General features: G+C 66.8%; 105 protein-coding genes and 1 riboswitch (1 of these 106 cut by a window edge). Of the genes, 57 read left to right on the forward strand and 48 right to left on the reverse strand.

What is annotated here, in order from left to right; all coding sequences use genetic code 11:
- Positions 1–514: 514 nt before the first annotated feature.
- On the reverse strand, positions 515–1,549 hold the full coding sequence (locus HNP46_RS23215) for a Glu/Leu/Phe/Val dehydrogenase family protein (protein ID WP_184593690.1): 1,035 nt from the start codon (positions 1,547–1,549) through the stop codon (positions 515–517).
- A 154-nt stretch (positions 1,550–1,703) separates the two neighbouring features.
- Between HNP46_RS23215 and HNP46_RS23220 the strand changes: the two genes are divergently transcribed.
- Positions 1,704–2,513 (forward strand): SirB1 family protein, encoded by an 810-nt coding sequence (locus tag HNP46_RS23220; RefSeq protein ID WP_184593692.1) that lies wholly within the window; start codon positions 1,704–1,706, stop codon positions 2,511–2,513.
- A 10-nt stretch (positions 2,514–2,523) separates the two neighbouring features.
- Here HNP46_RS23220 and HNP46_RS23225 read toward each other — a convergent pair whose 3' ends face one another.
- From HNP46_RS23225 to HNP46_RS23235, 3 genes are all read right to left on the reverse strand, one after another.
- A complete protein-coding gene (locus HNP46_RS23225) occupies positions 2,524–5,055 on the reverse strand; it encodes a LuxR C-terminal-related transcriptional regulator (RefSeq protein WP_184593694.1) in 2,532 nt (843 codons plus the stop codon).
- Positions 5,056–5,236: 181 nt separating this feature from the next.
- Positions 5,237–6,607: a DUF1329 domain-containing protein gene (locus tag HNP46_RS23230; protein ID WP_184593696.1), complete on the reverse strand. Its 1,371-nt coding sequence runs from the start codon at positions 6,605–6,607 to the stop codon at positions 5,237–5,239.
- A 22-nt stretch (positions 6,608–6,629) separates the two neighbouring features.
- Positions 6,630–8,423: a DUF1302 domain-containing protein gene (locus HNP46_RS23235; RefSeq protein WP_184593698.1), complete on the reverse strand. Its 1,794-nt coding sequence runs from the start codon at positions 8,421–8,423 to the stop codon at positions 6,630–6,632.
- Between the two features lie 240 nt (positions 8,424–8,663).
- On the opposite strand from HNP46_RS23235, the gene HNP46_RS23240 reads away from it, so the two are divergent.
- The 3 genes from HNP46_RS23240 (at position 8,664) to HNP46_RS23250 (ending at position 11,429) form a co-directional block, all read left to right on the forward strand.
- The gene (locus HNP46_RS23240; protein WP_184593700.1) at positions 8,664–9,479 is read left to right on the forward strand and encodes an AraC family transcriptional regulator; all 816 of its coding nucleotides are present in this window, start codon (positions 8,664–8,666) and stop codon (positions 9,477–9,479) included.
- 125 nt (positions 9,480–9,604) lie between these two features.
- Entirely contained in the window at positions 9,605–11,026 is a 1,422-nt protein-coding gene (locus HNP46_RS23245) for an NAD(P)/FAD-dependent oxidoreductase (protein ID WP_184593702.1), read from the forward strand.
- Positions 11,027–11,081: 55 nt separating this feature from the next.
- Complete coding sequence (locus tag HNP46_RS23250) at positions 11,082–11,429, forward strand: cupin domain-containing protein (RefSeq protein ID WP_184593704.1); 348 nt, start codon at positions 11,082–11,084, stop codon at positions 11,427–11,429.
- A gap of 150 nt (positions 11,430–11,579) precedes the next feature.
- Here HNP46_RS23250 and HNP46_RS23255 read toward each other — a convergent pair whose 3' ends face one another.
- The 5 genes from HNP46_RS23255 to HNP46_RS23275 all read right to left on the reverse strand — a co-directional run bounded on the left by HNP46_RS23255 (position 11,580) and on the right by HNP46_RS23275 (position 15,550).
- Positions 11,580–12,347 (reverse strand): crotonase/enoyl-CoA hydratase family protein, encoded by a 768-nt coding sequence (locus HNP46_RS23255; RefSeq protein WP_184593705.1) that lies wholly within the window; start codon positions 12,345–12,347, stop codon positions 11,580–11,582.
- A gap of 124 nt (positions 12,348–12,471) precedes the next feature.
- The gene (locus HNP46_RS23260; RefSeq protein WP_081516240.1) at positions 12,472–13,383 is read right to left on the reverse strand and encodes an SDR family oxidoreductase; all 912 of its coding nucleotides are present in this window, start codon (positions 13,381–13,383) and stop codon (positions 12,472–12,474) included.
- 112 nt (positions 13,384–13,495) lie between these two features.
- Positions 13,496–13,789, reverse strand: a complete 294-nt coding sequence (locus HNP46_RS23265) for a hypothetical protein (protein ID WP_184593708.1) — start codon at positions 13,787–13,789, stop codon at positions 13,496–13,498.
- 100 nt (positions 13,790–13,889) lie between these two features.
- On the reverse strand, positions 13,890–14,768 hold the full coding sequence (locus HNP46_RS23270; protein WP_184593710.1) for an alpha/beta fold hydrolase: 879 nt from the start codon (positions 14,766–14,768) through the stop codon (positions 13,890–13,892).
- On the reverse strand, positions 14,768–15,550 hold the full coding sequence (locus tag HNP46_RS23275; protein ID WP_184593712.1) for a class II aldolase/adducin family protein: 783 nt from the start codon (positions 15,548–15,550) through the stop codon (positions 14,768–14,770). Before HNP46_RS23275 ends, HNP46_RS23270 begins: the two co-directional genes overlap by 1 nt.
- A gap of 422 nt (positions 15,551–15,972) precedes the next feature.
- On the opposite strand from HNP46_RS23275, the gene HNP46_RS23280 reads away from it, so the two are divergent.
- On the forward strand, positions 15,973–16,686 hold the full coding sequence (locus HNP46_RS23280; RefSeq protein WP_311771836.1) for a WbqC family protein: 714 nt from the start codon (positions 15,973–15,975) through the stop codon (positions 16,684–16,686).
- A gap of 8 nt (positions 16,687–16,694) precedes the next feature.
- Here the strand turns inward: HNP46_RS23280 and HNP46_RS23285 are convergent, their stop codons facing one another.
- Positions 16,695–17,381: an LrgB family protein gene (locus tag HNP46_RS23285; RefSeq protein ID WP_184593714.1), complete on the reverse strand. Its 687-nt coding sequence runs from the start codon at positions 17,379–17,381 to the stop codon at positions 16,695–16,697.
- On the reverse strand, positions 17,368–17,745 hold the full coding sequence (locus HNP46_RS23290; RefSeq protein ID WP_184593935.1) for a CidA/LrgA family protein: 378 nt from the start codon (positions 17,743–17,745) through the stop codon (positions 17,368–17,370). Before HNP46_RS23290 ends, HNP46_RS23285 begins: the two co-directional genes overlap by 14 nt.
- A gap of 113 nt (positions 17,746–17,858) precedes the next feature.
- On the opposite strand from HNP46_RS23290, the gene HNP46_RS23295 reads away from it, so the two are divergent.
- Positions 17,859–18,746 carry a LysR family transcriptional regulator gene (locus HNP46_RS23295; RefSeq protein ID WP_184593716.1) on the forward strand — a complete coding sequence of 296 codons (888 nt, stop codon included), beginning with the start codon at positions 17,859–17,861 and terminating at the stop codon, positions 18,744–18,746.
- 934 nt (positions 18,747–19,680) lie between these two features.
- Here the strand turns inward: HNP46_RS23295 and HNP46_RS23300 are convergent.
- Together HNP46_RS23300 and HNP46_RS23305 are read right to left on the reverse strand one after the other, a co-directional pair.
- Complete coding sequence (locus tag HNP46_RS23300) at positions 19,681–20,151, reverse strand: cupin domain-containing protein (protein WP_184593718.1); 471 nt, start codon at positions 20,149–20,151, stop codon at positions 19,681–19,683.
- Positions 20,151–20,606, reverse strand: coding sequence for a flavodoxin (locus HNP46_RS23305; protein WP_184593721.1), 456 nt, complete (start codon positions 20,604–20,606; stop codon positions 20,151–20,153). Before HNP46_RS23305 ends, HNP46_RS23300 begins: the two co-directional genes overlap by 1 nt.
- A 144-nt stretch (positions 20,607–20,750) precedes the next feature.
- Here HNP46_RS23305 and folM point away from each other — a divergent pair, with 144 nt between their 5' ends.
- From folM to HNP46_RS23330, 5 genes are all read left to right on the forward strand, one after another.
- Positions 20,751–21,488: a dihydromonapterin reductase gene (gene folM, locus HNP46_RS23310; RefSeq protein WP_184593722.1), complete on the forward strand. Its 738-nt coding sequence runs from the start codon at positions 20,751–20,753 to the stop codon at positions 21,486–21,488.
- 32 nt (positions 21,489–21,520) lie between these two features.
- Positions 21,521–22,081 (forward strand): GTP cyclohydrolase I FolE, encoded by a 561-nt coding sequence (gene folE, locus HNP46_RS23315; protein ID WP_184593724.1) that lies wholly within the window; start codon positions 21,521–21,523, stop codon positions 22,079–22,081.
- Between the two features lies 1 nt (position 22,082).
- Positions 22,083–22,454 (forward strand): dihydroneopterin triphosphate 2'-epimerase, encoded by a 372-nt coding sequence (gene folX, locus HNP46_RS23320; RefSeq protein ID WP_184593726.1) that lies wholly within the window; start codon positions 22,083–22,085, stop codon positions 22,452–22,454.
- Between the two features lie 126 nt (positions 22,455–22,580).
- On the forward strand, positions 22,581–22,892 hold the full coding sequence (locus HNP46_RS23325) for a DUF1244 domain-containing protein (RefSeq protein WP_260403250.1): 312 nt from the start codon (positions 22,581–22,583) through the stop codon (positions 22,890–22,892).
- A gap of 12 nt (positions 22,893–22,904) precedes the next feature.
- Entirely contained in the window at positions 22,905–23,243 is a 339-nt protein-coding gene (locus tag HNP46_RS23330) for a HopJ type III effector protein (protein ID WP_184593729.1), read from the forward strand.
- Positions 23,244–23,340: 97 nt separating this feature from the next.
- On the opposite strand, the gene HNP46_RS23335 is transcribed toward HNP46_RS23330, so the two are convergent.
- Positions 23,341–24,261 (reverse strand): LysR substrate-binding domain-containing protein, encoded by a 921-nt coding sequence (locus HNP46_RS23335; RefSeq protein ID WP_184593732.1) that lies wholly within the window; start codon positions 24,259–24,261, stop codon positions 23,341–23,343.
- A gap of 144 nt (positions 24,262–24,405) precedes the next feature.
- Between HNP46_RS23335 and HNP46_RS23340 the strand changes: the two genes are divergently transcribed.
- From HNP46_RS23340 to HNP46_RS23375, 8 genes are all read left to right on the forward strand, one after another.
- Positions 24,406–26,043 carry a GMC family oxidoreductase gene (locus HNP46_RS23340; protein ID WP_221455082.1) on the forward strand — a complete coding sequence of 546 codons (1,638 nt, stop codon included), beginning with the start codon at positions 24,406–24,408 and terminating at the stop codon, positions 26,041–26,043.
- The gene (locus HNP46_RS23345) at positions 26,040–27,149 is read left to right on the forward strand and encodes a mandelate racemase/muconate lactonizing enzyme family protein (protein ID WP_221455083.1); all 1,110 of its coding nucleotides are present in this window, start codon (positions 26,040–26,042) and stop codon (positions 27,147–27,149) included. Before HNP46_RS23340 ends, HNP46_RS23345 begins: the two co-directional genes overlap by 4 nt.
- The gene (locus HNP46_RS23350; protein WP_184593734.1) at positions 27,146–28,639 is read left to right on the forward strand and encodes an aldehyde dehydrogenase family protein; all 1,494 of its coding nucleotides are present in this window, start codon (positions 27,146–27,148) and stop codon (positions 28,637–28,639) included. Before HNP46_RS23345 ends, HNP46_RS23350 begins: the two co-directional genes overlap by 4 nt.
- A gap of 75 nt (positions 28,640–28,714) precedes the next feature.
- A complete protein-coding gene (locus tag HNP46_RS23355) occupies positions 28,715–30,328 on the forward strand; it encodes an ABC transporter substrate-binding protein (protein WP_184593736.1) in 1,614 nt (537 codons plus the stop codon).
- 55 nt (positions 30,329–30,383) lie between these two features.
- On the forward strand, positions 30,384–31,343 hold the full coding sequence (locus HNP46_RS23360) for an ABC transporter permease (protein WP_184593738.1): 960 nt from the start codon (positions 30,384–30,386) through the stop codon (positions 31,341–31,343).
- A complete protein-coding gene (locus HNP46_RS23365) occupies positions 31,340–32,245 on the forward strand; it encodes an ABC transporter permease (RefSeq protein WP_184593740.1) in 906 nt (301 codons plus the stop codon). Before HNP46_RS23360 ends, HNP46_RS23365 begins: the two co-directional genes overlap by 4 nt.
- A complete protein-coding gene (locus HNP46_RS23370) occupies positions 32,235–33,878 on the forward strand; it encodes an ABC transporter ATP-binding protein (protein ID WP_184593742.1) in 1,644 nt (547 codons plus the stop codon). Before HNP46_RS23365 ends, HNP46_RS23370 begins: the two co-directional genes overlap by 11 nt.
- Positions 33,875–34,282, forward strand: a complete 408-nt coding sequence (locus HNP46_RS23375) for a heme-binding protein (RefSeq protein ID WP_184593744.1) — start codon at positions 33,875–33,877, stop codon at positions 34,280–34,282. The genes HNP46_RS23370 and HNP46_RS23375 overlap by 4 nt, the downstream gene beginning before the upstream one ends.
- 56 nt (positions 34,283–34,338) lie before the next feature.
- Here the strand turns inward: HNP46_RS23375 and trxB are convergent, their stop codons facing one another.
- Complete coding sequence (trxB, locus tag HNP46_RS23380) at positions 34,339–35,283, reverse strand: thioredoxin-disulfide reductase (RefSeq protein WP_184593746.1); 945 nt, start codon at positions 35,281–35,283, stop codon at positions 34,339–34,341.
- Between the two features lie 418 nt (positions 35,284–35,701).
- Here trxB and HNP46_RS23385 point away from each other — a divergent pair, with 418 nt between their 5' ends.
- The 3 genes from HNP46_RS23385 (at position 35,702) to HNP46_RS23395 (ending at position 39,763) form a co-directional block, all read left to right on the forward strand.
- Positions 35,702–37,633, forward strand: a complete 1,932-nt coding sequence (locus HNP46_RS23385; protein ID WP_184593758.1) for a sensor domain-containing diguanylate cyclase — start codon at positions 35,702–35,704, stop codon at positions 37,631–37,633.
- Between the two features lie 109 nt (positions 37,634–37,742).
- Positions 37,743–38,483 carry a sulfate transporter CysZ gene (cysZ, locus tag HNP46_RS23390; RefSeq protein ID WP_184593760.1) on the forward strand — a complete coding sequence of 247 codons (741 nt, stop codon included), beginning with the start codon at positions 37,743–37,745 and terminating at the stop codon, positions 38,481–38,483.
- 83 nt (positions 38,484–38,566) lie between these two features.
- The gene (locus tag HNP46_RS23395) at positions 38,567–39,763 is read left to right on the forward strand and encodes a glycosyltransferase family 4 protein (RefSeq protein ID WP_184593762.1); all 1,197 of its coding nucleotides are present in this window, start codon (positions 38,567–38,569) and stop codon (positions 39,761–39,763) included.
- Between the two features lie 3 nt (positions 39,764–39,766).
- Here the strand turns inward: HNP46_RS23395 and HNP46_RS23400 are convergent, their stop codons facing one another.
- From HNP46_RS23400 to HNP46_RS23415, 4 genes are all read right to left on the reverse strand, one after another.
- On the reverse strand, positions 39,767–40,726 hold the full coding sequence (locus HNP46_RS23400) for a DegV family protein (protein ID WP_184593764.1): 960 nt from the start codon (positions 40,724–40,726) through the stop codon (positions 39,767–39,769).
- A 572-nt stretch (positions 40,727–41,298) separates the two neighbouring features.
- Entirely contained in the window at positions 41,299–42,411 is a 1,113-nt protein-coding gene (locus tag HNP46_RS23405) for an NADH:flavin oxidoreductase (protein WP_184593767.1), read from the reverse strand.
- 82 nt (positions 42,412–42,493) lie between these two features.
- Positions 42,494–43,084 carry a TetR/AcrR family transcriptional regulator gene (locus HNP46_RS23410; protein WP_184593768.1) on the reverse strand — a complete coding sequence of 197 codons (591 nt, stop codon included), beginning with the start codon at positions 43,082–43,084 and terminating at the stop codon, positions 42,494–42,496.
- A gap of 73 nt (positions 43,085–43,157) precedes the next feature.
- Entirely contained in the window at positions 43,158–44,048 is an 891-nt protein-coding gene (locus HNP46_RS23415; protein WP_184593770.1) for a LysR substrate-binding domain-containing protein, read from the reverse strand.
- A 107-nt stretch (positions 44,049–44,155) separates the two neighbouring features.
- On the opposite strand from HNP46_RS23415, the gene HNP46_RS23420 reads away from it, so the two are divergent.
- Both HNP46_RS23420 and HNP46_RS23425 read left to right on the forward strand, forming a co-directional pair.
- Positions 44,156–44,461 (forward strand): carboxymuconolactone decarboxylase family protein, encoded by a 306-nt coding sequence (locus HNP46_RS23420; protein ID WP_184593772.1) that lies wholly within the window; start codon positions 44,156–44,158, stop codon positions 44,459–44,461.
- A gap of 4 nt (positions 44,462–44,465) precedes the next feature.
- On the forward strand, positions 44,466–44,855 hold the full coding sequence (locus HNP46_RS23425) for a tautomerase family protein (protein ID WP_184593774.1): 390 nt from the start codon (positions 44,466–44,468) through the stop codon (positions 44,853–44,855).
- Here the strand turns inward: HNP46_RS23425 and HNP46_RS23430 are convergent.
- The 3 genes from HNP46_RS23430 to HNP46_RS23440 form a co-directional block, all read right to left on the reverse strand.
- On the reverse strand, positions 44,852–45,592 hold the full coding sequence (locus tag HNP46_RS23430) for a nitroreductase family protein (protein ID WP_184593776.1): 741 nt from the start codon (positions 45,590–45,592) through the stop codon (positions 44,852–44,854). The two genes, HNP46_RS23425 and HNP46_RS23430, sit on opposite strands and share 4 nt — an antisense overlap.
- A gap of 113 nt (positions 45,593–45,705) precedes the next feature.
- Positions 45,706–46,191, reverse strand: a complete 486-nt coding sequence (locus tag HNP46_RS23435; protein ID WP_184593778.1) for a glutathione peroxidase — start codon at positions 46,189–46,191, stop codon at positions 45,706–45,708.
- A gap of 216 nt (positions 46,192–46,407) precedes the next feature.
- Entirely contained in the window at positions 46,408–46,893 is a 486-nt protein-coding gene (locus HNP46_RS23440; protein ID WP_184593780.1) for an FKBP-type peptidyl-prolyl cis-trans isomerase, read from the reverse strand.
- On the opposite strand from HNP46_RS23440, the gene HNP46_RS23445 reads away from it, so the two are divergent.
- From HNP46_RS23445 to HNP46_RS23460, 4 genes are all read left to right on the forward strand, one after another.
- Positions 46,862–47,194 carry a DUF3565 domain-containing protein gene (locus HNP46_RS23445; protein WP_184593782.1) on the forward strand — a complete coding sequence of 111 codons (333 nt, stop codon included), beginning with the start codon at positions 46,862–46,864 and terminating at the stop codon, positions 47,192–47,194. The genes HNP46_RS23440 and HNP46_RS23445 overlap by 32 nt on opposite strands.
- Positions 47,195–47,196: 2 nt before the next feature.
- Positions 47,197–48,387: an acetate kinase gene (locus tag HNP46_RS23450; RefSeq protein WP_184593784.1), complete on the forward strand. Its 1,191-nt coding sequence runs from the start codon at positions 47,197–47,199 to the stop codon at positions 48,385–48,387.
- A gap of 61 nt (positions 48,388–48,448) precedes the next feature.
- The gene (gene pta / locus HNP46_RS23455; protein WP_184593786.1) at positions 48,449–50,575 is read left to right on the forward strand and encodes a phosphate acetyltransferase; all 2,127 of its coding nucleotides are present in this window, start codon (positions 48,449–48,451) and stop codon (positions 50,573–50,575) included.
- 80 nt (positions 50,576–50,655) lie between these two features.
- A complete protein-coding gene (locus HNP46_RS23460; protein ID WP_184593788.1) occupies positions 50,656–51,564 on the forward strand; it encodes an acyltransferase in 909 nt (302 codons plus the stop codon).
- A 143-nt stretch (positions 51,565–51,707) separates the two neighbouring features.
- On the opposite strand, the gene HNP46_RS23465 is transcribed toward HNP46_RS23460, so the two are convergent.
- From HNP46_RS23465 to HNP46_RS23475, 3 genes are all read right to left on the reverse strand, one after another.
- Positions 51,708–52,418: an OmpA family protein gene (locus HNP46_RS23465; RefSeq protein WP_184593790.1), complete on the reverse strand. Its 711-nt coding sequence runs from the start codon at positions 52,416–52,418 to the stop codon at positions 51,708–51,710.
- 84 nt (positions 52,419–52,502) lie between these two features.
- On the reverse strand, positions 52,503–53,144 hold the full coding sequence (locus HNP46_RS23470; protein WP_184593792.1) for an MBL fold metallo-hydrolase: 642 nt from the start codon (positions 53,142–53,144) through the stop codon (positions 52,503–52,505).
- Positions 53,145–53,218: 74 nt separating this feature from the next.
- Positions 53,219–54,238, reverse strand: a complete 1,020-nt coding sequence (locus HNP46_RS23475) for an AraC family transcriptional regulator (RefSeq protein WP_184593794.1) — start codon at positions 54,236–54,238, stop codon at positions 53,219–53,221.
- 121 nt (positions 54,239–54,359) lie between these two features.
- On the opposite strand from HNP46_RS23475, the gene HNP46_RS23480 reads away from it, so the two are divergent.
- Positions 54,360–55,199: a metal-dependent hydrolase gene (locus tag HNP46_RS23480; protein WP_184593796.1), complete on the forward strand. Its 840-nt coding sequence runs from the start codon at positions 54,360–54,362 to the stop codon at positions 55,197–55,199.
- 353 nt (positions 55,200–55,552) lie between these two features.
- Here the strand turns inward: HNP46_RS23480 and HNP46_RS23485 are convergent, their stop codons facing one another.
- Complete coding sequence (locus HNP46_RS23485) at positions 55,553–56,491, reverse strand: alpha/beta fold hydrolase (protein WP_184593798.1); 939 nt, start codon at positions 56,489–56,491, stop codon at positions 55,553–55,555.
- Positions 56,492–56,653: 162 nt separating this feature from the next.
- Between HNP46_RS23485 and HNP46_RS23490 the strand changes: the two genes are divergently transcribed.
- Complete coding sequence (locus HNP46_RS23490; protein ID WP_184593800.1) at positions 56,654–57,541, forward strand: hypothetical protein; 888 nt, start codon at positions 56,654–56,656, stop codon at positions 57,539–57,541.
- A 200-nt stretch (positions 57,542–57,741) separates the two neighbouring features.
- On the opposite strand, the gene HNP46_RS23495 is transcribed toward HNP46_RS23490, so the two are convergent.
- The 4 genes from HNP46_RS23495 to HNP46_RS23510 all read right to left on the reverse strand — a co-directional run bounded on the left by HNP46_RS23495 (position 57,742) and on the right by HNP46_RS23510 (position 66,021).
- Positions 57,742–60,468 (reverse strand): LuxR C-terminal-related transcriptional regulator, encoded by a 2,727-nt coding sequence (locus HNP46_RS23495; protein WP_184593802.1) that lies wholly within the window; start codon positions 60,466–60,468, stop codon positions 57,742–57,744.
- Positions 60,469–60,686: 218 nt separating this feature from the next.
- The gene (locus HNP46_RS23500; RefSeq protein WP_184593804.1) at positions 60,687–62,054 is read right to left on the reverse strand and encodes a DUF1329 domain-containing protein; all 1,368 of its coding nucleotides are present in this window, start codon (positions 62,052–62,054) and stop codon (positions 60,687–60,689) included.
- A gap of 153 nt (positions 62,055–62,207) precedes the next feature.
- Complete coding sequence (locus HNP46_RS23505; RefSeq protein WP_184593806.1) at positions 62,208–64,130, reverse strand: DUF1302 domain-containing protein; 1,923 nt, start codon at positions 64,128–64,130, stop codon at positions 62,208–62,210.
- Positions 64,131–64,338: 208 nt separating this feature from the next.
- Entirely contained in the window at positions 64,339–66,021 is a 1,683-nt protein-coding gene (locus HNP46_RS23510; protein ID WP_184593808.1) for a fatty acid--CoA ligase, read from the reverse strand.
- A gap of 210 nt (positions 66,022–66,231) precedes the next feature.
- On the opposite strand from HNP46_RS23510, the gene HNP46_RS23515 reads away from it, so the two are divergent.
- The 4 genes from HNP46_RS23515 to HNP46_RS23530 all read left to right on the forward strand — a co-directional run bounded on the left by HNP46_RS23515 (position 66,232) and on the right by HNP46_RS23530 (position 71,342).
- Entirely contained in the window at positions 66,232–67,407 is a 1,176-nt protein-coding gene (locus HNP46_RS23515; RefSeq protein WP_184593810.1) for a thiolase family protein, read from the forward strand.
- Between the two features lie 179 nt (positions 67,408–67,586).
- Positions 67,587–68,306: a gluconate 2-dehydrogenase subunit 3 family protein gene (locus tag HNP46_RS23520; RefSeq protein ID WP_184593812.1), complete on the forward strand. Its 720-nt coding sequence runs from the start codon at positions 67,587–67,589 to the stop codon at positions 68,304–68,306.
- A gap of 3 nt (positions 68,307–68,309) precedes the next feature.
- The gene (locus HNP46_RS23525; RefSeq protein ID WP_184593814.1) at positions 68,310–70,082 is read left to right on the forward strand and encodes a GMC family oxidoreductase; all 1,773 of its coding nucleotides are present in this window, start codon (positions 68,310–68,312) and stop codon (positions 70,080–70,082) included.
- Positions 70,083–70,094: 12 nt separating this feature from the next.
- Positions 70,095–71,342 carry a cytochrome c gene (locus HNP46_RS23530; protein WP_184593816.1) on the forward strand — a complete coding sequence of 416 codons (1,248 nt, stop codon included), beginning with the start codon at positions 70,095–70,097 and terminating at the stop codon, positions 71,340–71,342.
- Between the two features lie 36 nt (positions 71,343–71,378).
- Here HNP46_RS23530 and HNP46_RS23535 read toward each other — a convergent pair whose 3' ends face one another.
- Together HNP46_RS23535 and HNP46_RS23540 are read right to left on the reverse strand one after the other, a co-directional pair.
- The gene (locus tag HNP46_RS23535; protein WP_184593818.1) at positions 71,379–72,008 is read right to left on the reverse strand and encodes a LysE family translocator; all 630 of its coding nucleotides are present in this window, start codon (positions 72,006–72,008) and stop codon (positions 71,379–71,381) included.
- An 89-nt stretch (positions 72,009–72,097) separates the two neighbouring features.
- Positions 72,098–73,552, reverse strand: a complete 1,455-nt coding sequence (locus HNP46_RS23540) for a DUF1266 domain-containing protein (protein WP_184593819.1) — start codon at positions 73,550–73,552, stop codon at positions 72,098–72,100.
- Between the two features lie 218 nt (positions 73,553–73,770).
- Between HNP46_RS23540 and HNP46_RS23545 the strand changes: the two genes are divergently transcribed.
- The 6 genes from HNP46_RS23545 (at position 73,771) to HNP46_RS23570 (ending at position 79,507) form a co-directional block, all read left to right on the forward strand.
- Positions 73,771–74,736 carry a 2-hydroxyacid dehydrogenase gene (locus HNP46_RS23545; protein ID WP_184593821.1) on the forward strand — a complete coding sequence of 322 codons (966 nt, stop codon included), beginning with the start codon at positions 73,771–73,773 and terminating at the stop codon, positions 74,734–74,736.
- Complete coding sequence (locus HNP46_RS23550) at positions 74,733–75,497, forward strand: DUF1835 domain-containing protein (RefSeq protein WP_184593823.1); 765 nt, start codon at positions 74,733–74,735, stop codon at positions 75,495–75,497. The genes HNP46_RS23545 and HNP46_RS23550 overlap by 4 nt, the downstream gene beginning before the upstream one ends.
- Before the next feature lie 51 nt (positions 75,498–75,548).
- Positions 75,549–76,550 carry a class I SAM-dependent methyltransferase gene (locus HNP46_RS23555; protein WP_184593825.1) on the forward strand — a complete coding sequence of 334 codons (1,002 nt, stop codon included), beginning with the start codon at positions 75,549–75,551 and terminating at the stop codon, positions 76,548–76,550.
- A 119-nt stretch (positions 76,551–76,669) separates the two neighbouring features.
- Positions 76,670–78,127, forward strand: coding sequence for an amino acid permease (locus HNP46_RS23560; RefSeq protein ID WP_184593943.1), 1,458 nt, complete (start codon positions 76,670–76,672; stop codon positions 78,125–78,127).
- Between the two features lie 43 nt (positions 78,128–78,170).
- Positions 78,171–78,278: riboswitch (yybP-ykoY riboswitch) on the forward strand.
- A 103-nt stretch (positions 78,279–78,381) separates the two neighbouring features.
- Positions 78,382–78,963 carry a TMEM165/GDT1 family protein gene (locus HNP46_RS23565; protein WP_184593827.1) on the forward strand — a complete coding sequence of 194 codons (582 nt, stop codon included), beginning with the start codon at positions 78,382–78,384 and terminating at the stop codon, positions 78,961–78,963.
- A 100-nt stretch (positions 78,964–79,063) separates the two neighbouring features.
- Positions 79,064–79,507 (forward strand): ketosteroid isomerase-related protein, encoded by a 444-nt coding sequence (locus HNP46_RS23570; RefSeq protein WP_184593829.1) that lies wholly within the window; start codon positions 79,064–79,066, stop codon positions 79,505–79,507.
- Positions 79,508–79,669: 162 nt separating this feature from the next.
- Here the strand turns inward: HNP46_RS23570 and HNP46_RS23575 are convergent, their stop codons facing one another.
- Positions 79,670–80,653: an NAD-dependent epimerase/dehydratase family protein gene (locus tag HNP46_RS23575; RefSeq protein ID WP_184593831.1), complete on the reverse strand. Its 984-nt coding sequence runs from the start codon at positions 80,651–80,653 to the stop codon at positions 79,670–79,672.
- A 77-nt stretch (positions 80,654–80,730) separates the two neighbouring features.
- Positions 80,731–81,549: a M48 family metallopeptidase gene (locus HNP46_RS23580; protein WP_184593833.1), complete on the reverse strand. Its 819-nt coding sequence runs from the start codon at positions 81,547–81,549 to the stop codon at positions 80,731–80,733.
- Between the two features lie 338 nt (positions 81,550–81,887).
- Between HNP46_RS23580 and HNP46_RS23585 the strand changes: the two genes are divergently transcribed.
- Entirely contained in the window at positions 81,888–84,020 is a 2,133-nt protein-coding gene (locus HNP46_RS23585; RefSeq protein WP_184593835.1) for a methyl-accepting chemotaxis protein, read from the forward strand.
- A 179-nt stretch (positions 84,021–84,199) separates the two neighbouring features.
- Here HNP46_RS23585 and HNP46_RS23590 read toward each other — a convergent pair whose 3' ends face one another.
- Genes HNP46_RS23590 through HNP46_RS23600 form a run of 3 tightly spaced genes read right to left on the reverse strand, consistent with a single transcriptional unit; the run spans position 84,200 to position 85,291 of the window.
- Entirely contained in the window at positions 84,200–84,811 is a 612-nt protein-coding gene (locus HNP46_RS23590) for an SOS response-associated peptidase (RefSeq protein WP_184593837.1), read from the reverse strand.
- Positions 84,812–84,842: 31 nt separating this feature from the next.
- A complete protein-coding gene (locus HNP46_RS23595) occupies positions 84,843–85,109 on the reverse strand; it encodes a DUF2007 domain-containing protein (protein ID WP_184593839.1) in 267 nt (88 codons plus the stop codon).
- Positions 85,109–85,291, reverse strand: a complete 183-nt coding sequence (locus tag HNP46_RS23600) for a CPXCG motif-containing cysteine-rich protein (protein ID WP_184593841.1) — start codon at positions 85,289–85,291, stop codon at positions 85,109–85,111. The genes HNP46_RS23595 and HNP46_RS23600 overlap by 1 nt, the downstream gene beginning before the upstream one ends.
- A 138-nt stretch (positions 85,292–85,429) precedes the next feature.
- Between HNP46_RS23600 and HNP46_RS23605 the strand changes: the two genes are divergently transcribed.
- Complete coding sequence (locus HNP46_RS23605; RefSeq protein ID WP_184593843.1) at positions 85,430–86,590, forward strand: 1-acyl-sn-glycerol-3-phosphate acyltransferase; 1,161 nt, start codon at positions 85,430–85,432, stop codon at positions 86,588–86,590.
- Positions 86,591–86,634: 44 nt separating this feature from the next.
- Here HNP46_RS23605 and HNP46_RS23610 read toward each other — a convergent pair whose 3' ends face one another.
- Positions 86,635–86,913 (reverse strand): hypothetical protein, encoded by a 279-nt coding sequence (locus HNP46_RS23610; protein WP_184593845.1) that lies wholly within the window; start codon positions 86,911–86,913, stop codon positions 86,635–86,637.
- 263 nt (positions 86,914–87,176) lie between these two features.
- On the opposite strand from HNP46_RS23610, the gene HNP46_RS23615 reads away from it, so the two are divergent.
- Positions 87,177–87,383: a hypothetical protein gene (locus tag HNP46_RS23615; protein WP_184593847.1), complete on the forward strand. Its 207-nt coding sequence runs from the start codon at positions 87,177–87,179 to the stop codon at positions 87,381–87,383.
- Between the two features lie 63 nt (positions 87,384–87,446).
- On the opposite strand, the gene HNP46_RS23620 is transcribed toward HNP46_RS23615, so the two are convergent.
- Complete coding sequence (locus HNP46_RS23620; RefSeq protein ID WP_184593849.1) at positions 87,447–88,034, reverse strand: YajG family lipoprotein; 588 nt, start codon at positions 88,032–88,034, stop codon at positions 87,447–87,449.
- 796 nt (positions 88,035–88,830) lie between these two features.
- On the opposite strand from HNP46_RS23620, the gene mqo reads away from it, so the two are divergent.
- Entirely contained in the window at positions 88,831–90,324 is a 1,494-nt protein-coding gene (gene mqo, locus HNP46_RS23625) for a malate dehydrogenase (quinone) (protein ID WP_184593851.1), read from the forward strand.
- A gap of 58 nt (positions 90,325–90,382) precedes the next feature.
- On the opposite strand, the gene HNP46_RS23630 is transcribed toward mqo, so the two are convergent.
- The 3 genes from HNP46_RS23630 to HNP46_RS23640 all read right to left on the reverse strand — a co-directional run bounded on the left by HNP46_RS23630 (position 90,383) and on the right by HNP46_RS23640 (position 91,885).
- Entirely contained in the window at positions 90,383–90,784 is a 402-nt protein-coding gene (locus tag HNP46_RS23630; protein WP_184593853.1) for a VOC family protein, read from the reverse strand.
- 235 nt (positions 90,785–91,019) lie between these two features.
- On the reverse strand, positions 91,020–91,307 hold the full coding sequence (locus HNP46_RS23635) for a PA4642 family protein (RefSeq protein WP_184593855.1): 288 nt from the start codon (positions 91,305–91,307) through the stop codon (positions 91,020–91,022).
- Between the two features lie 98 nt (positions 91,308–91,405).
- Positions 91,406–91,885, reverse strand: coding sequence for a hypothetical protein (locus HNP46_RS23640; RefSeq protein ID WP_409372452.1), 480 nt, complete (start codon positions 91,883–91,885; stop codon positions 91,406–91,408).
- 148 nt (positions 91,886–92,033) lie between these two features.
- Between HNP46_RS23640 and HNP46_RS23645 the strand changes: the two genes are divergently transcribed.
- Positions 92,034–92,951: a LysR family transcriptional regulator gene (locus HNP46_RS23645; protein ID WP_184593859.1), complete on the forward strand. Its 918-nt coding sequence runs from the start codon at positions 92,034–92,036 to the stop codon at positions 92,949–92,951.
- Here HNP46_RS23645 and HNP46_RS23650 read toward each other — a convergent pair.
- The 3 genes from HNP46_RS23650 to HNP46_RS23660 form a co-directional block, all read right to left on the reverse strand.
- Positions 92,935–94,359: an aldehyde dehydrogenase family protein gene (locus HNP46_RS23650; RefSeq protein WP_184593861.1), complete on the reverse strand. Its 1,425-nt coding sequence runs from the start codon at positions 94,357–94,359 to the stop codon at positions 92,935–92,937. The two genes, HNP46_RS23645 and HNP46_RS23650, sit on opposite strands and share 17 nt — an antisense overlap.
- A gap of 297 nt (positions 94,360–94,656) precedes the next feature.
- Entirely contained in the window at positions 94,657–95,133 is a 477-nt protein-coding gene (locus HNP46_RS23655; protein WP_184593863.1) for a WbuC family cupin fold metalloprotein, read from the reverse strand.
- 2 nt (positions 95,134–95,135) lie between these two features.
- Positions 95,136–95,693, reverse strand: coding sequence for a hypoxanthine-guanine phosphoribosyltransferase (locus tag HNP46_RS23660; protein ID WP_017519718.1), 558 nt, complete (start codon positions 95,691–95,693; stop codon positions 95,136–95,138).
- Positions 95,694–95,848: 155 nt separating this feature from the next.
- Here HNP46_RS23660 and upp point away from each other — a divergent pair, with 155 nt between their 5' ends.
- From upp to HNP46_RS23675, 3 genes are all read left to right on the forward strand, one after another.
- A complete protein-coding gene (gene upp / locus HNP46_RS23665) occupies positions 95,849–96,487 on the forward strand; it encodes a uracil phosphoribosyltransferase (RefSeq protein ID WP_184593865.1) in 639 nt (212 codons plus the stop codon).
- A gap of 3 nt (positions 96,488–96,490) precedes the next feature.
- Entirely contained in the window at positions 96,491–97,804 is a 1,314-nt protein-coding gene (locus HNP46_RS23670) for a uracil-xanthine permease family protein (protein ID WP_184593868.1), read from the forward strand.
- A 159-nt stretch (positions 97,805–97,963) separates the two neighbouring features.
- Positions 97,964–98,962, forward strand: coding sequence for a lysylphosphatidylglycerol synthase transmembrane domain-containing protein (locus tag HNP46_RS23675; protein ID WP_184593870.1), 999 nt, complete (start codon positions 97,964–97,966; stop codon positions 98,960–98,962).
- Between the two features lie 3 nt (positions 98,963–98,965).
- Here HNP46_RS23675 and HNP46_RS23680 read toward each other — a convergent pair whose 3' ends face one another.
- The gene (locus tag HNP46_RS23680) at positions 98,966–99,148 is read right to left on the reverse strand and encodes a hypothetical protein (RefSeq protein WP_184593872.1); all 183 of its coding nucleotides are present in this window, start codon (positions 99,146–99,148) and stop codon (positions 98,966–98,968) included.
- A gap of 81 nt (positions 99,149–99,229) precedes the next feature.
- A complete protein-coding gene (gene purU / locus HNP46_RS23685) occupies positions 99,230–100,081 on the reverse strand; it encodes a formyltetrahydrofolate deformylase (protein WP_184593874.1) in 852 nt (283 codons plus the stop codon).
- 258 nt (positions 100,082–100,339) lie between these two features.
- On the opposite strand from purU, the gene mvaT reads away from it, so the two are divergent.
- Positions 100,340–100,714, forward strand: a complete 375-nt coding sequence (mvaT, locus tag HNP46_RS23690; protein WP_184593876.1) for a histone-like nucleoid-structuring protein MvaT — start codon at positions 100,340–100,342, stop codon at positions 100,712–100,714.
- Between the two features lie 71 nt (positions 100,715–100,785).
- Here the strand turns inward: mvaT and sbcB are convergent, their stop codons facing one another.
- Complete coding sequence (gene sbcB / locus HNP46_RS23695) at positions 100,786–102,213, reverse strand: exodeoxyribonuclease I (RefSeq protein WP_184593878.1); 1,428 nt, start codon at positions 102,211–102,213, stop codon at positions 100,786–100,788.
- A 141-nt stretch (positions 102,214–102,354) separates the two neighbouring features.
- Between sbcB and HNP46_RS23700 the strand changes: the two genes are divergently transcribed.
- The 8 genes from HNP46_RS23700 to HNP46_RS23735 all read left to right on the forward strand — a co-directional run.
- Positions 102,355–103,170, forward strand: a complete 816-nt coding sequence (locus tag HNP46_RS23700; RefSeq protein ID WP_184593880.1) for a hypothetical protein — start codon at positions 102,355–102,357, stop codon at positions 103,168–103,170.
- A gap of 128 nt (positions 103,171–103,298) precedes the next feature.
- Complete coding sequence (locus HNP46_RS23705; RefSeq protein ID WP_184593882.1) at positions 103,299–104,066, forward strand: hypothetical protein; 768 nt, start codon at positions 103,299–103,301, stop codon at positions 104,064–104,066.
- A gap of 87 nt (positions 104,067–104,153) precedes the next feature.
- Positions 104,154–104,879 (forward strand): RDD family protein, encoded by a 726-nt coding sequence (locus HNP46_RS23710; protein ID WP_184593884.1) that lies wholly within the window; start codon positions 104,154–104,156, stop codon positions 104,877–104,879.
- Entirely contained in the window at positions 104,876–105,862 is a 987-nt protein-coding gene (locus tag HNP46_RS23715; protein ID WP_184593886.1) for a stage II sporulation protein M, read from the forward strand. Before HNP46_RS23710 ends, HNP46_RS23715 begins: the two co-directional genes overlap by 4 nt.
- Positions 105,849–107,453: a DUF4129 domain-containing protein gene (locus HNP46_RS23720; RefSeq protein ID WP_184593888.1), complete on the forward strand. Its 1,605-nt coding sequence runs from the start codon at positions 105,849–105,851 to the stop codon at positions 107,451–107,453. The genes HNP46_RS23715 and HNP46_RS23720 overlap by 14 nt, the downstream gene beginning before the upstream one ends.
- A complete protein-coding gene (locus HNP46_RS23725) occupies positions 107,450–108,712 on the forward strand; it encodes a DUF4350 domain-containing protein (protein WP_184593890.1) in 1,263 nt (420 codons plus the stop codon). The genes HNP46_RS23720 and HNP46_RS23725 overlap by 4 nt, the downstream gene beginning before the upstream one ends.
- Complete coding sequence (locus HNP46_RS23730) at positions 108,709–109,725, forward strand: AAA family ATPase (RefSeq protein WP_184593892.1); 1,017 nt, start codon at positions 108,709–108,711, stop codon at positions 109,723–109,725. Before HNP46_RS23725 ends, HNP46_RS23730 begins: the two co-directional genes overlap by 4 nt.
- Positions 109,722–110,509, forward strand: partial view of a DUF58 domain-containing protein gene (locus HNP46_RS23735; protein ID WP_184593894.1) — the 5' portion only. 541 nt of this gene lie beyond the right edge of the window; the window shows 788 of its 1,329 coding nt (coding positions 1–788); its start codon is at positions 109,722–109,724; its stop codon lies beyond the right edge, outside the window. Before HNP46_RS23730 ends, HNP46_RS23735 begins: the two co-directional genes overlap by 4 nt.

Genomic DNA, 110,509 nt, shown 5'->3' on the forward strand with positions numbered 1-110,509 from the left:
CGTGCTCGAACACTGCGGACCTGCAGCTTGCCTTGCGCCGCTCTCACCTCCGATCGTATCGGGAAAGGCAGACACAAGCGGACTCTGTCCGCGATAGGTTCGCCTCAGGTTGGGAATTCCAGCGTCGCTTCGGTGTGCGCCCGAACTTCCTGTTTCGCCCCCTCGGGCGACCTACTTTGCCAAACGACGCAAAGTAGGCAAAAGTCTCGCCCCTGCCATCCGGCTTTTCGCTTCGCGAAAAGTACCCTCGGTTCCTCGGAGTTTCAGGGGCCCGCCACGAAGGGCCATCCCTGGCCCATCGTGGCTCTCGCGACATCCATGTCGCTCAACCCCTGAAACTCCGATCACCTTCGGCCTCCTGAAAGGGGCACTTCGGCGCGTGCGGAAATTTCCCTGGAAATCTCAAAAGCCAAGCCAAAGCCCAACGCTGATACATGTGAGCCGCCTGGAATCCGGCCTGCTCGCGCCCCTGACCTGGCACCGCCCCGCCAGAAATTTGCGCGCGGAAGTAAGGTCAATGCCCCGAATACTCCCCATAGAGAATCCGCTCCGCCAGCTTGTCGGCCACCCGCGCCGGTGACAGGTGATCGGCCTGGGCGTGGGCGTAGACCTCGGTCAGGCGGTCGGCGATGCGCGCCAGGTGGGCGGTGATGGTCGGCAGTGCCTCGCCCTGGTGCTGCAGGGCGACGTAGATCAGCCCGCCGGAATTGATCACATAGTCCGGCGCATAAAGGATGCCTCTGCCTTCCAACTCATCAGCCACTTCCGCATGGGCCAGCTGGTTGTTGGCCGCTCCCGCCACGGCAGCGCAGCGCAGGTGGCCGACCACCTGCGAGGTCAGCACACCGCCCAGCCCGCAGGGCGCAAGGATGTCGCAGGGAGTGGTGAGCAGCGCTTCATTGGGCACCGGGCGCGCGCCCAGTTGCTCCACGGCGAGCTGCACCTTGCCAGCATCGATATCGCTGACCAGCAGTTCGGCGCCCGCAGCGGACAGATGCTCGGCCAGGGCATAACCGACATTGCCCAGCCCCTGGATCGCCACGCGCAGGCCGTCGAGGTCATCGCTGCCCAGCCGCGCCTGGGCGCTGGCGCGGATGCCGGAGAACACCCCGAGCGCCGTGTGCGGCGAGGGATCGCCGCCGCTGGTGGTGCTGGTGACGTGGCGGGTGAACTGGGCGATGCAGTCCATATCGGCGCTGGAGGTGCCGCTGTCCACCGCCGTCACGTAGGCGCCGCCGAGGGAGTCGATCATGCGGCCGAAGGCTTCGAAGAGTTCGCCGCGGTTGCGCACGTGGGCGGCGCGCAGGATCACCGCCTTGCCGCCGCCCTGGCGCAGGCCGGCCAGCGCAGCCTTGTAGCTCATGCCCTGGGCCAGGCGCGCGGCGTCGCGCAGGGCGGCGTCCTGGCTGGGATAAGGCAGGTAGCGACAGCCCCCCAGGGCAGGGCCCAGGCGGGAATTGTGGATGGCGATGATGGCCTTGAGTCCCGTGGCCGGGTCCTGGGCAAGATGCAGTGACTCGAGCCGGGTGGCTTCCATCATGTCGAACATGGCGGCGCTCCCTTGCTGTGAAAGGTCGGCTGTCCGGGTATGGACTGATTCAGTATAGGCAGCGCCTGTCACATCACCTTCACGGGCGACGACCGCGCCACTGGACGAGTGCCCGGCGCTCCGGTTACAACCGCAGGGTCAGCCGGAGAACGCCATGGACCCGCGTCAAGCCTGCCTTGCCTGTCTTGCCCAGGACCCGCCCGCCCTGTTCGAAGCGGCCCTGTGGATTGCCGCCGAGCACGAACCGCAGCTGCCGCCGGAACAGGCGCTGCGGCTGTTCGACTCGCTCGCCCATCAGGTCGCCGTGGCGCTGTCCCAGGGCGCGGGCGATGCCGAGCGTGCGCAGTTCCTGTTGCGCCGGCTGAGCGAGCTGGGTTTCGCCGAGGATGACCAGTATCCCCTGCATCCGCGGGCGGCCCTCCTGCCCCAGGTGCTGCAGCGTCGCCATGGCCAGCCGCTGTCGCTGGCGTTGATTGCCCTGGAACTGGCGCGGCGTAACGGCATCACCCTGGTCGGGGTGAATTTTCCCGGACGTTTCCTGCTGCGCGTACCCGGCGCCGATCATCTGCTCGACCCCGCCACCGGTCGCCGCCTGTATACCCGTGACTGCCGCGACCTGCTGGCCCGCCAGCTGGGCGCCAGCATCGAGCTGTCTGCCGAGCACCTGCGCACGGCCAGCGCCGCGGACACGCTGCAGCGTCTGTCGCGCAATCTGCGCCAATTGCACCTGGCCGCCGGAGAACCCCTGGCGGCGCTCAAGGACGCCCAGCGCGTGCTGGAACTGGGGCCGCCCAGCGCCAGCGATCACCTGGCCCGCGCCGACCTCTATCACGTGCTGGATTGCCCGCAGGCCGAACGCTACGACCTGGAGCGGGCGATGCTGCTCAGCGACGACGCCGCCGAGCAGGTGCGCCTGGCCCAGCGCCTGGCCGAGATCAGCGGGCCGCCCAAGGCGCTGCACTGAGACCCAGGTCTCAGATCTTCAACAACCCCAGTTCCTTCGCCCGCGCCACCGCCTGGGTGCGCCGTTCCACACCGAGCTTGCCGTTGATCCGGCGGGCGTGGGTCTTCACCGTGTGCAGGGAGATGTAGAGGCGCTCGCCGATTTCCAGGTTGGAGCAACCGCGAGCGATCAGCTCCAGCACCGAGAGTTCACGCAGGCTCAGCAGGTTGTGCGGGGCCATCTCACCAGCGTGTGGGCGCAGGCCGAACAGCCCGGGCTGACGCCGCTGGGTTTCGCGCAGGGTCGCCACCAGACCGAAGCGCTGGGCCAGCGCGACGCCCTCGTCCAGGGCGCTGCGTGCCTCGTCCAGGCTGCCGGAGAGGAAGTGGGTTTCCGCCAGCGCCAGCCAGACGTCGCAGGCCAGGGTATGGCGGCCCTGGCGCAGCAGGTCCGGGAGCATGGCCAGCAGCCGTAGGCGGGCAGCGTCGGGATCACCATCGTAGAGTTCAGCCAGGGCCAGGTGGTGCTCGACCCGCAGGATCTGGTCCGGTGCCGCCGCCGGCGGGCGCAGGTGATCGGTGCGATAACGCGCGGCCACTCGCTGCAGGACCTCGCGCGCCGGACCGGCGCGGTGCTGGCGCAGGTTCAGCGCGCCACTGGCGAGCAACAGCGGGCCACGGTAGATGGGTTCAGGCACGTGTTGCAGCTGCATCAGCCGCTCGACTTCCAGCAAGCGGCTGAAGGCGCCGTCGGTGTCGCCGTCCAGCGCATCCAGCCAGGCCATCCCGGTGAAGCCGTAGATCGCGCTCGGATCGTGGCTGCGGCGGGTTTCGTTGAGGCCGGCGATGAACAGCTCGCGGGCCTCCTCGTCGCGTCCCTGGCGCAGGCACAGCCAGCCCCGGCGCAGGGCAACGCGGCCGGCCATGGCATTGCAGGTGATGCGCATCTCATGGAGGTAGTCCTGCACCCGTGCCAGCAGGGTGTCGGCGCGCTGCAACTCGCCGCGTTGCTCCAGCCACTGGGCGCGGTCCAGCTCCAGCAGCGCCTCGAAGGTGGTGCTGCCCTGCAGGCGTGCACGGCGCAGAGCCTCGCGGTTGATCAGCCGGGCTTCGGCCAGGCGGCCGTCGGCCTGGGCCTGCTGGGTCAGCGCGGACAGGCAGATCAGCGTCTGCGCCCAGGCCTCCTCGGGCAGGTGCTGCAAGGCCTCGCGCAGTTGCTCGCGGGAGCCGGGCAGGCCGCGGCCGTGGGTGAGCATGCCATTGAGGCCCTGCCACTGGGCGATCAGGGCGCGCTGGCGGTGTTCGCCGGGCATCGGCAGGAAGCGGTCGAAGCCGGTCAGCAGCGCCTCCACATCGTCCAGGCGACCGACGAACAACAGGGTCCAGGCATTGAGGATGAGCAGCCGCGGCGTGCTGCACAGCAGCTCCTCGGGCAGCGACTCGCGCAGTTGCAGCACGCGTTCGACGTTGCGTCCGTGCAGCAGTTGCTCCTCGGTCAGGCGCTGCAGCAGGCTGGCGGAAACGTCGGGCTGCTCGGCATACAGGGAATGCTCGAAGGCCGAGTGGATTTCCCCGCCCTGGGTGAACCACTGGCAGGCGCGCCGGTGCAGGGTCGCCGCCGGCCAGCACGACAGGCTGGCCAGCGCGCGGGCGAGCATGGGCGAGACCTGGAACCAGTGCTGGGTGTTGTCCACCGGTTCGATCAGCGCCCCCCAGGCCTGCAGGCCGTCCAGGCCCAGGCCGGGCTCGTCGAACAGGTAGTCGCACAGCTCGCGGTTGAAGCGGGCGATCAGCGCCAGGCCGCAAAGGGTCTGCGCCAGCTCCGTCGGCAGGCTGGCCAGCACCTCGCGCTGCAAGTAGTCCTGCAGCAGGCCGCTGCCGGTTTCGGCGATCTGGGTCACGCAGGGGGCGATGGCCTCGTTGCCGAGGCTGAGCAGACGCAGGCGTACTCCGGCGAACCAGCCCTGGGTCGACTCCTGCAGGGCCAGGCGCTGGGGTTGCGGCCACTCCAGGGCAGCGCTGTGCAGGTAGGCGTCCAGCTCGCCCTGGGTCAAGGCCAGCGCGTGGGCTCCCAGCTCCAGCAGCTCGCCTTCGAGCAGCAGGCGGGTCAGGTTGCAGGCCGGGCGCCGGCGGCTCGCCAGCCACCAGCCGACCTGCGGCGAAGCCACGGCGAGCAGGCGGTCGAAGCAGTCGTCGAGGGCGGAGTCAGGGGCGCGTGGATAGTCGTCGAGCATCAGCCAGAGCGGCTCGCTGGCGTTCTCCAGCCAGGCCCCCAGCGCTTCCTCGCCGGACCAGGGCACGCCCAGGGCTTCGCCCAGGCGTTCGCAGAACTGCTCGGGGCCCAGCGCCCGGCCGCCCAGGGCGAGCCAGACCACGCGGGTGCCGGCGGGCGCCAGGCGCGCACACTCGCTCATCAGCACCGTCTTGCCGCAACCGGGCGGCGCCACCAGCAGGCGCAGGCGGCATTCGGCCGCGCTCAGGCTGGCATGCAGCCGTTCGCGGGGCAGGTGCTGGCGGGGCAGACGAGGCAGCGCCACGCTGCTGTGCAGGGCGATTGTCGACATGGGCTTCTTCCGGCCATTTGCTGGCCAGACTATGCCCGCGCGCGGACCGCCGAAAAGGACCATCAGCCAGACTCATGGGCCGTCATAGCGCAGGGAATGCCCATGGCAGAGCATTTCCTGCCCGCCAAAAAAAGAAACCCGGCCTCCACTCGGAAGGCCGGGCCCAAGGAGCGGGTGTTACTCAGCGCACGCCGGCGTTACGCAGCGCTGCCGGGGTGAAGTCGGCCATCGAGGCCTTCTGGCCGAACTGGTAGCCGCGCTTCTCCTCGTTGTTCAGGCCGAAGGTCACGTAGCGGCCGGCGAGGATGTCGTACAGCGATTCGGCGGCATAGCCGGTGGCCAGTTCGGTGTAGAAGGTCATCTCGTGGCCTTCGCCGACACGCCACAGTTGGCCGCGACCGTCGTACAGTTCGGACACGGCGATCTGCCAGCTGTCCTCGTCGAGGTAGAAGTGGCGCTGGCCGTAGATGTTGCGCTCGCCGGACTTCAGGGTGCCGACCACTTCCCACACGCGGTGCAGTTCGTAGCGGGTCAGGTCCTGGTTGATGTGGCCGGGCTTGACGATGTCGTCGTACTTCAGGTCCGGCGAGTTCAGGTGGTAGCTGTTGTACGGGATGTACATCTCGCGCTTGCCCACCAGTTTCCAGTCGTAACGATCCGGGGCGCCGGAGAACATGTCGTAGTTGTCCGAGGTACGCATGCCGTCCGAGGCGGTGCCCGGACCGTCGTACGCGACCTGCGGGGCACGGCGCACACGGCGTTGGCCGGCGTTGTAGATCCACGCCAGGCGCGGTTCCTTCACCTGGTCGAGGGTCTCGTGCACCAGCAGGACGTTACCGGCCAGGCGCGCCGGGGCGGTGACCTGCTGCTTGAAGTAGGTGAGGATGTTGCCGGTCTTGCTGGCGTCCTGGTCACTCATGTTCTGCGGTACCGCGATCGATTCCTCGAAGCGGATCGGCGTGTAGCTGCCGTTGGTCTGCGGTACCACCTGCACCACGGTGCGCGAGATGTTGCCGCCGTGGTAACGGGTCAGGTGGTTCCACAGGGCCTGCACGCCGTTCTTGGGAATCGGGAAGGCGTAGTAGCGGCTCTTCTCGAAGTTCTCCAGGCCGTTGCCGTCGTTGATCGGCTGGACGAACTCGGCGCTGCGCTTGATCGCGGCGTAGATGTCATCGGGCAGCGCGAAGGTACGGTGGGTCTTGTACACCGGGATCTTGTAGGTATCCGGGTAGCGCTTGAACATCGCCAGCTGGCCGGCGGACAGCTTGTCCTTGTACTGGTCGGCGTTCTGCGCGGTGATGGTGAACAGCGGCTTCTCGTCGGCGAACGGATTGCCGAGGAAGCCCTTGGCGTCCAGCTTGCCGGCAGTACGGGAGATGCCGCCGGTCCAGGCCGGGATGCTGCCGTCGGCGTTGCCTTCCTTCTGCGAGCCCATGGGCGTCAGGCTGGTGCCCAGCTTGGCCACTTCGTCGGCGGACACCGCCGCCATCACGCCGCAGGACAGCAGGCTCAGGGCCAGCGCGCCGCATTGGAGGATTCTTGTCGTTCTCATGTCGATTCCTTGAGCAGGCAGGTCAGAAGTTCACGCCGAAGCTGAGCGAAACGAAGTCCCGGTCGACGATGGTGTTGTAGTCGCCGCCGAAGAAGTTCGTGTAGTTCAGGCTCGCGGTGTAGGTGTTCTGGTACTCCGCGTCCAGACCGATGCTGGCGGCCTTGCTGCCTTCGTTGAAGACCGGGCCGTAGCCGTGCACGTCATGGGACCAGGCCAGGTTGGGCTTGAGGTTCACCCCGGCGAAGACGTTGTTGTAGTCCCAGATGGCGCGGGCGCGGTAACCCCAGGAGGACGAGGTGTAGAAGCCGCCGTCACCGTACTCGGCGTCTGCCGTGGCGTTCTCCGGCACGCCATAGACGGAGTCGCGGCCGTAGCGTTCGCCGACCTTGTTGGTCATGCCACCGATGTAGGTCATGCCGACTTCGCCCACCAGGGTGAGGCGGTCGGCGCCCATGGTCTGGTCGAAGAAGTGGGTGAAGGTGGTCTGCGCCTGGGTGACTTCCTTGCGGATGTAGCCATGGTTGACCTGGTTGGCCTGGGCCAGCGCGCCGGCAACGCCGCCGCTGGCGAACCCGCCGGCCACGGTGGTGGCGAGCAGCGGCGTCAGGTCGGTGGTGTTGAGCTGCAGCGGCATGTTCGGCCGGTAGCTGATCTCGCCGTTCCACGCGGTACCGGTGGGCAGGGTGGTGGAGAAACTCAGGCCGTACAGGCGGATGTCCTCGGGGTATTCGAGGAAGTAGTTGCCACGCCCCAGCAGGATCGGCTGGGCCAGCGCCGAGACGCGCAGCGCGTTGATGATGTCGGCGGAGCCGGCGTTCTTCATGCTCACGATCGGCGTGCGGCTGTGGTAGTTCATGGCATAGGCGCCGTACTCCACATCGTCGCCCAGCCAGCGCAGGGCCAGGCCCCACTGGCCGGAGTCGCGGGCATCGCGGTCGGCGCCGCGCGGCACCATCAGGCCTTCCTGGGTGACGGTGACGCCCATGGAGTTGAGCAGCGAGTGGATCCCCGGCGAGTTCAGGGTGTTGATCGTGGCAGGGTCGAGGATGTTGTAGTTGGTCTTGCAACCGTCGGCGGCGACGTCGGTGGTGGAGAAGAAGGTGCCGCAGTTGTCCAGCACCGTCTGGTCCCATTCCAGCTGGTAGAAGCCCTCGACCGACAGCGCGTCGGTGAGGCTCTGGGACAGGTAGACCATGTTCACCGGGATCAGGCCTTCCTTGATTTCCGAACCGGGACGGCGGAAGGCGGAGACGTCGATGGGGTTGATGGTGTTGATGCTGTTGCCGATGAAGGTGCTCTCGCCCCAGCTCACCACCTGCTTGCCCAGGCGCACGGTGCCCGGCAGTTCGGCGATGGAATAGTTGTAGTAGCCGAAGGCATCGAGCAGCTGCGCGCCGGAAGACTTGGCGCCTTCCTTGCGGCCGTCGTCGGAGATGTCCTTCCAGGCCACGCTTTCGTCCTTCAGACGGAAGTCGTACCAGTACTTGCCACGGGTGAAGACGCCAAAGTCCCCGTACTTCAGCTCCAGATCGTGGATGCCCTTGAAGATCTTCGAGAAGGTATGGCCCTTGCGGAAGTTCAGCCGGCCATCGTCGTTGGTCTGGGTCATGCCGTGGCCGCCGTTGGCGGCGCCGATCAGGTCCTCTTTCGGACTCTGGGTGCTCCAGCTGGCACCCACGGACAGGCTGGAGTCGAACTGACCTTCGATTTCCCCGATATTGAAGTTGATTGCCTGAGCCTGGGTGGCGCATCCCAGGGCGACGGCGGTGGCGAGAAGTTGCGGTTGGAAGAATCCGCGCCTTGTTTTTGTTGTCATGCGGCTCTCCTGACGGTGTCTAGGTGGCCTTACCCTACTGAGCGACCTGGCAGGGAGTAAGCGCTCCAAGGTGGTATTTGCCGTGTCGCCCGAAAGAGTGAATCCCCCCTCTGGCATGCGCCATTGCGCGCGATATTGGCGCAGGCGATGACGGATCATCGAGACGATGGATAGTGCCCGGCCTCTGTAAGTGCATTGCCACTACCCGAGAAGCGCCGTCTGGGGCATCCTTAGCCTCCTATGCAAGCCATCGACCAACGCCCGACCGACAGTCACCTGACCGAGCAGACCCGCGAGGTGGTGCTGCGCTACCACCAGTGCTGGAAGCATCGCGACCTCGAAGCGGTGCTCGCGCTGTATCACCCGCAGGTGCAGTACAACGACTTCTTCCAGAACCGCACCCTGGGCTACACCGACCTGCGCGACTATGTGCAGGCGACCATGCCCAGCCGCCCGGAAGAGTTCCTCGACCACATCGATCGCATCCGCGTGGACGGCGACACCGCCTTCATCCAGTACCGCATCGCGGTGACCCTGAGCGGCCGCCTGGCGACCTTCCATTCCAGCGAAGCGATCACCGTGCGCGACGGCCAGATCTGGCGCATCAACGAATACGCCTCGGTGGTCCGCGAAGGCAGCGAAAGCCGTCCGCAGGCCATCGACCCGCGTCCGGCCACCAGCCGCCTGGGCCTCTCCCCGCGCCAGCTCAGCCAGCTGGCCAGCGACCTGGAAGACTATTTCGGCAAGAGCCAGCCATACCTGGCGCCGGACCTGGACCTGACCCAGGTGGCCACCGCCACCGGCTACACGCGCAACCAGATTTCCTACCTGCTCAACCAGGTGATGGGGCTGAGCTTCTATCAGTACGTCAACCAGACGCGCCTGACCCACCTGCTCAGCCAGCTGCGCCCGCCGCTGCCCTCGCGCATCGACGAACTGGCCTTCTCCGCCGGCTTCAACTCGCTCTCGGCCTTCTATCGCTGCTTCCGCCAGCAGACCGGCCAGTCGCCCCGCGAGTACCTGAAGCGCCTGCGCGAGGAGCAGGCAGAAGCCTGAGCTTTTGTCTTAAAAGCCCCTGCCGGCGGGTACGCGAGCAATCCTCGCGTACCCGCGCGCACGACAGAACCCCGCGCCAAATCTAGGCTTGCCGACATTCCCCCTTCTTCCTCTTGGAGTCGTCTATGTCGGCATGGCGTCATATCAGTCTGTGGATGAACCAGCTGGACGATGATCTCGTCCCGCGGCCGTCCCTGCAGGGCACCCTGGATGTCGACGTGGCCATCGCCGGCGCCGGTTACACCGGCCTGTGGACTGCCTACTACCTGAAGCTGCGCGCGCCGCAGCTGAAGATCGCCATCGTCGAGGCCGAGACCGCCGGCTTTGGCGCCTCGGGCCGCAATGGCGGCTGGCTGATGGGCAACATGCTCGGCGAGGATCGCCTGCTGGCCGGCCTGTCGCCCGAGCAGCGCCGCGCCTCCTACGACCTGCTGCACGACATCCCCGATGAAGTGGCCCGCGTGCTCGAGCGCGAAGGCATCGACTGCGACTACCGCAAGGCCGGCGTGCTCTATACCGCCGCGCGCTACCCGGAGCAGGAAACCCGCCTGCGTGACTACCTCAAGCACCTGCACGCCGAAGGCCTCACCGAGGACGACTACCGCTGGCTGAGCAAGAGCGAGCTGGACGAACAGCTGCGCATCCCCAGCGCGCTGGGCGCCATCCACACCCCGCACTGCGCCACCATCGACCCGGCCAAGCTGGTCCGTGGCCTGGCCCGCGCCGTGGAACGCCAGGGCACGCAGATTTTCGAGAAGAGCCGGGTCACCCACTGGGCTCCGGGCCTGCTGCGTACCGAGCAGGGCGAGCTGAAGGCGCACTGGGTGGTACCAGCCATCGAAGGCTACGCCGCCGACCTGCCACCGCTGGGCAATTACCAGTTGCCGGTACAAAGCCTGTTGGTGGCCACCGAGCCGCTGCCCGAATCGGTGTGGGCGGAAATCGGCCTGGACAAGGGCCAGGCCTTCAGCGAATTCAGCCGCCAGGTCACCTACGGCCAGCGCACCCCGGACAATCGCCTGGCCTTCGGCGCCCGCGGCGGCTACCGCTTCGGCGGCAAGCTGCGCAACGACTTCAGCCTGACAGAGGATGAAGTCGGCCTGCGCCGCTACCTGTTCAGCGAACTGTTCCCGCAACTCAAGGATGTGCGCATCACCCACACCTGGGGCGGCAACCTGGGCATGTCGCGACGCTTCCACCCGCACATGCTGATCGACCGTCGCAACGGCATTGCCCTCTCCGGCGGCTACGGCGGCGAAGGCGTCGGCGCCACCAACCTGGGCGGCCGCACGCTGGCCGACCTGATCCTCGGCCAGGACAGCGCCCTCACCCGCCAGCCCTGGGTCATCAACGACAGCAGCGTGCAGGACGGCCTGCGTGGCTGGGAACCCGAACCCTGCCGCTGGCTGGGCTACAACGCCATCATCCGCAGCTTCGTGCACGAGGACGATGTGCTGGCCAACCCGCACAGCGCGCCCTGGCGTCGCCGACTGGCAGAGAAGGTCGCCGCCAGCATGGAAAACCTGATGACCTGGAAGGTCGGCTGAGCCGCCACCCTTTATCCGAACAGCCCCGAACAAGAGCCCCCACTGGAGCCCCCGTATGAAACTGACCCACCTGAAAGACACCCTGAATGCCCCGCTGGGCGACGCCAACCCGGTCGCCGTGCCCCTGGGCGAGCCGATCTCGGAAACCCGCGTGGAGTCCATCGAGCGCACCGACCGCGTGGAAACCGGCATCTGGGAATGCACCCCCGGCCGCTGGCGCCGGCAGATCGTCGAGCAGGAGTTCTGCCACTTCATCGCCGGCCGCGGCACCTTCACTCCGGACGGCGGCGAACCGATCGCCTTCCAGGCCGGCGACGCCTTCCTGCTGCCGCAGAACAGCCTGGGCATCTGGGACATCCAGGAAACCACGCGCAAGACCTATGTGATCATCGAGCGCGATTGATCTGTTGGTGAGGATGACGGGAAGGTTCGGTGCTCGGGCCTCACTCGTTGCCAATCGACACCTGTAGGAGCGAGCTTGCTCGCGAACCGGATTCACCGGCGACACCCATGCTGGGCGGGTTCGCGAGCAAGCTCGCTCCTACAGACAGAATCAAAACTCCCCGTGCCGCCCTTTCCCCTCGGCGAAACGCTTCGCCCCGTCCACCGTCTCGCCGCTTTCGATCACCGCCATCCCGCCCTGGAATTCGTTGGCCAGCGCCACGTCGAAGGACAGCTCCCACTGCGCGAACACGCTCGCCCGGTCGGCCAGCATGCAGCGCTGGGGGAACTCGGCGATCTCCCGCGCCAGCTCCTCGGCTGATTCCAGCGCCTGCCCGCTGGGCACCACGCGATTGGCCAGCCCCATGGCCAGGGCTTCCTGCGCCCCCACCGGGCGACCGGTGAGGATCAGGTCCAGCGCCCGGCCCTGGCCGACGATGCGCGGCAAGCGCACGGTGCCGCCGTCGATCAGCGGCACGCCGAAGCGCCGGCAGAACACCCCGCACACCGCGTCCTCGGCCATCACCCGCAGGTCCGCCAGCAGCGCCAGCTCCAGGCCGCCAGCCACGGCGTAACCCTCGATGGCGGCGATCAGCGGCTTGGACAGCTGCATGCGGCTCGGCCCCATGGGCGCGTCGCCTTCCGTTTCCAGGCGATTACGCCGCTCGCCGTCCTCGGCGACGGCGCCCAGGTCGGCTCCCGCGCAGAACGTCCCGCCGGCGCCGGTGAGCACGGCAACGCGGGCTTCCTCGTCCTGCTCGAACTCGCGCAGGGCTTCGGCCAGCGCCTGGGCGGTCGGCAGGTCCACGGCGTTGCGTACCGCAGGGCGGGCGATGACCAGGGTGGTCACCGCGCCGTTCTTCTGGATGATCACGCTCATGGCGAACTCCTCGGGCCGGGAAGCGGAAAAGCAAAGGGCCGGCTTGCTGCCGGCCCTTTCACCTTACTGCGTTCGCCACCGTGGAACAGCCCCGCTGGCCGTTCCGCCGGTCAGGCTGGCCGGATCAACCGGCGTATTTCTGCAGGTTGGCCATCATCTCGCGCAGCGCTTCGACGTTGTCCTTGGGATGCGCGGCGTTCTCGAAATCACAGATCTGCGCGAAGTTGGCCGCCACGTCCTCGACGCTGAAACCCTCGCGCGGGTCGAAGCCCACGCCCAGGCTGCGCTCCCAGCGCACCTTGCCGATCCAGCCGCCGCCCACTTCGAACAGGCCGGAGGTTTCCTGGCAGGCTTCGCTGCCCAGGTACACCACCAGCGGGCTGACCAGCTCGGGCTTGAGCGCCTCGAACACCTGCGGCGGGATCAGCCCTTCGGTCATGCGGGTACCGCCGGTGGGGGCGATGGCGTTGACGAAGATGTTGTTCTTACGGCCTTCGATGGCCAGGTTGCGGGTCAGGCCGTAGAGGCCCAGCTTGGCCATGCCGTAGTTGCTCTGGCCGAAGTTGCCGTAGATGCCGGAGGTGGACGAGGTGAAGATCACCCGGCCGTAGCCCTGCTCGCGCATGAAGGGCCAGGCGGCGCGGGTCACCTTGTAGGCGCCTTCGACGTGGACCTTGTAGACCAGGTCCCAGTCGGCGTCTTCCATCTTGTGGAAGGTCTTGTCGCGCAGGATGCCGGCGTTGTTCACCACCACATCGATGCGGCCGAATTCCTCGACAGCCTGGCGGACGATCTTCTCGCCGTCGGTCACCGAGTCATGGTTGGCGATGGCGGTGCCGCCGGCTTCGCGGATTTCCGCCACCACGCGGTCGGCGGCCGAGGCGTTGGCGCCTTCACCGTGGGTGCTGCCGCCCAGGTCGTTCACCACCACCTTGGCGCCGTGCTTGGCGAACAGCAGGGCGTGGGCACGGCCGATACCGCCACCGGCTCCGGTAACGATCACGACTTTTCCGTCGAAACGCAGGGCATCACTCATGATTGGGGCTCCAGGCAGAATGGTTTTTCCCGGAGTGTCCGGCAGTCACGATCCGGTCACAACCAAGACGACCACGGCTGAATGGTGCCCGATAAGGCCAGGGGATGATCCGTCAGCGCATCGGCAGGTTCAGGTCATCACGCGGGCCGAGCTTGAACAGCCACCAGTCGTATTCGCTCCAGAACAGCAGCAGGCCTATCGCCGGCAGCAACGCCAGCGCCCCCAGGGCAGCGGGCACCCAGTCTCCCGTGAGCCAGGCGTAGTAACTGCCAGCCGCGCAGAGCCCCAGCAACACCAGCAACAGCGGGATCGCCACGAAGGCGAAATCGCGGCGCAGGTACAGCAGGCCTCGATACAGTCGTGACCCCTGCGGCTGGCGAACGGGAATGACGGATCTGAGTGGCATGGCAGCGGCCTCGGGCTGGACAAAAACCTGGGAAACTACCGCTGCCATGCAGGGGAGATCCATCAGACAGCTCCGAATCTGCTGACGGATCGATCCGGTGCTACGGAGCCCGTTGCTGCCGGAAGGCCAGATAGTGCTGTAGCACCGGTTCCGGCGCCTCCACCTGCGGGTAGTGGCCGATGCCGGGCAGTTCGACGGTGTCCGGGTTCGGGATCAGCTCGCGGTAGCGCACCACCATGTGCGCGCCGGAGATCGGGTCTTCCGGCCCGTCGATCAGCCGCAGCGGCACCGCCGTGCGCTGCATGGCGCCGACCCAGCGCTCGCGGTGCTGGCGGCGGTCGAGGATGTAGTGGATCAGCCGGTGCATGACCTTCTGTCCGTCGTTGTGGCGGATCAGTTCCCAGAAGGTATCCAGCTCCGCCGCGCTCGGCTGGGTCTGCGGGCCGAACACCTTGGCGAAGTTCTGCGCCAGCCGGCGGCGGTCGAACAGCTTGCCGAAGAAGCCGCCCAGCGGGCTGAGCAGCAGCTTCTGCGAGAGCACGGCGCGGTGGGTTTCCGGGAACAGTCCGCCATTGAGGAAGACCAGCGAAGCGAGGTTGAAAGCGCCCTCCGCGTGCCGCGCCAGCAGTTCCTGGCCGACGCTGTTGCCGTAGTCGTGCACCAGCAGGTGCACCGGCTCCTGGATGCCCAGGTGCTGCAGCAGCGCCTGCTGCAGGTCGGCCTGTTCGAGGATGCGGTAGTCGTGCTGCGGCGGTTTGGCGGAGTCGCCGAAGCCGAGCATGTCGCAGGCGATCAGCCGGTAGCGTTCGGCCAGGGGCTGCCAGAGGTAGTGCCAGTCCCAGGAGGCGGTGGGGAAACCGTGGATCAGCAACAGCGGAGCGCCGCTGCCGGCGCTCCAGTAGCGAATCGCGTGGCCACGGAAGTTGAAGTCGCTGCCCTGCGCGCGCCAGTCGCGCAGGGCGATGCCGGCCAGGGCCATCAGTCGCGGTAGCCGGGGTTCTGCAGGTCCAGCTTGCGCAGCAGCGCCGGCCACGCCAGCGCACCACCCATGCCCTGCTTGCTCTTGGTCACGGCGGCAGCCATGGCGCGGGCGCCATCGAGTATCTGCTGCGGGATGAGGATCAACTCGGCGCCGCCACCCTGGGCCAGCACCTGGATCTCGCAGGCGCGCTGCATCGTGAACATCATCAGGAAGGTGTCGGCGATGGTGCCCGAGCAGGTCAGCAGGCCGTGATTGGGCAGGATCATGAAGTTGGCTTCGCCCAGGTCCGCCTGCAGGCGCGCCTTCTCGTCATGGTTCAGCGCCACGCCTTCGTAGCCGTGGTAGGCGAGGCTGGAGAGAACGAACAGCGACTGCTGGGAAATCGGCAGCAGGCCCTGCTTCTGCGCGGACACGGCGATGCCGGCGGCGGTATGGGTGTGCAGCACGCACTCGACGTCGTGGCGCACCTCGTGGATGGCGCTGTGGATGGTGTAGCCCGCCGGGTTGATGTCGTAGGGGCTGTCCATCAGCTTCTTGCCCGAGGCATCCACCTTCACCAGGCTCGACGCGGTGATCTCGTGGAACATCATGCCGTAGGGGTTGATCAGGAAGTCCTCGGTGCCGGGGACCTTGGCCGAGATGTGGGTGAAGATCAGGTCGTCCCAGCCCTGCAGGGCGATCAGCCGGTAGCAGGCGGCGAGATCGACGCGGGTCTGCCATTCGGCGGCGGAAACCTGGTCCTTGACGTTCACGGTGGGCAGCGGATGAGCGGCGTGCATGGTCGGTAGCCTCTTCGTTGTTGTTGTTCGATGGCGCAGTCTAGTCAGCGTGGCGGCGAATCGACTGTCACGGAACTGACAGTTGCCTCTGGCACTGTCTGGCGAATGTCCTGCCATAAGCGCGGGCCGATCAGTCGCCTTGCACCGACACGCTCGCCACCTATAGTGGGCAAAGAAGCCCCGGCAACCGCCAGCACAAGAGTCCTGGGCAACATCCCGCAAAAGCGCCATCCAGACACTCCGGCACCCCGCCAGGAGGTCAGGACTGGCGGAAGCGTGCCTGCTTTCCTTTCCTGCCCCAGCGCCGTTTTCGGCGTCTCCAGCCCGCCTGGAAATATTTCGCAATATCTTTCGCAACGCCCTTCGCGCGTAGTACCCGGGAGTCGGGAGGAGACTCCAGTTCGGCCAACGAGGCAGCCGACGTGAAACGAACCGCCATCATGCAGCCCTATTTCTTCCCGTACCTGGGCTACTTCAGCCTGATCAAGCACACCGACCTGTTCGTGCTGTTCGATACGGTGCAGTACATCCACCACGGCTGGATCGAGCGCAACCGCATCCTCAAGCAGCAGGACGGCTGGCTGTACATCCGCGTGCCACGCGTGAAGCACCACCGCGAGACGCTGATCAAGGACGTGCGCCTGGACAACCGCCAGGACTGGCGGCGCAGCCTGTTCTCGCAGCTGGACGTGTACCGCAAGGTGGCGCCCTACTACCGCGACGTGCGGGAAATGATCGCCGCCTCGCTGGATCACCCCTTCGAGGACATCGTCTCGCTGAACAAGGCCACCCTGGAGGCGACCTGTGCCTACCTGGGCTTCCCCCGGCAGATGCCCGTTCTCTCGCGGATGGAGCTGCCGATGGAGCGGCCGACCGCGCCGGACGAGTGGGCGCTGAACATCTGCAAGGCACTGGGGGGTGTGGAGGAGTACTGGAACCCGCCCGGCGGGCAGAGCTTCTTCGACCGCGGCAAGTACGAGGCCGCCGGGCTGACGCTGCGTTTCCAGGAACCGCGGCTGGTGCCCTACGAACAGAAACGCCCGACCTTCGAGGCGGGTCTGTCGATCATCGACGTGATGATGTTCAACTCCCCCGCCGATACCTCGCGCATGCTCGATGCGTATGAACTGAGCTGAGCGCGGCTTTACAAGCACCAGACCAGGACCGGCGCCAGCAGCAGGTTGAACAGCCCGGTCAGGACCATCAGCAGCCCCGCCGCCGAACCTTCCTCACCGCCGAACTCATAGGCCCGGCTGGTACCCGCGCCGTGGGCGCCGACGCCCAGCAACGCGCCGCGGGCCAGGGCTGAGCGCAGGCGCAGCACCTTCATCAGCACACCACCGATCAGCGCGCCGAACACCCCGGTGATCATCACGAAGGCCGCGGTCAGCGCCGGCACGCCGCCCAGGTCGTGGGACATCTCCATGGCGAACGGCGTGGTGATCGAGCGCGGAATCAGCGACAGCGTCACCTGGCCGTCCAGGGCCAGCGCATGGGCCAGGGCCCAGGAGCTGCCGATGGCCATGGTCGAGCCAGCCAGCATACCGGTCAGCAGCGCCGGCCAGTGGCGGGCCAGCAGGGCGCGCTGCTGCCAGATCGGAATGGCGAAGGCCACGGTGGCCGGGCCGAGCAGCGCCACCAGCCAACTGGTATCGCGGGCGTAGTCGGCGTAGCGGGCGTGCAGCGGGATCGCCAGGGCGAACAGCAGCACCGGCACGAAGACGATGGGCGACAGCCAGTACTGCTGGAATCGGCGGTAGAGGGTACGGCTGAGCAGGTAGCCGCCCAGGGTCACGGCCAACCAGAACAGCGCTTGCTTATCGAGGCTCATGGCGCGAACTCCGGTTGCACATCCATTCCACCGCCAGGGCGGTGGAGAGCATCACCAGCACGGTGCTGGCGGTGATCACCAGCAGAATCTTCCAGCCTTCGCTGCGCAGCAGCGGGCCATAGTCCAGCAGGCTCATCAGCGCAGGGATGAAGAACAGCAGCATCTCCGCCAGCAGCAGACCGGCACCGCCCTGCAGCAGGGCCGGGCGGATCGCCCCGCAGGCGAACAGCGCCAGCAGCAGCGCCAGGCCGATCACCCCACCCGGCAGCGGCAGGCCGCTGAGGGTGGCGATCCAGCCGCCGATCCACCAGAAGGCGGCGAGAACGGCGAGTTCGAAGATCAGGCGGGCGGCGCGGCGGAACATGGCGGCGATCTCGGTGCGTGGGGCGGATGAAGAAATCGGTTGGGAATGGCGCAAAGCCTACTCCCGCGCCTATCACCCCCAAAGCGAATAGATCGAATCGGAGCCATTCCATAATGGAATTCAAGCAACTGCGCACCTTCGCCGAAGTCGTGCGCCACGGCAGTTTCACCCAGGCGGCGGTGCACCTGAACGCCAGCCAGTCGGCGGTGAGCAAGCAGGTCGCCCAGCTGGAACAGAGCCTGCGCGTGCAACTACTGGAACGCAGCGGCCCGCACATCCGCCTGACCGCCGCCGGCGAGGTGGTGCTGCGCCGCGCCGAAGACATGCTGCGCCTGCGCCGCGAATTGCACACCGAACTGGACGACCTCACCCAGCTGCACCGCGGCGAACTGCGCCTGGGCCTGCCACTGCTGGGCGCCGACGCTCTGTTCGCCGGGCGCTTCGCCGAATACCGGCGGCGCTACCCGAACATCGATGTGCACCTGATCGAGGGCGGCAGCAAGACCATGGAAGAAATGGTCCGCAGCGGCGAACTGGAGCTGGGCGGCGGCCTTACGCCGGACGAACCCGGCTTCGACTGGCAACCCTTCTGCAATGAGCCGCTGGACGTCCTTCTCCCCGCCGCGCACCCGCTGGCCGGGCGCGAGAGCCTGGAGCTGACGGAGCTTTCCGATACGCCCTTCCTGCTCTACCAGCAGAGCTTCACCCTCAACGACCGCCTGCTGCGCGCCTGCCGCGAGGCCGGCTTCGAGCCGAAGGAAGGCGGCCGCAGCGGCCAGGCGGACTTCCTCGGCGCCCTGGTCGCCGCCGGCCAGGGCGCGGTGCTGCTGCCGCGGGTGGTGGCCAGGGACCTGGAACGACCGGGCCTGGTACGTGTGCTGCTGAGCCAGCCGGACCTGCGCTGGGACATCAGCTTCATCTGGCGGCGCGACGCCTACCTGTCGAATGCGGCGAAGGCGTGGTTGCGGCTGATGCAGGAGATGCCCTTGCATCCGGCGTGAAGCGGCTTCGCGAGCAAGCTCGCTCCTACCACACACCCCACCGCCGTGCGGTCGGGGAGCAATCGCGGACGGAGTCCGCTCCTACGCAGGCGCGGCGCAACGGCATCTACCGGTGGCCACGAATCCATCCGCGCAGGGAGCCTTCATGCAGGAGCCAGCCCTACCCGCGCCCCGCTGGTAGGGCCGGCGCATGCAGGGAATAACCGAGCTGGGCGGGTTCGCGAGCAAGCTCGCTCCTACCACTCGCCCCACCGCCGTGCGGTCGGGGAGCAATCGCGGACGGAGTCCGCTCCTACGCAGGCGCGGCGCAACGGCATCTACCGGTGGCCACGAATCCATCCGCGCAGGGAGCCATCATGCAGGAGCCAGCCCTGCCCGCGCCCCGCTGGTAGGGCCTGCGCATGCAGGGAGTAACCGAGCTGGGCGGGTTCGCGAGCAAGCTCGCTCCTACAGGAAGCACACACCTGCGTTCGGCTCCGCATCTGGCTCTGGCTCTGGCTCTCAAAAGACTTCCAGAGAAACATCCGCGCACTCCGAACGCCCCGTTCAGGAGGCCTCGTTGAAGCGGAGTTTCAGGGGTTGAGCGACATGGATGTCGCGAGAGCCGCGATGGGCCAGGGATGGCCCTTCGCGGCGGGCCCCTGAAACTGCGCTTCAACGAGGGTATTTTTCGCCTAAGCGAAAAACCGGATGATTGGGGCAAGACCTTTGCCTACTTTGGGTCGTTTGCCAAAGTAGGTCGCCCGAGGGGCGAAACACGGATTCAACGCGCATTCCAATGCGGCGCTGAACGACTGACGAGACGCAGACGAGAGTTCATTGCGGTATCAGAGTCTGCAGGAGCGCCGACCCTGCCGACGGATCGCGACCCGCACCACCAGATAGGACAAGGTTTTTGGCCACCTACGACGCGAGATGAATTCGCTATGCCGAATCAAACCAGCTCAGCAAATTCCCCCATCAACCTCGGCCACTCCTGCTGCGCCTGCACATCATCGGCCAGCAACTTGAACCCCGCGAACTCGAACGCCGGCGACACCGTACAACCCACCAGCACGTAATCCCCCAGGCAGCGCGCCGCCTGCCAGGCATGGGCAGGCACCGCGCGCTGCGGCAGGCTGCCCTCGCCCACCGGGCCGAGGATCTCGCGGCGTACCGGCGCAGCCGGTTGCTCGGCGATCAGCAGCTCCAGCGGCGAGCCTTCGTGGAAGTGCCACAGCTCATCGGCATCCACACGGTGCCAACGGCTGACCGTGCCGGCCGGCAGCAGGAAGAGAATGGCCGACGATTGCGGCCGATCACCGGCGCCCACCCGGCTCGATTCGAACACCCGCCGATAGAAGCCGCCCTCGGGATGCGGGGCGAGCTGCAGGGTCTCGATCAGGTAGCGGGCGCGGGGATGCATCAGGCCTTCAGCGCGGCGATGAACTCGGCCAGCCACGGCTCGGAATCGGTCTCCTGGTCCACCGTCTCGCTGCCATCCAGGCGCAGCATCGGCACCACTTCCTGCACACCCAGCTCGGCGTACAGCTCGCGCACCTGCTCGCCGCCTCCGCAGTAGGTATCGCCGTAGCTGGAATCACCCAGCGCCAGCACGGCGCCCGGACGGCCGCGCCAGTCGGCCGGCAGGCGGTCGCGGATGGCGTGGAACAGCGGCTGGAAGCTGTCCGGCAGGTCGCCCATGCCGGTGGTGGCGGTCACCACCAGGAAGGCTTCGGGAGCGAATTCGAGCACGGCATCCAGGGTCGCACGCGGGTCGTACCAGGCCTCGAAACCGGCCGCTTCGAGCAAACGCTTGGCGTGACGCGCGACTTCTTCGGCGGTGCCGTAGACCGAACCGGACAGGATGGCGACTTTCATGTTCACTCCCACAAGGCAAGACAAGGCCGCCCATTATGCCCCATCCGTGCCGCACCGCGCCGGGGCTGGTATAGTTTTGCCCTACCCGGCCGCTGGGACATTGTCCGCTGCGGCGCTTCCCCTGTGGATTTTCGCGAGGCGCGCATGGGCCAGACCCCAGCCCCCATCCTGATCACCGGCGCCAGCCAGCGCATCGGCCTGCATTGCGCCAGACGCCTGCTGCAGGATGGCCAGCCGGTCATCGTCACCTATCGCCAGGGCGCTCGACATGAGAAGCCCGGCATCGCCGAACTGCGCGAGCTGGGCGCTACCTGCCTGCACGCCGAACTGGGCGATGAGGCCGGCATCCTCGCCTTCATCGACGAGCTGAAGTCGCGCACCGATCGCCTGCGCGCGATCGTCCACAACGCCTCGGCGTGGATTGCCGAACAGCCCGGCGGCGACGCCCAGGCCTTCGAAACCCTGTTCCGCGTGCACATGCTGGCGCCCTACCTGATCAACCTGCGCTGCACTGAACTGCTCGAACGCGACGCGGCCGAACGTGGCGCACCGGCGGACATCATCCACCTTTCCGACGACGTCGCCCGCAAGGGCAGCGCCAACCGCATCGCCTACTGCGCCAGCAAGGCCGGTCTGGACAACCTCACCCTGTCCTTCGCCGCGAGTCTTGCGCCACGCATCAAGGTCAACGGCATCGCGCCGGCACTGATCCTGTTCAACGAAGGCGACGACGACGCCTACCGCGCCCGCACCCTGGCGAAGTCCGCCATGGGGATCGAGCCCGGACCGGACGTGATCTACCAGAGCGTGCGCTACCTGCTCGACAGTCCCTACGTGACCGGCACCACCCTGACCGTCAACGGCGGCCGGCACCTCAAATGACCCGCCCGGTGCGGGCGCGAGGAATTCCCACGATGAACGAAGACCTGTCTCACCACTACCGTGAGATTCTCAAGGGGCTCGGCGAAGACCCGACCCGCGAAGGCCTGCTCGATACCCCCAAGCGCGCGGCCAAGGCCATGCAGTACCTCTGCCACGGCTACGGGCAGACGCTGGACGAGATCGTCAACGGTGCGCTGTTCGCCTCGGACAACGACGAGATGGTCATCGTCAAGGACATCGAGCTCTACTCGCTGTGCGAACACCACCTGCTGCCCTTCATCGGCAAGGCCCATGTGGCGTACATTCCCACCGGCAAGGTGCTGGGCCTGTCGAAGGTCGCGCGCATCGTCGACATGTTCGCCCGCCGCCTGCAGATCCAGGAGAGCCTGACCCGGCAGATCGCCGAGGCGGTCCAGCAGGTCACCAACGCCGCCGGCGTCGCCGTGGTGATCGAGGCGCAGCACATGTGCATGATGATGCGCGGCGTGGAGAAGCAGAACTCGGTGATGAACACCTCGGTGATGCTCGGCGCCTTCCGCGCCTCCACCAATACCCGCCAGGAATTCCTGCAACTGATCGGACGGAGCAAGTGAAATGACGCAATTGCAGCCGGGCATGGCGCGGATCCGGGTCAAGGACCTGCGCGTACGCACCTACATCGGCATCAAGGAAGAGGAAATCCTCAACAAGCAGGATGTGCTGATCAACCTCACCATCCTCTACCCGGCCGCCGACGCGGTGCAGGTCAACGACATCGAGCATGCGCTGAACTATCGCACCATCACCAAGGCGATCATCGCCCACGTCGAGGAGAACCGCTTCGCCCTGCTCGAGCGCCTGACCCAGGAACTGCTCGACCTGGTCATGGCCAACCCGGCCGTGCACTACGCCGAGGTGGAAGTGGACAAGCCCCACGCCCTGCGCTTCGCCGAGTCGGTATCGATCGCCCTGGCGGCCCAGCGCTGAGCGGCGATCTGCGCTTGCACGCCCGTGCCAGTCGGCCAACGGGCGTTGCTGGCAGATCGCCCGCCTCTTAGAATCCCGCCAGCCCCGCCATGCGCCTCTGATGCGCCTTGAGTAGATAGACACGCCATGACCGAGCCGATGAACCTGACCGACCAGCAGCGCACCGAACTTGAAGCCGCGGCGTTCCGCACCCTGGTGCAGCACCTGCGTACCCGCAAGGACGTGCAGAACATCGATCTGATGAATCTTGCCGGGTTCTGCCGCAACTGCCTGTCCAAGTGGTACAAGGCCGCGGCCGACGACATGGACCTGGCGGTCAGCCCCGACCAGGCCCGCGAAGAGATCTACGGCATGCCTTACGCCGAATGGAAGGCCAAGTACCAGACGGAAGCCTCGCCCGAGCAACAGGCGGCCTTCGACCACGCGAAGAAACACTAAGAGTTTGCCTTGATGACCCTCACCGATTTCCGCTCGCGCCTGCGCAGCGAGCAGCACCTGTTCACCGACACCCTGGCGTACATCGCCGAGCACTACAGCTACACCCCCAGCGCCTTCACCAACGGCAGCGTGGAAAACCCTGCCGGGCAGAACGAGGGTTCCTGCAAGACCCTGGGTTTTGCCATCCTCGAAGGCCTGAGCCAGGAAGAATCGCTGCTGGCGTTCGGCGAACACTACCGCGCCGTGCGGGAGAACCCCGAAGGCAGCGACCACGCCAACATCCGCGCGCTGCAGACCACCGGCCTTGCCGGCGTCAACTTCGAGCGCCAGCCGCTGTCGCGTCGCGGCTGAGGCTTTACGGCACGATGAAAAAGCCCCGCAGATGCGGGGCTTTTTCATGGACGCAGGAACAGTCGCGGCGATCCGCTCGCGCAGCTGCCGAAACGTCTCACGGCACCGCCATCAATGGCAGTTCACTTTCTTCCCGTGCCTTGCCCATCAGCCATTGGCGGAACAGCAGCACTTCCGGTGGCGGGCGGTTGCCGCTCTTGGGCAGCAGCAGGTAGTGCGCCTGGTCGATGGGCAGTTCGCCGTCGAATGCCGCCACCACCTTGCCTGAATCGAGATACGGCTGGGCCAGGCTGCGCAGCACCAGGGCGAAGCCGGAACCGGCGGCGGCCAGCTCCAGCGCGGTCAGCGACGTGTCGACCTGGATGCCCTTGCGGCTGGTGAAATCGGCGACCCCGGCGGCGCGGAACCAGCGCGTCCACAGGTCCTCGCAGCCCATGATATGGATCATGTTGCCCTGGGCCAGGCGCACCATCTCGCCGCCGCTTTCCACGCGTTCCAGCCAGGCCGGGCTGCACACCGGAATCGAGGCTTCGGTCTGGATCAGCTCGACATCGAACCCTTCCCAGTGGCCATCGCCAAAACGGATGTCGATCGCGCTCTGGTCCGCGCCCAGCGCATCGGCCCAGATATCGGCGAACAGCCGCACCTCGATCGACGGATAGGTCGCCATGAACTCGCCCAGCCGTGGCGCCAGCCACAGCACGGCGAAGGCCGCCGTCGAACGCACGGTGATCGAGCGATCACCACGGCTGCCGAACAGCCCGACGGTGGACATCGACAACTCGTCGAAGGCCTTGCGAATCGACGGCAGGTAGGCCAGCCCCATGTCGGTCAGGCGCACACCGCGCGGCAGGCGCTCGAACAGCTGGAAGCCGAGGTACTGCTCCAGGGAACGGATCTGCAGGCTGACCGCCGCCGGCGTCATGTGCAGCTCGTTGGCGGCGGCGGAGAAACTCAGGTTGCGTGCTGCCGCTTCGAAGGACCGTAGCCACGGCAGATGAGGAAGCTGATGACCCATCCTGCACCTTTAAATTTTTTTGCCCCAAAGGAGCGTTTTTTCTTGTTTGTCTTGACCTGAGCCTCTCTCAAACAATCCCCCCAACGCAAGAGCAGCAGGTCGTGCCCAACGGGCCGCCACAGGGAATCACCAGGGGAGGGACGCATGTCGTCATTGGGGGAGTTCGACTACATCATCGTCGGCAGCGGATCGGCCGGCTCGGTCCTTGCCGAACGGCTGTCCAGCGAGGGCCAAGCCTCCGTGCTGGTCCTCGAAGCGGGCGGCAGCGACCGGCGCTTCTGGATCAAGGTGCCGATCGGCTACGGCCGGACCTTCTATGACGAGCGGGTCAACTGGAAGTACAGCACCGAGCCGGACCCGGCGACCAAGCAGCGCCGCAGCTACTGGCCGCGCGGCCGGGTGATCGGTGGCTCCAGCTCGATCAACGCGATGGTCTACTGCCGCGGCCTTCCGGTGGACTTCGACGGCTGGCGCCAGCAGGGCAACCCAGGCTGGGGCTGGAGCGACGTGAAGCCCTACTACGAACGCATCGAGCGCCGCGTCGACGCCCAGGGCAACGAGCAGCCGGGCGGCCCGCTGTATGTCTCGGACGTCAGTAGTCAACTACACCCGCTGCGCGAGCACTTCTTCGCCGCCGCCCAGGAGCTCGGCCTGCCCTTCACCGCGGACTTCAACGGGCCCAACCCGGAAGGCGTGGGCAGCTACCACATCAACACCCGCGCCGGCGTGCGCTGCTCGGCCGCCGACGCCTTCCTGCGCCCGGCCCTGCGGCGCAGCAACGTGCGCCTGCTGACCCAGGCGCTGGCCCGGCGAATCCTCTTCGAAGGCCGTCGCGCCAGCGGCATCGAGTTCGAGCACAACGGCCAGTTGCTGACGGCGCGGGCGCGGCGCGAGGTGATCCTCAGCGCGGGGGCGATCAACTCGCCGCAACTGCTGCAACTCTCCGGCGTCGGTCCGGCCGACCTGCTGCAGCGCCTGGGCATTCCGGTCGTCCTCGACCAGCCGCTGGTGGGCGGGCAACTGCAGGACCACCTGGGCATCAACTACTTCTACCGCTCCACCGAGCCGACCCTCAACAACCAGCTGGCGCCCCTGCACGGCAAACTGCTCGCCGGCATGCAGTACCTGCTGACCCGTCGCGGCCCGCTGAGCGTCAGCGTCAACCAGTCGGGTGGCTTCGTCCGCGCCGACGAACACAGCAGCGCGCCGGACATGCAGCTGTATTTCAACCCGGTGACCTACTCGACGGCGCCCGAAGGCAAGCGCCCGCTGATGAACCCCGACCCGTTCCCCGGCTTCATCATTTCCTTCCAGCCGTGCCGGCCGCTGAGCCGCGGGCGCATCGACATCCGCTCGGCGAATCCACGGGAAACGCCGGTGATCCATCCCAACTACCTGTCCGAGGAAGAAGACATCCGCGGCGTGATCGCCGGCGGCCGCCTGATCCAGCGCCTGATGCGCACCCAGGCGCTGCGCCGGCTGGCGCAGGAAGCCATTCCGCCAGACCTCGACGGCATGGATGACGAGCAGATCCTCGACGACTTCCGCGAACGCTGCGGCTCGGTGTTCCACCCGGTGGGCACCTGCGGCATGGGCCCCGACGCACGTCGCTCGGTGGTCGACGGCCGCCTCCGAGTCCACGGCCTGGACGGGCTGCGCGTGGTGGATGCGTCGATCTTCCCCACCATCACCTCGGGCAACACCAACGCTCCCACCATCATGGTGGCGCACAAGGCCGCGGACCTGATCCTGGCCGACCACAAGCAAAAGGTATGCGCATGATGCGAATCAGCAAGCTCGAAACGTTCTGCAACGCGTATGTGGGGTTCGTACGGGTCACCAGCGAATGCGGAGCGACGGGCTGGGGACAGCTCTCCACCTATAACGCCGACATCACCGCGCAGGTCTTCCACCGGCAGATCGCGCCCTGGGCGCTGGGCGCCGATGCGCTGGACATCGAGCACCTGGTCAGCGTGATTCCCGAGCGCGAGCACAAGTTTCCCGGCAGCTACCTGTACCGCGCCATTGCCGGGCTGGACACCGCCCTGTGGGACCTGCGCGGCCAGCTCGAAGGCAAGCCGGTGGTCGAACTGCTGGGCGGCACGGCGGGCAAGTTGCGCGCCTACGCCTCGTCGATGAAGCGTGACATCACCCCCGAGGCGGAGGCCGAGCGCATGCTGCGCCTGCGTGATCGCTACGGCTTCGATGCCTTCAAGTTCCGCGTCGGCCGCGAATGCGGCCACGACCTGGACGAATGGCCCGGCCGCACCGAAGCCATCGTCCCGGTCATGCGCCGCGCGCTGGGCGACCGTGCAGAACTGCTGGTCGACGGCAACTCCGGCTACTCGCCACGGCGCGCCATCGAAGTCGGGCGGATGCTCGAACAGCACGGCATCGTCCACTTCGAGGAGCCCTGCCCGTACTGGGAGCTGGAGCAGACCCGGCAGGTCCGCGAGGCGCTGGCGCTGGATGTCACCGGCGGCGAACAGGACTGCGAACTGGCCACCTGGAAACGCATGATCGAGATGCGCGCCGTGGACATCGTCCAGCCCGATGTGCTCTACCTCGGCGGCCTCTGCCGCTCGCTGAAGGTGGCCGGCATGGCTGCCGAGGCCGGTCTGCCGGTGACCCCGCACAGCGCCAACCTGTCGCTGGTGACGCTGTTCACCATGCACTACCTCAAGTCGCTACCCAACGCCGGCAAGTACCTGGAGCTGTCCATCGAAGGCGCGGACTACTACCCCTGGCAGGACGGCCTGTTCGTCGACTCGCCGTACCGCGTGGAAGACGGTCACGTCACTGTCAGCGATGCACCCGGCTGGGGCGTGGAGATCGCCCCGCAGTGGCTGGAAAAATCCACCTACCAGATCAGCGAGGTGGCCCGATGAGCCAGACCGTCGACGCACTCATCCACGAATACTTCGCCAGCGGCACCCTCGCCTACCTGCCCGACTCGCACTTCATCGACGGCGCCTGGCGCACCTCCGCCAGCGGCGAAACGATGGAGGTGTTCGATCCCGGCCTGGGCAAGGCCTTCACCCAGGTTGCCGCCGGCGATGCAGAAGACGTCGATGCTGCCGTGGAAGCTGCCGATGCCGCCCTGCGCGGGCCGTGGCGCCGGATGCTGCCGGCCGATCGCAGCCGCATCCTGCTGCGTGCCGCCGAAGCCATCCGCAGCAATGCCCAGCGCCTGGCGGTGATCGAAACCCTCGACAACGGCAAGACCCTCGCCGAGGCGCAGAGCGACGTGCGCAACACCGCGCGCATCTTCGAGTACTACGCCGGCATCGCCGACAAGCTGCAGGGCGAGACCATTCCCCTGGGCGCCGATCACTTCTCCTGCACCCAGCTCGAACCGGTCGGCGTGACGGCGCACATCATTCCCTGGAACTACCCGATCTCCACCGCCGCCCGCAGCCTGGCTCCGGCATTGGCCGCCGGCTGTACAGCCGTGCTCAAGCCATCGGAACTGACGCCGCTGAGCGCCCTGCTGCTGGCCGGCCTGCTGCAGCAGGCCGGGCTGCCACCGGGGGTGTGCAACGTGGTGAACGGCACCGGTGCCAAGGTCGGCGCGGCGCTCACCCAGCACCCGAAAGTGCGCCACGTAACCTTCACCGGTTCGGTGAATACCGGCATCCACGTGATGCAGGCCGCCGCGCGCAATATCGCCAGCGTCACCCTGGAACTGGGCGGCAAGTCGCCGGCCATCGTCCTGGCCGACGCCGATCTGGATGCCGCGCTGGAAGACGTGCTCTGGGCGATCTATTCCAACGCCGGACAGATCTGCTCCGCCGGCTCGCGACTGATCATCGAGCGCAGCGTGCACCAGCAATTCGTCGAGCGCCTGGCCGCACGCGCCAGGCAACTCAGCCTGGGCCACGGGCTGCGCAATCCGGACATCGGCGCCATCACCACCGTCGACCAGTTGCAGAAGATCGAAGCCTTCGTCGAGGGTGCGCGCGCACGTGGCGTGCACATCGCAGCCGGTGGTCGACGCAGCTGCGATCCGGCGACCGACGCGGGCTGGTTCTTCCAGCCGACACTTCTGGATAACCTGGCGACGAGCGATCCGCTGGTTCAGGAAGAAGTCTTCGGACCGGTGCTCTCGGTGCAGGTCGCCGACAACGCCGAGCACGCGCTGGAGCTGGCCAACGCCACGCCCTTCGGCCTCGCCGCCGGCATCTATACCCGCGACTTCTCCAGGGCCATGCGCCTGGCGCGCGACCTGGATGCCGGACAGATCTACATCAACGAATATTTCGCCGGCGGTGTGGAGACGCCTTTCGGTGGCAACAAGCGCTCCGGCTTCGGCCGCGAGAAAGGCCTGGAGGGACTGCGTGCGTACTACGCGGTGAAGACCATCACTGCACGCATCTGAGGGCCGGCCGCCCTGCCCCTGGCCAACACCGTTCGAGACGAATCCTGACAAGACAGCCAATAAGAAGGAACACTCATGGGCAACCACACCGACGACCTTGCACAACGCCTGCTCCTGCAACTGCAGCAGGGACGGATCGATCGCCGCAGCTTCATGAAGGGCATGCTCGCCGCCAGCGCGGGTGCCGCGTTGAGCTCCGGCCTTGCCGGTCAGGTGTTCGCCGCCGAGCAGGCCGGAACGCCAAAACGCGGCGGCCACTTCAAGCTGGGCATTGCCTCGGGCTCGACCACCGACTCGTTCGATCCGGGCACCTACGGCGACAACTACATGCAGTCGGTGGGGCACTCGGTGCACAACTACCTCACCGAGATCAGCAACAGCGGCGAGCTGGTCGGCGAACTGGCGCAGAGCTGGGAGCCCTCGCCCGACGCCAGGGTGTGGACCTTCACCCTGCGCGACGGCGTGGAGTTCCACAACGGCAAGTCGCTGGAGGCCGCCGACGTGGTGGCCTCGCTCAACCACCACCGTGGGCCGGAGTCGCGCTCCGCCGCCAGCAGCATCCTGGCGCCCATCACCGACATCCGCGCCGATGGCAAGAATCGCGTCATCGTCACCCTCAGCGGCGGCAACGCCGACTTCCCCTATCTGGTGTCGGACTATCACCTGCCGATCATGCCCGCCAAGGACGGCGCGGTGGACGCCAACGCCGGCGTGGGCTGCGGCGCCTACATCCGCGAGAGCTTCGATCCGGGCGTGAAGACCGTGGTCAAGCGCAACCCCAACTACTGGAAGACCGACCGTGGCTGGTTCGATTCGGTGGAGTTCCTGGTGATCGCCGACGTCGGCGCCCGTACCAACGCGCTGAACACCGGCGAAATCCACGCCATGAACGGCTGCGACCTGAAGACCGTGCACCTGCTCAAGCGCAACCCGCGCCTGGAGGTTTCCTCAATCAAGGGCGGCCAGCACTACAGCCTGCCGATGAACGTCACCCAGGCGCCGTTCACCGACCGCAACGTGCGCCTGGCGCTCAAGCACGCCATCGACCGTGACGCCCTGCTGCAGACCATCCTGCGCGGCCACGGCGAAGTCGCCAACGACACCCCGATCAACGCCGGCTACCGCTACTTCAACAGCGAAATTCCGCAACGGCCGTACGATCCGGACAAGGCCCGCTTCTATCTCAAGCAGGCCGGCCTCGACAGCCTCAAGGTCGACCTCAGCGCCGCCGATGCGGCCTTCGCCGGTTCCGTGGACACCGCCGTGCTGTTCAAGGAGCACGCGGCCAAGGCCGGCATCGACATCAACGTGGTGCGCGAGCCCAACGACGGCTACTGGAAGAACGTGTGGATGAAGAAGCCCTGGAGCATGGATTACTGGGGCGGCAAGCCGACCGAGGACTGGGCCTTTTCGCTGGTCTACGGCAAGGGCGCGGCGTGGAACGAAACCTTCTGGGACAACCCGCGCTTCAATGAGCTGCTGCTCAATGCCCGCTCCGAATTGGACGACGGCAAACGCCGGCAGATGTACGGCGAAATGCAGCTGCTGCTGCGTGACGAAGGCGGCGCGCTGATCCCGCTGTTCGCCAACTACGTCGACGGCATCTCCAGCCTGATCGGCCACGACCGCATCGGCAACAACTGGGACCTGGACGGCCTGCGCGCCGCCGAACGCTGGTGGTTCGCCTGAGCGCCGGTCAGCGCTCGCCATCAGGGTTAACCCAAGCCGCCGGAGGCCCGTCGACATGCGTCATCCGTTATTGAAAATGCTCACCCAGCGCCTGCTGCTGGGCCTGCTCAGCCTGTGGGTGGTGTCGATCATCATCCTGCTGGGCGTGTCGTTCCTGCCAGGCGACATCGCCACCGAGATCCTCGGCCAGTCGGCCACGCCCGAAGCCGTGGCCGCGTTCCGCCAGACGCTGGGGCTGGATCAGCCGTTGTACCTGCGCTACGTGCACTGGCTGGGCGCGATGCTGCAGGGCGACTTCGGTCACTCGCTGGCCAACGGCCGGGCCATCGCCGAACTGCTCGCCACGCGCCTGCCCAATACGCTGCTGCTGGCGTTGTTCGCCGCCCTGATCGCAGTGCCGCTGGCACTGGCGCTGGGCTTCCTGGCGGCGATCTACCGCAATGGCCTGTTCGACCGCATCGTCAACGTCACCACGCTGAGCTGCATCTCCTTCCCGGAGTTCTTCCTCGCCTACCTGCTGATCCTGCTGCTGTCGGTGAAGGCCGGCTGGCTGCCCAGCCTGGCCAGCGTCGATGCCAGCCAGCCGCTGTCCGAGCGCTTGTACTACATGGCGCTGCCGGCACTGACCCTGACGCTGGTGGTGGTCGCGCACATGATGCGCATGAGCCGCGCCGCCATCGTCAACCTGCTGGCCAGCCCGTACATCGAGATGGCCCGGCTCAAGGGCATGCCGCGCTGGCGCATCATCCTGCGGCACGCGCTGCCCAACGCCTGGGCGCCGATCATCAACGTCATCGTGATCAACCTCGCCTACCTGATCGTCGGCGTGGTGGTGGTCGAAGCAGTGTTCGTCTACCCCGGCATGGGGCAGTTGATGGTCGACTCGGTGAAGAAACGCGACCTGCCGGTGGTGCAGGCCTGCAGCCTGGTGTTCGCCGCGACCTACATCCTGCTCAACCTGAGCGCCGACATCCTGGCCACCCTCACCAACCCCAGACTGAGGCACCCGCGATGATCGATCAGGGCCATCTGGCGGCACAGCCCGCCGAACACCGAAGCGCACAGCGCGGGACCACCTCTCGCCTGGGCAACGCCCTGCGCCTGCTGCGGCGCGCGCCCTGGAGCGCGCGCCTGGGCCTGGCGATCATCGCCGTCTATGTGCTGGCGGCACTGCTCACGCCGTGGATCGCGCCCTACGGCGAATCCCAGGTGGTCGCCGCCGAGTTCGAACCCTGGAGCCGGCAGTTCCTGCTGGGCACCGACAACCTCGGACGCGACCTCTTCACCCGCCTGCTCTACGGCGGCCGCAACACCCTGGGCATCGTCCTGCTGGCGACCTGCCTGGCCTTCCTCCTCGGCGGCATCGCCGGCCTGCTGGCGGCGGTGCGCGGTGGCTGGACCGATCAGCTGCTGTCACGCCTGGTCGACGTGCTGATGGCCATCCCGCAACTGATCTTCGCCCTGCTGCTGCTCACCCTGTTCGGCACCTCGGTGCCGATGCTGATCGCCATCATCGCCGTGCTCGACTCCACCCGCGTGTTCCGCCTGACCCGCGCGGTAGCCGGCAACGTGGTGGTGCTGGACTTCGTCGAGGCCGCCCGGCTGCGCGGCGAGGGCAGCGCCTGGATCATGTTCCGCGAGGTGCTGCCGAACATCCTGCCGCCCCTAGTGGCGGAGTTCGGCCTGCGCTTCTGCTTCACCTTCCTGTTCATCAGCGCGCTGAGCTTCCTCGGCCTGGGCATCCAGCCGCCCACCGCCGACTGGGGCTCGATGGTGCGCGACAACGCCACGCTGATCAGCTACGGCGAAATCACCCCGCTGCTGCCGGCCGCGGCCATCGCCATCCTCACCATCGGGGTGAACTTCGTAGTGGACTGGTTCCTGCACATGACGAGTGGGCTGCACGATGACCAATGAAAGCGCAAAGAGCCGTCGCGACGAACTCCTGCTGGACATCTCCGGGCTGCAGGTCCAGGCGCTGGACGGCAAGCCGATCATCCGCGGTATCGATCTCACGCTCCGCCGCGGCGAAGTACTGGGGCTGATCGGCGAATCCGGCGCGGGGAAATCCACCCTCGGCCTCTCAGCCATGGGCTACGAACGCCCCGGCTGCCGGATCAGCGCCGGCAGCATTCTGTTCGACGGCGAAGACCTGGCCAAGGCCAGCGAAACGCGCAAGCGCCAGCTGTGGGGCTCACGCATCGCCTACGTGGCGCAATCGGCAGCGGCATCCTTCAACCCGGCGCACCGGCTGATCGACCAGTACGTCGAAACCGCCGTGCAGCATGGCGTGATGCCCGAGCAGCAAGCGCGGACCGACGCCGTCGAGATGTTCCGGCGCATGCGCCTGCCGCAGCCGGAAACCTTCGGCCAGCGCTATCCGCACCAGGTGTCCGGCGGCCAGTTGCAGCGCGCCATGACCGCCATGGCGATGGCCTGCCGCCCTGACCTGATCGTGTTCGACGAACCGACCACGGCGCTGGACGTCACCACCCAGCTGGAGGTACTCGCCACCATCCGCGACCTGGTCCGCCAGTTCGATACCGCCGCGCTGTACATCACCCACGATCTGGCGGTGGTCGCGCAGATGGCCGACCGCATCATGGTCCTGCGCCACGGCCAGACGGTGGAGGAAGCCACCACCCGCAACATGCTCGACAACCCGCGCGAGGCCTATACGCAAACCTTGTGGTCGGTCCGCGCCCTGCAGCACGAACCGCGCGCGCAGGACGAAGACGCGCCGCTGGTGCGCTTGTCGAACATCAGCGCCAGCTATGGCCCGCTGCCGGTGCTGCAGGACGTGTCGCTGGAGATTCCCCGTGGCGCGACGGTGGCGGTGGTCGGCGAATCCGGTTCCGGCAAATCGACCCTGGCGCGAGTGCTCACCGGGCTGCTGCCGCCCCATCGTGGTACCACGACCTTCGCCGGCGAAGCGCTGCCCGCGCGCTGCCAGTCGCGCAGTGGGCAAACCCTGAAAGACATCCAGATGATCTACCAGATGCCCGACACCGCGCTGAACCCGCGCCAGCGCATCCGCGAGATCCTCGGCCGCCCGCTGGAGCACTACCTCGGGCTGCGCGGTGCGGAGAAGGAAGCGCGTCTGCATGAGTTGCTGGAGCAGATCGAGCTGCCACCCGAGCAGTACCTCGAGCGCTTCCCCGGCGAGCTGTCCGGCGGGCAGAAGCAGCGTATCTGCATCGCCCGTGCGCTGGCGGCGGAGCCGCGGCTGATCATCTGCGACGAAGTCACCTCGGCGCTGGACCAGGTGGTGGCCAAGGGCGTGCTGCAGTTGCTCAAGCGCCTGCAACGCCAGTTGGGCCTGTCCTACCTGTTCATCACCCACGACCTGGATACGGTACGCAGCATCGCCGACCGCGTGGTGGTGATGCACCAGGGCCGGATCGTCGAGCAGGGCCCGGCGCTGCAGGTCCTCAATCCCCCCCACCACGACTACACCGCGCGCCTGCTGGCTTCGGTCCCGGAAATGGACCCCGATTGGCTGAGCCGTCAATTGGATGCCCGCGCCGTAACGCCTGGAGTGACCGCATGAAGCAGAAGCTGCAACTGACCCAGCTCGAAACCGACCGGATGCTGCGCATCGCCCGCGACGAAGCGCAGCGCAACCAGTGGCCGGTATCCATCGCCATCGTCGACGACGGCGGCCATCTGCTGGCCTTCGAGCGTCTCGACGGTTGTGCGCCAGTGGCGGCCTACATCGCCACCGAAAAAGCCCGCACCTCGGCACTCGGCCGCCGCGAGTCCGGCGCCTACGAGCAGATGATCAACGGCGGTCGCAGCGCGTTCCTCAGCGTACCGCTGCTGCACGGCATGCTCGAAGGCGGCGTGCCCATCGTGATCGACGGGCAGGTGGTCGGTGCGGTGGGAGTATCGGGCGTGAAAGCCGAGCAGGATGCCCAGGTCGCCCGCAGCGCCGCCCTGGCGCTGGAGCAATAGGCAAGAAAAAGGCCCCGCAAGCGGGGCCCCTTCCTGCACGCCGGCTCTTCGGGCCGTTACAGGGAATCCAGGTAGCGCTCCACATCCAGCGCCGCCATGCAGCCGGCGCCGGCGGAGGTGATGGCCTGGCGGTAGACGTGGTCGGCGACGTCGCCGGCCGCGAAGACACCGGGGATAGAGGTCGCCGTGGCATTGCCATCGCGGCTGCCGCTGACCACCAGATAGCCATCCTTCAGTTCAAGCTGACCTTCGAACAGCGAGGTGTTGGGCGTATGGCCGATGGCAACGAACAGGCCATCTACCTTCAGCTCTGAAGCGTCGCCATCGTTATGCCGCAGACGCACGCCGGTAACACCCATGGCGTCGCCCAGCACTTCTTCCACCTGGGCGTTCAGGCGCAATTCAATCTTGCCCTCGGCGATGCGCGCCCGCAGCTTGTCCTGCAGGATCTTCTCGGCGCGGAAGCTCTCGCGGCGGTGCACCAGGGTCACCTTGCTGGCGATATTGGCCAGGTACAGCGCCTCTTCCACGGCAGTGTTGCCGCCGCCCACCACCGCCACTTCGCGGTTGCGGTAGAAGAAGCCGTCGCAGGTGGCGCAGGCGGACACGCCCTTGCCCATGAAGCTCTCTTCCGAGGGCAGGCCCAGGTAACGTGCGCTGGCACCGGTGGCGATGATCAGCGCGTCGGCGCTGTAGGTGCCGCTGTCGCCCTTGAGGATGAACGGCTTGCCGGCCAGGTCCACGGCGTGGATGTGGTCGAAGACGATCTCGGTCTCGAAGCGCTCGGCATGCTCCTGCATGCGCTGCATCAGCGCCGGGCCGGTCAGGCCGTGGGGGTCGCCCGGCCAGTTGTCGACTTCGGTGGTGGTGGTCAGCTGGCCGCCGGCCTGCATGCCGGTGATCAGCAGCGGCTTGAGGTTGGCGCGGGCGGCATAGACCGCGGCGCTGTAGCCGGCAGGCCCCGAACCCAGAATGATGACCCGTGCGTGACGATCGGACATGGCAGCCTCCTGGAGGGGGTTACAGAAGCGCAGAAAGAAAAGGGAGCTGCCAAAGCACCAGGGGGAAGGTTGGGAGGGCGGCAGCTCCACGGAAAGGTTTCTTGCGCGGAGCGCGGCGCCGGGAGACTGAAAGGCGCCGCGTTGTGACCGTGGTCACAGAACGCATTGTCCCGCAGAATCCCCGGATTCCCTTGAGATAAGTCAGGGAGACCCGGATTGGCCCTTGCTGCTCGTGCAGTTCGACTGGAGCGCAGCTTATCGCCGGGCGCCACGGCGACAGAAATGCCCAATCCCAATCCGCGCCATAGACAACACCTATTGAATAACCGGCAGCGATGAAAGACCCACGCCGAATCCATCGGCAGCCGCCGGCCAGCTGACTAGACTGAAACCGACGCCAAAGGCCAAACCTCAACGCATGAACCTTCGCGCCCGCCTGCTCTGGCTGTGCCTGCCCCTGTTCGCCGCGAGCCTCGCAGGGGTCTGGCTGCTGTCGGACCTGATCCTGCTCGACCGCTTCGATCGCGGGGACCGCCAGCGCCTGGCCGACGAGGTGCGCATCGTCCACAACCGCGTGGCCTTCGAGAAGCAGCGCTACCTGGACATCGTCCACAGCTACGCCTGGTGGGATGCCAGCTACCGCTTCATGCGCCTGCCGCAGTCGCGCTTCGTCGAGGACAACCTGGACAAGGACCTGCTGGGCATCCTCGGTTTCGACTACGTGATGTACGTCGACCGCGACGGCCGTATCACCGGCCAGCAGTGGAACCTGGGTAACCTGCAGCAGCGCTTCCCCGACCAGCCGATGCCGGACACCGACACCTTGCGCGGGAACATCCTGGCCACCGCGATCCGCCTGGGCGCGCTGGAGATGGACGGCGACTCGCGGCACACCCTCGACCAGTTGCTGCAGGTGGATGGCGTGCCGCAGCTGCTGCTCAGCTACCCGATCAGCAGTTCCTCCGGACGCGCCGAGCCGGCCGGCGCAATGATCGCCGGGGTGCTGCTCGACAGCGCCCGCCTGTCCAACCTGCAGACACAGATGGGCGCGCGCCTGCGCCTGGTCCACGATCAGGTCCAGGGCAACGACTGGCGTACCCTGAACATCCCCACTGGGCGCGGCGCCACCCTGCTCAGCTCGCGCCGGGTGCTGGACGAGAACAGCCAGCAGATGTCCCTGCTCTACCTGGATTCGCGCGGCAAGCCGCAGCTGCGCCTGGAAGTCACCAGCCCGCGCCCGCTCTACCAGCAGGGCCAGCAATCGGTGCGGCTGTTCCTCTACCTGACCCTCGCCCTGCTCGGCGGCGCGACGCTGCTGGCGTACCTGGCGCTGGAGTTCCGCATCATCCGCCGGGTCACCAGCATGAACCGCGAGGTCGCCGCCATCGGCGAAGGCGACAGCCAGGCCCGGCTGAGCAGCCAGGGACACGACGAGCTGGGCCAACTCGCCAGCCAGATCAACCTCACCCTCGACCGCGTGGAGCGCAGCGAGGCGCGCGACCGGGCGATCCTTGACGCGATCCGCGACGGCTTCTTCGAGATGGACAGCCAGGGCATCATCCGCACCGTCAACCCCGCCCTGTGCCGCATGCTCGGCTACAGCAGCGCCGGGCTGAGCGGCCAGCACTTCAGCGTGCTGCTGCAGGACGAAGACCGCCAGCGCGCCCGCAGCCTGTACCGCCAGGCCCGCGACGACGAACAGGAAACCACCTTCTCCGCGCCCTTCCGTCGGCGCGATGGCCGCCTGGTCAGTTGCGAGACGCGACTGTCGGCGATTCGCGACAACCAGGGCGGCTTCCACGGCTTCCGTGGCATCCTGCGCGACATCAGCGACCAGGTGGCGTACCAGAAGCAGCTGCTCGACCTGGCCTTCCGCGACACCCTCACCGGCCTGGGCAACCGCAAGGCGTTCAACGAACAGCTGCAGCAGGCGGTCACCCGTTGCGGGCGGGTGGCACTGCTGTATATCGACCTGGATCGCTTCAAGCAGGTCAACGACCGCTTCGGCCATGCCACCGGCGACGCCCTGCTCAGCAGCGTCGGCGAGCGCATGCGCGGCAGCCTGCGCCAGCCGGACCAGGCCTTCCGCCTGGGCGGCGACGAGTTCGCGGTGTTGCTGGAAAACGCCGAACCGGCCCAGGCCGAAGGGCTGGGCCAGCGCCTGCTGGACGTGCTCGGAGCGGAATACCGGCTGGCCGGCCAGGCCATCGACTTCGTCACGCCCAGCATCGGCATCGCCTTCTACCCGCAGGACGCCGTCGACGCCGACGCCCTCACCCGCGCCGCCGACATCGCCATGTACCAGGCCAAGCAGGAACGCAACCGCTGCTACCGTTATTCGGCGGCCTGAACTCCCCGCTGCCAAGCACATACCCGGCAAAACAGACGGCTCGCCGGCCCTTCGCCGGGTCTGCTAAGGTCGCCACGCTTTGCCCTTGAAAGATGCCCTGGAGATGCCGATGTCCACCCTGAGCGGCCCGCAATACCTGAGCGAAGGCCTGAAACTGATGATGCGCCCCGGCCTGCGACTGTTCGTCCTGCTGCCCCTGAGCATCAACATCCTGCTGTTCGTCGGCCTGATCGGCTTCGCGGTCAACCAGTTCAGCCACTGGGTCGACGCGTTGATGCCCAGCCTGCCGGACTGGCTGAGCTTCCTGCAGTTCATCCTCTGGCCGCTGTTCGTCGTGCTGGTGCTGCTGATCGTGTTCTTCACCTTCACCCTGCTGGCCAACCTGATCGCCGCACCGTTCAACGGCTTCCTCGCGGAAAAGGTCGAGGTGGTGGTACGCGGCAAGGACGACTTCCCCGAATTCAGCTGGAGCGAGCTGATGGCCATGGTGCCGCGCACCCTCGGCCGCGAACTGCGCAAGCTCGGCTACTTCCTGCCGCGCGCCATCGCGCTGTTCATCCTCAGCCTGATCCCCGGCCTGAACCTGATCGCCACCCCGCTGTGGCTGATCTTCGGCGTGTGGATGATGGCCGTGCAGTACATCGACTACCCGGCGGACAACCACAAGCTGGGCTGGAACGAGATGCTCGCCTGGCTGCGCAGCAAGCGCTGGGCGTGCATGGGCTTTGGCGGCATCACCTACCTGGCCCTGCTGATCCCGGTGGTCAACCTGATCGCCATGCCCGCCGCCGTGGCCGGCGCGGTGCTGTTCTGGGTGCGTGAAGGTGGGGAAAACGCGCTGGTGAAGTGACCCAGCGCCGCTGCCCGGCGGTTGTCACCTATCGATCATCGCACTGTCATCGGCGCGCCACTGCGCGCCGGGACACTGCGAGCATGACCACGACTCCCCTGCGCATCGCGCTGATCAGCGAAACCTTTCCGCCGGAAATCAACGGCGTAGCCAACACCCTCGGCCGCCTGACGTCGGGGCTGATGCGCCTCGGTCACCAGATCCAGATCGTGCGCCCGCGCCAGTACGGCGACGAAGGCCGCCACAGCGATGGCGAACTGGTGCTGACCCGCGGCTGGCCGCTGCCCGGCTATCCGGGCCTGCAGTGGGGCCAGTCGTGCCTGCACAAGCTGCTGCGCCACTGGAAGCGCGTCCGCCCGGACGTGCTCTACATCGCCACCGAAGGCCCTCTCGGGCTCGCCGCCCTACGCGCCGCGCGGCGCCTGCGGATCCCGGTGATCAGTGGCTTCCACACCAACTTCCAGCAGTACAGCGCGCACTACGGCTTCGGCCCGCTGGTGCGGCTGGTGACGGCGTACCTGCGCTGGTTCCACAACCGCACCCAGCAGACCCTGGTGCCCAGCGCCAGCCAGTCCCTGGAATTGCAGCGGCGCGGTTTCGAGCGGCTGGCACAGCTGTCGCGTGGCGTCGACAGCCAGTTGTTCAACCCCGCCCGCCGCGACGAGTCGCTACGCCGCGAATGGGGCCTGGGCGAGCGCGATATCGCCGTGCTGCACGTCGGCCGGCTGGCGGCGGAGAAGAACCTGTCGCTGCTGGGCAGCAGCTTTCGCGCACTCTGTGCGGCGCATCCGCAACTCAAGCTGCGCCTGGTGATAGTCGGCGACGGCCCGCAGCGCGCGCACCTGCAGAAGGAGCTGCCCGAGGCGCTGTTCTGCGGCCTGCAGCGCGGCGAGGAACTGGCCCGGCACTATGCCAGCGGCGATCTGTTCCTCTTCCCCAGCCTGTCGGAAACCTTCGGCAACGTGGTGCTGGAGGCCCTGGCTTCGGGGTTGGCAGTGGTGGCCTTCGACCAGGCGGCCGCTGGGCAGCATATCCGCCACGGCCACAATGGCGTGCTCGGCGTGCCCGGTGAGGAGCAGAGCTTCTTCGAAGCGGCGAGCTGGCTGCTGGGCGATACCGAGCGTCTGCGCCGGGTACGCCTGAATGCGCGTCACCACGCCATCCATCAGGCGTGGGACACGGTGGTCGAGCGCTTCGAAGGCTATCTGCAGGAAGCCTGCCGCACCGCCCTGCCGGGGAAGAGTCCCGGCGGGCTGGGCCACCCGGAAGCGCACAAGTAGCGATCAGGCGAAGGGCTTGGGCTCGGCGGCGAAGGACAGGCTCATGGCGCCTGCGCCCAGGTTGATGCCGCCGGTGGGGCTGAGCATCGCCAGGTGCAACTTCACGCCCTTCATCTCGCAGGCATCCTCCAGCGAGGCGAAACCGGGCAGGTCGCGCAGCGCGGAGGGATCGCCGGCATAACTGAGGCACATCTGCGGCGCCAGCAGCTCGCCCGCCTCCACCCGCGTGCGGGCGAAGTTGAGCAGGCGCTCGGCGGACTTCTCATAGTTCGGCGATACCGACACCGGCTTGTCCTCACCCTGCACCAGGCTCAGCACCGGTTTCATGTCGAGCATCGAGCCCAGGCCGAGGAAGGCACCGCGCAGGCGGTCGCCGATGCTGCTGCGGTCGCCCTTCTGGAAGCCGCGGCGACGGATGTGCCCCAGGTCGCTGGCGACCAGGAAGGTGTTCATCTGCTGGCTGAGCTGCTCCAGGCGGGTGCGCACGGCGTTGGGCGAGTTTTCCTCGCCAAGCAGGCGCACGCCTTCGGCGGCCAGCACGGCGAGGCCGGCGAACACCGTCTGGCTGTCGACCACCCGCAGGGCGAACGGCCCGGCAACGCCCGCGGCGGCGCGGCGCTCCTTGTAGCTCTGCAGCAGGCTGAAGGAAGCCTGGGTGGCGTTTTCGAAGATCGGACTGCGCTGTGCGGTCACGGTCAGGCAGATGACGTAGTCGAAGTCGGTGACCAGCTGTTCCAGGAACCAGTCGTGGGTCTGCGCCGGCGTCAGCGGCTCGCTGCCGTCCTCAGGGCCGACCTTGGGCAGGTCCTGGGAGTAGAAGCGCAGGGTGGTGTCGGGATCGCGGTCATCGACGATGCGCCGCTCGCCCACCCGGATACCGATGGGCAGCACGCGAATGTTGTTGGCAGCAAGGAATTCCGGGGGAAGGTCACAGGTTGCATCGACCACCAAGCCGATCCGCATGTCTTACTCCTATGGCCGTATCCCGGCCTATTTTTGTGTGAACGCGGTCATACTCTGCCCGTTTCGGACCGGGAAGTCAGCATGCGGAAAGGTGGGTCTCGGAAAAGATTTGTAAACGCCTGGGACGGTGCTTTCAGGTCATTCAGACTGCTTATGGGTCGCCATAATCGAGACGTAGATTGTTGGTTGAACCGGTAGGAGCGGACTCCGTCCGCGATGAATCCGCTTCGCGCCGGATGGCATCGCGGACAGAGTCCGCTCCTACCTGAAAATCGTGCAGGGGCATGCCCTCTCCCCCGCCCTCTCCCTAAAGGGAGAGGGAGCTGTCCGTGCCGGCTGACGCAGCAGCTTCAACTCGCGCCGATCAGTCACCTCTCCCTTCGGAGCGGGGCGCGCAGCCAGGGTTAGCGAGAGGGAAACCTGGCCGTAGATTTCCGGGACAAAGACAGTTGCTCTTACGCAATGGGATGTGCCCGAGCAGACCTGCAGGAACGTCCGCGAGATGGGTTCAGCAAAATAAAAGCCCCTGGCACCAATGGCGCCAGGGGCTTTTCATTTCAACGGATCGCGAATCAGGCCAGCGACATCAGCGCATCGCGGCTGAACGGCTTGATGTCTTCCAGACGGCCATCACGCACCTTCACCGCCCAGTCCGGATCGACCAGCAGGGCGCGGCCGACGGCGACCAGGTCGAACTCTTCCTTGTTCAGGCGCTCCAGCAGGCCGTCGATGCCCGAGGGCTGGGCGACTTCCTCGGTGTTGCCGAAGAAGGCCAGGAACTCGCTGCCATCCAGGCCGACGTTGCCGACGGTGATGGTTGGCTTGCCGGTGAGCTGGCGGGTCCAGCCGGCGAGGTTGAGGTCGGAGCCTTCGAATTCCGGAATCCAGAAGCGGCGGGTGGAGCAGTGGAAGATGTCCACGCCGGCGTCGGAAAGCGGCTTGAGGAAGGCTTCCAGCTCTTCGGCGGTCTGCACCAGGCGGGCGCTGTAATCCTGCTGCTTCCACTGGGAGAAACGGAAGATGATCGGGTAGTCCGGGCCGACGGCGGCGCGCACCGCCTGGATCAGCTCGATGGCGAAGCGCGAACGGTTGGCCAGGCTGCCGCCGTATTCGTCGGTGCGCTTGTTGCTGCCGTCCCAGAAGAACTGGTCGATCAGGTAGCCGTGGGCGCCGTGGATTTCCACGCCGTCCATGCCGATGGACTTGGCGTCGACGGCGGCCTGGGCGAAGGCGGCGATGACGTCCTGGATGTCCTGCTTGGTCATTTCATGGACCAGCACGGTGCCGTCCTTGACCTTGCCGCTGGGGCCGTAGCCCGGAACGCTGGCGTCCGGCTCGGTGCCCAGGCGGCGCACGGCGCCAACGTGCCACAGCTGCGGAACGATCTTGCCGCCTTCGGCGTGCACCGCATCGACCACCTGCTTCCAGCCGGCCAGGGCGTCTTCACCGTGGAAGCGCGGCACGTTCGGGTAGCCGTTGGCGGCCTGGTGGTTGACCGTGGTGCCTTCGGTGACGATCAGGCCGACGCCGGCGGCGGCACGGCGACGGTAGTACTCGACCACCTGGGCGTGGGGCACGCCACCCGGGGTGAAGTTGCGGGTCATCGGCGCCATCACGATGCGCGTGGGCAGTTCCAGGCCGCCCAGGCGGAAGGGCGAGAACAGGGTGTCTACGGATGCAGTCATTGAAGTCTCCATGGCGACCAGGCGACCGGTCGTCTCATTCTTTTATAAAGGGCCGGGATGGGGTTGGGATGACTCAGGCAGTTCAGGCCCGGAGCAGGTGCTCCAGGCGTTCGATAAAGCGTTCCACCGGGAGGAGCGAGGCGCTGACTTTCATCCGCGCCAGCACGCCCTGCCAGGCGTTGCCGATGAACTCGGCCAGGGACTCGACGTTCTCCGCCACCGGCAGCTCCCCGGCGCGCTGGGCGTCGGCGAGGCAGTCGCGCAGGGTGTCGATGGACTGCTGGAGGATGCCGTCGACCCGCGCGGCGATGGCCGGCGACAGCTCGGCCATCTCGAAGCTCAGGCTGCCGATGAAGCAGTGGTACTCCAGCTTCTCCTGGCGGGCGAAGTGCGCCAGCAGCTCGCGGTAATAGGAGAGGATGCGCGCCCGCGGCCCCAGCGCCGGGTTGCTCAGTGCCTCGGCATAACGGGCCAGGCGCGGGGCATACAGATGCTCCAGGGCCTGCAGGGCGAAGTCTTCCTTGCTCTCGAAGTAGTGATAGAAGGAGCCCTTGGGGATGCCGGCGGCCTGGACGATGTCCTGCACGCCGGTGCCGTGGTAGCCGCTGCGGGTCATCGCCAGGGAGCCCTTGGCGAGGATCAGGTCGCGCTTGTCGAGTCGGATGCTGTTCATGGGCGCAAGAATATGACCGGTCGTCTCGCTTTTGCCAGCACCATTGATCAGAGTGATTTTGCTGCAGAAGCCATCAATGGATTGCGGGATTGTCCAGCAGCTCGGCCACGCCTTCCTGCAGCAGCTCACGCAGGCGCTCCACCACGGCTTCCGGTTCGGCTTCGCTGCGGTGCAGGCACAGGCCCAGCGGCGCCATGGCCGGCAGGCCGGCGCGCTCGGCATCCAGCCGCTCGACGCTGACGGGCAAGCCGATGGGCGTGCGCAGACCGACGCCCAGTCCGGCACCGACCGCCGCCCAGATGCCGGACAACCCGGCGCTGGTGAACGCCACGCGCCAGGCGATGCCGGCCCGATCCAGCGCCGCCGTCGCCGCGCTGCGCAGCAGGCACGGCGCCTCCAGCATCACCAGCGGCAAGGGTTCTGCGCCGGGAGACGGCGCTCCATCCGGTGCGCCGATCCAGCATTGCGCCACCGAGCCGATGCGCTCCATGTGCGGCGTGCGCTCGCCGGTCTCCCAGGCCAGCGCCAGGTCCAGCTCGCCGTTGCGCACGCCTTCGATGAGCTGCTGGTTGCGCGCCGTGCGCACTTCGATGCGCACTTTCGGATGGGCACGGGCAAAGCGCGCCAGCACGGCCGGCAGCAGGGTTTCGCCGAAGTCTTCCTGCAGGCCGAGGCGCACCCGGCCTTCCAGCGAGCCGCCGCGCAGAGCGCCGGCCGCTTCGTCGTTCAGCTCCAATAGACGACGGGCGTAGCCCAGCAGCGTCTCGCCCGCCTCGGTCAGCGCCATGCCGCGACCTTCACGGCGCAGGACGGGAGTACCGGCCTGCTCTTCGAGCTTCTTCAATTGCGCACTGACGGCGGAGGTGGAACGCCCCAGGCGATCCGCCGCGCGGGCGAAGCTGCCCAGCTCGATGCCGGTGACAAAGGTGCGCAGCACGTCGAGATCGAAGTTGAGGCGAGCCATGCCAACCATCCTGATTAATCGAACTATCGGTCAAATATTTCCCGATTTTCCGAATCAATCTGGCGCGCTAGCCTGATTCCGTCAAGCCACAGAAGAGGAACGGCCCGATGTCTTCTCCACCCCAGGTCTCCCCTGCTCTGCGACGCCAGGCGCCGAAGCTGGCGCAGCTCACCGAGGACGTGCTGTTCGGCGATATCTGGCAGCGCCCGCAACTGCATCCACGCGAGCGCAGCCTGATCACCGTTGCGGCGCTGGTGGTGCTGGGGCGCCTGGAGCAGTTGCCGTTCCATTTCCAACTGGCCCGAAGCAACGGCCTGACCCGCGACGAGCTGGTCGAGCTGATCACCCACCTGGCCTTCTACGGCGGCTGGCCGACGGCCGCCTCCGCTCTCAACCGACTCGACGAGGAATGACGCCATGCCCACCGTCCGCATCTCCCTGCGCAAAGGCAAGCAACCCGAGTACCTGCGCGAACTGGCCGACAGCGTCTACGACGCCATGCACGAAGCCTTCAATGTGCCCGAGGGCGACCAGTTCGTGATGATCCACCAGCACGAAGCCGAAGAGTTCGTCTTCAACCGCCATTACCTGGGCGGGCCACGCAGCGACGACTTCGTGCTGATCGCCATCACCATCGGCCGTCCACGGGACTCGCAGACCAAACAGGCGTTCTACCGACGGCTGAACGCGCTGCTGGGCGAACGCCTGGGCATCGCCAGCGAGGACGTGATGGTGCAGATCACCAACAGCGAGGCGGATGACTGGTCGTTCGGCGGCGGACGCCTGGGCGTGCTGACCAAGCCCTAGTGCCAGCTGACGCGCTGCTCCAGCGGGAAGCGCAGGCGCGGGTTGTAGACGCCATTGTCGGCAGCCCGCCCCACCGCCAGCAGCATGATCGGCACCGCGCGGCGCGGGATATCCAGCACCTTGCGCAGCCGCACTTCGTCGAAGCCTTCCATCGGGCAACTGGCGTAGCCATGGCTCTGCACGACAAGCATCAGGTTCTGCGCCGCCAGGGCCGTGGACTTCACCGCCCACAGGCGCATCTCGGCGTGGCTGTTGGGATGGCGCATCAAGGCGCGGCGCAGGCCGACCAGTGCATACAGCGCCCGCTTGAACAGCCCGCGCAGGCCGAAGGCGCCCTGGTTGTACTGGAACGGCGCGGTACGCTCGTAGAAGCGCCGAACCTTCTCCGGCACCTGCGGCTCAGACCATTGTTCGAGGATTGCCGCGCAGGACTCGCGCCAGGTGTCCGGGCGCGCCAGCACGGCGATCAATACCGGGGCGGTGCGCGCCGCGTTCTGCCCCAGACACACCGGCGCCAGCCGCCGGCGCAGTTCGGCATCGCGGATCACCTGGAAACTCCACGGCTGCAGGTTGCAGGCGTTGGGGGCGAGCACGGCCTGCTCCAGGCAGTCGCGCAGCACGGCGTCGGGCACCGGCTCGTCGAGGAAACGGCGCACCGAGCGGCGCTGTTCGATCAGCGCGCGCAGGTTCTCGGGCGTGGCGGGCAGGCAAGCGGACTCGGCGGCGAAACGGCTCATGGCAGGCTCCGGAAGCAGGTCGCCCAATTAAGCCGCCGCGCACCCGAGGGAACAAGGCGAAGGAGAAAAATGCCGGCGGGATTGGCGCATGCGCCCTCTCCCGCCGGGGCGGATCAGGCGCCCAGCGCCTTCTCGATGGCCTGGATCAACGCCGGGTCATCCGGCGTGGTGCGCGGGCTGAAACGGGCCAGCACGCGGCCGTCCGGGCCGAGCAGGAACTTCTCGAAGTTCCAGCTGATGTCACCGGGGAACTCGGCGCCCTCGCCCGCCAGCAGGCGGTACAGCGGATGGCGCTCGGCGCCATTGACCTCGAGCTTGCCCGACATCGGGAAGGTCACTCCGTAGTTCAGCGAGCAGAACGACTGGATCTCGGCCTCGCTGCCCGGCTCCTGCCCGGCGAACTGGTTGCACGGCAGGCCGAGGACCACGAAGCCCTGGTCCTTGTACTGCTGGTAGAGGTTTTCCAGAGCGGCGTACTGCGGGGTCAGGCCACATTTCGAGGCGACGTTGACCACCAGCACGACCTTGCCCTTGAGCGGGGCCAGCGGCAGATCCTGGCCGTCGAGACCATGCAGCGTCAGATCGTGAAAAGCGCTCATTGCTTGCTCCTTGAAGAGGTAGGCACGAAGTGCCCGCGCAGGGAGCGGACAACGCGTCCGTCGTGCTGCGCAATCCCAGTGGATGCGGGAAAAATGCCCTGGCGGTGTTGCAGTGAAACGGTTGCATGAGAAAGGCGCCCGAAGGCGCCTTTCCCGTGTGAGCTTAGCAGCTCAATGATGGCTTCACCCGATCGAAGTCCGACCGGTTGAGCGCTATCAGTGGTGGTGACCACCTTCGCCATGGACGTGGCCATGGGCGACTTCTTCGGCGGAAGCGTCGCGGATGTCGACCACTTTCACCTTGAAGTTCAGGCGCTGGCCGGCCAGCGGGTGGTTGCCGTCGACGGTCACGTCGTCGCCGTCGATGTCGCGGATGGTGACGATCTGCATGCCGCCGTCCGGAGCCGAAGCGTGGAACTGCATGCCCACTTCCAGCTCGTCCACGCCTTCGAACATTTCACGGGTCAGGGTGGCAACCAGCTCGGCGCTGTATTCGCCGTAGGCATCGGCCGGCTCGACGGTCACTTCCAGCTCGTCGCCGACCTGCTTGCCTTCCAGGGCCTTTTCCAGGCCGCCGATGATGTTGCTGGCACCGTGCAGGTAGACCAGCGGAGCGCCGCCGGCGGAGCTGTCGATGACCTCACCCGCGTCGTTGGTCAGGGTATAGTCGATGGAAACCGCCTTGTTGGCCGCGATCTGCATGGTTCGAAACCTATCCGATATAGAAGTTGAAAGCGCAAGTCTACGCGGCGGCGCCCCCGATTGCGACCCGAAGACGGACGGACGGGACGACGCGGCCGCGCCGCGCCTGCTTGACTTTCATCAGGACGAAGACGGCCACTGGGTGGCAGTCTTGTCCTGCGGCCACACCCAGCACCTGCGCCACCAGCCCCCCTGGCAGTCGCGCCCCTGGGTGCTGGACCCACAGCAGCGCAAGGCGCAGATCGGCCGGTGGTTCCCCTGCGGCTGGTGCGCCAAGGACATCGACAGCAACAAGGAGTAGGCATGCCGGCTCGCAATATCCTGGTGATCAACTGCGGCAGTTCATCGATCAAGTTCGCCCTGGTTCGAGAGGGGCGCGACGATTTCATTCTTCATGGCCTGGCCGAGCGCCTCGGCTCCAACGGCGCCAGCCTGCGCTGGCAGGGCGAGACCGACGAGCAGCCACAGACCCTGGAGCTGCCCGGCGCCGACCACCAGGCCGCCCTCGCCCGCCTGCTGCCGCTGGTGGCCAGGGCCGCCCAGGGCGAGCTGCACGCCATCGGCCATCGCGTGGTGCACGGCGGCGAGCGCTTCACCCAGGCCTCGCGCCTGACCGATGAGGTGCTCAGCGCCATCCGCGAGACCTCGCCCCTGGCGCCCCTGCACAACCCGGCCAACCTGGTCGGCATCGACGCCGCCATGACGCTCTACCCGGACCTGCCGCACATCGCCGTGTTCGACACCGCCTTCCACCAGAGCCTGCCCGAGCGCGCCTTCCGCTATGCCATCCCCGAGCCGCTGTACCGCGAGCAGCACGTGCGCCGCTACGGCTTCCACGGCACCAGCCACCGCTACGTCAGCCACCAGGCGGCGCAGATGAGCGGGCTGGCGGTGGGCGACAGCTACTGGCTGTCGGCGCACCTGGGCAATGGCAGCTCGACCTGCGCCATCGCCAACGGCCAGAGCCGCGACACCAGCATGGGCCTGACCCCGCTGGAGGGCCTGATGATGGGCACCCGCTCCGGCGACGTCGACCCGAACCTGCACAGCCACCTGGCGCGGACCCTGGGCTGGAGCCTGGAAAAGATCGACCACATGCTCAACCACGACAGCGGCCTGCTCGGCCTGTCGGGGCTGTCCAACGACATGCGCACCCTGGAGCACGCTCGCGAGCAGGGCCACGCCAACGCGGCGCTGGCCATCGAAGTATTCTGTTACCGATTGGCCAAGTCCCTGGCCTCGCTGACCTGTGCGCTGCCGCGGCTGGACGGCATCATCTTCACCGGCGGCATCGGAGAGAACTCGGCGCTGGTGCGCAACCTCACGGTCAAGCACCTGCACGTGCTCAATCTGGAACTCGACGGCGAAGCCAACGCCCGCTGCGTACGCGGCGTCGGCGGGCCGATCCACCTGAGCGGCCACCCCCGCGTGCTGGTGATCCCCACCAACGAAGAAAAGCAGATCGCCCTCGACACCCTGGCGGTGCTCGACTGAAGATTCACCGGTTGCGCCCCACAAGGGCGCAGACCACCCCCGCACGGCTTAAGGAGCCCGGATGCACACCTTCTTCCTCGCACCGACCGGTTTCGGTGTCGGCCTGACGTCCACCAGCCTGGGCCTGATCCGCGCCCTGCAACGCGCCGGCCTGAAGGTCGGCTTCTTCAAGCCCATCGCCCAGCCCCACGCCGGCGACGATGGCCCGGAGCGCTCCAGCGAGCTGGTCGCGCGTACCCACGGCCTCAATGCGCCCACCCCGCTGTCGCTGTCCAAGGTCGAGCGCATGCTCGGCGACGGCCTGCTCGACGAACTGCTCGAAGACATCGTCGGCATGTACAACAGCGCCGCCGTGGACAAGGACGTGATGATCGTCGAAGGCATGGTGCCGACCAAGCACGCCAGCTATGCCGCGCGCATCAACGCGCACCTGGCGCGCAGCGTGGATGCCGAGGTGATCCTGGTCTCGGCGCCGGACAACGAGACGGTGGGCGAGCTGTCCGACCGTATCGAAATCCTCGCCCAGCTGTTTGGCGGCCCGCGCGATCCGCACCTCGCCGGCCTGATCGTCAACAAGGTGCGTGGCGGCGAGAGCGATGACCTGCCGCGCGACGCCGAGGAAGCCGCGCGGCTGTTCGGCGAACGCCTCAAGGAACACTCGCCGCTGCTGCGCGACGGCGACGTCCGCCTGCTCGGCTGCATTCCCTGGCAGGACGAGATGAACGCCCCGCGCACCCGCGACGTGGCCGACCTGCTGGACGCCAGCGTGCTCAACGCCGGCGACTACGAACAACGCCGCGTGCAGAAGATCATCCTCTGCGCGCCCTCGGCGCCCAACACCGTGCACCTGCTCAAGCCCGGCGTGCTGGTGGTGGTTCCCGGCGACCGCGACGACATCATCCTCGCCGCCTGCCTGGCCGCCATGAACGGCGTGCCCCTGGCCGGCCTGCTGCTGTGCTCGGGCCTGGCGCCGGATGCAAGGGTCATGGAGCTGTGCCGCAGTGCGCTGCAGAGCGGCCTGCCGGTGCTGACGGTGAAGACCGGCTCGTTCGACACCGCCGGCGACCTGTCGCGGATGAACAAGGAAATCCCGGTGGACGACCGCGAACGCGCCGAGCGCGTCACCGAATTCGTCGCCGAACACATCGATTTCGAGTGGCTCAAGCAGCGCTGCGGCTCGCCCCACGAACTGCGCCTGTCGCCGCCGGTGTTCCGCTACCAGCTGACCCAGCGCGCCAACCGCGCCGGCAAGCGCATCGTCCTGCCCGAGGGCAGCGAGCCGCGCACCGTGCAGGCCGCCGCCATCTGCCATGCCCGCGGCATCGCCCGCTGCGTGCTGCTGGCCAAGCCCGACGACGTACAGGCGGTGGCGCAGATGCTCGGCATCGTGCTGCCCGAGGACCTCGAAGTGGTCGACCCGGACCTCGTGCGTAGCCGCTACGTCGAGCCCATGGTCGAGCTGCGCAAGGGCAAGAGCCTGAACGCGCCGATGGCCGAGCAACAGCTGGAGGACAACGTGGTGCTGGGCACCATGATGCTCGCCCTGGACGAGGTGGACGGCCTGGTCTCCGGCGCCATCCACACCACCGCCAACACCATCCGCCCGGCCCTGCAGCTGATCAAGACGGCGCCCGGCTACAACCTGGTGTCCTCGGTGTTCTTCATGCTGCTGCCCGACCAGGTGGTGGTCTACGGCGACTGCGCGGTGAATCCCGATCCTTCGGCCAGTGACCTGGCGGAGATCGCCCTGCAGAGTGCCGCCTCGGCGCAGTCCTTCGGCATCACCCCGCGGGTGGCGATGATCAGCTACTCCACCGGTGAGTCCGGAACCGGCGCAGATGTCGAGAAAGTCCGCGAAGCTACGCGCATCGCGCGGGAAAAACGCGCCGATCTGTTGATCGACGGTCCCTTGCAGTATGATGCCGCCGCCATCGCCAGCGTGGGTCGCCTGAAGGCGCCCGAGAGCCCGGTGGCCGGACGCGCCAATGTGTTCGTGTTCCCCGACCTGAACACCGGGAATACTACCTACAAGGCCGTCCAGCGCAGCGCCGACTGCGTCAGCATCGGGCCGATGCTGCAGGGCCTGCGCAAACCGGTGAACGACCTGTCGCGCGGGGCGCTGGTGGACGACATCGTCTACACCATCGCTCTGACGGCGATCCAGGCCGACAGCAGCAAGGACGGCTGACTGACAGGCACGAGGGATGTGCCCACGAACGCATCACGCGCCCGGCCGACCGGGCGCCTACGTACAAGGACCATTCCTCGATGTTGAGTTTCCTCCCGCACACCCTGCGCGGCATCCTCGCCACCCTGATCCTAGTGGTGAGCACGCTGTGCTGGTGCATTCCGCTGCTGGGCATGTCGATCATCAAGCTGCTGCTGCCGTTCAGCGCGGCGCAGCTGGCGCTGAGCAAGATCATGAGCGTGATCGCCGAAAGCTGGATCACCTGCAACAAGGGCTGGATGAACCTGGTTCGCCGCACCCATTGGGATGTGCAGGGCCTAAAGGGCCTGGAGTACGACCATTCGTACCTGGTGACCAGCAACCACCAGAGCTGGGTGGACATCCTCGTCCTGCAGTACCAGCTCAACCGCCGTATCCCGCTGCTGCGCTTCTTCCTCAAGCAGGAGCTGATCTGGGTGCCGGTGATCGGCCTGTGCTGGTGGGCGCTCGATTTCCCCTTCATGAAGCGCTACACCAAGGCCTACCTGGCCAAGCACCCGGAGAAGAAAGGCAAGGACCTGGAAACCACCCGCAAGGCGTGCGCCAAGTTCAGCCGCATCCCGGTGGCGATCTTCAACTTCCTCGAAGGCACCCGCTTCACCCAGGCCAAGCATGACGAGCAGAACTCGCCGTTCCAGCACCTGCTCAAGCCCAAGGCCGGCGGCATCGCCTTCGTCCTCGACGCCATGGGCGAGCAGCTGCGCACCCTGGTGAACGTCACCATCCATTATCCCGACGGCCGCCCGACCTTCTGGTGCCTGCTCTCCGGCCGCCTGCGTTCGGTGGTGGTGCGCTTCGAGGAGATGGAAATCCCCCGCCAGTTCGTCGGCAAGAGCTACGACCAGGACGAGGGCTACCGCGCCGAGTTCCAGCTGTGGGTGAACCAGCTGTGGGAGCGCAAGGACCAGCTGCTGACCCAGCTGCACCGCGAGTTTCCCGCCAAGGCCTGATGGACTGTTGTAGGAGCGGACTCCGTCCGCGATAGGCACCGCATCGCGCCGGAAACCCATCGCGAACGGAGTCCGCTCCTACGCTCCCTTCCCGCCAGGCACAAAAAAGCCCGCCAATCGGCGGGCTTTTTCATGGGCGCAGCTTACTGCTGGTACTGCTGGGTCTGCGCGTTCGGCAGGGCCTTCAGGTTGACTTCCACGCGACGGTTCTGCGCGCGGCCGTTGACGTCGGCGTTGGACGCCACCGGCTGGTCCGGGCCCATGCCGCGGGTGCTGACGCGGGACGGGTCGACGCCCTGGGAAGTCAGGTAGGTCGCCACCGACTGCGCACGGCGCTGGGACAGGTCCATGTTGTGCTGGCGGCTGCCGGTGCTGTCGGTGTAGCCGACGATCTCGACGCTGTTCTGGTTGAACTCCTTGAACGAGTTGGCCAGGTTGTTCAGCGGGGTGTAGAAGGACGGCGCGATGTTTGCCGAGTCGGTGGCGAAGGTGATGTTGCCCGGCATGATCAGCTTGATGTCGTCGCCCTGGCGCTCGACCTGCACGCCGGTGCCCTGCATCTGCTGGCGCAGCTTGGCTTCCTGCTTGTCGGCGTAGTAGCCGTAGCCCGCGGCAGCGGCGCCCACGGCGGCGGCGCCGATCAGCGCGCCCTTGCCACGGTTGTTGTGGTTGATCGCCGCGCCAGCGACAGCGCCGGCCAGCGCGCCCAGGCCGCCGTACTTGGCGGTCTTGCTGACACCGCCTTCGGCGGGAACCTGGGTATTGGGATCGTAAGGATTCTGGGAGGCGCAACCGGCCATGAGGGCAAAGGCGGTGGCAGCCGCAACCATGGACAGACTACGTGCGGTGAACATGACGGATGACTCCTCGAATAGCGAAACACCCAGTAGTGGGCGGCAGGTTAGAGCGTAGGTCGTGCAAATAATTCCGCAGCAACCTTAAGCACGGATGAAGGGATTCTCCCGCATCTCGTCGCCCAGCCGGGTGTCCGGGCCGTGCCCCGTGACCACGGTCGCCTCTTCGTCCAGCGAATACAGACGCTCGCGGATCGAACGCTCGATGGTGGCGTAGTCGCCGCCCCACAGGTCGGTGCGGCCGATGCTGCGGCGGAACAGGGTGTCGCCGGCGATCAGCAGCTTGTCCCGGGGGAACCAGAAGCTCATCGAACCGGGCGTGTGCCCCGGAGTGTGCAGCGCCACGCCGCAGCCGCAGGCCAGCTCCTCGTCATCCTTGAGCCACTGGTCAGGCGCCGGCACCGGCGTATAGGGCACGCCGAACATCTGGCACTGCATCTCCAGGTTGTCCCAGAGGAACTGGTCGCCCTGGTGCAGGTGCAGGGTCGCACCGGTCTTCTCCTTCATCTGCCCGGAGGCGAGGAAGTGGTCCAGGTGCGCGTGGGTGTGGATGATGCTGACCACCTTCAGGCCCAGGGTCTCCAGGCGCTGCAGGATGAGTTCGTGGTCGCCGCCCGGATCGACGACGATGGCCTTCTTCGTCAGCGGATCGCCGATGATCGTGCAGTTGCACTGCAAGGGGCCGACGGGGAAGGTTTCACGGATCAGGGCAGGCTGGTCGCTCATCGAAGGCTCGCTGGGTGGCGGAATAGCACGGCGGTCATTTTCGCCGATCCCGAGGTCCCCTGGCGAGTCATCCGTCAATCGCCCTGGCGGTAGTCCGTGGGCAGCTTGCCGGTCCACTTGCGGAACGCCCGGCGGAAGTTCGACGGGTCGTTGAAGCCCAGCAGCAGGGCGATCTCGTAGAGCGGCAGGTGGGTGGTGGTGAGGTATTGCAGGGCCAGGCGCTTGCGCACGTCGTCGAGCACTTCCTGGTAGGTGGTGCCCAGGTTGGAAAGATGTCGACGCAGGCTGCGGCCGCTGGTGTGCAGGTCGGCGGCCACGGCCTCTAGGTCGGGGAACTCGCCGGGGCGCGCCAGCAGCAGGCGACGGATGCGCGTCAGCAGACCTTCCTGCACGTCCAGCGTGGCCAGCAGCGCCTCGCACTGCTGCTCGCACATCTGCACCGTGGCCGGGTTGGCCAGGGCCATGGGCCGCGCCAGGTACTCGCTGGGCAGGCCGATGAAGTGGAACGGCTGGTCGAACAGCACCTCGCCGCCGAACACCTCGGCGTAGCGCTCGGCGTAGTCCGGCCTGGCATGGGCGAAACCGACGCTGACGCCCTGCAGCGGCTCACCGACCAGGAAGCGGGCGATGGTATGCAGGCTGGTCATCAGGCCTTCGGCGGCGAAGCGGCTGGTGGCGCCGAGGGGAATCGACTCGCTGGCGCGCAGGTAGGAGACGCCGCCGTCCTCGACCATTTCCAGATCATAAGCCAGACCCAGCACGCGGTAGTACTTCAGGGCGAAGCCAATGGCACGTTCGAGGTTGGCGCTCGACAGCACCGCGTAGCCGAGGATGCCGTGGGTGGAGACGTTCAGCCGCTGCCCCAGCAACAGCCCGAAGGCCGGCTCGTTGCAGTGCGCCAGGGCGGCGCTGGAGAGCTGGTGGAAGTCGACGAAGGACAGGCGGCCGTTGGGGCTCTGCAGCACTTCGGGGCGCACGCGGGCCAGCTCGAACAGGCGCGTGCGCGGCACGCCCAGCTCTTCGGCGAGGTCCAGAAGTGCCTGCGCATAGGCGACGGGCACCAGTTCGGCGGTGAAGTTGAGCGGTTGTTTCATCATTTTTCTTATAGTGACCGCTGGCCGGATATGACCGGAAAGTTGGCAGACAATAACCTTGTGACGCTTTCCCTACAAGCCCACAGTAATGACCATGGACAACCACACCACTGGAGCCGCCATGGCCAGCACCACCCCCGCAGGACTGGAGATCAAGCCCCGGCACATGGACTTCGATCTGCCCGATCCGCTGCCGCGTCACTGGCACGGCGGAGACGCCTTCAAGTCCCACCTGTTCGACGCCATGTCGGTGCTGTTCCCCGACGGCGAACGCTTCTTCATCGACTCGGTGCGGCAGTTCCGCGACCAGATCAGCGACCCGGTGCTCAAGGAGCAGATCCGCGGTTTCATCGGCCAGGAAGGCCATCACAGCCGCGAGCACCTGACCTACAGCCAGCGTCTGCGCGACCTGGGCTACGACGTCACCGCCATCGAGAAGCGCGCCCAGGCGCGCATCCGTTTCACCCAGAAGAAATTCCCCGCCAAGCGCCAACTGGCGGCGACCGCTGCGCTGGAGCACATCACCGCGATCATGGCCAACGGGCTGCTCACCGACCCGCGCACCATGGAAGGCGCCGACCCGGTGATGCAGCGCCTGTGGCGCTGGCACGCGCTGGAGGAGACCGAGCACAAGGCGGTGGCCTTCGACGTCTACAACCAGGTCTGCGGCAGCCGCAAGCTGCTGCGCCGGGCGATGCGCATGGCGACCTTCTTCTTCGTCCTGGATACCTTCCGCGGCCTGGTACACATGCTCAAGGTCGACGGCCTGCTGTGGAACTGGCGCATCTGGCGCGACGGCATCCAGTGGACCTGGGGCAAGCACGGCGTGTTCCGCCCGCTGCTGCGCGAATACCTGGACTTCTTCAAGTCCGACTTCCACCCCTGGCAGCACAACAACCTCGATGTGCTCTACGAGGTGCGCAAGGAATACGACGCGCAGCCGCTGGCTCACGCCGGCTGATTTTCCCTGCACCGAACACCGCCCCGCCCTGTCGGGGCGGTGTCGTTTCTGCCGCTCCTGTAAATCACTTCGGCGCGTCGACCTGCGTAGGAGCGGACTCCGTCCGCGATAGGCCGATCCACCCGCCCGGTTAGTCAGCGGAGTGGCCGACAAGTCATCGCGGACAGAGTCCGCTCCTACGAAAGCCCCCATCCATCTGCGCAGATGCCAGGCCGTAGGGCGCATAACCTGGAACAGGTTATCCGCCGATCGTTGCTCCGCGGATAACGCTGGCGCGTTATGCGCCCTACGAATAGATATTCGGCAGAACGAAAAAGCCCGGCGCTGGGCCGGGCTTTTCATGGGATCAGTCGTCAGGCATGCAGGAACCGCAGCGCATCGGCTGCCGACTCCTCGGGGATTTCCTCCATCGGGATATGCCCCACGCCGGGATAGACCTTCACCTCGATCCCCGGCACATCGCGCTGCCACATCGGCACGTGGCGCGGCGAGATCCAGCGGTCGCGCTCGCCCCACATCAGCAGCGTCGGCACTTTCAGCGCGGCGACGCGGGTCGGTGTACCGGTCAGCTCCTCGCGGTTGGCCTTCACCAGCACGCGGAAGATGTCGATCATCGCGCGGCGGTTGCCCGGCCGGCGGCTGATGTCGTAGTAGCGGTCGATCACCCCCGGCTTGATCCTGCGCGCATCGCCGTAGACTTCCTTGATGCCCTGGGCCACCAGCGCGCGCGGCATCCACATCGGCATCATGATGCCGGCGCCGGGCAGCACCGCGCTGGCGATCATCAGCGGGACCTTCTGCATGTAGTAGCCGGCCGGGTCGATGAGGATCAGCCGCTCCACACGATGGGCGTTGCCCAGCGCGTAGTTCCAGGCGATGTAGCCACCCAGGGAGTTGCCGGCGATGGACACGCTCTTCAGGTCCAGGCGGTCGAGGAACATACCGAACACCTTCACCAGGCGCTCGCCGTCGTACTCGCGGTCCTCGCCGCCGCCGGTGAGACCGAAGCCGGGCACGTCCAGGCGGATGAGGCGGAAGTGCCGGGCCAGTTCGGCGACCCAGCCGTCCCAGGTGTGCAGCGAGGCCATCACGCCGTGGACCAGCACCAGCACCGGTTTGTCGCGGCTGCCTTCGTCACGGTAGTGGATGTCGAAACCGTCGACACGGATGAACCTGGAACCGGACTCCGGTGATGCGTAGCGCGCCTTCAGCGCAGCCAGCGGCAGGGCGCCGAAGCCGTAACGGGCGAGGCCCTCGGCCAGCGGCGGTGGCACAGACAATGTAGCGGTCATGGACGAGTGACTCCCGTGCTTGTTGTTCTCGAATGCCGATCTCACCACAGCGCCCGCGCCACCGCGCCCAACCTAGGTAGTGTGATGGCGCGCCACGGATGACGCCGGCCGTGCACCTCGCTAACCTAGCCCGACCCGCCCTCGCGCAAGGAAAGCCCGTTCGTGCCGACCCTGACCCGCCGTTCGCTGTGGCCGCTAGCTGTCCGGTTAGTGCCCGTGCTGTTGCTGCTCCTTTGCCGCCCTGCCCTGTCCGCCGACCTGTTCTACCTGGGCCAGAAGATTCCCGACATCCAGCGCCCCTGGACCAGTGCCGACTACCAGTTGCTGATCGAAGCGCTGAAGAAGATCGACGAGACCCAGGTCAACGGCCTGCCCCGGCGCAGCGGTGAGTTCACCGGGCCGATCTACCAGCGCATGGTCAGCGAGGAGAATTTCCGCCCGCAGCTGAACATCTACGCCCCGCTGGAGCTGCGGCAGAACGAGGCGCGCGAGGTGCTGTTCAAGCTCAAGGAGCTGATGCGCCTGTACTTCAACTTCCGCGCCGCCAAGCAGCCCTATGGCGCCGAGGCGCTGGGGCTGATGAGCTACTCGCTGCGCGAACAGGCGATCCTGTTCAACCTGACGGTGGAGTTCTGGATGACCCTGGCGCAGAACGAGCAGCGCAATCCGGTGCGCCTGCAGGGTATGCAGGAAGCCAAGGCCGCCGCCTCGATGCTGACCAGCAGCGCCTTGGACTACCTGGGCCTCACCGCGCAGTTCGACCGCCAGGACCTGGTGCTCTATAGCGCCGAACTGGCCAAGCAGTTGCCCGAACTGTTCATCCACCTGCCAGGCGAAGTACGCGCGCAATTGCTCATGCGCGTGGACGAGCTGGCGCAGAAGCACGCCTACCCGGAGGTGCGCGAGAACATGCGCGACCTGCTGCCGGTGCTGCAGGCGATCCAGACCGACGTGCAGAAACAGCTTGCCGCTCCGACCAAGGGCCAGGCTGCGCCGAAGGCGCTGGACTTGAGCGCGCCGGCGGATGCGGAGAAGAAGAAGGGGCTGTGATGGCTCACTGCTCGAACCGCCGAGCGTAGGAGCGGACTCCGTCCGCGATTGGCCTGAGGCTGCTCTGCAGGTGGGAAGCGATCGCGGACAGAGTCCGCTCCTACGCCAGCTCCGCTACCCCTGCACGGCACATAACGCTGACGGCGTTATGTGCCTGGGAGTAGCCGAGAACAGGTTGTTGCTCCCACAACCTCCATCCCCTAGCGCAGCAACCCCATCTCCTTCGCCCGCGCCACCGCCTGGGTGCGGCGCTCGACGCCGAGCTTGTCGTTGATGTGCCGCGCATGGCTTTTCACGGTGTGCAGGGAGATGAACAGGCGGTCGCTGATTTCCTGGTTCGAGCAGCCCTGGGCGATCAGTTCCAGTACCGCCAGCTCACGGCCGCTCAGGCAATCGTTGAGCACCGCGCTGCGCTCCGGCGGGGCCGGCAGGCGTTCGCGCAGGGCATCGAGGGCCGCAGCCGGGGCGCGCACCGCCAACTGCTCGCGCAACCAGTCGGGGTATTGCTGCAGCACTTCCTGCAGCGGGATCAGCAAGCCCACGGCGAGGTTGTCCAGGCATTCGCCCAGCTCGCGCACCGCCTCGCGGTCGCGGCCAGCCTGCAGCAGCAGGGCCACCAACTGGCCCTGGGCAAAGCGCGCCTGCAGTTGCGCCCCACCCTGCAAAGCTCCGCTGGCCACCGCGCGCAAACGCCCCTCGGCGTCGGCCAGGCGACCTTCGCGGCGCTCCAGCTGCGCCTGCAGCATCTCAACGTTGCGCGGCAGCTGCGGCGAGCATTCCGGCGGGGTCGCCGGCTCGTCGCCGGTGTAGGTGTCGCGCAAGCGCTCCAGCCAGGCGCTGGCCAGCTCGACCTGGCCCTGGCCGAGCCACAGCTCGCACTTGATCAGGGTGATGGCCGACAGGTAGTAGACCGGCGGCACGTCCCACACGTGCATCATCCGCTCGACCTCGGCGAGGTGGGCGAAGGCACGGGTGTAGTTGCCCAGCCGCCCTTCCAGGCTGGCCAGCACGCAGAAGCCGATCACCAGGCTGATGTCACGGCAGGCGCGGGCTTCCTCGATGCCGGCCTTGAGGCATTTGCGCGCCTCCTCCGGCTGCAGCGCGAGGCTGCGCAGGTAGCCCTGGTAGAGCATCAGCCGGCCGCGCACCGCATAGCGGCGCTGCGACGACAGGCCGGACAGCCGCGCCAGCCCCTGGCGCACTTCCTCTTCGGCGCGCAGCACCTCGCCGCGCGCCTGCAACACGCGGGCGCGGTCGTAATGCACCATGGCCTCGAACAGCGGGTTGCCGAAGCGCTGCGCCAGCTCCAGCGCCTCGCGGTTGAGCCCGCGGGCGCGCCACAGGTCGTCGCGCACGATGGCCAGGTTGCTCAGGGTCGACAGGCACAGCAGGCGCGGGCCGAAACGTTCCGGGCCGAGGCCGTGCAGGGATTCCTCGCAGTGCCGCTCGGCGGCGTCGATCTCGCCGCGGCCACGGGCGATCACTCCGGCCAGGGCCTGCCATTGCGCCAGCAGGTCGAGCTGGGTGGCGGCGTCGGCGGCCGGCAGGAAGCGCGACAGTTGCGTTGCCAGCTCCTCGGCCGCGTCCAGCTGGCAGGCCAGCGCCAGCGCCCAGCTGTACAGCACGATCAGGCGCGGCGTGCTGGCCAGCAGGCTGTCGGGCAGGTCCATCTTCCAGCGCAGCAGCGTGGCGACGTTCTGCTCGGCCAGCAGCTGCTCCTCGGACAGGCTCTGCACCAGGCTCGCCGCGACCTCCGGGTGGCCGGCGCGCAGCGCCTGTTCCACCGCGTCGTCGAACAGCCCCTGGGCGCTGAACCAGCGGCAGGCCCGCAGGTGCAGCGCCGCGGCCGACGGCCCGGAGCCGGGCAGCGGGCGCGCCAGCAGCAGGTCGGAGAACAGGTGGTGATAGCGGAACCACTGGCCCTGCTCGTCCAGCGGTACGAGGAATACCTGGTGCTGCTGCAGGTGGCGCAGGATCGCGGCGCTGTCGTGGGAGTCGCGCAGGGAATCGCACAGTTCGGCGCAGAAGCGCTCGAAGCGCGCGGTCTGGGCAAGGAATACCTGGACCTCGGGCGACTGCTTGTCGATCACTTCTTCCAATAGATAGTCGCGGATCAGCTCTTCGGCGCCATGCACCGACAGGTCGGGGACCTTGGCCGCCAGTTCGTCGCCGTGGGCCAGCAGCCACAGGCGCAGACCGGCGATCCAGCCCTCGCTGCGCTCGACCAGGTTATCCAGGGCATTGTCGTCGAGCTGCGCGCCGTTGGCCGAGACCAGTTGCGCGGTTTCCTCGACGGTCAGGCGCAGGTCCTGTTCGGTGAACTCCAGCAGTTGCCGCGACAGGCGCAGGCGCGCCAGGTGCCAGTCCGGCCGCTGGCGGCTGGTGACCAGCACGACGAGCCCGGGCGGCTGGTGATTGAGGAGGAACTGCAGGCAGCGATCGAGCACCGCGCCCTGGGCCAGGTGGTAGTCGTCGAGCACCAGCAGCAGCGGGCGTTCGACCGACAGGCTGTGCACCAGCTCATCGAGCAGGTCGTCGAGCCAGGCCTCGAAAGCGAAGGGCTGGTGGCGCTGGCGCATCTTCAGCAGGGCCAGGGCTTCTTCGCCGAGCGTGGGGAAATGCAGGCGCAGACCATCCAGCAGGCGTTCGAGGAAACGCCCCGGGTCGCTGTCCCTGGCACTGAGCCCCAGCCACAGACTGCGCCATTGGCTGGGCAGCGTCTGACAGAATTCGATGGCGAGGGAGCTCTTGCCGAACCCCGCCGGTGCAGACACCAGTATCAGCCGTCCCTCCAGCCCCGCGGCCATGCGCTCGCACAGACGCGAACGGGCGACGTGGCCATGCGGCAGCGGCGGCCGGAAGAATCGGCTGCCCGCCGTGCTGGGGGGAACATCGGTCAGTCTTGGCAGAGTCGAGAAGTCGGTCATCGGCCTGGCTCTTGCTCTAGCTCTTCTTTCTATGTCGACGGAGCCTAGCCGCTCGTGAGCGGTATTTGAAGCCGATTTTGTTACCTTTGCTCACAAGATGACTGGAAAGCAGCCGACATTCCTGCCTCCATTCATCTGACAGATGATTCCCCATAAAAAAAGACCGGCCCTGAGGCCGGTCTCTTTTCACCGCGGAACCACCCGTGGGGATCGGGGGATCAGCGCACGCCTTCCTGGCGAAGCGCTGCCGGGGTGAAGTCGCTTTCCGAAGCGCTGTAGTTGAAGTCGTAGGCGGATTTCTCCTCGTTCTTCAGACCCAGCACCAGGTAGCGACCGGACAGCAGGTCATACAGGGTTTCCGCGGTGTACCACGGTACCTGGTAGTTGTAGTAGTACTGGTTGAACGCCTCGGCCACGCGCCACAGGGTGCCACGACCGTCGTAATGGTCGATTTCCACGGCCTGCCACGTGTCCTCGTCGATGAAGAAGTCACGCTTGGCGTAGATGTGGCGCTCGCCCGGCTTCAGGGTGGCGGTCACGTGCCACACGCGGTGCAGCTCGTAGCGGGTCAGGTCCTGGTTCAGGTGGCCCGGCTTGATGATGTCGGCGTACTTGAGCTTGGGATCATCCAGCTTGTAGTTGTTGTACGGGATGTACAGCTCCTGCTTGCCCACCAGCTTCCAGTCGTAGCGGTCCGGCGCGCCGTTGTACATGTCCAGGTTGTCGGAAGTCCGCAGGCCGTCGGCGGCGGTACCCGGGCCGTCGTAGGAAACCTGCGGGGCACGGCGTACGCGGCGTTGACCGGCGTTGTAGAGCCAGGCCAGACGCGGCTCCTTCACCTGATCGAGGGTCTCGTGCACCAGCAGCACGTTACCGGCCAGACGTGCCGGAGCGGTCACGCGCTGCTTGAAGTAGAACAGCACGTTGCTCGGCTTGCTGGCGTCGTAGTCCTTCAGGTCGGTGCGGAAGACGAATTCGTCCTGGAAGTACACCAGCGAGTAGGAACCGTTGACCTGCGGGGTGGCCTGGGTCACCAGGCGACGCACATGGCCGCCGCGGTAGCGGGTGATGTGGTTCCAGATGACTTCCAGGCCGTCCTTGGGAATCGGGAAGGGGTTGGCGGTCTGGAAGTTCTCCAGGCCGTTGCCGCCTTGCAGCAGGTTGGTCTTGGTGGCGTTCTGCTTGGTCGCGGCCAGCACGCTGTCCGGCACGGTGGCGGTACGGTGCGTGGTGTACACCGGCATCTTGTAGGTGTCGGGGTAGCGCTTGAACATGGCCTGCTGGCCGGGGGTCAGCTTGGCCTTGTACTGGTCCATGTTCTGCGCGGTGATGGTGAACAGCGGCTTCTCGCTGGCGAACGGGTCGCTGAGGAAGCCCTTGCTGTCGGCGCTGCCGGCGTTCTTGGGCAGGCCGCCGGTCCAGGCCGGGATGCTGCCGTCGGCGTTGCCGGCCTTCTCGGCGCCCATCGGGGTCAGGGTGGTGCCGAGCTTGGCCGCTTCATCGGCAGAGACGGCCGCCATCACCTGGGAGGCGAGGAGGCTGAGCGCCAGGGCGCCCGTGTGCAGCAGGATCTTTGTTGTTCTCATTCGTTTATCGTCCTCGTTGAGTCTTTGCCCACCGCGCTGTTCGCCTTTGCGAAGCGATTCGCGGGTCTAGTCTGCTGCCCCGCGCGGCCGGGTCACCCGGCCGCGCGGATGGCCCGCCGCAAGGGCGGGCCAGGTGCCGGTTGAAGGGCCGGCTTAGAAGTTCACCCCGAAGCTCAGGCTGACGAAGTCACGGTCATCGACGGTGGAGTACTTGCCGTCGAAGAAGTTGGTGTAGGCCAGGCTGGCGGTGTAGGTGTTCAGGTAGTCGGCGTCCACGCCCAGGCTGACCGCCTTGCGGCCTTCCTCGAAGTTGCCGCCGGGGCCGGGGGAGTAACCGTCCACGTCGTGCTGCCAGGCCACGTTGGGCTTGAGGTTCACGCCGGCGAAGACGTCGTTGTAGTCCCAGATTGCACGGACGCGGTAACCCCAGGAGTCGGCGGTGGTGAAGCCGTCGCTTTCGCATTTGCGCGACAGGTTGTTCTGCGGACCGGCACCCAGCGTCGAGGCGTTCAGCGCTTCGCAGGTCGGGCGACCATTGAGGCTGCCATTCAGCGGGCCGGGGCCGAACACGGGATCGCGGCCGTAGCGCGCGTCATTCTGGCTTTCCAGGCCACCGACGTGGGTCCAGCCCACCTCGCCCACCAGGGTCAGACGCTCGGCGCCCATGACCTGGTCGAAGAAGTGGGTGAAGGTGGTCTGCAGCTGGGTGACTTCCTTGCGGCGATAGCCGTGCAGGTCTTCGCCGGCGTTCCCGGTCAGGACCGAGGCGTTGTCGTAGATGTGATTGCCGCCGATGGCCACCGGGTCCAGGCCCGAATAGAGGATGTCGGTGGTGTTGAGCTGTACCGGCGCGTTCGGGCGGTAGCTGATCTCGCCGCTCCACGCGGTGCCGGTGGGCAGCGTGGTGGAGAAGCTCAGGCCGTACAGGCGGATATCTTCCGGGTACTCGATGAAGTAGCTGGAGTTGCCGGCCATGGCGGCGGCGCCGGCCTGGGCAGCCAGGGTCGGGCTGATGCGGGCGATGTTGGTGATCAACTGGTTGATCTGCGCCACCTTGGAAGCATCGGCACCGCGGCCGCTGAAGATCGGCAGACGGCTGTGGTAGTTCATGTAGTAGCCGCCGAACTCGGTGTTGATCTCCTCGGCGAAGTAGCGCAGGGCGAAACCGTACTGGCCACTGTCGCGGGCGTCACGGTCCGGGCCACGCTTGACCACGATACCTTCGTTCCACGGCGAGGGGGTCAGGGCCAGGCTTGGGCCGAGCAGGCCGTTCAGGGTATTGATCGAAGCCTGGTTGTTGGTCAGCACCGCCAGGTTCTGGGTGCAACCGTCGGCCACCACGTCCGGCTGGGAGAAGAAGGTGCCGCAGTTGTCGACGGTGGTCTGGTCCCACTCCAGCTGGTAGAAGCCTTCGGCGGAGAGGTTCTGGGTGAGGTTCTGCGACATGTAGAACATGTTCACCGGAACCAGGGCTTCCTTGATCTCGGAGCCCGGACGGCGGAAGGCGGTGACGTCGAACGGGTTGATCACGCTGATGCCGTTCTGGATGAAGGTGCTCTCGCCCCAGTTCACCACCTGCTTGCCCAGGCGCACGGTGCCCGGCAGGTCGCCGATGTCGTAGTTGTGGTAGATGAAGGCGTCGAGCAGCTGCGCGCCGGAGGCCTTGGCGCCTTCCTTGCGGTTGTGGTCGGAGAGCGGCTTGAATTCGGTGTTCTCGTCCTTCTGCTCGAAGTCGTACCAGTACTTGCCGCGCAGGAACACGCCGGTGTCGCCGTACTTGAGCTCGAGGTCGTGGATACCCTTGAAGATCTTCGAGAAGGTCTTGCCGGCCTTGTAGTTCAGGTGGCCGTCGTCGGAGGTCTGCGACAGGCCCTTGCCGCCGTTGTTCACGCCGATGAGGTTGCTGTTCGGATTCTGCGTCGACCAGCTGGCCCCCACGGACAGCGTCGAGTCGAACGAACCTTCGATTTCCCCGATGTTGAAGCTGACGGCCGATGCCGGAGTCGCCAGCGTTGAAGCCAGACTGACTGCCAGCGGCAACCGCGCCAGGCGCCAGATATGTTGCATGGTTTTCATCGACGCTACTCCATGTGTTTTTTGTTATGAGTAGCGGCGACTATAGCCAGCGTCCTACCGTGCTTGATCGCTCGAAAGTGTGATTTGTCTTACAAAGGCCCTGACTAGACGCTTGCGCAGTCGCCGAGGCGGCGCAGTCACTGGGCTGCGCCGTGCCAAGCGCTTGCTTGGCACGAACGCCCGAAAACCGTGACTTGCCGGTCGTCGGTCACACCGTGGAGAGGAAGGCGCTGCCGGCCTCCTGCCATTGGGCGATGTCTACCCGGATACGCTTCTTGTCGAGCTTGCCGACGCTGGTCTTGGGAACTTCAGTAACAACGGCGATCTGCGAGGGAATCGCCCACTTGTTGATGTTGCCCTGCTCGACGAAAGGCTTGAGGTGCTCGCGCAGGCCCTTGGCGTCCAGCGCCAGGCCCTCGCGCAGCACCAGCAGGGCGAACGGGCGCTCGCCCCACTGCGGATCGGGTACGCCGACCACCGCCACTTCGCGCACCGCCGGGTGGCGGCTGATGAGGTCTTCCAGCTCCAGCGAGGACAACCATTCGCCGCCGGTCTTGATCACGTCCTTGATGCGGTCGCGGATGTCGATGAAGCCCATGCCGTCCAGGGTCGCCACGTCGCCGGTGTGCATCCAGCCGCCCTGCCACAGCTCCTCGCCCTTCTGCGGTTCGCGGAAATACCCCTGGGTCAGCCAGGGCGCGCGCAGCACCAGTTCGCCCTGGGACTCGCCGTCGGCCGGCAGCAGCTCGCCGTGCTCGTCCATGATCGCCGCCTCGACCATCGCCACCGGCACGCCGGCCTTGATGCGGTAGGTGGTGCGCTCGTCCTCGCTGCCGGCAAGCAGCTCCTGGTTGAGGTAGCCGCAGGAGATCAGCGGGCAGGTTTCCGACATGCCGTAGGCGGCGGTGAGCTGGATACCCCGCGCCTTGGCCGCGTCATACAGCGCACGGTTCAGCGCGCTGCCGCCGATGATGATCTTCAGCCCGCCGAAGTCATGGTCCTTGGCGCTGGCGGTGTTGAGCATCATCTGCAGGATGGTCGGCACGCAGTGGGAGAAGGTCACCTTCTCCTCGCGGATCAGCTTGCACAGCAGCTCCGGCTCGTAACGGCCCGGATACACCTGCTTGACCCCCAGCATGGTCGCCACGTAGGGCACGCCCCAGGCGTGGACGTGGAACATCGGGGTGATCGGCATGTAGACATCGTCGGTGCCCATCAGGCGGATGCTGTCCAGGCTGCCGATGGTCGCGGCCATGGCCAGGGTATGCAGCACCAGCTGGCGGTGGGTGAAGTACACACCCTTGGGGTTACCGGTGGTACCGGTGGTGTAGAAGGTGGTCGCCACCGAGTTCTCGTCGAAGTCGGGGAAGGCGTAGCGCGGGCTGGCGGCGGCCAGCAGGGTCTCGTACTCGCCCACGCAGTCGGGCAGTGTGCTGCTCTTGTCGGCGCCGTCGGTGATCAGCAGGGTCTTCTGCACCGTGGTCAATTGCCCGGCGATGCCCTGGTAGAGCGCGGCGAACTCGCTGTTGACCAGCACGAAGCGGTCGTCGGCGTGGTTCATGGTGTAGAGGATCTGCTCGGGCGAGAGGCGGATATTGATGGTGTGCAGCACCGCGCCGATCATCGGGATGGCGAACATGCACTCCAGGTAGCGGTGGCTGTCCCAGTCCATCACCGCCACGGTGTCACCGGCCTGCACGCCGGCCTCGGTGAGCACGTTGGCCAGCCGCGCAACGCGCTCGTTGAAGGTGGCATAGCTGTAACGCACGGTGTCGCGGTAGACGATCTCCCTGCCCTTTTCGTAACGGCTGCCCGACAGCAGCAGGCTCTTGATCAACAGCGGGTACTGGTAGGCGTTCTGTGCAGCAGGGATGACACGGGTTTTCAGCATGGCGGGCGCACTCTCGAGGCTGGATTCGCGGTAGGTCTTATGAGCATGAGACCGACTCTAGAGCGCCGTGTGTGTCCATTCATCAGTCAAAAGAGTGATTTGCCGATGACTCTTTGGCGACATCCAGTCACGCGGTAGAATCCTGACGCCCGGTCGTTCATGACCGGGACCCCGATAGCGCATCACAACAAGAGCGAAGAGGTTTTTTTCATGTCCGAGATCGTCATCGTCAGCGGCGCCCGTACTCCCATGGGCGGCTTCCAGGGCAGCCTGTCCGGCGTTTCCGCCGTCGACCTGGGCGCCATCGCCATCCGCGAAGCGGTTTCCCGTGCCGGCATCCAGCCCGAGGACGTGCAGGAAGTGATCATGGGCAACGTGCTGCCCGCCGGCCTGAAGCAAGGCCCGGCCCGCCAGGCGGCGCTGAACGCCGGCCTGCCCGCCGCCACCGGCTGCACCACCATCAACAAGCTCTGCGGCTCGGGCATGAAGGCTGTGATGCTGGCCCACGATCTGCTCAAGGCAGGCAGCAACAGCGTGATGGTCGCTGGCGGCATGGAAAGCATGTCCAACGCCCCCTACGTCATCGAGAAGGCCCGCACCGGCCTGCGCATGGGCCACGGCGAGATCAAGGACCACATGTTCCTCGACGGCCTGGAAGACGCCCGCAGCGGCCGCCTGATGGGCTCCTTCGCCCAGGAAACCGCCGATAAGTACAACGTCACCCGCGAAGAGATGGACGCCTACGCCATCGAGTCGCTGCAGCGTGCCCAGGCCGCCATCAAGGACGGCTCGCTGGCTGCGGAAATCGTCCCGGTCACCGTCACCACCCGCAAGGGCGAGACCGTGGTGAAGGACGATGAACAGCCGCTGACCGCCAACCTGGACAAGATCCCCGGCCTGCGCCCGGCGTTCCGCAAGGACGGCACCATCACCGCCGCCAACGCCAGTTCCATCTCCGACGGCGCCTCCGCGCTGGTCCTGATGACCGCTGAAGAAGCCGCGCGCCGTGGCCTCAAGCCGCTGGCGAAGATCGTCGCCCACGCCACCCAGAGCCAGGACCCGGCCGAGTTCACCCTGGCTCCGATCGGCGCCATGACCAACCTGTTCAAGAAGGCTGGCTGGAGCAAGGACGACGTCGACCTGTTCGAGATCAACGAAGCCTTCGCCATGGTCACCATGCTGGCCATGCGCGAACACGGCCTGGACCACGCCAAGGTCAACGTCTACGGCGGCGCCTGCGCCCAGGGCCACCCGGTCGGCTCCACCGGCTCGCGGATCATCGTCACCCTGATCAACGCCCTGCAGAAGAAAGGCGGCAAGCGCGGCGTGGCCTCGCTGTGCATCGGCGGCGGCGAAGCCACCGCGGTGGCCATCGAGCTGGTCTGAGGCTCGATCAGGCCGGCAAGAGGGGCGCATCCAGCGCCCCTTTTTTTATCCGGCGAACAGATGTCAGTAGCGGCCTACAAAGCAAAGTGATCCATCCGACCAGGTCGTCGGACGCACCATAATCCAGCGCCAGCAGTATCGTTTCACCATGGGCCTCCCACATCACGGAGACATTGCCCATGAGCCAAGACAACCGAGATCGTGAACCCTCCCGCCGCCGCCTGCTCAAGGGCGGCCTGACGCTGATCCCCGCCCTCTCCCTGCTCGGCACCAGCGACCTGCTGCAGGCCGCCGCGAACCCTGCCCCACCCGCAGGCCCGGCCGACGCGCCGGTGTACTTCAACGCCGAGGAATGGCTGTTCCTGCTGGCCGCCTGCGACCGCCTGATCCCCAGCGACGCCCTCGGCCCAGGCGCGGTGGCCGAGGGCGTGCCGCACTTCATCGACCGGCAGATGGACAACCACTATGGCCACGGCGGACTCTGGTACATGCGCGGGCCCTTCCTTGACGGCCCGCCCGAACTGGGCCCGCAGAGCCCGCTGACGCCCCGCGAGCTATACCGCGTCGGCATCGCGGCGGTGAACGCGCACTGTCGCCGCGAGTTTGCCGGCCAGCGCTTCGACGAACTCGACGATGCCCGTCAGGAGCAAGTGCTCGAAGCCCTGGAGAAGGATCGCCTGGTGCTCGAAGGCTGCCCCGCCCGGCTGTTCTTCCAGCAACTGCTGGGCAACACCCGCGAGGGCTGGTTGAGCGACCCACTCCACGGCGGCAACCGCAGCATGGCCTCGTGGAAACTGATCGGCTTCCCCGGTGCCCGTGCCGACTACGCCGACTGGGCCGATCGTCCCGGCATCGCCTATCCCCAGGGGCCGGTGGACATCGCCGGACGCAGGAGCTGAGCCATGAGCGACCTGAAGATGCCGTCCGTCGATGTCGTGGTGATCGGCCTGGGCTGGACCGGCTCGATCATGGCCAAGGAACTCTCCGACGCCGGTTTGCATGTCGTGGCACTGGAGCGCGGCGAGAATCGCGACACCTATCCGGATTTCGCCTACCCACGCATAGCCGACGAGCTGACCTACGCCGTGCGTTACCAGCTGTTCCAGAACCTCGCCCGGGAAACCGTCACCCTGCGCCACAATACCGCCGGTACCGCCGTGCCCTATCGCCGCCTGGGCGCCTTCCTGCCCGGCGACGGCGTCGGCGGTGCCGGCGTGCACTGGAACGGCCAGCACTGGCGCATGCAGCCCTATGACCTGCAGCTGCGCAGCAACACCCTGGAGCGCCACGGCGCCGCCGCCATGGCCGAGGACATGACGATCCGCGACTGGGGCGTCACCTACGCCGAGCTGGAGCCTTACTTCGATCGCTTCGAGAAGGTCTGCGGCACCGCCGGTCAGGCCGGCAACCTGCGCGGCGAACTGATCGCCGGCGGCAATCCGTTCGAGGCGCCGCGGCAGAATGCCTACCCCACTGCGCCGATGAGGCCGTTGTACGCCGGCCAGTTGTTCTCCCAGGCCAGCCGCGAACTGGGCCTGCACGCCTTTCCCTGCCCCGCCGCCAACTGCACCGAGCCCTATACCAACCCCTACGGCGCGCAACTGGGCCCCTGCAACTACTGCGGGTTCTGCGAGCGCTTCGGCTGCTTCAACTACGCCAAGGCCTCGCCGCAGTCGACCATCCTGCCGCTGCTGCGCCAGGCCGCAAACTTCGAGCTGCGTCCGCGCTCGCAGGTGGTGCGGATCAACACCGACTCCAGCGGCCGCCGCGCCACCGGGGTGACTTACATCGATCACCGGGGCCGCTCAGTCGAGCAGCCGGCGGACCTGGTGATCCTCAGCGCCTTTCAGCTGCACAACGTACGTCTGCTATTGCTCTCGAAGATCGGCCAACCCTATGACCCGCGCAGCGGCGAAGGCACGGTGGGGCGCAACTACGCCTACCAGATGAACGCCGGCATCAGCCTGTTCTTCGACCAGGACCGCCACTTCAATCCCTTCGTCGGCGCCGGCGCCGCCTTCACCTGCCTGGACGACTACAACAACGCGGCGTTCTTCAGCCAGGACAATGGCTTCATCGGCGGCGCCTACCTGTCCTCATCGGTCAGCGGCGGCCGACCGATCCAGCAGACCAGCCTGCCGCATACCGCGCCCACCTGGGGCAGCGGCTGGAAGCAGGCGATGCGCGATCACTACGGCCACAGCATGAATCTGCACGCCGAAGGCTCGAACATGGCCTATCGCGACTGCTATCTGGACCTCGACCCGACCTACACCGACCAGCACGGCCTGCCGCTGCTGCGCATGACCTTCGACTGGAAGCGCAACGACGTGCTGCAGGCGCAGTTCATGCTGGCCCGGCTGCGCGAGATCGCCCGCGTGCTCGGCCCGCGCCACAGCGTCGAGAGCGGCCCCGAGGCGCATTTCGACGCCACCCACTACCAGAGCACCCACACCACCGGCGGCGCGATCATGGGCGAGGACCCCAGGCAGACCGTGGTCAACAAGTACCTGCAGAGCTGGGATGTACCGAACCTGTTCGTCCTCGGCGCCAGCGCCTTCCCGCAGAACATGGCCTACAACCCCACCGGCATCGTCGGCGCGCTGGCCTATTGGGCGGCGCAGGCAATCCGCACGCAGTACCTGAAGAATCCCGGCCCGCTGGTGGCCGCCTGAGGAGATGCGCTCATGAAACTCATCCTTCTGCCACTGGCGCTGTCTCTGTGCATCGGCCTCGCCCAGGCCGCCGACCTGGCGCAGCAGGCCAGCCTGGAACGCGGTCGTTACCTCGCCCTGCTGGGGGACTGCGCGGCCTGCCATACCCTCGATGCCCGACGACCGTTCGCCGGCGGCGTGGCCCTGCAGTCGCCCCTGGGACCGATCTACGCCAGCAACATCACCCCCGACACACGCAACGGCATTGGCAGCTACAGCCTCGCCCAGTTCGACAACGCCATGCGTCACGGGATAGCCGCCGACGGCCGCCAGCTCTATCCGGCGATGCCCTATCCGTCCTTTGCCCGCCTGACTGACCAGGATGTCGGCGATCTCTATACCTATTTCCTCCACGGTGTTGCCGCCGACCCCAGCGAGAATCGCCCGCCGGACATCGTCTGGCCGCTGTCCATGCGCTGGCCGCTGAGCTGGTGGAACAGCCTGTTCGCCGGCGCCCAGGCGTACCAGGCGGATACCGGCAAGAGCGCCCAATGGAATCGCGGTGCCTACCTGGTGCAGGGTCTGGGTCACTGCGGCAGCTGCCATACGCCACGCGGACTGGCCTTCCAGGAAAAGGCCCTGGACCAGAGCGACGGCGACTACCTAAGCGGCGGCCAGTTGGCCGGCTGGTACGCCGCGGCGCTCACCGGCAATGCCGGCGACGCCCTGCGCGGCTGGACCGAGGCGGACCTGGTGGAATTCCTGCGCAACGGGCGCAACGTCCACACCGCCGCCTTCGGCCCGATGGCGGAGGCCGTGGCGCACAGTACGCAGTACTTCAATGACGAAGACCTTGAGGCCGTGGCGGTCTACCTGCGCTCGCTGGCGCCAGCGACGCCGGCTGCCCCACCGGGAGCGGACCGCACCAGCGCCACGCTGGCCCAGGGAGCCCCGCGCAGCCCTGGCGAGCAGCTTTACCTGGACAATTGTTCCGCCTGCCATCGCAGCGATGGCCAGGGCTACGCGCGCACCTTCCCACGCCTGGCGGGCAATTCGGCGGTCACCGGGCAGAGCGCCGACTCGCTGATCCGCATCATCCTCCAGGGTGGCCAGGTACCGGTGACCCGCGGCGCCCCCAGCGGCCTGCGCATGCCGGACTTCGGCTGGCGGCTGGATGATCGCCAGGTGGCCGAACTGAGCAGTTTCCTGCGCTCGGCCTGGGGCTACCAGGGCACGCCGGTACAGCCCGAGGACGTGGCGCGGCTGCGCGCGCTGAACTGACACCCACGCGGCGGGGCGGCAGGCGCTGCGCCGCGTTCAGCGCAGCTCGGTAAATGCCAGCTTCACACCCAGGCCGATCAGCACCACGCCCATCACCCGGTCGAACCAGTGCCCCAGGCGAGCGAAGCCGGCGCGCACGCGCTGCTGGCTGAACAGCAGCGCCACCAGGCAGAACCAGGCGGCGGTGGCGCAGGCCAGATAGACGCCATAGCCGGCCTGTACCCAAAGCGGCGTATGCGGGTTGATCACCACGGTGAACAGCGAGAGGAAGAACAGCGTGGCCTTGGGATTCAGCCCATTGGTCACGAAGCCGGCAACGTAGGCGCCGCGCGCGCTGCGCTCCACCGGCGCGGCGACGGTTTCAGCCGCCGCCGGACCTGCCGGCCGCGCGCGCAAAGCCTTGAAGCCGATGTACAGCAGGTAGGCAGCCGCCAGCCATTTCAGCGCGTTGAACAGCACGATGGACTGCGACACGATCAGGCCGATGCCCAGCAGCGAATAGGTGACGTGGAGGAAGATCGCACTGCCCACGCCCAATGCCGTCCAGGTGCCGGCGCGACGCCCGTGGGTCACGCTCTCGCGCACCACCACGGCGAAATCCGGACCGGGACTGGCCACCGCCAGCAGGTGAATGAACGCCACCGTGAGAAACTCCGCCCAGTACATCGCGCCTCCGAACCCCTGCCAAGAAAGCCTGCAGTTCTATACGAGTCCGCAGGGAGCCGACAAGCGCCAGGCCAGTGGCGGCATCAGGTTCAGTGAGCGGCGGCGGACGCCACCGAATGCAGTACCGGCAACCTGCCAAGCGGGCAACTCCGCCAGGGCGACAGGTGCTCGGCAAACGGGCTGATGCCATCGAGCAGCGCCATGCCGCTGCGCAGCAATTGCCGGCCAGCATCCCGGTCCTGGTTGGCCATTGCATGACCGATGACGACGGAGCACAGGTACTGCTCCCATTCCGCGAAGGCCGAGCGTGCCTCCCGCGCCATATGGCGCAAGGCATTCCACAGGCTGTCTTCGTCCAGCAGCCCGGCGGCGAAGGCCAGGCGCGCGCCGAAGGCTGCGCGTTCCAGATCGTAGGCCAGCGTGGTCCGGCAGCCATCCACCCGTTCAGGATCATGGCCCGCCTTCAGCAAAGCCCGGCGCGCCTGTTCATAGCGCTCATGGCCCATTGCTCCCGCGTCACCACTCAGGCGGCCGACGCTGCGTTCGAGCTGGGCATCGAACCGGGCCCGGCTGCCGGTATTCAACAGCCAGTGCAGGCGCTCCTTCACCTGGCCAGGGTCAGCGGCCTGCCAGTGCCGGGCCAGCCAGGCCCGGTGCATCTCGCCCTCGTCGGGCGCAATGGCCAGTCGATCGGCACGGCTGCCGGCACTGAGCGCAATCAGGGAGCCGAACGCCAGCAGCGACTGACGAGGCTGGCAGGCCGGGAAGGCTATCTCGTGCTCGACCTGCAGCACCACGTCGTCCACCCGGATGCTCGCCAGGGGCGTTGCGCGCCATTGGCCCGCGGCAGCCATCAGTTCCTTATAGGCTCTGATCGCCTGCTGGCCCTGCTGGCCATCGCGTTGCAACGTGGCGCGCACCAGGGCGTAGGAAGCGGCGTAGGCCTGCCAGTCGGCGAAGTCGCGAATGGCCGCTTCGGCTACCCAGGCCAGGCACAGCCAGGCCTCGGCTTCGGTGAGATAGCCACAGGCATGACAGCGCCTGGCCAGCCAGGCGATGCATTCGTAGTCATGGGCTGCCATCGACAGGTTCTTCGGTAGCGCCAGCCCGGCCCTGAGCCAGGCCTGCCGGGCACGCTGCCAGCGCAGCCGCTGCTCGCCGTCGAAGGCGCTCGGTTCGTTGCGCTGCAGGCGGCGGAAATCTTCGTCCAGGGGCAGACTGTGCGCCTCCAGCAACATCTCCTGCAGCACATCACGCGCCGATCGCGCATCGCCGATGCTCCAGCAGTCGGCCAGCTCCGTCGCCAGCCGCGAGGCCAGTTCGCCGCTCTCACGCACCAGCGCCGCTCCGGAGCGCCCCTCGTACGCCGCCATCAGCGCGCCGAAGCAGAGCAGCGGTTCCGGGCCGCAGGAGCGCGCCGGCTTGCGCCGCCGCACCCGGGCAAAGGACGCGGCCGAGTCGGCACGGGACCACACCCGTGCGCTCCACACGCCAGCACCGGTAAGGCCGAAGAGCGTGAGACCGGAGAGCAGCCAACCCATCATCGCGAGTCACCTCGAGGTTTCGATGGCCCAATCTACGAAGGACGGCGTGCCAGGCAGATGAGGAAAAACCGAAACGCCTGTCAGACTTTTCACTCAAACGTCTAACCTCAGTGCAGCCCATTGCGCCCCTCGCCGCGCGGGCAGCCTGGGTTGTTGGCAAGCGGCGTTGCGCCGAGAATCCCCTTCACTCCGTCCCGCCGATCAAGGTGTCATCGCCCATGAATGCTTCCCGCGCCGTGTTCCTCGACCACGCTTCCCTCGACCTCGGCGACCTCGACCTGGCGCCGCTGCGTGCGCCGTTCGGCGAACTGGTCCTGCACGATCGCAGCGACACGCAGCAGGTGGCCGAGCGACTGCAAGGGGCGCAAGTGGCGATCAGCAACAAGGTGCGTATCGGCGCCGAGGTTTTCGAGCAGTGCCCGGACCTCCGGCTGATCCTGGTAGCCGCCACCGGCACCAACAACGTCGACCTCGAAGCCGCACGCCAGCACGGCGTGACCGTGAGCAACTGCCAGGGCTACGGCACCCCGTCGGTGGCCCAGCACACCCTGATGCTGCTGCTCGCCCTGGCCACCCGCCTGCCCGACTACCAGGCGGCGATCCGCCAGGGCCGCTGGCAGAAGGCGCCGCAGTTCTGCCTGCTGGACTTCCCCATCGTCGAGCTGGAAGGCAAGACCCTCGGCCTCCTCGGCCACGGTGAACTGGGCGGCGCGGTGGCGAAGCTGGCCGAAGCCTTCGGCATGCGCGTGCTGCTCGGCGCCCTGCCCGGTCGCCCACCGCGCGCCGACCGCCTGGCGCTGGACGAACTGCTGCCGCAGGTCGACGCATTGACCCTGCATTGCCCGCTGACCGACGCCACGCGCCACCTGATCGGCCAGCGCGAACTGGACCGGATGAAACCCGGCGCCTACCTGATCAACACCGCCCGCGGCGGCCTGGTGGACGAACAGGCGCTGGCCGATACCCTGCGCCGCGGCCACCTGGGCGGCGCAGCCTTCGACGTGCTCAGCGTCGAGCCGCCCAGTGACGGCAACCCGCTGCTGGCCGGCGATATCCCGCGCTTCATCCTCACCCCGCACAGCGCCTGGGGCAGCCGCGAGGCGCGGCAGCGCATCGTCGGCCAGTTGAGCGAGAACGCCAGCGCCTTCTTCGCCGGCGAACCGCGCCGGGTGGTGGCGCCATGAGCCTGCATCTGGTCTGTGGTGACGGCGCCGCCGATGCCCTGCGCCGGGCAGTCGAAGCCGGCGTGCTGACCGAGAAGAACATCCGCGTGATGCCGGACGACCTGGCCGTCGGCCCGCTGAGCGACGTCGACACACCGCCCTGCGAACAACGCGCCGCCTTCTGGCATGCACTGGGTGACGAGGCCCTGCGCTACCGGGAAATCGCCATCGAGATGGCCACCGACGCGAACTGGCTGCGCAGCCCGGACGCCGCCATCGTCACCCTCTGGCACGGCGACAGCGCCAGCGAACAACTGCTGCTGCGCCGGGTCTGCGCGCTGCTGCCGGCGCACGTCAGCCTGCGCAGCGTCGCCGCCGGCAGCGGCCAGTGCCGCTGTGACGATCGCCACGCCATTGCCATGCTGGGGCCCGAGGAGCTGGCCAACGCCCTGGCCGCCAGCCACGAACTGAGCGCCACCGAGCGCCGGGAGCTGGGCGGGCAATGGCAGCGCGCGCTGCAGGACAACGCCGAGCTGCGCCTGTGGCTGGATGGCCAGCTGACGGCCAGCGGCTACGAGCACATCGACAGCGTGCTGGTGGATTTCGTTACCGAGCAGTGGCGTCCCGTCCGCTCGGTGATCGGCCCGACCATGGCCTATGTCGACGGGCTGTTCGTCAGCGACCTGCTGGCCGCCTGGCGCCTGCGCGAACTGGTCGCGGCGGGACGCCTCCAGCTGCGTGGCGAGGACTTCTGGAGCACTGGCGAGGTACGTCTCGCCTAGGCCGGCCGCTGCCAGCCCTGCTAAACTCGCGCCCTTTTTCCAGGAGGCCGCATGTCCAACGCCCCCACCAGTGAAGTGCTGCTGCGCCAGATCGAGCGCTTCCAGGGCCGCGTCCTGCTCGCCGGCCTGCCCGCCGACGCCCTGCTCGGCGACCTGCCGCAAGCCCAGGGCTGGAGCTGGCACGCGGGCGAGTCCCGCCAGCTCGAAAACCGCTACCCCGGCCGCTGCTACTTCGGCGCCACGGCGCCGGCCGGCTCATTCGACGCTGCCGTGCTGTTCCTGCCCAAGTCCCGCGAGCTGACCGACTACCTGCTGGCCGCCCTGGCCAGTTGCGTGCCGGACGGCGAGCTCTACCTGGTCGGCGAGAAGCGCGCCGGCGTCGAACGCGCCAGCAAGCAACTCGGCGAATTCGGCCGCGCCAGCAAGCTGGACAGCGCCCGTCACTGCCAGCTGTGGCACACGCACATTGATGGCGCCCCGGCCGCCCCCGATCTGCATGCCCTCACCCAGCGCTACGAACTGCCGCTGGCCGATGGTCCGCTGCAGGTCATCACCCTGCCCGGCGTGTTCAGCCATGGCCGCCTGGATCGCGGCAGCGCCCTGCTGCTGGAGCACCTGGACAAGCTGCCGGCCGGCCATGTACTGGACTTCGGCTGCGGCGCCGGCGTGCTCGGCGCCACGCTCAAGCGACGTTATCCACAGAGCCGCCTGACCCTGCTGGACGTCGACGCCTTCGCTGTCGAAAGCAGCCGTCTGACCCTGGCCGCCAATGGCCTGGAGGGCGAGGTGATCGCCGGTGACGGCATCGATACCGCGCCGCAGGACCTCGCCGCCATCGTCAGCAATCCGCCCTTCCACCAGGGCGTGCACACCAGCTACGCCGCCACCGAACACCTGCTGCGCCAGTCGGCTCGGCACCTGGCGACCGGCGGCGAGTTGCGCCTGGTGGCCAACAGCTTCCTGAAATACCCGCCGCTGATCGAACAGCACCTGGGCCCCTGCCGCACCCTGGCCGAGGCCGACGGCTTCCGCATCTACAGCGCCCGGCGCTGATCCAGAGCTCGCACTACACTCCACGCAGCCCGCTGGATCGGCGCACCGCCGCGCGCCCTGAAATATCGAGGACACCCGTGAACCGCAGAATTAGAGACGACGTCGAACTGACCTTCGCCATGGGGCCCAAGGAGAAGCCGCATCACCTGAAGCGCTCCCTCAAGCCGCGCCACCTGAACATGATCGCCATCGGCGGCTCCATCGGCACCGGCCTGTTCGTCGCCTCCGGCAGCACCATCGCCACCGCCGGCCCCGGCGGCGCGCTGCTGGCCTACGCGCTGATCGGCCTGATGGTGTTCTTCCTCATGACCAGCCTCGGCGAGCTGGCGGCGTACATCCCCGATTCCGGCTCGTTCTGCACCTATGGCAGCCGTTTCATCGACGATGGCTTCGGTTTCGCCATGGGCTGGAACTACTGGTACAACTGGGCGGTGACCATCGCCGCGGAGCTGGTGGCGGCGCAGCTGGTGATGAAGTTCTGGTTCCCGGAAGTCTCCGGCATGTACTGGAGCGCCGGCTTCCTGGCCATCATGTTCATGCTCAACTTCTTCTCGGTGAAGGGCTTTGGCGAGAGCGAATTCTGGTTCGCGCTGATCAAGGTGGTGGCCGTGGTGATCTTCATCGGCATCGGCCTGGCCAGCATCATCGGCATCATGCACGGCATCGACAGCCCCGGCTTCAGCAACTTCACCACCGGTGATGCGCCCTTCGTCGGCGGCCTGCAGGCGATGATCGGGGTGGCGATGATCGCCGGCTTCTCGTTCCAGGGCACCGAGCTGATCGGCGTCGCCGCGGGCGAGTCGGAGAATCCGCGCAAGTCCATTCCCATCGCCATCCGCCAGGTGTTCTGGCGAATCCTGATGTTCTACATCCTGTCGATCTTCGTCATCGGCATGCTGATCCCCTACACCGATCCGAACCTGCTCAAGACCGACAGCAGCGACATCAGCACCTCGCCCTTCACCCTGCTGTTCGAGCGCGCGGGCCTCGCCGCAGCGGCCGGCGTGATGAACGCGGTGATCCTCTCGGCCATCCTCTCGGCCGGCAACTCGGGCATGTACGCCTCGACCCGGATGCTCTACACCATGGCCACCCAGGGCAAGGCACCGCGCCTGTTCTCCCAGGTGTCCGAGAGCGGCGTGCCGCGCTATGCGCTGTACGCCACCACGCTGATCGGCGCGCTGTGCTTCCTCACCAGCTTCATCGGCGACAAGACCGTCTACACCTGGCTGCTCAACGCCTCGGGCATGTGCGGCTTCATCGTCTGGCTGGGCATCGCCGTCTCGCACTACCGCTTCCGCAAGGGCTTCGTGCTGCAGGGCGGCAACCTCGACGACCTGCCCTACCGCGCCAAGTGGTTCCCGCTGGGCCCGCTGTTCGCCTTCACCCTGTGCCTGATCATCACCCTGGGCCAGAACTACCAGGCCTTCGTCGGCGAGCACGTGGACTGGGCCGGGCTGATCGCCACCTACATCACCATCCCGCTGTTCCTGGCGATCTGGCTGGGCTACCGGTTCAAGAACGGCACCCGCTTCATCCGCTACGAAGACATGGATGTGCAGCCGAAGACGGACTGATCCTACTGGCAGCTTGCCCAAGTCCTACGACTTGGGCAGAATGCGCCCCGTCCTAGGGGAGTAGTCTCCCGCGAGCGCCCTGCTCGCCCGGCACGCGTCAACATACTTGGTCCGCAGACCATGGCGCGTGCGACCCAGGCCTGCAGCGTTCAGGCCCGGGTTCGACAAGACCTATGACACGAGCAACCTGACCCGGGGCGGGCAGGTGGCGCGTGTCATGGTGATTAGTCGACCCGCCCCTTTAGGAACGCCTGATGGAATCCCTGTTCGTCCCCACCCTGATCGTTGCCCTGGCGGAAATCGGCGACAAGACGCAACTGCTCGCGCTCGTCCTCGCCGCGCGCTTCCGCAAGCCCTGGCCGATCATCGCCGGGATCATCGCCGCCACCCTGGCCAACCACTTCGCCGCCGGCGCCGTCGGCAGCTGGGTCGCCTCGTTCTTCTCCGAGGCCACCCTGAGCTGGGTCCTGGCCGTGTCCTTCCTGGCGGTCGCCGGCTGGACGCTGATTCCGGACAAGCTGGATGACGACGAAGAAGGCTCGCTGAAGAAGTTCGGCCCCTTCCTCACCACCCTGATCGCCTTCTTCCTCGCCGAGATGGGCGACAAGACCCAGGTCGCTACAGTGATGCTGGCCGCGCAGTACCCGCATTTCTGGCTGGTGGTGATCGGCACCACCCTGGGCATGCTGATCGCCAACGTGCCGGTGGTGCTGGCCGGCAACTTCGCCGCCGAGCGCCTGCCGCTGAACCTGATCCGCCGCCTGGCCGCCGCCGCGTTCGCCGTTCTGGGCCTGGCCGCCATCTGGCACGCGCTGAAACTGGGCGGGTTCATCTGACGACCATCCGGCCGACGGGAGGCTGGCGCGCCGGCCAATGCGCGTGTATCGCCAGCGATACACAGTGACGCTTCCGCCTCCCTCGACAAAGGATGTCGCCATGCCGGAAAAGGACCTGAAGAAGATCGCCCGCCACCACGTCGACCTCGCCTGGAACAAGGGACACCTGGCGCTGGTGGAGCAGTTGCACAGCCCGGACTTCATCTACAAGAGCGCCTTTACTGCCCAGCCGCTGGACAACGCCGGCTACCGGGCGCTGGTGGAGGAAATCCGCAGCGGCATGGACGACCTGGAAGTCGCCGTGGAGGAATGCATCCGCGAGGGCAACAAGGTCTTCACCTGGAGCACCCTGATGGGCAGCATCGCCCGCCCGGTGCTGGGCTATCCGGTCAGCGACCGCATCGTCAGCATCTCCGCCATGGGCTTCTGGGTCTTCGACAGCCAGGGCCAGGTGCGGGAGCTGTGCACCTTGTTCGACATGGAAAGCTTCCGCGCACAGATGGGGCTGCCCAACCGGCCCTTCGCCGAGAAGGCGCTGCCCTGACAAACGAAAAAGCCCGGCATCTGCCGGGCTTTTTCTTGTGCGCTTTTCGTAGGAGCGGATTCATCCGCGATCACCGCGACAGCGGTGCCCTACAGCCAGCACCGGCCTGTCGGCCGGATCGCGGATGAATCCGCTCCTACAAGATCAGTCCAGGCCCCCGAGTCAGAGGTAATCGTTGGCGTGGAACCAGGAAATGGCCCGCTCCAGCGTGTCCCCCAGCGGCACGTGGGACTCGAAGCCCAGCTCTTCGCGCGCCTTGCGGCCATCGAGGAACTGCCCGCCGGCCATGACCTCGATGGCGGTGTCATCCAGCAGCGGCATCTTGCCGGTCAGCCGATAGCGCCAGCGGCCCAGGGTCGCCAGCGCGCGGGCGCGGTGCAGCGGCATGGGCGTCGGCGCCGGCTTGCCCAGCAACCGGGCAATGGTGGCGGTCAGCTCGCCCATCTCGATGTTGTGCCCGGTGAGCAGGTAACGCTCACCCACCCGGCCGCGCTCCAGCGCCATGAGCAGGCCGCGCCCGGCCTCGGAAGCATCGATGACGTTCCGCCGGCCCGGTACGTAGTGCAGCATCTCGTCGCGGCCGATGGCGGTGATCAGGCGCCCGGTGGTCGGGCCGATGTCCAGCTCGCCCAGCACCATGCCGGGAATCCCGATGACCACCGGCAGCCCGCCACGGGCCTGCTCGCGGGCCTGTTCGTCGAGCGCCCACTTGCACATCACGTAGGCGCTCTTGCCGGTGGGCAGACCCTCGTAGAACAGCCCTTCGTGCCCCGGCAGCCCCTGGGGATGCGAGGGCATGGCGAAGGCCGAACCGACGTAGAGGATGCGCGGCACTTTCGCCTGCAGGCAGGCGGCGTAGAAATGGTTGGTCAGGTCCAGCGCGCTGGCGACCTCCTCCTGCCAGCGCCGCGGGCGCACCGGGTAGTAGCCGGCGCTGAAGATCACCGCGTCGAGCCCGGCGAGCGCGCGGGCCATGCCCTGGTGATCGAAGAGTTCAGCCACCCGGCACTCCGGCTCCAGGTAGGCCAGGCGCTGGATCTGCGATGACGGTCGGTGGATCAGCACCAGTTGATGGCCCGCCGCCTTGATCGCACGGGCGGCGTGGTGGCCCAGGAGCCCGGTGGCTCCGAGTACAGCGATTTTCACGGGTGCTCCCTGTTCACTGTAGAAAGCGGCGCAACCTTACGCCGCCCCTGGCCGTTCGAGATGTTCACGTGCTGCTGTCAGCGGGACTTCGACTGCTCGTAGAGCGGCATGACCTTGGGAATGGCGGCCTGCAGGTTGGCCATCCGCGTGCTGTCCGCCGGGTGGGTACTGAGGATTTCCGGCGGTGCATCGCCGCCGGCCTGGCCCATCTTCTGCCACAGGCTGATCGCGGCGTTGGGGTTATAGCCGGCGCGAGCCGCCAATTCCAGGCCGATCAGGTCGGCCTCGTTCTCGTTCTGCCGGCTGTTGGGCAGGGTCATGCTGTATTCCACCACCTGGTGGGCCATGTCCATGCTGGTCTGGCCCAGGCCGAGCAACTGCCCGCCCAGGCCCAGGCCGACCTGCTCGGCGTAGGCGCGGGACATCGCCTCGCGGCCGTGCTCGCGCAGGGCGTGGGCGATCTCGTGGCCCATCACCGCGGCCAGCTCGTCGTCGGTCAGCTTGAGCTTATCGATCAGCCCGGTATAGACGATGATCTTGCCGCCGGGGCCGCAGTTGGCGTTGAGCTCATCGCTCTGGATGACGTTGACTTCCCACTGCCACGACGGCGCATCCGGGCGGAAGGCGCCGGTCTGCGGAATCAGGCGGTCGGCGATGGCCTTGACGCGTTTGGCATCGCTGCTGGTGGCGTCCAGCTTGCCGGCCTTGGAGGCCTCGCTGAGGGTCTGCTGGTAGGACTGCGCGTACATCTGGTCGACCTGCGCGCTGGACAGCATGCTGAACATGTTCTGCTTGCGCTCGACGCCGACGACGCCGCCACTGGTGGTATTCACCTGCTGGCAGGCGCTCAGCAGCAGGGCAGCGGCGATGCCGGCCACCCGGAAAACTCTGGGCATGTTGCTCTCCCGAAACAATGCAATCTCCCACGGACAGCGCGCATGGTAGGCCCACCCCCGGTGGCCGGCAACCACCGCGAAACAGTCGGCGCAGCAGTGACTTAGGAAAACTCCCGGGGCCCCAGGGGGCCGCCCTCTGCGCCGGCGGGCAGGCGTCCGCTGGGCAGCGATAATTTCACAATGACATCACATGCTAGACCCACCGCTCGCTGCCGACAATCCTGCGACAGGCGGCAAACAGACGCGTTACAACCCTTTACAACGGCCGCCTAAGGAATTCCCGAAGGCCTGCCGATACAGATAGACAAGCACGCCTCTGGGACATTCCGGGTACCCGTATGAAATTCAAGTCGATCCAGTTTTCCGTGGTCGCGCTGGCGGGTGCCAGCGTTCTGGCGGTGGTCGCCGCGCTGGTGCTCTACGCGCTGTTCGCCGGCTCCCGAACCCAGGCACTGGTGCAGGATCGCACCCAGGCCCTGCTCGAACAGGTCATCAACGAGCGCCTGGTGGCCCTGGCCCGCGGCCAGGTCAGCCAGATCCAGCGCGAGCTGGAATACCCGCTCACCGTCGCCCGCGATCTGGCCAACACCAACGCCCTGCTCGACGAAACCGACGCCAACGGCCAGCCGCTGCTGGGCATCGGCCGCGCCGGCATGTCCAACCTGCTGCGCCAGACCGTGGCGCAGAACCCCAAGCTGCTCGACGCCTTCGCCGGCTGGGAACCCGACGCCTTCGCCGGCAAGGACAGCCAGTACTCGGGCCTGCCCGGCTATGACGCCAGCGGCCGCTTCATGCCCTGGTGGTACCGCAAGGACGGCAGCCTGACCGTGGAAGCCATGGGCGACACCCTGGAAAGCCAGAAGATGCAGCCCACCGGCGTGCGCGAAGGCGAGTACTACCTGTGCCCGAAGGAGAAGCACCAGCCCTGCATCATCGACCCGGCGCCCTACGAGATGGCCGGCAAGATGGTGCTGATGTCCTCGTTCAACGCACCGATCATGGTCAAGGGTCAGTTCAAGGGCACCGTCGGCGTGGACCTGTCGCTGGACTTCATCCAGGACCTGCTCAAGACCGCCGACAGCCAGCTCTACGACGGCGCCGGCGAGATGGCGCTGATCTCTACCAACGGCCGCCTGGTCGCCTACACCAAGGACCCGTCCAAGCTCGGCGAGTCCGCCAGCACCGTGCTCGACGCCAACGAAGTGGCCAACCTGAGCAAGCTCACCCTCGACCAGCCGCTGACCTCGCTGGACAAGGAGCACGGCCATATCGAACTGTTCCTGCCCTTCACCATCGCCGATTCCGGCGCGCGCTGGACCCTGATGCTGCAGTTGCCGCAGGAAGCCGTGCTGGGTGACCTGAACCAGCTGCAGAGTGACCTCAAGGCCCAGCGCGACAGCGACACCCTGGGCATGGCGCTGGTCGGCCTGATCATCGCCGCCATCGGCCTGGCCGTGATCTGGCTGGTCGGCCACGGCATCGCCCGGCCGCTGCGCCAACTGGTCGGCATGCTCGATGACATCGCCCAGGGCGAAGGCGACCTCACCCGTCGTCTGTCCAGCGACCGCGCCGACGAGCTGGGCTCCATCGCCAAGGGCTTCAACACCTTCCTCGGCAAGCTGCAGGGCATGATCGGCCAGGTGGTGACCTCGGTGCAGCACGTCAGCGATTCTTCCGAGCACACTGCCGACATCGCCATCCGCACCAACCAGGGCGTGCAGAAGCAGCTGGCAGAAATCGAGCTGGTGGCCACCGCCGTCCACGAGATGACCGCCACCGCCCAGGACGTGGCGCGCAACGCCACCCACGCGGCCGAAGCCGCCAACCACGCCGACCAGGCCGCGCACCATGGCAAGCGCATCGTCGAGAGCAGCTCCACGGCGATCCAGGCGCTGGCCAGCGAGATCGGCCGTGCGGTGGGCGTGGTGCAATCCCTGGCCCGCGACAGCGAGAACATCAACGCGATCCTGGTGGCCATCCGCGGTATCGCCGAGCAGACCAACCTGCTGGCGCTCAACGCCGCCATCGAGGCCGCCCGCGCCGGTGAGCAGGGCCGTGGCTTCGCCGTGGTCGCCGACGAGGTACGCAACCTCGCGCAGAAGACCCAGCAGGCCACCCAGGAAATCCAGTCGATGATCCAGCAGCTGCAGAGCGGCACCCGCGATGTGGTGCAGGTGATGCAGCAGAGCCAGGACAAGACCGCCGACAGCGTGCGCCACGCTGGCGAAGCAGCCCAGGCGCTGGAGTCGATCACCCAGGCGGTGTCGGTGATCAACGACATGAACACCCAGATCGCCAGCGCCGCCGAGGAGCAGAGCGCGGTGGCCGAGGACATCAACCGCAACGTCGCCAACATCGGCATGGTCGCCAACCAGGTAGCCGGCGGCGCCGACGAAGCCTCCCAGGCCAGCGCCGAGCTGACCAAGCTGGCCGAGCAGCAGCGGCGGCTGGTGAATCAGTTCAAGGTATAGGGGCAAGGTGTGGCGTGATCGCCTGGGCCCGCTGCCCATGCTTCCCCCTCACCCCAGCCCTCTCCCTCAGGGAGAGGGGGGCCGTCCGTACCGGCTGACGCCAAGGTTTCAGCCTGCGCCCATCAGTCCCCTCTCCCTCCGGGAGAGGGTTAGGGTGAGGGCAACCCAGGCACGGAACATCACGCCGGCGTCAGGCACTCCGGCCCATTGCAGGTCGGATCGTTGATGAAGTTCGCCAGCGCCTGCTCGCGCAGCCGCGCCTGGGGCAACTGCAGCAGTTCCATCAAGCGCGCAACGGGCGTCTCGTTCGACAGCCACTGCGCCTGCTCCGCGGCATCCAGAATCAGCGGCCGGCGCAGGTCGCCCGCCGCCTGGGTCAGCATCGCCACGCTGTAGTAGGTGTGGCCTTCCACCGGGTAGGCCTCCCACAGCCCGGCGAAGCAGATCAACCCGCCACCGGAAATCCAGTGCGGCCGCTTGCGCACGCCGCGCCATTCGTAGAAGCCGTTGGCCGGCAGCAGGCAGCGGCGCTGGGCGAAGGCGTCGCGGAACATCGGCTGTTCGACGACGGTTTCGGTGCGGGCGTGGGCGGGAGTGCGCGACAGGTCCTTGAGCCAGGCCGGCGTCAGGCCCCAGCGAGCCAGATCGGCATGGCGCGCGCCTTGCTCCTCGCGCAGCATCAGCACGCGGGCGCCGGGCGCGATGCTCCATTGCGGCTGCAGGTCGGCCGGGAAGCCGGCGCTGTCGGCAAGTTCGCGGTTCCAGCGGAACAGGGCGTAGCGGCTGGTCATCGGAGCGAGTGGGGACCTTGAGCAGAGGAATTCAGCAAAGCAGGACGCCCGGACCGCCTTCATGATCGTCGGCAGGCCCCGGCAAGGGTTGCGCGGCATTGTACGCGGCGATCAGCTCGCGCGCCCGCTGGGCCTCGTCGTCTTCCACCCAAAGGTGCAGCAGGCCCATGCCGGGCAGCTCGCCGATACCGCCGACCAGGTGGCGTCCGCCCAGGTGTGACGAAATGCCCTCGTTGGCCAGCATGCCGCCCAGCAGCTCGGCTTCGATCAGGTCGGCGGGTTCGTAGATTCGCTGCATCAATCGTCCTCGCGCTGGACTTCCAGGGTCCACTGCTCACCATCGGTGTGCAGCTGGAACAGGATCGGCCGGCAACACACCGGGCAATCCTCATAGTAGCTCTGGTCGCCTCCGGAGAGGTCGAGCACGGCCTCGGCCGGCTCACCGCAATAAGGGCAGGAATAGGTCTGACTTTCGAGCATCGCTGGCTCCCCCGTGACTTCCGTTTATAATCGCGCGGTCTTTTTGGGTGCCCGTCCGGACCACGCGGTCGCGCAATACCCTCCCGAGCCGTCTACGTCGCGGCTTGGCCCGTGATACCCCTGGAATTCATAGAGAGCATGATGGGCGAGTTCGAAGCCATCCGACCGTACAACGACGCCGAAGTCCCGGCTGTCCTGCAGCGCCTGCTGAGCGATGACGCCTTCCTCGGCGCGCTGGCGCGCTACCGTTTCCCGCGTCTGTCCGGTCCATTCGGCTGGCTGCTCAGACCTCTTATAGCCCATCGGCTGGCGCGCGAGATCATCGGCATCCGCAGCGTCGCCGAGCTGCAGGACAAGTTCGAGCCCTACGTCGACCGCACCATCGAACACGCCACCGACGGCGTCACCTACTCGGGCGTCGAGCGCCTGAAGTCCGGGCGCGCCTACCTGTTCATCGCCAACCACCGCGATATCGTGATGGACCCGGCGTTCTGCAACTACGCGATCTTCCACGCCAAGCTGCCGACGCCGCGCATCGCCATCGGCGACAACCTGCTGCAGAAACCCTTCGTCAGCGACCTGATGCGCCTGAACAAGAGCTTCATCGTGCACCGCTCGATCAGCGGGCGCCGCGAGAAGCTGGCGGCGTACCAGAACCTCTCGGCCTACATCAATCACTCGATCTGCCAGGACGTCCAGTCGATCTGGATCGCCCAGGCCGAAGGCCGCGCCAAGGACGGTGACGACCGCACCGATTCGGCGATCCTCAAGATGTTCCACATGAGCCGCAAGGACGAGCCGTTCGCCGAGGTGGTGCGCCAGCTGCACCTGATCCCGGTGTCCATCAGCTACGAATACGACCCGTGTGATGCGGCCAAGGCCCGCGAGCTGTTCACCCGCGCCACCACGGGCGATTACAAGAAGGCGCCGGGCGAGGACGACCGCAGCATCGTGCAGGGCATCACCGGCTACAAGGGCCGGGTGCACATCAACTTCGGCGAGGAGATCACCGGCGACTTCGCCGACGCCAAACAGCTCGCCGCCGAGCTGGACCGGCAGATCCTCGGCAACTACCGGCTGTTCCCGGTGCACTACCTCGCCTACGAGGCCTCCGAGCTGCGCGATGCCGCGCTGAACGTGCCGCGCGCCGAGACCCTGTTCAAGGCCGAGGAACTGCAGCGCGCGCGCACCGAATGGGAGCGTCGCCTGGGCGAATGCCCCGCGGAGCAGCGCGGCCACCTGATCCTGCAGTACGCAAACCCCGTGCTGAACCAGTACCGGCTCAAGCAGCCGGCATGAAAAAAGGCGCCCTCGGGCGCCTTTTTCGTTTCCATCCAGATCGATCAGAGCTGGGTGCTGTACCAGCTCACCGTCACGGCCAGCGCCATGCAGGCGAAGCCGAAACGGTAGAAGAAGCGGTTCATCCGCGCGGTGGGCTCGACGCTGTCCAGCGGCACCGGGGCGACTTCGCTCTCGGCGGCCAGGCGTGCCAGGGCGAGGCGCTCGCGGCGACGGGTCGCCAGCAGCAGCCAGCCACCGGCCAGGGCGAAGAACAGGGCCAGGTCATTCACGAGACGACCGGGATGGGCCTGGAAGAGACTCCAGAGCGCCTGCAGCGACATCACAACCTCCGCTTCAGAACTGTACGCCTACGACTTCGAAGCAAAGCGGGGGTCAGTCTGGACGAACGGGCATGGCCCGTCATGGATGAGAAACAATGGTCGCGCATTTTATCCGCTGGGCCGCCATCGCAGCCAGCGCGCAACGCTTATTTACGACGAGCGTAAGAATTATCGAGAAATGGTCTAAGGCCATTTCCGCGTCCTGGCACGGTGCTGGCTTCAACGAATTCTGCAAACCCGGTCTTTCGCCAAGGAGATTCGCCATGCTCGACATCGTCCCCCACGAAAATGCCTACCTGATCGAACACCTGGAAGAAATCGAAGCCGTGGTCGTCGAACTCTCGTTCAACGTCCAGGACGACCACTGGCTGGTCTACACCCAGGCCATCGGCCACGAACACCTGGACCTGCCGGAGACCCACGAGCGCCTGCGTTCGTTCGAGGTCGACCCGTATCGCCAGGCCGCCTGATCGGCCTGCACGACTCCCATGAAAAAGCCCGCCAACTGGCGGGCTTTTTCATGGCCGGATCGATCAGCGCTGGTTCAGCGTCTGGCCGATGGTCGGGTCCTTGAACACGCGGGTCAGCGCGTCGCTGAGCACTTCGCTCACCAGCTTGGTGTTGGTCGCCTGGTTGGGCGCCATGCCGAAGCGCTGGTTGGTCGAAGCGCCGTAGCGGCCGCTGTAGCGACGGGTTCCGCTCTGCACGTCGGCGCGGAAGGTGGCGCCGATGTCAGCCTCGGTCACGTACACGCCTTCCTTGGGCGACTGGTACTTCAGTTCGGTCAGGGTCAGCGTCAGGGTCGGTGCGTTGTAGGCGTTGGGCGACGGGGTGAAGCCCAGCAGGCGCACGGCGGTCTCGGCCTGCAGCTGCACCTTGGGAATCACGTCTTCGCTGCGCACGGTCAGCTGGCTGGTTTCCGAGTACAGGCCGCCACGGGTACCCAGCGCAGTGCTCGGGCGACCGTCGACGACTTTCACCACCACCGGTTGGCCTTGGCCAACGGCAGCCACCGGCCCCTTGAACTCGGGGGTCGGGTTGAGTTGTTGCGGGCTGAGGGCGCAGCCGGTCAGGGTCAGGCTGGCAGCAGCGATAAAGCCGAGCAACAGGCGAGGCAACATGCTCATCTCTCCATGGGGTAAGCGATGGCCGGCAGTATACCGGCGCTCAGCGCGGTCAGATAGCGCTTGGCCATTGGACGCGGAACCCGTTCTCAGGGTTCCCCGACCACGCGGCGATCGGCCGCCTTGACCCACCTGGAGGCAAGACGCACCGGGACAGGGCACAAACAGGGAAGCAAGGGGTACACACTAGGAAAAAAGTCTAAGGTGCAGAGCTTTTTTTTGTGTTTCGCCGTTATAATCGCCCCCCGATTATAAGGACGCCTCCTGGTCGGGCCCCGCACGATGCCGACACACCGTGTCTCGCTCCTGCCACCCCTCAAAGAGAGTCGCCACTCGCCTCGGTCACTGGCCGTCGCGCTTTGTACGTTCGTTGCGCAGAACTTGGCATGGATGCAGCCGCCCCCTCCGCACGGAGACCGGACCGGCCCGCGACGACGATCCCCTTTGAGCTTCACGTCTCCAAAAGAGCGTGATCGAAGGTTTTTCACTACTTCACGAGAGTGTGGCGAGCAATGAAGAGTTTTGCGTTGGTAGCACCATTGACGTCTGACCCCGCAGCACTGAATCGCTTTTTCGGCACCGGAAGCCGCGCTTAAGCGCCACTCCCCGATGCACTTGCGGATGACTTGTCCGTCCGTGGATTGCCGAGAAGGTGCGCATTCTCCTCCTCCGATCCCGGCCCGAGACATTCGCGAAAGGTCCTTTGACCTGAGAAGAATTCGGACAATGGTTTTGCGCAGTGGGCGCGAAACCCTTGTCACAACTGGCTGCTGATAGTTTTGGAGACGCGTTAATGGCGCAGAACGAAATCGAATCGATGGACGTGCTGCTGGTCGGCGCCGGCATCATGAGCGCAACCCTGGCTGTCCTGCTCAAGGAAGTCGATCCGGGCGTGAAGCTTGAGATCGTCGAACTGCAGGAATCCGGAGCCATCGAGAGTTCCAACCCGTGGAACAACGCCGGCACCGGTCACGCCGGCCTCTGCGAGCTGAACTACACCCCGCAGGCGGCTGACGGCTCGATCGACATCAAGAAGGCGGTGAACATCAACGCCCAGTTCGAGGTGTCCAAGCAGTTCTGGGCCTACCTGACCGGGAAGGACGCCTTCGGCGCGCCGCGCAACTTCATCAATCCGGTTCCGCACATGAGCTTCGTGCGTGGCAAGGACATTCCCTTCCTGAAGAAGCGTCATGAGCTGCTCAGCCAGCACCACGCCTTCACCTCGATGGAATACACCGAGGACCGCGCGCAGATCGCCGAGTGGGCCCCGCTGACCATCCCCGGCCGTCCGGCCGACGAGCAGGTCGCGATGACCCGCGTCGCCAGCGGCACCGATGTCAACTTCGGCGCCCTGACCAACCAGCTGCTGGGCTACCTCTCCAGCCGCGAAGGCAGCGAAGTCCGCTACTTCCAGAAAGTCGTCGGCCTCGAGCGCAGCGGTGACGGCTGGCTGGTGGATATCAAGAACACCCAGACCGGTGACGCCCGCAAGGTCAAGGCGAAGTTCGTCTTCCTCGGCGCCGGCGGCGGCGCGCTGCCGCTGCTGCAGATGTCCGGCATCCCGGAAAGCAAGGGCTTCGGCGGCTTCCCGGTGAGCGGCCAGTGGCTGCGTTGCGACAACCCGGAAGTGGTCAAGCACCACCAGGCCAAGGTCTACAGCCAGGCCGAAGTCGGCGCCCCGCCGATGTCCGTGCCGCACCTGGACACTCGCGTAGTGGAAGGCAAGACCTCCCTGCTGTTCGGCCCCTACGCCGGCTTCTCCACCAAGTTCCTGCGCCACGGTTCGTTCCTCGACCTGCCGCTTTCGGTGCGCACCAGCAACCTGCTGCCGATGCTCGCCGTGGCCCGCGACAACATGGACCTGACCCGCTACCTGGTGAAGGAAGTCATGCAGTCCATGGACCAGCGCATCGAAGCCCTGCGCAAGTTCTACCCGGAGCTGAACCCGGCCGACTGGCGCCTCGAAACCGCCGGCCAGCGCGTGCAGATCATCAAGAAGGACCCGAAGAAAGGCGGCATCCTGCAGTTCGGTACCGAACTGGTGGCGGCCCAGGACGGCAGCATCGCCGCTCTGCTCGGCGCCTCGCCGGGCGCCTCGGTCACCGTGTCGATCATGCTGGGCCTGCTGGAGCGCTGCTTCCCCGAGCGCTACCAGTCGGCCGAGTGGACCGCGAAGCTCAAGGAGATCTTCCCGGCCCGCGAGAAGCAGTTGGAAACCGACGCCGCGGTGTACCGCGAAGTCAACCAGATGACCGCCGACCGTCTGCAGATCGTCGCCGCGTCCTGAGCCTTGCGCTCATGAAAAAGCCCGCCATTTGGCGGGCTTTTTCGTTCTGGCGACAAACTCAGTGGCAGCTGACCATCCAGCCGACGCCAAAGCGATCGGTGAGCATGCCGAAGCGCTGCGCCCAGAAGGTTTTCTCCAGCGGCATCTCCACCCGCCCCTCCTCCGCCAGGGCGGCGAACGCCTGCTCCGCCGCCACCACGCTGCGCAGCGTCAGGTGCAGGGAAAAGCCATTGAAGGCGGCGTTGTGCTCGCCGCGCCCATCGGACAGGAAGACTTCGGTTTCGCCGATCTGCAGGCTGGCGTGCATGACCTTGTCCAGCCAGCCATCAGGCACTGGCGCGGGGCCGGGCGCCTCCTCGAAGCGCATCAGCGCGCCGAGCTGAGCACCCACCGCGCGCTGGTAGAAAGCAATGGCCTCATCGGCGCGACCATGGAAAAACAGATAGGGCTGTACTTGCACGGCTTCGTCCTCGCCTTGTCGTTATCGTTGTGAGGAGAAGTCTAGGCGGGGTTTTGCAGAGGCGTCCGGCCAGGGTTTTCGTAGGATGGGTGGAGCGCAGCGATACCCATGCGGTCCGCGGCCCGGAGGTGATGGGTATCGCTGCGCTCCACGCCATCCTACGTCGAGTCTCCCTGCCGAAATCGCGCGAACAAAAAAGCCCGCACAAGGCGGGCTTTTCGGCGAAGCGGATCGATCAGCCGCGGGCGGCCTTGATCAATTCGATGTAGGGCTCGGCCTGGCGCTGGTCCTGGATCAGGGCGACAAAGTCATTACCCTGGGCGTCCTTGGCGGACAGGTCGTAGCCGGCCTCGACGAAGAAGCCGACGAAGCGCTCGAAGTCGTCGATGCGCAGGCCGCGGTAGGCCTTGACCAGCTTGTGCAGGGACGCCGGGGTGTCGTCGGCCGGTTCCACGTCGAGGAACAGCTTGACGGCGTCGTCGTTGATCTCTTCGCCAATCACCTGCTTCTTGTCTTTACGCATCGCTCGCTTCTCTCTACGGCTGTCTCGGGGATCGCGGCCGGCAATGGCTCAGGCCGGGCACCAGGGGTCGGGCAGTTTAACCCTGCGCCGGGCGCGGCTCAACGCGCACGCACGGCGCCGGTGTGCAGGTCGGCCCAGATATGGCCGTTGCCGTAAGTGAGGAACTGCACGTAGACGGTGCCGTTGCGCAGCAGGTCGAGCAGCTGGGGATAAGCCGCCTGCGGGTAATACAGGCTGAGCACGCGGGTTTTCTCGTCGTAGGCCGGCTTCTTCAGGCTCTTGCCCTCGGCGTCGAAGCTGATCACCACCTGGCTGATCTGCGCGCCCTTGTTCAGCGGCTTGCCCTTCAGGCGCAGCAGCGACGGCGTGGTGATCGGGATCGGCTGCTGGCTGGACTGGCGCTGGTTGCCCAGCACCACGCTGTACTCGGTGACCTGCAGCAGTTGCTGCTGCTCCGGCTCACCCTGGCGCAGGCTGGCGTCGTCCGGCGGCAGGAACTGGCTGTGCATCGGCGCGGCAACGGCGGCGGCAAAGCCGAGGGGAAGGCAGAACAACAGCGCCAGCACGGCGCCCGGCATGCGAACGGACATCATCACCTCCGCGGAACAGGGCCGAGCACTCTAGCACGGGCCCGAAGCGCCACGACAGGCGCTCATGGCAAGCTCCGCGATACATTGATAGCCTTCAACGTCAGGCACATCTCACATCGAAACAGGCCCGTCCGCGATGCTGCATAACGTCTCCGATCTCGACCTGCGCCTGCTGCGCATCTTCGCCTGCGTGGTGCGCTGCGGCGGCTTTTCCGCCGCCCAGGGCGAACTGGGCATGGGCCAGTCGACCATCAGCACTCACATCGCCAGCCTGGAGACGCGCCTGGGCTACCGCCTGTGCGAACGCGGCAAGAGCGGTTTCCGCCTGACCGAGAAGGGCGAGCGGGTGCTCGACTACGCGCAGAACCTGTTCGCCGCGCTGGGCGACTTCCGCGACCAGGTGCAATCCCTGGCCGGGCGTCTGGTGGGGGAGCTGCACCTGGGCCTGGCCGACAACATCGCCACCCTCCCCGATGCGCGAATCCACCAGACCCTGGCGCGCTTCAACCGCCGCGACCAGGACGTGCGCCTGCATTTCCTCATCGAATCCTCCAGCGAACTGGAGCGCCTGGTGCTCAGCGGCCGCCTGCACCTGGCCATCGCCTGCTTCAGCCGGCGCCTGCCCAACCTGCGCTACGAACCGCTGTACCACGAGCGGGTAGCAGTGTTCTGCGGGCGCGAACATCCGCTCTTCACCCAAGACGTGAAGGACGCAGGCGAACTGGAAAGCTGCAACTGGATTCAGCACGGTTACGCCGTGGCCGACGTGCAACTGCCGGCCGACCCTCAGCGCAGCACGGCCTTCGCCCAGCACATGGAAGCAGTGCTGCACGCCGTACGCGCCGGCACACACCTGGGCTACCTGCCCACCCACTACGCCGAGCGCTGGGTCGAACAGGGCGAAATGCGTGCGCTGCTGCCGGACAGCCTCGGCTACGGCATCACCCACAGCCTGGTGGTACGCGACGAGCCGGGACACAACGAAGCGCTCCAGGCGCTGGTCGAGGACCTGCGCCGGGAGCACGGGGTGACACCGCTCAGCGCGGCGCGGTGATGTGCTTGATGTCGAAGAACGCCGACAGCCCCCACGGGCCCAGCTCGCGGCCGATGCCGCTGCGCTTGCCGCCGCCCCAGGAAGTCTGCGGGAACACCACTTGCGGCGAGTTCAGCCAGACATTGCCGGCTTCCAGATTCTCGGCAACGCGCTGGGCGCGCGCGAGATCGGCGCTGCACACGGTGGCCGCCAGGGCGAAGTCGCTGTCGTTGGCCTGAGCCAGGGCATCCGCTTCATCAGCGAAGGTGCGTACACAGAGCACCGGACCGAAGATTTCCTCGCGCCACAGGCGGCTGTCCGCCGGCACGTCGGTATAGACGGTCGGCTGGATGAACCAGCCCTCGCCCGCCTCGCCACCGGTCAGGCAAGCCAGGCCTTCATCGCGGGCCACTGCGAAGTAGTCGAGCACCTTGCGGTACTGCGCCTCGCTGGTCATCGGGCCCATGTCGGTTTCGCCCAGCAGCGAGTTGCCGACACGCAGGCCTTCCACCGCGACCTTCAGCTTCGCCAGCAACGGCGCGGCGATGGATTCCTGCACCAGCAGGCGCGAGGTGGCGGAGCACATCTGCCCGGCGTTCCAGAACACGCCGGCGATGATCCACTGCACGGCCTCATCCATATCGCAGTCCTCGAACACCAGGATCGGCGACTTGCCACCCAGCTCCAGGCCCACCGGCAGAGTGCGCGCGGCGGCGGCTTCCATGACCTTGCGGCCGACGGCGTTGCTGCCGGTGAAGGACAGCTTGGCGATGCCCGGATGGCTGCACAGGGCGGCGCCAGCATCGGCCAGGCCCGGCACCAGGTTCAGCACGCCAGCCGGCAGGCCGATGGCGTCGGCGATCTCACCCAGTACCAGCTCGATAAGTGGAGTGATCTCCGAGGGCTTGAGCACCACGGTGCAGCCCGCGGCCAGGGCCGGCGCGACTTTCCAGGCGCTGGTCACCAGCGGGAAGTTCCACGGCACGATCAGGCCGACCACGCCGATGGGCTCCAAGCGCGTCTGCGAGCGGTAGCCGGCGTCCGGCAGGGCGACTTCGGCGTTCTGCCGGGCGTCCAGCTGGTCGGCCAGTTCGGCGTAGTAGGCGAAAGTGGCGATGGCGTCGCCGATATCGATTTCCGCTTCCAGGCGCGGCTTGCCGCTGGCCTGCATCTGCAGGGTGATCAGCGCTTCGCTGCGGGCTTCGAGCTGCTCGGCGAAGGCGCGCAGATAGCCGGCACGCTGGGCGGCGCTGGTCAGGCGCCAGTCGGCGAAGGCGCGCTGGGCGGCAGCGACGGCGCGCTCCACGTCGGACACACCGGCGCAGGCGACTTCCGGCAGCGCTTCACGGGTGGCAGGAGCGATCGGGCGCAGGACGGCGCCGCTGTCAGCGGGCTGCCATTGGCCATCGATATAAAGGAGACGGGACATGCGAACCTCGGGCGGTTGTCTGGTGAGGCTCGCAGGATAGGCGGGGCATGCATCGGCAAAAATGCACGTCAGCCCATGCATGCATCGATCCATCTCGATGCATGCATGGGCGTAGGAGCGGACTCCGTCCGCGATCGACTCGCCGCCGCTCCGCTCAACCCAGGAGTTGTGGCCAGCCCATCGCGGACAGAGTCCGCTCCTACGCGCGTGCGGGATTCAGTGCCGGAAGCCCATCGCGGACGGAGTCCGCTCCTACGATAGCGACAGCGCGCCCATCGGCGCAGGCGAGTGCAGAGCTCATTGCGGGAACTGAGCGCGCATCCACGCCAGGTATTCAGCAGCGCCCGCCTCGCCTTCGCGCGGCGCCCACTGCCCGCGCTCGTCCTCGCCCAGCGGCACGAAGGGGCCGGCCTTGGCTTCGAACATGATGCTGTCCGGCTCCAGCGCCACGATGGCGTGGAAGGTGCCCGGCGGCAGGTCCGCACCGACGCATTCGCCGCCCGCGCGCAGCACGCGGGTGGTCAGCAGCTCGCCGCTGTCGGAGAAGATCAGCAGGCCCAGCGCGCCCTTAACCACCAGCAGGCTTTCGCCCTTGTCGGGGTGACGGTGGCAATGCGGCGGGATGTAGCTGTCCGGCTGCAGCGCATTGAGCAGGCGATGGCAGGGCTCGCTCTGCTCATGGAAGTTGTGGTTCTGCCGGCGCCGGGGGCTGGCGGCGGCGCGGGCCGCGACCTCGTCGAACAGCGCGCTGTCGAGGAAACGCGGCCCGCTCATCTTCAAAGACCTTTAACAGCGAAGATGCCGGCGGCGTTGCGCCAGTAGCCCTTGTAGTCCATGCCGTAACCGAAGATGTAGCGGTCGATGCAGGACAGGCCCACGTAGTCGGCCTTCAGGTCCGGACGGGCCTTGCGGTCGTGGTCCTTGTCGATCAGCACGGCGGTGTGCACGCGCTTGGCGCCGGCATGCTTGCAGAAGTCCATGATCGCCGAGAGGGTGTGCCCTTCGTCGAGGATGTCGTCGATGATCAGCACTTCGCGGTCGATGAAGGAGATTTCCGGCTTGGCCTTCCAGAACAGCTCGCCGCCGGTGGTCTCGTTGCGGTAACGGGTCGCATGCAGGTAGGAGGCTTCCAGCGGGAAATTCAGCAGCGGGAGCAGCTTGCCGGAGAAGATCAGGCCGCCGTTCATCACGCAGAACACCACCGGGTTGGTATCGGCCAGGGAGCCGTTGATGGCCTCGGCCACACGGGCGATGGCGGCCTCTACCTCGGCGTTGGTGTACAGGCAGTCGGCTTCGGCCATGACTTGGCGAATGTGCGCGAGATCGACGGACATGGGGGTTCTCCCGTGAAAAAGTGCGCAAAGGTACCTATCGGCGTGCCACGGAGCAAGGGTCAGCGGACGAATGTCGCCGACAATCGTGGCCCAAGGTAGCTAGGATGCATTACGCTACCGCAATTTTTTTGCCAGCCCGTCCGGAGAACCCGTCCATGCCCGTCCTCGAGATCCGCCATCCCCTGATCCGCCACAAGCTCGGACTGATGCGTCGCAACGATATCAGCACCAAGAATTTCCGCGAGCTGGCCCAGGAAGTGGGCGCCCTGCTGACCTACGAGGCGACCAAGGACCTGCCGCTGGAAAACTACGAGATCGAAGGCTGGGCGGGCCCGGTGCAGGTGGAGAAGATCGCCGGCAAGAAGATCACCGTGGTGCCGATCCTGCGCGCCGGCATCGGCATGCTCGACGGCGTGCTCAGCCTGATCCCGGGCGCCAAGGTCAGCGCCGTGGGCGTGGCACGCAACGAGGAAACCCTCGAAGCGCACACCTACCTGGAAAAGCTCGCGCCGGATATCGCCGAGCGCCGCTCGCTGATCATCGACCCGATGCTCGCCACCGGCGGCTCCATGGTCGCCACCATCAACCTGCTGAAGAAAGCCGGCAGCAAGGACATCCGCGCCATGGTGCTGGTAGCGGCGCCGGAAGGCATCAAGGCAGTCAACGATGCGCATCCGGACGTGCTCATCTATACCGCCTCCATCGACCAGTGCCTGAACGAGAGCGGCTACATCATGCCGGGCCTGGGCGATGCCGGTGACAAGATCTTCGGCACCAAGCAGAAGGACACCTGATCCATGGCCGATGAATACAACGATCCGCTGTGGCGGCAGATCATCTCCGGCGCGCAGATGCTCTTCGTCGCCTTCGGCGCACTGGTGCTGATGCCGCTGATCACCGGCCTGGACCCCAACGTCGCGCTGTTCACCGCCGGCTTCGGCACCCTGATGTTCCAGATCGTCACCGGCCGCCAGGTGCCGGTGTTCCTGGCCTCGAGCTTCGCCTTCATCACCCCGATCATCCTCGCCAAGGGCCAGTTCGGCCTGGCGGCGACCATGGGCGGCGTGGTGGCGGCAGGCTTCGTCTACACCTTCCTGGGCCTGGCGGTGAAGATCAAGGGCACCGGTTTCATCGACCGCCTGCTGCCGCCGGTGGTGATCGGTCCGGTGATCATCTCCATCGGCCTGGCCATGGCGCCGATCGCTGCCAACATGGCCATGGGCAAGGCCGGTGACGGCGCCGAGCTGATTCCCTACAAGACCGCCATGCTGATCTCCATGCCGGCGCTGCTGACCACCCTGATCGTCGCGGTGTTCGGCAAGGGCATGCTGCGCCTGGTGCCGATCATCGCCGGCGTGCTGGTGGGTTATGGCCTGGCCTTCGCCTTCGGCGTGGTCGACATCGCGAAGATCGTCGCCGCGCCCTGGCTGGAACTGCCGAAGTTCACCGCGCCGGAATTCAACTGGCAGGCCATCCTGTTCATCGTCCCGGTGGCGCTGGCTCCGGCCATCGAGCACATCGGCGGCGTGATCGCCGTGGGCGGCGTGACCGGCAAGAACTACCTGAAGACCCCGGGCCTGCACCGCACCCTGCTGGGCGACGGCATCGCCACCTCCACCGCCGGCCTGTTCGGCGGCCCACCCAACACCACCTACGCGGAAGTGACCGGCGCGGTGATGCTGACCAAGAACTACAACCCGAAGATCATGACCTGGGCGGCGGTGTTCGCCATCGGCCTGGCCTTCGTCGGCAAGTTCGGCGCCATCCTGCAGAGCATCCCGGTACCGGTGATGGGCGGCATCCTCTGCCTGCTGTTCGGCACCATCGCCTCGGTGGGCATGAACACCCTGATCCGCCACAAGGTCGACCTGTCCCAGGCGCGCAACCTGTGCATCGTCTCGGTGACCCTGGTGTTCGGCATCGGCGGCGTGCTGATCGGCACGGGCACCGGCCCGGACGACTTCGGCCTGAAGGGCATCGCCCTGTGCGCCATCGTCGCGATCCTGCTGAACCTGATCCTGCCCGGCGAGGAAGGCTGGGAGAACAAGGCGCTGGAGCAAGTCTCCGAAGCGCCCTCCACCGTCTCCCCACCTGAGAAATCCGCCGAGTGAACCCTGGGCGCCGCCTGGCGGCGGCGCCTGCCCACTCAAAGTCGGGCGAACGCAACCTGCCGATCAGGGTCCATTGCCCATGGCCGTTCGCTCCCGACAGGAGGCTCTCCCTATCCGCTTCGCTTCGATGACTTCGCAGGTCCCCGCGCAGGTGCAGCCGTGAGCCGTGCCGCGTGGCTGTTGCTCGGCCTGATCGGCGCTTCGCTCATCCCGCTGGCCCTCGGTGGCCGGGAGATGCTCGATCACGTCCTGGCCTTCCCCCGCGACCAGTTGCTGATGATGTTCGGCATGATCTGCCTGTGCTGGCTGATCAACGCGCAGAAGCTGCGCGTGCTGCTCAACGGCCGCGCCGGGGAAATCGGCAAGGTACGTTCGGTGGGCATCATCATGGCCTCGGAGTTCGCCTTCTATGCCACCCCCGGCGGCACCGGCGGTCCGCTCACCCTGATGGCGCTACTGGCCCGCCACGGCATGCGCCCGGCCCACAGCAGCGCGATCTTCGCCGTGGACCAGCTGAGTGACCTGCTGTTCTTCCTCTGCGCACTGGCGGCCGTGCTGGTATGGGCGCTGTCCCACAGCGTCAGCCCGAACCTGGAGACCTCGCTGATCACCAGCGGCGTGCTGCTGGGCGGGATCTTCTTCGGCGTGGTGCTGCTGGCGCGCTTCCAGCGCCGTGTGATCAAGGCCAATGGCCGGCTGTTCCAGCGCCTGGGCATGAAACCGCGCACGCGCCTGCACTGGGCGCGCAAGGCCCTGCATTTCCGCGACACCCTGGTGAGCTGCCTGCGCCAGCCCAAGCGCCGGCTGCTGCTGATCTTCTTCTTCACCTGCTGCCACTGGGTCCTGCGCTTCTCGGTGCTCTACATCACCTTGAGGGCGCTGGGCGTCGATCTGCACTGGGCCTGGGCCTTCCTGATCCAGCTGCTGTCGCTGGCGGCCGGCCTGGCCACGCTGCTGCCCGGCGGCGCTGGCGGCACCGAGCTGACCAGCGCCGCACTGCTCGCCCCGCTGGTGGGCAAGTCGACGGCGGCCGCGGCCATCCTGATCTGGCGCGTGGTGACCTACTACTTCTATCTGGTGATGGGCGCGCCGGTGTTCGCCGTGATGGCAGGGCGGCCGCTGCTGCGCAAGCTGATCGGCCTGCGTGAGCGCGCCTGAGGCTCAGTCACTGGAGGGCGGGGCGTCGTCGCCAGGTGCCGGCTTGAGCGAATCCCAGAGCTCGGCGGCGCCGGGGAACTCGGTGCCGTCCTCTTCGCTCAGCGCGTCGGGATCGTAGCGGCTGGTACAGCCTTCGCCCAGGGTGGGCGGCGGGGTGGCGGTGCCGGGGTTCTTCGGGTCGCTCATGCGGGCGGGCTCCATCGAGCGCAGCGCCCGCCGTCAGCGACGGCGGGAGCCTGCGAAAGTACCCAGTCTAGCGCGGGTGGATCAGTCGAACACCACGGTCTTGTTGTCGTGCACCAGCACGCGGTCTTCTAGGTGGTAGCGCAGGCCGCGGGCCAGCACCAGCTTCTCCACGTCCTTGCCCAGGCGTACCAGGTCCTCGATGTTGTCGCGGTGGCTGATGCGCACCACGTCCTGCTCGATGATCGGGCCGGCGTCCAGCTCCTCGGTGACGTAGTGGCAGGTCGCGCCGATCAGCTTCACGCCGCGCAGCGACGCCTGGTGATAAGGCTTGGCGCCGACGAAGGAGGGCAGGAAGCTGTGGTGGATGTTGATCACCTGGTGGCGATACTTCTGGCACAGGTCCGGCGGCAGGATCTGCATGTAGCGCGCCAGCACCACGTTGTCGGCCTGGTGTTCGTCGATCAGGCGCGACACCTGTTCGAAGGCCGGCTGCTTGTTCTTCGGGTCCACCGGGACATGGAAGTAAGGGATGCCGTGCCATTCCACCATGCTGCGCAGGTCATCGTGGTTGGCGATCACGCAGGGAATCTCGCAGTCGAGCTCGCCGCTGTGCCAGCGGTGCAGCAGGTCGGCCAGGCAGTGCGACTCACGGCTGGCCATCAGCACCACGCGCTTCTTCACCGAGGAATCGGTGATCCGCCATTCCATGAAGAACTCGCGGGCAATCGGCGCGAAGGCCTGGCGGAAACCGTCGAGGTCGAACGGCAGGGAATCGGCACGAATCTCATGCCGCATGAAGAACCAGCCGTTATCGTTGTCGGAATGGTGACTGGCCTCGGTGATCCAGCCGTTGTAAGTGGCCAGGAAATTACTCACCTTGGCGACGATGCCGACCCCGTCGGGGCAGGCGATCACCAGTCGGAAAGTGCGCATGGGTGTACTCCAGATACTTCGCGAAGGCCGCCATTCTAGCGGCTGCGGGGGAAAAGTTCAGCCATTCGCGAACAGCCCCGACGGGTGTCAGCAGGGGCGCTTCGCAAGTGCATCGGTTTAATACCGACGAATGAACTACTTAAATACTTTGGCAATTACTCACAAAACTTTGCCCGAGGATTTACTTGAACAACTTCGCTGACTATTATGTCTGCTACAAACTATCCGCCACCGCTGGCCCAGAACAAGGTACCCAACATGTCGCTGATCAACGAGTACCGCGCTACCGAAGAAGCCATCAAGGAACTTCAGGAGCGCCTGAAATCCCTGGAGCAGGACGACAAGCTGAAAAAAGAGCTGGAGTTCGAAGAGAAACTTCGTGCGCTGATGGCCAGCTACGGCAAGTCCCTGCGCGATGTCATCGCCCTGCTCGATCCGGACGCGAAACTCTCCAAGTCGCCGCGCGCCGCCAAGACCACCGTGAGCAAGCGCGCTCGCAAGGTCAAGCAATACAAGAACCCGCACACCGGTGAAGTCATCGAAACCAAGGGCGGCAACCACAAGACCCTTAAGGAATGGAAAGCCAAGTGGGGCGCCGAGGCCGTTGAAGGCTGGGCCACGCTGCTGGGCTGAGGCCTTCGCGGAATTAAGGAACGCCAGCCTTCGGGCTGGCGTTTTTTATTGTCCGCCAAACAACCACGGCGCTATGGGCAATAGCGCTCGCGCAATGCAAGGGCATACTTTTCCCACTCTTCCAGCAGCAGACGTCCGCCCGGCGTGGCATTCACCAGCTGTTCGTGCATTGCCGCCGCGAAGTTATCCAGTGTATTCGGCGCGCCCCACTGCGCATCGCTCAGGCGAGCCCGGCAGAAGTCCCGCCATTGTTGCTGTTGTGCGACATCCAAAGTTTCCGGGAAATTGCGCGCGCGATAACGGAAGAGAAGTTCCGGCAGGCGTGGGTCATCGAAGGGCCATTGTTCTTTTGCCAACCGTTGCGGATCGGCCTGGCGTACCTGTTCACACAATCGACGATCCCGATCGCCAATGAATCCGTCATACAACTGCTGCTCGGGGTCTTCGCTGCCGGCGAAACTTTCCTCGGTATACAACGGCGCCAGTTTGTCCTGCCAGATCGCCTTGGCCTGAACCAGGGTCTGCGCGGACTGCAGGCAGGCGTCCAGGTCCAGGCCGACGCGTTCGCGATCCTGTGGGCGCAGCACGGTGAGCGGCGCCACCACCGGGCACTTGTTGATATGCAGCAGCTTCAGCGGTACCGGCGACTCGCCTTCGGCCAGTTCGTCGCGGCGCGTGTAGAGACGCTTGCGCAGGGTCTCGGCATCCAGCTCCAGCAACGGCGCCACATCGGCCGCCAGGTCGCAGACGATCAGCGCATTGCGGTTGCGCGGGTGCCAGCCCAGGGGCAGCACCACGGACAGGTAATGGCGAGCGCCACCGAACATGCCGGAGATGTGCACCAGCGGCTCCAGTAGCCGCACCTGGTCCAGCACGGCCTGCTTGCTGCGCAGGCGGTACAGGTAGTCGTAGAGCCGGGGCTGGCGCTCGCGCACCAGGCGCGCCAGGGCGATAGTGGCGCGCACGTCGGACAGCGCATCGTGGGCCTGACCGTGGTCGATGCCGTTGGCCGCGGTGAGCCGCTCCAGCTTGAGACTGACCAGGCCGTCCTGTTCCGGCCAGACGATGCCCTCGGGACGCAACGCGTAGGCGGTGCGCATCATGTCGATCAGGTCCCAGCGACTGTTGCCGCCCTGCCACTCGCGGGCGTAGGGATCGAAGAAATTGCGGTAGAGGCTGTAGCGCGTCACTTCGTCGTCGAAGCGCAGGGTGTTGTAGCCCGCCACGCAGGTGCCGGGTTGCGCCAGTTCGGCATGCAGGCGGGTCATGAACTCCGCTTCGCCCAGGCCTTGCTCCAGGTGCCGCGGCGTGATGCCGGTGATCAGGCAGGCTGCCGGATGCGGGAGGATGTCGTCGCTCGGGCGGCAGTAGAGGTTGAGCGGCGCGCCGATCTCGTTGAGCGCCTCGTCGGTGCGGATGCCCGCCACCTGTAGCGGCCGGTCGCGGCGCGGATCGATACCGGTGGTTTCGTAGTCGTACCAGAAGATGCTGGCGTTCATCGTTTTTCCTTGCCTGCAAGCGAGTGCGTCGCAGTCTAACAGTGCTGAGCGACACACTTCCAAAGCACGGCGCTGGCTCCGGGCCAGCCGCCGCCTTTATGATGGCGGTCGCAAGGACAGCCACTGGAAAGGATTTCCACCATGCAAGAACTGACTGCGCAGAGTCCGTACAGCGCACCGCTGAGCAATCTGCAACCCGGCACCCCGTCGGGTACCGCGCCCTCGATAGCCGACGCCCTCGCCCGCGGCTACGACTTCAGCATCAACGAACTGCTGGGCGAATCCTGGCGCCGTACCAAAGGCAGCAAGGGCCTGATCCTCAGCGGCTTCCTGGTGTTCTACGCGGCCATCTTCGCCCTGATCAACGTACTCAGCCTGTTCCTGGCCGTCGTCGGCGTAGCCGGTATCGCCGGGATGGGCCTGCTGTCGGGCGGCGAGCCCGCTGGCGGCATGGCGGTCGGCGCAGTCGTCGCCTTCCTCTTCGCCTCGCTGCTGCTGAGCTTCGTCGCCAGCGCGATCTGCTACCCGCTGCTGGCCGGCGTGAACATGCTCGGCATCCGCCGCGCGGCCGACCAGCCGCTGCGCTTCAACGAAATCTTCAGCCACTTCGGACGCACCTTCCAGGTGGTGGTCTGCGTGCTGCTGAGCACCCTGCTGATCAGCATCGGCTACTTCCTCTTCGTGCTGCCGGGCATCTACCTGAGCATCGCCTACCTGCTGGCGGTGCCGCTGGTGGTGGAGCGCGGCCTGTCGCCCTGGGCGGCGCTGGAAGCCTCGCGCCGGGCCATCGGCCAGCACTGGTTCAAGGTCTTCGGCGTGCTGCTGGTATTCGCCGTGCTGTTCGGCCTGAGCCTGCTGACCCTGGGCATCGCCCTGATCTGGCTGCTACCGTGGTTGATCGTCTGCATCGGCGTGCTGTATCGCATCATCTTCGGTGTGCTGCCGGCCAAGGACTGAACGCCCGAAGAGCCGCACCGCTCTTTCGTCACAACAAGGAACGCCCTCGGCCGCGGTCGAGGTCACCGGCATTAGCCTGCCATTGGAAAGCCCTGCGACCTCAGGTCGCCCGCCCCCGGAGCAGAGAGATGAGCACCGAAACCACTCCCAACCCCTTCGCCACACCCATCAGTACCCTGCAAGACCCCGTCGCCAACGGCAGCGTGCCGAGCATCGAGGAAGCGCTGGCCCGCGGCTACGACTTCTCCATCGGCGACCTGATCAGCGAGGCCTGGCAGCGCGTCAGCGGCATCAAGGGCCTGGTCATCGCCGGCTTCATCGTCTATGTGGTGATCGTCCAGGCCATCAGCTTCGCCCTCGGCCTGGTCATCGGCCTGGGCGCCTTGGCCAGCGGCAGCGAGGGTGGCGTCGGGATGGCCGTGCTGCAGATGCTGGTGGGGGTCTTTGCCGCCGCCATCGGCTATCCCTTCCTGGCCGGCATCAACATGCTCGGCATCCGCCGCGCCGCCGACCAGCCGGTCTCCTTCAACGAGATGTTCAGCCACTTCGGGCTGTTCGTCCCGCTGGTCATCACCGGCCTGGTGATGACCCTGCTGGTGTACCTGGGCCTGCTGCTCCTGGTGCTGCCGGGCATCTACCTGAGCGTCGCCTACCTGCTGGCGATTCCGCTGGTGGTGGAGCGCAAGCTCAGCCCCTGGCAGGCGCTGGAAGCTTCGCGCAAGGCGATCAGCCAGCACTGGTTCAAGGTCTTCGGGCTGTTCCTGGTGCTGGGCATCATCCTCATCGTCAGCGCCATCCCGCTGGGCATCGGCCTGGTCTGGACCCTGCCGCTGTCTATCGTTGCCATCGGCGTGCTGTACCGCACCATTTTCGGCGTACTGCCGCCGGCCAACTGAAGACTTCGGCCTGATCCCGCCAGCGCGGTTGCCTCGCCGCACCGCGCTGGCTAGCATCTGGCCCTCAGCCATAGACAGCGATTTCCCTTGAGCGCAGCCGCCTCCCCTGCCCACGCCCCCGTCCTGGATACCCGCTACCACGTGGAGACCCCGGAAGGCATCGACCTGCTGCTGCGTCCCGCCGGCGTCGTGCCACGGGCCCTGGCCTACCTCATCGACCTGGGCATCCGCGGCCTGCTGATGGTCGCCCTGTTCATGCTGCTGGCCTTCCTCGGCCAGCTCGGCACCGGCCTGGGGCTGATCCTCACCTTCATCCTGACCTGGTGGTACATGGTGCTCTTCGAGGTGCTCAACCAGGGGCGCTCGCCCGGCAAGCAGATGATCGGCCTGCGCGTGGTACACGACGACGGCACCCCGGTGGGCTGGTCCGCCTCGCTGCTGCGCAACCTGTTGCGCTTCGCCGATATCCTGCCGTTCGCCTACACCCTGGGCCTGCTCAGCTGCCTGTCGAATTCGGGCTTCAAGCGCCTGGGCGACCTCGCCGCCGGCACCCTGGTGATCTACCGCGACCCGCCGCCGAGCCGGCCGCAGGTATCGGAGACCACTCCGGAGCTGGCGCCCTGGCCGCTGAGCCTGGAAGAACAGCGCGCGCTGATGGGCTTCGCCGAGCGCGCCACCCAGCTGTCCGCCGCGCGCCGCGAAGAGCTCGCGGCGATCCTCGCGCAACCGCTGGGCGTCTCCCCGGCGCAGGCCGAAGCGCGGCTGAACGGGATCGCCAGCGGCCTGCTCGGCAACGGGACGGGCCGTCCATGAAGCAGGCGTTCTTCGAACAGCGTCACCAGACCAGCTGGAAACGTTTCGCCAAGCGCCTGGAGCAGCTGGAAAGCGGCAAACGCCAGGAGCCCACGGAAAAACCCGAGGACTTCGCCGCCGATTACCGGCGCGTCTGCCAGCAGCTCGCCCTGGCCCAGGAGCGTGGCTACAGCAGCCACCTGATCGACCAGCTGCAACAGCTCGCCATGCGCGGGCACCAGCAGTTCTACCGCCACCGCAGTCACCTGGGCGCACGCATCCTCGGCTTCCTGGTGGCCGGCTTCCCGCGCCTGGTGCGCGAGGAATGGCGCTGCATCGCCGTGGCCAGCCTGCTGTTCTACGGAAGCCTGCTGCTGATGGGCCTGCTGGTCTACCACTTCCCCGACCTGGTCTACAGCATGATGGCGCCCGATCGCGTCGCCGAGATGGAATCGATGTACGACCCCGGCGCCTCGCGCCTGGGCACCCTGAGCGAGCGCGACGCCGGGGATGACTGGCAGATGTTCGGCCACTACATCATGAACAACATCGGCATCGCCTTTCAGACCTTCGCCAGCGGCCTGCTGTTCTGCGTCGGCAGCCTGTTCTTCCTGCTCTTCAACGGGCTGGTGATCGGCGCGGTGGCCGGCCACCTGACCCAGGTCGGCTACATCGACACCTTCTGGTCCTTCGTCATCGGCCACGGCGCCTTCGAACTGACCGCCATCACCTTTGCCGGCGGCGCCGGGCTGAAGCTGGGCTGGGCGCTGCTCTCCCCTGGCCGCCTGAGTCGCCTGGAAGCGCTGCGCCAGGCCGCCGCCCGCGCGGTACAGCTGATCGGCGGGGTGATCCTGATGCTGTTGATCGCCGCCTTCGTCGAGGGCTACTGGTCCTCGGTCACGCACTTCTCGGCGCAGGTGAAATACATCGTCGGCGCCTGCCTGTGGCTGCTGGTGGCCTGCTACTTCCTCTTCGCCGGACGCCAACGCCATGCGCCTGACTGACGCCAGCGTCGCCATCCGTCCACGCAGCGCCTGGGAAGCGCTGGACCTGGGCATCCTCCTGGCGCGCCGGCATGCCGGTGTGCTGATGGCCAGCTGGGCGCTGGTCACCCTGCCGGTGTTCGTGCTGCTCTCCGTGCTGCTGTGGAACCACTCCAGCTGGGCGATCCTGATCTTCTGGTGGCTCAAGCCGGCCTTCGAGCGGCTGCCGCTGTACATCCTCTCGCGCGCCCTGTTCGGCGATGCGCCGACGCTCAGGGAAGCACTCAAGGCCTTCCCTCGCCTGCTCAAGCCGCAGCTGATCGCCAGCCTGTTCTGGCGCCGCCTCAGCCCGACGCGCAGCTTCGACCTGCCGGTACTGCAGCTCGAAGGCCTCAAGGGCCAGGCGCGCAGCCAGCGCCTGGTGGTGCTCGGCCAGCGCAACGCCGGCGGCGCCACCTGGCTGACCGTGGTCGGCATGCATTTCGAGCTGGCCCTGTGGCTGGGGCTGACCGTGCTGATGTACCTGATGCTGCCGCAGCAGTGGGTCGACGACTGGGAGTGGAAGTCGCTGATCAGCGCCGCCGAAGGCCAGTGGGCGTGGCTGGAGCACCTGAGCAACCTGGTCTACGCGCTGCTGCTGATCGTCTGGGAGCCGGTCTACGTCGCCTGCGGCTTCACCCTCTACCTCAACCGCCGCACCGAGCTGGAAGCCTGGGACATCGAGCTGATCTTCCGCCGCCTGCGCCAGCGTCTGATCGGCAGCGCCTACGCCTTGCTGCTGGTAGTGGCCGGCGCCTTCGCCCTGCTTCCCGGCAACCCGGCCCTGGCGGCCGGCGCCGCTATCGGTCACGACGGCGCCAGCGCCAGCCAGATCTGCCCGGTGCCCGACCAGAACCCCGACGGCCCGCAGGGCGCGCGCCTGACCCAGCAGAAGCTGAACAGCGAGGACTCGCGCCAGGCCGCCGAGAAGATTCTCGCCGCCCCGCCCTTCCGCAATGACGAGAAGGTCACCGGCTGGCGGCTGCACGAAAAGGAAGACAAGACCAAGCCCACCGACAAGGACGAGGAAAAACGCCTGAAGAGCTTCTTCGACGGCCTCAAGGGCTGGGGCGTGCTCAAGTCCGCCGCCCAGGGCATCGAAGTGCTGCTCTGGGGCCTGCTGTTCGCCGCCATCGCCCTGCTGATCTGGCGCTACCGGCAGTGGCTGCGACTGTTCGTCGGGCGCATCGGCCTGCCGCAGAAGCCGCGCCGCGAAACCCCGGCCGTGCTGTTCGGCCTGGAGCTGGCGCCCGAGACCCTGCCCAGCGACGTCGCCAGCGAGGCCGAACGGCTCTGGGACGAACAACCGCGCGCCGCCCTCGGCCTGCTCTACCGCGCCCTGCTCAGCCGCCTGCTGCACGACTTCCGCGTACCGTTGCGCGAGTCCACCACCGAAGGCGAGGTGCTGCAGCGCGTGGCCGGGCTGGAAGACCCGTCGCTGGACGACTTCGCCCGCACCCTGACCCAGCAATGGCAAGCCCTCGCCTACGGCCACCAGGCACCGCCGGAAAGCTTCAAGCAACGCCTGTGCGGTGAGTGGCGCAGCCTGTTCGGCAGCGAGGTGCGGCCATGAAGCGCGGTAATCTCGCCTTGCTGGTGCTGCTGGGCGTCTTCCTGCTGGGCGGCCTGGGCTACTACCTGTACCGCAACCTGGAGCCCTACACCGAGACCGTGGAGCACGGCCCCTCGCCGGAGGCACGCGCCAATCAATACCTGGCCGCCGAGCTGTACCTGCGTGGGCGCGGCGTACGGGTATCCACCGCCAGCGGCATCGAGGTGCTCGACCAGCTGCCTGCCCAGGGCCAGACCCTGATCCTGCTCGGCAGCCGGGAAAACCTCACGCCCACCCAGACCAGCCGGCTGCTCGACTGGACCCGCCGCGGCGGCCACCTGATCGTCACCGCCGAGCGCCTGTGGGACGAGGACGAAGGCAAGAGCGGCGACCTGCTGCTCGACTCGCTCGGCGTGCAGCAATTCCTCACCGAGGACCTGAACAAGGACAAGGCCAAGGACGCAGAGCCGGCCGATACCGACGGCGAGCAGGCCGACAGCGCGGCCGGCGCGCCGGCGGCGGAGCCACAGCATCCCGCCCCATCCGCCGCCGACGAGGAAGAGAGCGAGCCCTATCCGCAACTGACCAAGCTCTACCTGGAAAACGAAAAGGCGCCGGCCTACATCGACTTCGATACCGACTACCACCTGTTCGATGCGAAGAACCTCGCCTACGCCTGGGCCAACAGCGCCGACGCCACCCACCTGCTGCAGCTGCAGCAGGGCCAGGGTCTGGTCACCGTGCTGACCGACAACTGGATCTGGCAGAACGGCCAGCTCGAGGACTACGACAACGCCTGGCTGCTCTGGTACCTGACCCAGGACAGCGCCGTCACCCTGGTCAACCGCACCGACGGCGCCAGCCTGTTCGTCCTGCTCGTGCGCTACTTCCCGCAGGCGCTGGCGGCAGCCTTGCTGCTGCTGGCCCTGGTACTGTGGCGCAGCGGCCTGCGCCAGGGGCCGCTGCAGCCCAACCCGGATCGCAGTCGCCGACAACTGGAAGAACACCTGCGCGCCGGCGCCGACTTCATTCTCCGCCAGCGCGGCCAGCTCGCCCTGCTGCAGGGCCTGCAACGTGACGTGATGCGCCGGGCCCGGCAGCGCCAGCCCGGCTTCGACCGCCTGCCGGTCGCCGAACAATGGCAAGCCCTCGGCCGCATGACACGCCAGTCGGCCAGCGCCATCAGCCAGGCCATGCGCCCCTACCCGCAACAGCGCATGGCCGTCGCCGAATTCACCCGCCAGGTCGCGCACCTGCAAAGCCTCAGGAATGCCCTATGAGCGAACAGACGCCGGATCAATCCAACCCCTCCAGCACCGCCCCCAACCCGGCAGCCCAGCGCCAGCGCGCCAGCCAGCTGGCCCAGGCGCTGCGCCACGAACTGCAGAAGGCCCTGATCGGCCAGCAGGCGGTGATCGACGACGTGCTCACCGCCCTGCTCGCCGGCGGCCACGTGCTCATCGAAGGCGTCCCCGGCCTGGGCAAGACCCTGCTGGTGCGCGCCCTCGCCCGCTGCTTCGACGGCGGCTTCGCGCGCATCCAGTTCACCCCCGACCTGATGCCCAGCGACGTCACCGGCCACGCCGTGTACGACCTGGCCACCGAGCAGTTCAAGCTGCGCAAGGGCCCGGTGTTCACCCACCTGCTGCTGGCCGACGAGATCAACCGCGCCCCGGCCAAGACCCAGGCCGCGCTGCTGGAAGTGATGCAGGAGCGCCAGGTCACCCTGGAAGGCCGCGCCCTGGCCGTGCCGCAACCGTTCATGGTGCTGGCCACGCAGAACCCCATCGAGCAGGAAGGCACCTACCCGCTGCCCGAAGCCGAGCTCGACCGCTTCATGCTCAAGCTGCGCATCGACTATCCGCTGGAGGCCGAGGAGCAGACCCTGGTGCGCCAGGTCACCCGTTCCGCGCGCAGCGACATGCTCGACGTGGCGCCGATGCGCGCCCTGCTCAAGGACAAGGACGTGCTGGCGCTGCAGAAGATCGCCGCCGACCTGCCCATCGACGACCAGGTGCTCGACTACGCCGTGCGCATCGCCCGCACTACCCGCAACTGGCCGGGCCTGGCGCTGGGCGCCGGGCCGCGCGCGTCCATCGCCCTGGTGCGTTGCGCCCGCGCCCGCGCGCTGCTGCGCAGTGGCGACTTCGTGATCCCGGACGACGTGAAAGGCAGCGCCCTGGCCGTGCTGCGCCACCGCGTGCGGCTGTCGCCGGAACTGGAGATCGAAGGCCTGTCGGTGGACCAGGTACTGCAACAGCTGCTCGACCAGGTACCGGCGCCGCGCGTATGAAGCCATCGCGCGCACTGCTCGCGCTGCTCGGCATCCTGCTGGCGCTGGCCGTCGCCCTGGGCGCGGCCCAGGCGCTGGACGCCGCCCCGGCCTTGCTCGGTCGCCTCTGGTGGGGCGCGCTCTGCGCGCTGATCCTGCTGGCAACTGCCGATGCCCTCTGGCTGCGCCGCACGCCCTCGCCCGAACTCAGGCGTCAGCTCAGCGGCAACCTGCCGCTGGGGCGCTGGAGCGAGGTGCGCCTGCAGTTCCATCATCGCTACGCCCAGCCGCAACGCATCACGGTGTTCGACCACCTGCCCGCCGGCATGGACTTCGAATACCTGCCGCAGACCGTGGAGCTGCACCCCGGCGAGCAGACCGAACTGGGTTATCGCGTGCGTCCGCTGGCGCGCGGGCACTTCGTCTTCCAGCGCTGCGAGATCGAGCTGTCCAGCCCGCTGCGCCTGTGGAAGGGCCGACGCTACCTGGAGCAGCGCGACGAGACCCGCGTCTACCCCGACTTCGCCCGCCTCTATGGCGCCGAGCTGATGGCCGTGGACCACTGGCTCAACCGCATCGGCGTACGCGCCGGACAGCGTCGCGGCCTCGGCCTGGATTTCCACCAGCTGCGCGAATTCCGCGACGGCGACACCCTGCGGCAGATCGACTGGAAGGCCACCGCACGCAAGCGCACGCCCATCGCCCGCGAATACCAGGACGAGCGCGACCAGCAGATTCTCTTCCTGCTCGACTGCGGCCGGCGCATGCGCAGCCACGATGGCGACCTCTCGCACTTCGACCACTC

This window comes from Pseudomonas nitroreducens, assembly GCF_014204515.1.
Taxonomy (GTDB): Bacteria; Pseudomonadota; Gammaproteobacteria; order Pseudomonadales; family Pseudomonadaceae; genus Pseudomonas; species Pseudomonas nitritireducens_A.

What these genes read in the sequence shown, in the direction of transcription:
- HNP46_RS23540 (WP_184593819.1), bottom strand. Translation starts at nt 73,552, where the DNA reads ATGATGGGTTGGCTGCTCTCCGGTCTCACGCTCTTCGGCCTTACCGGT.
- HNP46_RS23245 (WP_184593702.1), top strand. Translation starts at nt 9,605, where the DNA reads ATGTCGGCATGGCGTCATATCAGTCTGTGGATGAACCAGCTGGACGAT.
- HNP46_RS23505 (WP_184593806.1), bottom strand. Translation starts at nt 64,130, where the DNA reads ATGAAAACCATGCAACATATCTGGCGCCTGGCGCGGTTGCCGCTGGCA.
- HNP46_RS23375 (WP_184593744.1), top strand. Translation starts at nt 33,875, where the DNA reads ATGAAGCAGAAGCTGCAACTGACCCAGCTCGAAACCGACCGGATGCTG.
- HNP46_RS23325 (WP_260403250.1), top strand. Translation starts at nt 22,581, where the DNA reads ATGACCGAGCCGATGAACCTGACCGACCAGCAGCGCACCGAACTTGAA.
- HNP46_RS23295 (WP_184593716.1), top strand. Translation starts at nt 17,859, where the DNA reads ATGGAATTCAAGCAACTGCGCACCTTCGCCGAAGTCGTGCGCCACGGC.
- HNP46_RS23260 (WP_081516240.1), bottom strand. Translation starts at nt 13,383, where the DNA reads ATGAGTGATGCCCTGCGTTTCGACGGAAAAGTCGTGATCGTTACCGGA.
- HNP46_RS23270 (WP_184593710.1), bottom strand. Translation starts at nt 14,768, where the DNA reads ATGGCCCTGGCCGGCATCGCCCTGCGCGACTGGCGCGCGCAGGGCAGC.
- HNP46_RS23355 (WP_184593736.1), top strand. Translation starts at nt 28,715, where the DNA reads ATGGGCAACCACACCGACGACCTTGCACAACGCCTGCTCCTGCAACTG.
- HNP46_RS23565 (WP_184593827.1), top strand. Translation starts at nt 78,382, where the DNA reads ATGGAATCCCTGTTCGTCCCCACCCTGATCGTTGCCCTGGCGGAAATC.
- HNP46_RS23365 (WP_184593740.1), top strand. Translation starts at nt 31,340, where the DNA reads ATGATCGATCAGGGCCATCTGGCGGCACAGCCCGCCGAACACCGAAGC.
- HNP46_RS23570 (WP_184593829.1), top strand. Translation starts at nt 79,064, where the DNA reads ATGCCGGAAAAGGACCTGAAGAAGATCGCCCGCCACCACGTCGACCTC.
- HNP46_RS23285 (WP_184593714.1), bottom strand. Translation starts at nt 17,381, where the DNA reads ATGAGCCTCGATAAGCAAGCGCTGTTCTGGTTGGCCGTGACCCTGGGC.
- HNP46_RS23730 (WP_184593892.1), top strand. Translation starts at nt 108,709, where the DNA reads ATGAGCGAACAGACGCCGGATCAATCCAACCCCTCCAGCACCGCCCCC.
- HNP46_RS23300 (WP_184593718.1), bottom strand. Translation starts at nt 20,151, where the DNA reads ATGCATCCCCGCGCCCGCTACCTGATCGAGACCCTGCAGCTCGCCCCG.
- HNP46_RS23530 (WP_184593816.1), top strand. Translation starts at nt 70,095, where the DNA reads ATGAAACTCATCCTTCTGCCACTGGCGCTGTCTCTGTGCATCGGCCTC.
- HNP46_RS23350 (WP_184593734.1), top strand. Translation starts at nt 27,146, where the DNA reads ATGAGCCAGACCGTCGACGCACTCATCCACGAATACTTCGCCAGCGGC.
- HNP46_RS23440 (WP_184593780.1), bottom strand. Translation starts at nt 46,893, where the DNA reads ATGCAGATCGCGGCCAACAAGGCGGTTTCCATCGACTATACCCTGACC.
- HNP46_RS23430 (WP_184593776.1), bottom strand. Translation starts at nt 45,592, where the DNA reads ATGAGCCGTTTCGCCGCCGAGTCCGCTTGCCTGCCCGCCACGCCCGAG.
- HNP46_RS23650 (WP_184593861.1), bottom strand. Translation starts at nt 94,359, where the DNA reads ATGTCCCGTCTCCTTTATATCGATGGCCAATGGCAGCCCGCTGACAGC.
- mqo (WP_184593851.1), top strand. Translation starts at nt 88,831, where the DNA reads ATGGCGCAGAACGAAATCGAATCGATGGACGTGCTGCTGGTCGGCGCC.
- HNP46_RS23620 (WP_184593849.1), bottom strand. Translation starts at nt 88,034, where the DNA reads ATGTTGCCTCGCCTGTTGCTCGGCTTTATCGCTGCTGCCAGCCTGACC.
- HNP46_RS23225 (WP_184593694.1), bottom strand. Translation starts at nt 5,055, where the DNA reads ATGTCGACAATCGCCCTGCACAGCAGCGTGGCGCTGCCTCGTCTGCCC.
- HNP46_RS23275 (WP_184593712.1), bottom strand. Translation starts at nt 15,550, where the DNA reads ATGCACGCCGCTCATCCGCTGCCCACCGTGAACGTCAAGGACCAGGTT.
- HNP46_RS23445 (WP_184593782.1), top strand. Translation starts at nt 46,862, where the DNA reads ATGGAAACCGCCTTGTTGGCCGCGATCTGCATGGTTCGAAACCTATCC.
- HNP46_RS23635 (WP_184593855.1), bottom strand. Translation starts at nt 91,307, where the DNA reads ATGCGTAAAGACAAGAAGCAGGTGATTGGCGAAGAGATCAACGACGAC.
- trxB (WP_184593746.1), bottom strand. Translation starts at nt 35,283, where the DNA reads ATGTCCGATCGTCACGCACGGGTCATCATTCTGGGTTCGGGGCCTGCC.
- HNP46_RS23450 (WP_184593784.1), top strand. Translation starts at nt 47,197, where the DNA reads ATGCCGGCTCGCAATATCCTGGTGATCAACTGCGGCAGTTCATCGATC.
- HNP46_RS23400 (WP_184593764.1), bottom strand. Translation starts at nt 40,726, where the DNA reads ATGCGGATCGGCTTGGTGGTCGATGCAACCTGTGACCTTCCCCCGGAA.
- HNP46_RS23725 (WP_184593890.1), top strand. Translation starts at nt 107,450, where the DNA reads ATGAAGCGCGGTAATCTCGCCTTGCTGGTGCTGCTGGGCGTCTTCCTG.
- HNP46_RS23585 (WP_184593835.1), top strand. Translation starts at nt 81,888, where the DNA reads ATGAAATTCAAGTCGATCCAGTTTTCCGTGGTCGCGCTGGCGGGTGCC.
- HNP46_RS23640 (WP_409372452.1), bottom strand. Translation starts at nt 91,885, where the DNA reads ATGCCGGGCGCCGTGCTGGCGCTGTTGTTCTGCCTTCCCCTCGGCTTT.
- HNP46_RS23385 (WP_184593758.1), top strand. Translation starts at nt 35,702, where the DNA reads ATGAACCTTCGCGCCCGCCTGCTCTGGCTGTGCCTGCCCCTGTTCGCC.
- HNP46_RS23230 (WP_184593696.1), bottom strand. Translation starts at nt 6,607, where the DNA reads ATGAGAACGACAAGAATCCTCCAATGCGGCGCGCTGGCCCTGAGCCTG.
- HNP46_RS23460 (WP_184593788.1), top strand. Translation starts at nt 50,656, where the DNA reads ATGTTGAGTTTCCTCCCGCACACCCTGCGCGGCATCCTCGCCACCCTG.
- upp (WP_184593865.1), top strand. Translation starts at nt 95,849, where the DNA reads ATGCCCGTCCTCGAGATCCGCCATCCCCTGATCCGCCACAAGCTCGGA.
- HNP46_RS23395 (WP_184593762.1), top strand. Translation starts at nt 38,567, where the DNA reads ATGACCACGACTCCCCTGCGCATCGCGCTGATCAGCGAAACCTTTCCG.
- HNP46_RS23525 (WP_184593814.1), top strand. Translation starts at nt 68,310, where the DNA reads ATGAGCGACCTGAAGATGCCGTCCGTCGATGTCGTGGTGATCGGCCTG.
- HNP46_RS23420 (WP_184593772.1), top strand. Translation starts at nt 44,156, where the DNA reads ATGTCTTCTCCACCCCAGGTCTCCCCTGCTCTGCGACGCCAGGCGCCG.
- HNP46_RS23700 (WP_184593880.1), top strand. Translation starts at nt 102,355, where the DNA reads ATGCAAGAACTGACTGCGCAGAGTCCGTACAGCGCACCGCTGAGCAAT.
- HNP46_RS23265 (WP_184593708.1), bottom strand. Translation starts at nt 13,789, where the DNA reads ATGCCACTCAGATCCGTCATTCCCGTTCGCCAGCCGCAGGGGTCACGA.
- HNP46_RS23235 (WP_184593698.1), bottom strand. Translation starts at nt 8,423, where the DNA reads ATGACAACAAAAACAAGGCGCGGATTCTTCCAACCGCAACTTCTCGCC.
- HNP46_RS23590 (WP_184593837.1), bottom strand. Translation starts at nt 84,811, where the DNA reads ATGACCAGCCGCTACGCCCTGTTCCGCTGGAACCGCGAACTTGCCGAC.
- folM (WP_184593722.1), top strand. Translation starts at nt 20,751, where the DNA reads ATGGGCCAGACCCCAGCCCCCATCCTGATCACCGGCGCCAGCCAGCGC.
- HNP46_RS23410 (WP_184593768.1), bottom strand. Translation starts at nt 43,084, where the DNA reads ATGAACAGCATCCGACTCGACAAGCGCGACCTGATCCTCGCCAAGGGC.
- cysZ (WP_184593760.1), top strand. Translation starts at nt 37,743, where the DNA reads ATGTCCACCCTGAGCGGCCCGCAATACCTGAGCGAAGGCCTGAAACTG.
- HNP46_RS23370 (WP_184593742.1), top strand. Translation starts at nt 32,235, where the DNA reads ATGACCAATGAAAGCGCAAAGAGCCGTCGCGACGAACTCCTGCTGGAC.
- HNP46_RS23250 (WP_184593704.1), top strand. Translation starts at nt 11,082, where the DNA reads ATGAAACTGACCCACCTGAAAGACACCCTGAATGCCCCGCTGGGCGAC.
- HNP46_RS23510 (WP_184593808.1), bottom strand. Translation starts at nt 66,021, where the DNA reads ATGCTGAAAACCCGTGTCATCCCTGCTGCACAGAACGCCTACCAGTAC.
- folX (WP_184593726.1), top strand. Translation starts at nt 22,083, where the DNA reads ATGACGCAATTGCAGCCGGGCATGGCGCGGATCCGGGTCAAGGACCTG.
- HNP46_RS23425 (WP_184593774.1), top strand. Translation starts at nt 44,466, where the DNA reads ATGCCCACCGTCCGCATCTCCCTGCGCAAAGGCAAGCAACCCGAGTAC.
- HNP46_RS23605 (WP_184593843.1), top strand. Translation starts at nt 85,430, where the DNA reads ATGATGGGCGAGTTCGAAGCCATCCGACCGTACAACGACGCCGAAGTC.
- HNP46_RS23345 (WP_221455083.1), top strand. Translation starts at nt 26,040, where the DNA reads ATGATGCGAATCAGCAAGCTCGAAACGTTCTGCAACGCGTATGTGGGG.
- HNP46_RS23720 (WP_184593888.1), top strand. Translation starts at nt 105,849, where the DNA reads ATGCGCCTGACTGACGCCAGCGTCGCCATCCGTCCACGCAGCGCCTGG.
- HNP46_RS23610 (WP_184593845.1), bottom strand. Translation starts at nt 86,913, where the DNA reads ATGTCGCTGCAGGCGCTCTGGAGTCTCTTCCAGGCCCATCCCGGTCGT.
- HNP46_RS23465 (WP_184593790.1), bottom strand. Translation starts at nt 52,418, where the DNA reads ATGTTCACCGCACGTAGTCTGTCCATGGTTGCGGCTGCCACCGCCTTT.
- HNP46_RS23470 (WP_184593792.1), bottom strand. Translation starts at nt 53,144, where the DNA reads ATGAGCGACCAGCCTGCCCTGATCCGTGAAACCTTCCCCGTCGGCCCC.
- HNP46_RS23215 (WP_184593690.1), bottom strand. Translation starts at nt 1,549, where the DNA reads ATGTTCGACATGATGGAAGCCACCCGGCTCGAGTCACTGCATCTTGCC.
- HNP46_RS23655 (WP_184593863.1), bottom strand. Translation starts at nt 95,133, where the DNA reads ATGAGCGGGCCGCGTTTCCTCGACAGCGCGCTGTTCGACGAGGTCGCG.
- HNP46_RS23595 (WP_184593839.1), bottom strand. Translation starts at nt 85,109, where the DNA reads ATGCAGCGAATCTACGAACCCGCCGACCTGATCGAAGCCGAGCTGCTG.
- sbcB (WP_184593878.1), bottom strand. Translation starts at nt 102,213, where the DNA reads ATGAACGCCAGCATCTTCTGGTACGACTACGAAACCACCGGTATCGAT.
- HNP46_RS23545 (WP_184593821.1), top strand. Translation starts at nt 73,771, where the DNA reads ATGAATGCTTCCCGCGCCGTGTTCCTCGACCACGCTTCCCTCGACCTC.
- HNP46_RS23475 (WP_184593794.1), bottom strand. Translation starts at nt 54,238, where the DNA reads ATGAAACAACCGCTCAACTTCACCGCCGAACTGGTGCCCGTCGCCTAT.
- HNP46_RS23480 (WP_184593796.1), top strand. Translation starts at nt 54,360, where the DNA reads ATGGCCAGCACCACCCCCGCAGGACTGGAGATCAAGCCCCGGCACATG.
- HNP46_RS23435 (WP_184593778.1), bottom strand. Translation starts at nt 46,191, where the DNA reads ATGAGCGCTTTTCACGATCTGACGCTGCATGGTCTCGACGGCCAGGAT.
- HNP46_RS23670 (WP_184593868.1), top strand. Translation starts at nt 96,491, where the DNA reads ATGGCCGATGAATACAACGATCCGCTGTGGCGGCAGATCATCTCCGGC.
- HNP46_RS23415 (WP_184593770.1), bottom strand. Translation starts at nt 44,048, where the DNA reads ATGGCTCGCCTCAACTTCGATCTCGACGTGCTGCGCACCTTTGTCACC.
- folE (WP_184593724.1), top strand. Translation starts at nt 21,521, where the DNA reads ATGAACGAAGACCTGTCTCACCACTACCGTGAGATTCTCAAGGGGCTC.
- HNP46_RS23535 (WP_184593818.1), bottom strand. Translation starts at nt 72,008, where the DNA reads ATGTACTGGGCGGAGTTTCTCACGGTGGCGTTCATTCACCTGCTGGCG.
- HNP46_RS23615 (WP_184593847.1), top strand. Translation starts at nt 87,177, where the DNA reads ATGCTCGACATCGTCCCCCACGAAAATGCCTACCTGATCGAACACCTG.
- HNP46_RS23560 (WP_184593943.1), top strand. Translation starts at nt 76,670, where the DNA reads ATGGGGCCCAAGGAGAAGCCGCATCACCTGAAGCGCTCCCTCAAGCCG.
- HNP46_RS23305 (WP_184593721.1), bottom strand. Translation starts at nt 20,606, where the DNA reads ATGAAAGTCGCCATCCTGTCCGGTTCGGTCTACGGCACCGCCGAAGAA.
- HNP46_RS23515 (WP_184593810.1), top strand. Translation starts at nt 66,232, where the DNA reads ATGTCCGAGATCGTCATCGTCAGCGGCGCCCGTACTCCCATGGGCGGC.
- HNP46_RS23680 (WP_184593872.1), bottom strand. Translation starts at nt 99,148, where the DNA reads ATGAGCGACCCGAAGAACCCCGGCACCGCCACCCCGCCGCCCACCCTG.
- HNP46_RS23220 (WP_184593692.1), top strand. Translation starts at nt 1,704, where the DNA reads ATGGACCCGCGTCAAGCCTGCCTTGCCTGTCTTGCCCAGGACCCGCCC.
- HNP46_RS23330 (WP_184593729.1), top strand. Translation starts at nt 22,905, where the DNA reads ATGACCCTCACCGATTTCCGCTCGCGCCTGCGCAGCGAGCAGCACCTG.
- purU (WP_184593874.1), bottom strand. Translation starts at nt 100,081, where the DNA reads ATGCGCACTTTCCGACTGGTGATCGCCTGCCCCGACGGGGTCGGCATC.
- HNP46_RS23290 (WP_184593935.1), bottom strand. Translation starts at nt 17,745, where the DNA reads ATGTTCCGCCGCGCCGCCCGCCTGATCTTCGAACTCGCCGTTCTCGCC.
- HNP46_RS23645 (WP_184593859.1), top strand. Translation starts at nt 92,034, where the DNA reads ATGCTGCATAACGTCTCCGATCTCGACCTGCGCCTGCTGCGCATCTTC.
- pta (WP_184593786.1), top strand. Translation starts at nt 48,449, where the DNA reads ATGCACACCTTCTTCCTCGCACCGACCGGTTTCGGTGTCGGCCTGACG.
- HNP46_RS23360 (WP_184593738.1), top strand. Translation starts at nt 30,384, where the DNA reads ATGCGTCATCCGTTATTGAAAATGCTCACCCAGCGCCTGCTGCTGGGC.
- HNP46_RS23520 (WP_184593812.1), top strand. Translation starts at nt 67,587, where the DNA reads ATGAGCCAAGACAACCGAGATCGTGAACCCTCCCGCCGCCGCCTGCTC.
- HNP46_RS23340 (WP_221455082.1), top strand. Translation starts at nt 24,406, where the DNA reads ATGTCGTCATTGGGGGAGTTCGACTACATCATCGTCGGCAGCGGATCG.
- HNP46_RS23580 (WP_184593833.1), bottom strand. Translation starts at nt 81,549, where the DNA reads ATGCCCAGAGTTTTCCGGGTGGCCGGCATCGCCGCTGCCCTGCTGCTG.
- HNP46_RS23550 (WP_184593823.1), top strand. Translation starts at nt 74,733, where the DNA reads ATGAGCCTGCATCTGGTCTGTGGTGACGGCGCCGCCGATGCCCTGCGC.
- HNP46_RS23335 (WP_184593732.1), bottom strand. Translation starts at nt 24,261, where the DNA reads ATGGGTCATCAGCTTCCTCATCTGCCGTGGCTACGGTCCTTCGAAGCG.
- HNP46_RS23715 (WP_184593886.1), top strand. Translation starts at nt 104,876, where the DNA reads ATGAAGCAGGCGTTCTTCGAACAGCGTCACCAGACCAGCTGGAAACGT.
- HNP46_RS23660 (WP_017519718.1), bottom strand. Translation starts at nt 95,693, where the DNA reads ATGTCCGTCGATCTCGCGCACATTCGCCAAGTCATGGCCGAAGCCGAC.
- HNP46_RS23500 (WP_184593804.1), bottom strand. Translation starts at nt 62,054, where the DNA reads ATGAGAACAACAAAGATCCTGCTGCACACGGGCGCCCTGGCGCTCAGC.
- HNP46_RS23705 (WP_184593882.1), top strand. Translation starts at nt 103,299, where the DNA reads ATGAGCACCGAAACCACTCCCAACCCCTTCGCCACACCCATCAGTACC.
- HNP46_RS23555 (WP_184593825.1), top strand. Translation starts at nt 75,549, where the DNA reads ATGTCCAACGCCCCCACCAGTGAAGTGCTGCTGCGCCAGATCGAGCGC.
- mvaT (WP_184593876.1), top strand. Translation starts at nt 100,340, where the DNA reads ATGTCGCTGATCAACGAGTACCGCGCTACCGAAGAAGCCATCAAGGAA.
- HNP46_RS23405 (WP_184593767.1), bottom strand. Translation starts at nt 42,411, where the DNA reads ATGACTGCATCCGTAGACACCCTGTTCTCGCCCTTCCGCCTGGGCGGC.
- HNP46_RS23495 (WP_184593802.1), bottom strand. Translation starts at nt 60,468, where the DNA reads ATGACCGACTTCTCGACTCTGCCAAGACTGACCGATGTTCCCCCCAGC.
- HNP46_RS23240 (WP_184593700.1), top strand. Translation starts at nt 8,664, where the DNA reads ATGCAAGCCATCGACCAACGCCCGACCGACAGTCACCTGACCGAGCAG.
- HNP46_RS23255 (WP_184593705.1), bottom strand. Translation starts at nt 12,347, where the DNA reads ATGAGCGTGATCATCCAGAAGAACGGCGCGGTGACCACCCTGGTCATC.
- HNP46_RS23600 (WP_184593841.1), bottom strand. Translation starts at nt 85,291, where the DNA reads ATGCTCGAAAGTCAGACCTATTCCTGCCCTTATTGCGGTGAGCCGGCC.
- HNP46_RS23485 (WP_184593798.1), bottom strand. Translation starts at nt 56,491, where the DNA reads ATGACCGCTACATTGTCTGTGCCACCGCCGCTGGCCGAGGGCCTCGCC.